This is a genomic window from Candidatus Pantoea symbiotica (assembly GCF_056491525.1).
Genome location: NZ_JBSZHR010000003.1, coordinates 394349 through 509691 on the forward strand (window position 1 = coordinate 394349; position 115343 = coordinate 509691).

Genomic DNA, 115343 nt, shown 5'->3' on the forward strand with positions numbered 1-115343 from the left:
TCAGCACGCTGAGCGCAACGGTTTTGATAGCGCGTGGATTGCGCAGCACCACTTTCACGAGAAAGAAGGCGGCTTGCCGTCACCGCTGCTGTTTTTGGCCCACGTTGCCGCGCACACCCGCACCATTCGCCTTGGCACCGGCATCATCACGCTGGCGATGGAGAACGCGCTGCGCGTCGCCGAAGATGCGGCGGTGCTGGATCTGTTGAGTAACGGTCGCCTCGAAGTCGGTTTAGGATCGGGCGGCACCGCAACTTCGTTTCTGCCATTCGGCATCACGATCGACCAGCGCGCCAGCGTGTTTGCCGATCATCTGCATCAGCTGCTGAGCGCCTGGCGCGGCGATACGCTGGGACATCCGGATAACCATCTTTATCCCGCTGCGCCGACGCTGGCGCAGCGCGTGTGGATCGCCACCTTCTCGGCGGAAGGCGCCGCGCGTGCAGGACAAGCCGGGCACGGTTTGATGCTGTCGCGCACACAACCGCGTCCGGCGGGCCAGCCGGATTTGCCGTTGGATCAGATTCAGAACCCGATGATCGATGCCTATCTGGCGGCATTACCGGCGGGCATTGCGCCGCGCATTCTGGCTTCACGCACCGCTTTTGTCGCAGATTCCGCTGACTACGCACGCCGCCTTGCCGAACCGGGCTTGCAGCGCCAGGCGCAGCATTTCCGCGAATCAGGACACGTTATTGGCCACACGCTGGACGAACAGGCGCGCCAGCTGGATGCACACTTCGGCGATGCCGACCAGGTGCGGCAGTCGCTGCTCGCCGATACGTCGCTGCAACGCGTCACCGATATCAGCTTCCAGGTGCACTCCATCGATCCGCCACACGTCGACATTCTGCGTTCCATCGAATTGATTGCGGAACATATTGCGCCCGCGCTGCGCGGGTAAGTCATTAACGGTCGCCATAAATGGCGCCCCTACGCAGGGTTTGTAGGGTCGCCATTCATGGCGACCTTCTAACGCTTAACAGGAGATTTACATGTCTCAACCGACAGATTTACTGGCCGCGCTGGCGGATATCGATCCCGCGTCTGAACTGGCGCAAGCCCGCGCCGAACGTCATGCCGCCACCCAGCACACGCAAGGCAGCTACGATGTGCTGTTTTCGCAAGATGATGAGGATTTGCCGTTAGCAGAACGCTTCGCCCTCGCCGCGCAGGTCGCTGCCTGGCATGGCGCATCGCGTCTCGAAGCGCATTACCGCCAGCCGGATCAGCCGCACAACGCACGCTTCGCTGCAGGTCTGGCATTTGCGGAACTGCTGAGCCTGCATCCGGTCGATGCCGCACCGCAGCACATCGAGAAACTACAAAGTGCAGGCTGGTCGCCGCGCGGCATCGTCACGCTGGCGCAGCTGATTGCCTTTGTCAGCTTCCAGAGCCGCTTACTCGCGGGTTTGCGTTTGCTCAACGGCGAAGAGACGACGTCGCAGCCGCATGCGGTTGCCGGTAAATGGCACGATGCGCCGCTCACCCTCAGCGGGAAAACTGCCCTCACCGCCTTTACCCAACAGGAACTGGGTTGGGAACCGTGGCTGGCGGCGAAACCGCTGCATGAATTTAGCGTTGAAGAGCAGGCAACGCTGGCGAAATTCGGCCATAGCGATTCCGATTACTTCCGCCTGCTGGGACGCAATCAGCCGCTGCTCGAACAGCGCACGCTGACTGATAAAGGCATCTTCTACACCGCTGGCGGACTCTCGCGCGCCGAGCGCGAACTTGCCGCTACGGTGGTGAGCAAGGTCAACGGCTGCATCTACTGCGCCTCGGTGCATGCGCGCAAAGCCAGCCAGCTGTCGAAGGATGAACCGGCGGTGCAGAAGCTGCTCAATGTCGCGCCGGGCGCTGAGCTGTCGCACGGACAATCGGCCCGTTGGGCGGCGCAGATCGATCTGGTCGCCACCTTATCGATCACGCCTGCCGCCACCAGCCTGAAACAGCTGCAGGCGCTGCGCGATCAGGGATTCAGCAGGCTGGAGCTGCTGGACCTGATTCAATCCGCCGCCTTCTTCGCCTGGGCGAACCGCCTGATGCTGACGCTCGGCGAACCTTTCTTACCTGAACACACACAAGGATGACCATGACGGATCTCTCCCATCAACAGCTGGTGCGCTGGCGACGCGAGCTGCATCAGCATCCCGAGCTTTCGGATCAGGAATTTGCCACCACCGAGCGTCTTACCCGCTGGCTGCAGGAACTGAACGTCAAGCTGCTGCCGCTGGAGCTGAAAACCGGCGTTGTGGCAGAAATTGGTCACGGCGAACCGCTGATTGCGCTGCGTGCCGACATCGACGCCCTGCCCATCGACGAGCAGAGCGATCACGCGTGGCGATCACAGCAGCCGGGCGTGATGCACGCTTGCGGCCACGATCTGCACAGCAGCGTCATGCTGGGCGTCGCGCAGCAGCTGAAACGCATCGAATCCCAGCTGACCGGCCGCGTACGCATTCTGTTTCAGCCTGCCGAGGAGATTTTCACCGGCGCGAAACAGCTGCTGGCGGCGGGTGCGCTAAAAGATGTGCAGGCGATTTTCGGGCTGCATAATGCGCCGGATCTGCCGACCGGCACGCTGCGTACACGCGGCGGCGCTTATTATGCCAACGTCGATCGCTTTCAAATCAATATCACCGGCAAAGGCGCGCACGCCGCGCGTCCGCATGAAGGCATTGATAGCATCGTTATTGGCAGCCACATCGTCACCGCGCTGCAAACGCTGCCGAGCCGCGTGTTCAGTTCGCTGGAATCGGTGGTGGTCAGCGTGACGCGCTTTACCGCAGGCAACAGCTGGAACGTACTGCCACAAACGGTGGAACTGGAAGGCACGGTGCGTACCCACAACGCGGCGATTCGCGCGCAAATCCCGCAGAAAATCACAGCCCTGATCAATGGGATCGCCGCCGGTTTTGGCGCACAGGCGGAGCTGGTGTGGCAGGAAGGCCCGCCCTCGCTGGTCAACACGCCGCAATGGGCCGATTTCGCGCTGGATCTGGCAGCAGAGCAAGGCTATCAAACCCAAGTCGGCACGCCACAAATGGGCGGTGAAGACTTCGCCTTCTATTTGCAGCAGCTGCCAGGTGCATTTGTGAGCATCGGCAGCGCCAGTGAATTTGGCCTGCATCACGCCGGATTCGATCCGGATGAAGCGATGCTGGAACCGGCGGTGCATTACTTCACCGAACTGGCCCAGCGCGCGCTGCTGACGCTGCGCCAGCAACAGGCGCTGGCATCGTGACCATGAGAGCAAGGAGAAAACCGATGGCGATTTCTGTACCTGTTCCACGTCTCGACCATGTGGTGATCAACGTTGCCAGCCAGCTGGATGACGCCAGCGAGCTGTTTCGTCGGCTAGGATTTCAGCTGACCGAGCGCGGCCATCACTCGCTCGGTTCCAGTAATCATCTGGCGATTTTTGGTGATAACTATCTTGAGCTGTTGGGGTTTGAAGCTGGGCGCGGCAATCTGCGCCAGGATCTGTGGCAGTCGCCGATTGGCCTCAGCGGTTTGGTGTGGAAAACCGAGGATGCCGACGCGGTGTGGCGCTATCTGGAGAGCCAGGACATCTACGGCGATCTGCCCGCGAGCTTTTTCCGCCCCGTGACGTTGCCGGACGGCACCGAGCAGGAAGCGCGTTTCCGCACCGTGCGGTTGCGCCCGTCGCTGGTGGCGAATGGCCGCAGCTTTTTTTGCCAGCATGACACGCCGGATTCGGTGTGGCAGGACGCATGGCGCGTCCATCCCAATGGCGTGAGTGATATCGTCGAATTCGTAGTAGTCGCGCAGGATCCCGCCGCCGCCGCCCAGCCTTACAGCCGCTTGTTTGGTGCCGATAAGCTAACCGCCTGTCAGGAAGGCGCATTTGTGCTCAAAGCGGGCGTGGCGACGGTGCGCTTTGCCTCTGCGGAATACGTCACGCAACGCTTCGCCGGATTGCCGATTGATTACGACGGCAGCGCGCGCATGGCAGGATTGAGTTTGCGCACCACGGATCTGCGCAAGGTGAAAGCCAGCCTGCTACTCGGCGACGTGCCGTTCCGCGAGGAAGCGTCGGTGATTATTGTCGGTGCTGAGCAGGCATTTGGCGTGGCGTTGCGGTTCCAGTTGTAATTTGTAGGGTCGCCATTTATGGCGACCTGGTTTAACTTGATTCACTTTCGTATCCGATAAACGAAGGTGAAATGTGACCGCTAAACTGCATCTCGAAACCCTCAGACTCACCTGCTCGCAAATCACCGAAGACGACGGGGCTTTCTTTCGTCAGCTCCAGCTCTCGCCACAGGTCATGCATTACGTTTCCGATGCAAAATCTGAAGAAAAAATTCACGCCGACTTCACAGCAAGATTGCCGATCTGGTCGCCACGCAGCGCGCATTGGCTGTGTCTGGTGGTGCGGGAAAAACAGTCCGGCAATCGCATCGGCGTCAGCGGTTATATTCATCGCGATATCGACTGCGCCGAAGTTGGCTTTCTGTTCGCACCAGAAGCGCAAGGCAAAGGCTATGCGCACGAGTCGCTTCGGGCGATTTGTGATTATGCGTTTGGCGACGGCGGCATCCGTCGCCTAAGCGCCACCGTTACTGCACGCAATATGCCTTCACGGCGACTGCTGGAAAAAGTCGGTTTTGTATTAGAAGGTGAACTGCGGGAAAGTTACTGGCTGAGAAATGCGTGGCATAACGATTGGCTGTTTGGGTTGCTGCGCGGGGAATATGGGTTGTAATACCTTTGTTATCTACTCAGTTTTGATTAACGTCTTAGACATATTAAAACCGAACAAACACAGAGATGTCCGCTTTGTGCCAGAAGCGGACGTTGGTGATTTATTTATATGCACTGCTGAAAAAAGTCCCCTAAGCCCAACACATTCAATCCTGACTGGCTTCATGATTAACAAGACGCGCACGGCAGACATCCAGAATTTCATCAGCCAGAGCGGAATTATCCGGGCAGGCACGAGACAACACCAGTGCACCTACAAGATGGGCGATGGTATCTATCAGGTCAGCGCGCGTGCCATTTTCAGCTCCTAAAACGTCGAGTTGGCGTTCAATTCCGGCGGAAAATATCGCCTTGATTGACTCAGACTGACGGGATGTATCGGTGCCCAGTGCTGACATCACGCACCCTTTTCCCATATCATCGCGATGTTGTCGGGAGAGGTAGTATTCAATAAATTTTTCCCGGTCCACACCTGCCGTGCTTTCTGCAGAACGCGTAAAACCGCAGCTCATCGCTTCCGCCATCAGGTCTGCCTTGGAACCAAAGTGCTTGTAGAACCCGCCATGGGTTAAGCCTGCCGCTGACATCAGTTCCGCCACGCCCACGCCATCGTAACCGCGTTCGCGAAAGAGTTCTGAGGCCGTTTCAACAATGCGTGTCCGGTTTTCCCGAACCTGCTCTTTCGACACTTTCATGCTTTCCTGCCTCTCTTAAAAATAGAGTTTAAGTATACATTGATGATGACCGTAATCAAACGGGTTGACTTTATAGATTATGATCATCATCATTGCATTGACACCTCAACCCATTATTAACGGGCGAATAAGCATGACGAATCAGACATTATTTCAACCCTATGAACTTGGCTCACTAACACTGGCCAACCGCATCGTGATGGCGCCGCTGACACGTAACCGGGCCGGAGCGGGTCTGGTACCGGGCGAACTGGCGGCGACCTACTACGCGCAGCGTGCCACAGCAGGGTTGCTAATTACCGAAGCGACGCAGATCTCCGCACAGGCGCAGGGCTATCAGGATACGCCGGGGATCTACACGCAGGCTCAGATCGATGGCTGGCGCAAAGTGACTGACGCGGTGCATGCCAAAGGCGGGCGCATATTTGTACAGCTATGGCACGTAGGACGAATTTCTCATGTCGATTTACAGCCCGGAGGCGCTGCACCGGTCGCGCCGTCTGCCATTCGCGCCGGGACTAAAACCTTTGTGAACAATGGCTTCGCTGATGTTTCTGAGCCACGTGCGCTGGAGTTGCAGGAAATACCGGGGATTATTGACGATTTCAGAAAGGCATCGGCCAATGCCATTGCCGCCGGATTTGACGGCGTAGAGATCCACGGCGCGAATGGTTATCTGCTGGAACAGTTCCTCAAAGATGGCGCAAATCAGCGTACTGATGAATACGGCGGCTCTGTCGAGAATCGTGCGCGACTGCTGCTGAAAGTCACGACTGCCGTAAAAGATGAGATTGGCGCAGAACGCACCGGCGTACGCATTTCACCGGTGTCACCTGCTAATGCGATTTCATGCAGTGATCCGCAGCCACAATATGACTACGTCGCTGAACAACTCGATGCATTGGGCATCGTGTACCTCCATGTGGTTGAAGGTGCGACGGGCGGACCGCGTGATGTATCACCGTTCGATTACGACTCCCTGCGCCGACGTTTTAAAAACACCTACATCAGCAACAATGGTTATGACCTGGAACTGGCGGCCGCTCAGCTTGCGCAAGGCAGAGCCGATCTGTTCGCGTTCGGTCGTCCGTTCATCTCCAATCCGGATTTGGTCGAAAGGCTGAAGACGGGCGCACCTCTGGCCTCAATCAATCCTGAAACACTTTATGGCGGTGGCGCAGCCGGATATACCGATTACCCGTCGCTGACTGAGACCCGCAAGTAAAGCAGCCGGTTTACGGTTCTGCCTGCATCGCACATGGCGAATTCTGTTTAAACTTTAAGAAAGAAGATCAACTTATGACTAAAGCTTCAGTTCTCATCACAGGCGCATCCACGGGTATTGGTGCGGTTTACGCTGAACGGTTCGCCCGCCGGGGTCACGACCTGGTGCTGGTCGCCCGCGACGAAGTAAAGTTAGAGGCACTTGCCGATCGTCTGCGACAGGAACATGACATTTCTGTCGACGTTTTGTCCGCTGATCTCACGCAAACGCGTGATTTAGCCTTGGTCGAAGCCCGTCTGCGTGAAGACACACGGATTGGCATTCTTATCAATAATGCGGGTATCGCGCAGTCCGGCAGTTTTACAGAGCAGACACCTGATTCAATAGAAAGCCTTATCGCGCTTAATGTTACTGCGCTGACGAGACTTGCCAGTGCCGTGGCACCACGCTTTGTGCAAGCGGGCGAGGGATCGATCGTCAACATCAGTTCCATCGTCGGCCTCGCCCCAGAATTTGCCATGACGGTTTACGGCGCCACCAAAGCCTTCGTGCTTTTCCTGTCTCAGGGAATGAATGTCGAGCTGTCATCTAAAGGCATTTATATACAGGCGGTGCTCCCTGCCGGCACTTACACGGAAATCTGGGACCGTGCGGGTATCGACATCACTAACTCGGCAAAATTCATGGAAGTGGGCGAATTAGTGGATGCCGCACTGGTAGGTTTTGACCGCCGTGAACGGGTCACCATTCCGCCTTTACATAATGCTGCCCGCTGGGACACCCTCGATGCTTCGCGTCAGGCTCTGCTTTCAGACGTCAAACAAGACGAAGCCGCAGAGCGATATAAAGCATTGTAATCAATGAGGTGTACTGTGCAGAACGGTCTTCCGGCTATTCTGCACAGCGGTAAATCCGACATAAATACCTTACAGCCTGTCGTCTCATCAGCGATGAGAAACCTGAAACATCTCAATAAGGCCTTATTCAGCATGGCAAAAAAACGTGTTGCACTGGTTACCGGCGCGTCCTCGGGTATCGGCGAAGCGTCTGGTCATAAACTTTTAGCCGCAGGATTTACGGTATATGGTACGAGCCGGCGTGGCGCTCAGGCGGGAAAGCATCCATTTCCTTTACTGGCGCTGGATGTGACCGACGACGCTTCTGTCGAGGCCGCAATTGAGGAGTTGTTGCGTCTGGAGGGGCGAATCGATGTTCTGGTTAATAATGCGGGCTTTGGGGTTGCTCCAGCGGCGGCGGAAGAGAGTTCTGTCGAACAGGCCAAACACATTTTCGACACCAACTTTCTGGGCATCGTCAGGTTGAGCCGCGCAGTGATCCCTCATATGCGCCGTCAGGGCAGCGGGCGCATCATCAATATCGGTTCGATACTCGGCATCGTTCCGTTGCCGTATGTGGCACTTTATGCTGCCAGTAAGCATGCGGTCGAAGGGTATACCGGAGCACTGGATCATGAACTGCGCACACAGGGCATCAGAGTGTCTGTCATCGAACCTGCCTACATGAAAACACAGTTTGAAGCCAATAATATCGAGGCGGATGCAAAGCTTCAGGAGTATGACCAGATCCGGGCTAAGCTGACGAAAGTGGTGAGCAAAGCAATGGCTGAGGCGGAAAGTCCAGAGGTGGTGGCTGACGTGGTGGTTAAAGCTGCTCAGACTTTACGCCCGAAGGTGCGCTACACGGCGGGAAGGCTGGCAGGTCAATTGAATTTTATTCTCAGATTCGCCCCTGCGTCATTCCTGGATAATGTGGTGCGCAAAAGTCTTCAGCTTGATGCGAAAAAATAAATGAAGAATAAGACGATAAAAGCACTTACGTTTAAACGCTATGGTAAATCCCCTGAGCTGGGATTCGATAACATCGATTGCCCTTCCCCCGATGATAATGAAATCCTGGTAAAAGTTTTCGCTGTGGGTCTGAACCCGATTGATAACATGATCCCAACCGGAATATTCAAACCGGTTTTGCATTTTAAACTCCCCGCCACTTTGGGAAGCGACTTAGCTGGGGTTGTCATCGCCGTGGGGAGTCGAGTGATGCGGTTCAAGCCTGGTGACGAAATTTTCGCCAGCACTTTCGACACGGGAATAGGTTCTCTAGCGGAGTTTGCAGTGGTGCCAGAGAGCGCTGCAGCCATAAAACCCACGAACCTGGATTTCGTGCAGGCGGCTTCGCTCCCGATGGTGAGCCTCACATGCTGGCAGGCGCTGACAGAGCGAGCCGGGTTGCAGCCTGGTCAGAAGGTATTCATCCCGGCAGGTTCCGGGGGGATTGGCAGTTTTGCCATCCAACTGGCGAAGCACCTTGGCGCACAGGTGGCCACGACAACCAGCACAGACAACGCCGGGTGGGTGAGTCATCTTGGCGCAGACGAAGTGATTGATTATAAAAAGCAGGAATTTGAAATCGAGCTGAGCGGCTACGATGTGGTTCTCGGCACTATCAGAGGCGATTCAATTGAAAAATCCACCCAAATTCTCAAGCCGGGTGGAAAGATTGTTTCTCTCATCGGTCCATTAGATGTTGCGTTCGCCCGGTCGCGGAGACTAAACGTCCTGCTGCGTTTAGTTTTCGGGCTGATGAGCCGCAAGATTATGCGTCTTACAAAAAATCGAGGCCTCATTTATTCATTTCTTTTTGTCCGTCCTGATGGCGATCAGCTCGCCCAAATCGGCAAACTCATTGAGGCGGAACAAATCAAGCCGGTGATCGACAAGGTATTCCCTTTTATGGAAACAAAGGAAGCTCTTGCCTATTTGAGGCAGGGGCACGCTAAGGGCAAAATAGTCGTTAAGATGCAGGAGTCATAACAAATGAAATTTGAATCTATTTAAAGAATATCGAAAGAAAAACTCCACTAATTTGACGATATATCAAGGGCATGTTGTCAGCTAAATTGATGGCCGCGAATGTCCGCTGTTCGCTCATAGCGGACCTTGCCATACGCACATATTCTTTCAATGCAAGATGCGGGAGATCTTAAAGCGCTTTGCCTAGGTCAACGGTGAGCAGGTGAACATGGGTAATCCACCCTAAAACCATTATGGTGACGAAGTCGCGACTCATATTCACTGCCCTAGCCTGACGCTGAGGCAGTGAATACATCATTTCTGAGCAACTTATTGCAAATCCACGTTCAGCGCCGGTGCACCAAAACTCACCAACTCAGCATTCGACGCAGTAAAATAGTCGCGCCAGAATATCTCAAGCTGCTGAATGATTTTCCCTGAGCGGTAATTGTTTTTCGCATCGGTATCAATCAATCCTGCACCCGCAATAAACACCTTAGCGCCGGAAAAATCCGCTAACAAATTCTGCTGTTTAACCTGCTGCAACTCTTTCTCTGGCGAAAGCAAACGCAGGACGTTATTGCGGTAGAAGCTATCGAAAGCACTGTTTTCCAGCATATCGGAGATGAGGAACAAGGTACGTGATGCGCTTTGATCCTGCTGAAGATCGTGGCTGATGCGCTTAAGGCTATCGAGGATCTCGCTTTTAGCGATGTTATCGCCCTTCTCAGCGAAACTTTTTGCCATCAGCCCACCCAACGCGCTCACGAAATATTGCTTCTGCTCACTCAGGCATTTGTCGAGGTTCTTCAAACTCTCCATGCCTTGATTGTCGCGGATTTTCTTGTCCGTGAGTAACGGCTCCAGACGCCCATCAAATAAGCGCTGCATGAAATTGTTCTGCAACAACGCCGAGAACTGATACAGCACCACATGATCGCCGGGTTGACTAAAACGCATGATCTGCTGCCAGCTGGCATTTTTGATCTGCAGCGGCACTTTAACCGTTTGATCAATAATCACCACCAGTTCACGACCGCTGTTGGCCGGGCGATATTGACTAAGTTTGGCATAGTCATAGCAGCTCGGAATATCGTTGCGGTCCGCAGCCTGCGCCAGGGCACTCACCCCGGCTAACAGCAGCAAACACCATTTGCTGATCTTCACCTAATTATCCTCTGGCCTTATTGAGCACGCGCTGCACTTTACGACGACTGAGTAGCGCCTCAATTGGCAAACCTAAATCCTCAGCCACCAGACGCAGTTCTTCATCATCTAACGCCGTCAAATCGCCCAACTCCGCAACACGCGCTTTTTCATCTGCGTTAGCAGCCGGTGCCGTTTCCAGTGCCACCGGTGCAGGCGTTGGCGTTGTGGGTTCAAAGACCAGCGCTGGTTCTGGCTGATGCACCGGGCGCTCTTGAGCAACGGTTGCGCGCGTGGCGTTAAATTGCTGATGCTGATCGTCAGCCAGCGCTTTATCGCGCTGCTTACCGCGCACGTAATCGTCAAAGGTCCGTACATCGGTTTGTGCAATGCTGGCGCTGCTGGCGCGCTGCATCGCCATACGATTCTGCAAGCTTGCCAGTTTATCCTGCGCATCACGCTCTACGCGTTCTCGGCGCATGGCGTACCACGCGGCAAACTCCTCTGAACTACTGAAATTACCGATATATTTCGCCGCCAGACGCGATTCGATGCCGACCAAAGAACGGTAATAACCAATCAAAATACCGATAATCTGCACGCCAATGAAAATCACTGACAGGATAATGAAAGTCAATTTGGAGGCGAACACGCGGTTGTCACTGACCTCTTTCGCCGCTTGCTTATCAGCCTGCTGATTATCTTCCACCGCTTGCTGTGGCAACTCAAAAGGTGAAGCGTTGTTCGCCGCGCTGTTCTGGCTAAATGGCGTGCCATTAACCGCCTGAGTTTCGGCGGCATTGATGGTTGCCGCACGAATGAAATAGGCGCCTACCGCGAAGGTGACGATCAACAACAGCGTCACCACCGTTTGGACATATTGCGGTTTTGCGCCAATACCGTGGTTCACACGGTTGAGCATTTGCAAATAGCTGGGCGCATCATCATCAATGCGGCTGTTTTCCAGCGAGACGCGGTTATCTTTCACCAGCGCCTGCGCATGGCCTTCCAGACGTGCTTCTTTATGCCAATAACGGATTTTGCTCAACAGCGTATTTTTGTGTAACTGCGTGCCCATTAAATGGGTTGCGGGCACCAAAATCACACCAATCAGCACCGAAACCACAATCGCCGACAACTCCGCCTGGTTGGCAGAGATGTTGTTGGCAATGAATGGCGACAGCACCAGCGCAAAGATAAAGGCTTCCAGAATGACGAGGGCGATGCTGCATAACCACAGCACCACGCTGGTCGGTTTGCGGCCTCGCTCATCCACTTTATTCAGATAGTTAACGCAGCGCAGATAAAAATCGGCATCGCGGTTGGAAATGCTATGAAACTGATAGAACTTGCCACACAACGCTTCTTCAGCCGGATGCCAGATGCGTCCGCCGGTGCCCGCACGGCGAGATTCATGGCTGCGCGACAAACGGGTGATGTGGCCAAAAATCGGTAGAGAACAAAACAGGTTGAGGAAGAAGTAACGAACTTGATCCCACCATTTGATTACGCCAAGCATTAGCGCCAACAACCCGAAAAGCGGCCAGAAGATGTAGCGATAGGTAGCGATCGCCTGCATTAAAGTATCTAAAATTTCCATAAGAGAGTTATCCGTTTATCCACGCTGAGGTGCGTAATTGGCCAGCCACGGCTGACGATGGTTGCTGTAGAAAAGTTGTCCTTGTTGCGCAGGCTTGCCCGACTTTGGCAGCAACAGGTCGACGCAGGAGATCGGTTGTTGCTGGGCATCGGCAATGTAGACGCGGTAGAGAATGCTGTCTTCCCCTTCCCAACTGTTGGCGACACTCGCCATGCCTTGCAGCGCTTTGCGATTACCCTGCGCGTAGTTCGGCGTGATCAGCACTTGTGGGTTTTGCGTCACCACTGCACCGTCTTTGAGAACAAATACCGGCGTCAAAGTTACCAGGTTGCCATTCACCAATCCCGCCCAGGCGCGCCCGTTCATATTGGGCAGATATTCGCGCGTATCATGCTGGTCGATGGCTTTACCGCTGGCTAAATTCTTTGCCAGTCCGCTGACGCGAGGAAGATCGGTGAGACAGCTACCGCTGACGCTGCTGGCTTGCGCCTGGCTAATCAGGCTGAAACCTTGTGACAGCGGCTTTAAGTTGCTGGCGAGACCCGTGACCTGTGCGCTGGTGGGCTTGCCACCAAAATCAACAAAGTTAGCGGGATTGCTCTCAGCGATGGCTTGTGTCGGTTGGGTCACCACTTCCGGCGCTTTTACTTCTGCGTTTTGTGTCGCAGCCTTGTTGCTCGTTTTACGTGGCGCCGTCTTGGTGGTTGAAGTGCGCGCCAGCGTGCTTTCAGCCGCAGAGCTGTGACGTAAATAGAGTGGGTTGTTGCTCTCTAGCGCCAGACGTTGGCGCAGCAGCGTTTCATTCGCTAACGCCACGATTTCAACCCGGCGGTTTTGTGCCCGACCCGAAATGGAATCGTTATCCGCCAATGGACGTGAGGAACCCACGCCCTGGAAATAGAGCTGGCTGGCTTTGATGCCACTTTGCTCCAGCACCAGCCCAACGTTGCGGGCACGCGCTTCAGAAAGTTGCTGATTGTGTTCGGCGTTGCCAGTGGCGTCCGTATGTCCAACCACCAGCAAAACATCGCTGGAAGATTGCTGGCCGCCTTTCATCGCCGCAGCAATTTTTTGCACCTGACGCATGCCGCTGCTGGTCAGTTCGGCACTGTCGATGGCGAACATGGTGCCGTCCTCAACTTGTGCAACAATCCCCACCGGCTCCTGCTTGCTGTTCTCCTGCGCCTTGAGTGCCTGAGTGCTGATGCGAATTTTTTCTTCCTGGGCGACTTTAGCCAGCGCCTGTTCACGATTCTGCCAAACGTTCCCGACCACGCATCCCGCCACGCCGCCCGCCAGTCCACCCACCAGCGCTTTCTTTGCATCATGAGTGACGAGGTAAGTAATGCCGCCGCCCAATGCGGCACCGCCGATACAACCGGCAGCGGTACCGTAATCACGGGCAAAATCATTCATTGAGGCACAACTGGAAGTCAGAGAAGCGGCGATCAACACGGATGCAGCTTTTTTAGAAAAGGGTAAATTCACATCAAATCCTTGATTGAAAAATCCTCTGTCGTGCGGAGGAAACAATGATTAATGGTTGAGACTGATTGATAAAAAAAATTCACAGGTTTGTATCGGCAGCAATGCCGATGACTTTAGGTGTCCGAAGCTAATTTTTTTTATTCAAGGAGATAGAAGACGAATACTGGATACTGTGGGAGGTTATAAAGAAATTACGATTAGCGATATTATCCAATCACCGCAGGCAATAGGCAGCGAATACCCTTTATCCTTCTTCAGATAAACGCATGCGTTTGATATCTCTTTGCGGAGATTCGCCAAACTCGCGTCTGTATTCACGGCTGAACTGCGATGCACTCTCATAACCAACCATTAACGCCGCGCTGTTGGCATCGAGGTTTTTGCTCAACATCTGCTGTCTGGCTTCCTGGAGTCGTAGCTTTTTCTGGTATTGCAAAGGGCTGACACCGGTCATAGCGCGAAAATGCTGACGAAACGTCGATGGACTCATAAAAGCATTCGCTGCCAGTTCTTCCATGCTGACAGGCCGCGTGAAGTTTTGCTTCAGCCAGCCAACGATCCTGGAAATGTTCTGACTGGGTGAACCGGCAGTCGCCATATGTCTTAACTGTGGACCGTGGTTGCTGGCTAATAAACGCATCACAATTTCTTGCTGGATAAGCGGTTCAAGATGAGCCATCAAATCCGGCTCATCAAGTAGCTTAATTAAGCGGCTTAACGCATCAATCAACCCCTCATCCAGAGGTTCGACAGAGAGTGGATTGAGTGGTATTTCCTTAATGGGCTTGGCGGGTGGCATCAGCGCGGCAATCTGCACCACCATGCGAGGATCAAAGGTTAACATCAAGCCTAGAAAAGGCTCGCGCTGGCTAGCCCGAGTCACATGCGATACCACCGGCAAATCGATGGTGGTGAGCAGAGATTCGCCCGCACTGTAATGCGTCGGTTTCCCCGCCAGCATGATCTCTTTTGCACCCTGCACCACCACACCTAAACCCATCTGATAAATACAGTGCACGGGCAACGTTGCCATATTGCGGCGATGAACCGAGAGTGAAGCTATAGCGGTTGAGTGATCCCCCTCGTTTTGGGCAATCTTGCTAATCAGCGCAGCCAAATCTCCAACGCCAGCATTCAAATTACTATCGACCATTAAAGCCCACCAAACGCCCCAAAATTGAATCAGGCGATTTTATCATCAGTAGAATTCAATATGTACTCTTCGAGGCATATGCATCGTTTTAGGCAATTCTCTCGGCAGATCTGACAAGCCTTGCGAGCCAAAGCCGCCCCATAATGGCTCAACACTTAATCTGAAAAGCCGAGACTTAAAATGCCTGGTTTATTTGATTCCTACACCCTTAAAGATATTACCCTTCGCAATAGAATCGTTGCGTCGCCGATGTGCCAATATCAGGCTGACGGTGGGCTCATTAACGACTGGCACAAGTCACATTATTCAATGCTGGCAAACGGAGGCGTGGGTTTACTCATCGTAGAGGCAACCGCCGTTTTGCCTGAAGGACGTATTACACCGGGTGACCTGGGCCTGTGGAGCGATGCTCATACTGTAGGATTAGCCTCGGTTGCCTCAGCCATCAAACAAGCCGGTGCGGTAGCGGGGATTCAGCTTGGGCATGCGGGTAGAAAAGCGGGATGCACTCCTCCGTGGCTAGGTGGCGCGCCTTTGGATCAACAGGATCCCAAGGCATGGATTCCGGTTGCTGCCAGCGCAGTGCCCTATGTGCAAGACAGTGATTACGTTCCTCATGAGATGTCTTTAGAGGAAATCAAGCACACCATTCATGCTTTCAGAGAGGCCGCGCGGCGTGCGGCGGAAGCTGGATTTGAATGGCTTGAGCTGCATTTTGCCCACGGCTTTCTGGCTCAAACATTCCTTTCATCAAAAACCAACCTTCGTGAAGATCACTATGGCGGCTCTTTAGCGAACCGCGCCCGCTTTATGCTTGATGTTGTTGAGGCCGTAAAGTCCGTCTGGCCTGCACACCTGCCACTCACCGCTCGGCTCGGCGTCATCGAATTTGATGCCTGTCCTGAACACAGCTTTGCTGAATCTCTGGAAGTCATTCGATGGCTGAAAAAAGCCGGTATCGACTTTATTGATGTTGGGTTGGCGCTCTCAACGCCCGACGAGCAGGTACCTTGGGGGCCAAATTTCATGGTTCCCTACGCTGAATGGGTGCGCAGAGAAAGCGGAATTCCGGTAGCAACCAGTTGGATGATCACCAGAGCCAGCGATGCTAACGACTTTATCCAGGATGCAAAACTTGATCTGGTGTTTTTTGCCCGCACGCTTTTGGCCAATCCGCACTGGGTTTTCCATGCAGCACGCGAACTTAACATCAGCTCACCAGAGTCAGTGCTGCCAGTGCCTTATGCGTACTGGCTGAAGAATTGGGCGCAATAATTTCCCTAATGCTCGTCAGTAAGCTTCTCTCGGTCACCATAAATGGCGACCCTACAAAGGACTGGCGCGTTTTTCGTAGGGTGCGCATTCATGCGCTGCTGCTTAACGTCATTCATCCTCTGGAGATCACCATGAAACTAGACAAGTTCGACGCTTCGGCTGAGGCATTCTCAAGGTCGCCTGAAACAATCAGTCGACGCAGTTTTATATCCCGGACAGCGTTAATAAGCGCGGGTATGGCGGTCAGCTCGCTATCGTGGGGCGCCTCCACATCTGTCGCTTCCGGGGCACAGAACAATAACGATTCATCGCAAGCAGGAGAGATTATGTCAACGCGCAAACTCGGTAATCTTACCGTTTCAGCACTGGGTGCAGGCTGCATGAGCATCAGTGCCAACTATGGTCCGGCGGCCGACCGTCAGCAGGGTATCCGCACGCTGCGGGAAGCTCATGATAAGGGCGTTACGTTCTTCGATACGGCGGAAGTGTATGGTCCCTATACCAATGAAGAGTTAGTTGGAGAAGCATTAGCGCCGATTCGTGATCAGGTCATCATTGCCAGTAAATTTGGCTTTGATATCAAAAACGGTGGACTAAACAGCCAGCCTCAGCATATTCGTCAGGTTGTTGAAGAATCGCTTCGCCGACTGAAAACCGATCGTATCGATCTCTATTATCAGCATCGGGTTGATCCGAATGTGCCGATAGAAGACGTCGCCGGCACCATCAAAGATCTGATTAGCGAAGGAAAAATCCTCCATTTTGGTCTTTCCGAAGCCAGCCCTGAAACCATTCGCCGCGCCCATGCTGTTCAGGCCGTAACGGCCGTCCAGACAGAGTATTCGGTAATGAACCGCGATCCGGAACACAATGGCGTTCTGCAAACCTGTGAAGCATTGGGTATTGGCTTTGTTCCCTGGGGACCGGTTGGAATGGGGTATTTAACCGGAACACTGAACGCGCAATCCCATTTTGATGCGAGCAAAGATCTGCGGGCTGGCTTTGATCGCTTCTCACCTGAAAATCTGGCAGCCAATCAGCCGTTTTTGCATCTGCTAAGAAAAATCGCTGCGGAAAAAAATGCCACGTCCGCGCAGATTGCCCTGGCATGGTTGCTGGCGCAGAAACCCTGGATTGTGCCGATTCCGGGTACCAGAAACATCAATCATCTCCATGAAAATCTGAGCGCGGTGAATATCCAATTTACGCCAGCAGAATTAAGCGAAATGAATAAGGCCCTGTCTGATCTGAAAGTCTACGGTGGGCGGATGAACAAACAACAAATGCAGATCGTTCAGCCGTCGTCCTAAGCTTTCCTGAATCCTAAAACCCAAGATTTTTCCTAAGCCGCTTCTTATCCTCTAAAGTTTAAACATACGAGGACGAAAATCCTTTTAGACGTTCTGGAGGATAGCCTATGTGTAAAGTCTTGGTTTTGTTGTCAGGCCTGATGCTGCTGCAAACGGCTATGGCGGAGAGTGGCACGATCTACTTTAGCGGTGCGATTGTTGAACCGGCCTGTACCACGACCACTCAACAGCAAGGGACTTCCGTTACCTGCACGCGCCAAGGTGTTGATAAAGTGCGTACGATTGCGCTCAATCAGTCACAACAAACGCTGCCGTATCAACTGGGAACCGTGAGCGTTAAATCGGTGAACCACCTTAAAATCATTGAGGTAACGTACAAGTAAGCTCAGTCCTGAGGAGCGGTCGCCATGAATGGCGACCCTACAAGGGTTTCGTAGGGTGCGCATTCATGCGCACCTGGTTACATGGGGTTTTAGGCCTCACTCACCCGATAGCGCTCCAGCCAGTGCGCGTAAGGCGCGGGCAGCACCCAGGAAGGTTCGCTCTTATCCAGTGCCAGCGCGGCCTGATATGCCCAGTTCGGGTTTTTTAGGTGCGCGCGCCCCACCATCACCAGATCCAGCTGACCTTTTTCGATGGTTTGATTGGCAATCGCTGCGCTGTAAAATTTCAGGTCAGAACTTCAGCTGCGCCCGCGCGGTATACAGACGACGATAGGCTAAATAGGCGGCGATGATGGTGGATAAACTTGCCGTGCCAATCAGCATAAAGGTCACCATAATCTGATACTTAATCGCCTTTACCGGATCGATACCGGCAAAAATCAGCCCTGACATCATGCCCGGCAAGCTCACCAATCCCACGGTTTTGGCGCCATCAACGGTGGGAATCATCGCCGCGCGGATGCTGTCGCGAATAAAGCGCGCCGACGCCATTTTTACCGGTGCGCCCAGACTCAGCATCTCCTGAATTTTTTGCCGGTTATCGCTGAAGCGTTGGTTGAGATTGCTGAAACAGAGGCCCACCGCCACCATCGCATTGCCAGCGATCATCCCGGAGATCGGGATCACCTGCATCGGGATAAACTCGATGGCACCGCTAAGCAGCAGAATGGTTAAAGTCAGCGTGGTGCCGGTGGTAATCGCCACAAACGAGATGACAAAACCGTTGCTGATATTGAGGCTGCGCTTGCGCGCATTGAGCGCCGCATTGACGCAGATAAACAGCACCATCAGCACGGTGAGCCAATCATTATTCAGATCAAAGATCGACTTGAGCACATAGCCAACGATCACCAGTTGGATAATGGCGCGACACACGCTCCAGATGATGTCTTTGCTCATGCCGAGCTTCTCTTTCTGGCTGATCAGCAGCGCAATCACCACCAGCAGCAGCGAGAGTAATAGCGAGCTGTCGGTAATATTATGCTGGCTCATCGTTGCTTCCCTTCTCTGGTGCCTCAAGTTTCAGCACCTGTTGTGCCTCGCGAATCTCTTGCCCATCGTGGCTGATGCCGATCACGGCGAGATGCTTCTCGCGCACCAGCGAATCAATCAATGCGTTGATGATCACTTTATTCTCTTCATCTAATGCGCTGGTGACTTCATCCAGCAGCAGCACCTGCGGCAGAAATTGCAGGTTGCGCAGCAAGCCTACGCGCTGTTTCTCGCCGCCCGACAGCTGCTCGATTTTTTTATCGAGCATGTCAGCAGCCAAATGCACATCGGCAAGTGACGCGACCAGCTTTTCGCGCGACGGTTTCTGCTGGCGGATGTGCCACGGCAGCGCCAGGTTGTCGTAAATCGTGTCGCCGAACAGTTGCGGCGTCTGGAAACAGTAGGAAACCTGTTGCCGATAATGTTCGGTTTTCAAGCTGGCAATATCGTTGTTTTCGAACAGGATCTGCCCGCCGCTCGGTTCAAGCAGCGAGGCGAGAATCTTCAGCAAGGTGCTTTTACCGCTGCCCGAAGGACCGGTCAGCAACAGCCTTTCTCCCGCGTTGAGTTGCAGCGAAACGGGCGCCAGCAGCGTGCGCCCCTGCAGCGAAAAGGTCACGCCCTGCACATCCAGCAAGGGAAAATCGGTGGTCATGTTTTCTTCCAAAATTAAGGCGTTCCGGATTTGCGCGCGCCGGGGCGCGTCAAAGCGTTACTGATTTCATACAGCTTGCTCATGCTGTTCATGGTGGCGACCGGTGCGGCAGCGGCCAATCCTAACACTAAAATCTCCAGGCAGATCATCGGCGTAGCATGCACCGGCATTTTGTCGGCGGAACGGCTACGGGGAATTTCAATCATCACATCGGCATGCTGGGCAAAAATCGAATCGGTGGCCGCCGTCAGCAGGACAATCTTGATGCCCAGCCGCTGTGCTTCCGCCAGCGTAACCATGCCTTCCGGGTGCGCGCTGCTCTGCGCCAGCATGATCAGCACATCCGCGTGGCGCATTTCTGCAATCTGTTCGCTCAGCGCAATGCCAGTGTGGTTCAGCACATACGCCGAGGTGCCATTGCGTTTGAACAACCGTGCGGTGTAATCCGCCAGAATCGCTGATGCGCCAATGCCAAAAATCGCTACGCGTTCAGCCTGTTGCAGCAGATCAATCGCCTGTTGAATCGCCTGACGATTGGCGGGCGCCGCCAGCATTTCACAGCTGATACGATAACTATCCAGCACAAAATCGATGCTGCCTTTGGCGTCCTGCGCCAGTTCATTTACCGTTGAGGCTACACGCGCAGGGGAACGCCGTGTGACGCCAAGGTATTCGCTAATGACAATTTTGAGATCGCGATACCCGGAGAAACCCAGCGCCTGAATCGCGCGAATCACAGTGGCATCAGAGGTTTGCGTATCAATCGCAATGCCGAGTGCGGTTTTGTCCAGCACCGCACTGCGATGCTGATGAATATAGTGCGCAACCTTTAACAGACGTGGAGTGAGTTGATGCTTGCAGGCATGGAAACGTTCACCGTAGAGATCGTAAGGTCGTTTACTGGTTTTTGGCGTGGAATCGGTCACGGCAGATAAACACCTGTAAATTAATGCGCCGTAAAAACCCTATTATTGGCGCGAGGATTAAGAAAACCTTAAATAGTTAAAATAATTGAACAGATTTAAAAACCAAGTCAGGAAACCATATCCTTTGCCGACAAGACAATAATGTAGTGAAAATAAAATAATGACAATAAAACTACATCGACTACTACAAAATAACAATAATGACATGAATAAAAAAGAATTTTATAGCTACATTATATTTTCATATTGCAAATTATAAATCTTCCAACATCTGATGCAAACCCATTAATTATTTAAAAAAACCATAACCTGCTAAATTAGCGCCACAATTTTGTTGTAAATGAAAATCAATCTCATTACTATCTGCGCTTCTTAATATTCCTATTTTGATGCGGATTTAAACTAATGAAGTGTCTTTGTTGTTTTTCACCAGCGGTAAAATATACGCTCTCTGGCTCTCAGGTTTTACTGGCTTCGACCTTGCTGTATAGCGCTTCTGCCGCTGCAGCCGATCAAACTTTAACCGTCACGGCCGAACATCCCTCTTCCACCAGCAGTTACAACCAGGATGACGCGGCAGCCACGTTACGCACTGCGACACCGCGCAGTGAAACACCGCAATCCATCAGCGTGGTGACACCGCAGGTAATGAAGGATTATCAGGTCACCAGCCTCAACGATGCAGTGAAGTTTGTCAGCGGCGTGACGCAGGGCAACACGCTGGGCGGCACCGAAGACGGCTTCGTTAAACGCGGTTTCGGATCCAACACCGATGGTTCAATCTTCATTGATGGCGTGCGCAGCAATCAGGGATTGACCATGGATTCCAGCATCGATCATGTCGAAGTGCTGAAGGGATCATCATCGCTGTTGTACGGCATTCTCAATCCCGGCGGCATCATCAATCTGGTGAGTAAAAAGCCGCAGTACCAATGGAATACGCATATCAGCGGTGAATCCAGCAGCTTCGGCGGCGGCACCGGCATGGTCGATGTCACCGGACCGCTCGGCAACGGTTTCGCCTTCCGCATGGTGGCTGAACGCCAGCGCGAGGATTACTGGCGCAATTTTGGTGTCAATGAACACACGCTGCTGGCCCCTTCGCTAAGCTGGTACGGCGATCGTGCCAATTTCAACGTCAGTTACGTCGAGTATAAATATGACGTGCCTTATGACCGTGGCACGGCGTTTATTGGCGGCAAACCGGTTGATATTCCTTATAACCGTCGTCTGGACGACTATGCCAACCATGCATGGGGCAAAAACAAACGCCTTAACGTGAGCTACGGCTATAACCTCGATGACGTATGGGAAACGCACCTCAATTACGGCTGGATGCAGCGCCGTTATGACAGCAACGAAGTGCGCGCCACTGCAATTAACACCAGCACCGGTATCGTCTCACGTCGAGCCGATGCCAACCGTGGTTTCAACCATCAAACCGAATACGTATCCTGGGACATTAGTGGGTCGCCAACCCTTGCGGGTATGCAACATGATCTGCTGCTAGGCGTCGATTATGAGCAGAATGAAACCTACAAAGCGCGATCCTATCGCGGCAGCGTTTCACGCAGCTTCAATATGTACAATCCGGTTTACGGTCAAGAACCGATTCTCAGCGACAGCACCTACAACGACAGCATCAGCAACCTGCGCACTAATCTGTATAGCCGTTCGCTATTTGCTAAAGACAGCATCCATCTCACCGACAAATGGATTGCCGTTTTGGGAGGCAGATTCCAACGCTATACGCAAACTTCCAGTAATGGCTTTATAAATCCAGAGACAACGCTCAACGATCGCGGTAACGCCTTCCTGCCGCAAGTAGGCGTGGTGTATAAGGTTTTACCGGATGTGTCGCTTTATGGCAGCTACAGCAAATCGTTTACGCCTTCGACGCAAACCGATGATAACGGCGATGTGGCATCCACCGAAAAAGGCAGCACCTGGGAAGTGGGATCGAAGTGGCAAGTGGGGCCAAATCTGGCCGCAACCCTGGCGCTGTATCGCATTGATGAGACCGATATGTCGATTTTCATCAACGGCGTGACGCGTAATATCCCGAAAGCGCGCTCAACCGGCGCTGAACTGGAGATCAACGGCGAAATTACGCCGGACTGGAATCTGATTGCCAACTACAGCTACGACAAAACCGAAATCGTGGCGGACAACGTGAACCCAGACAACGTCGGCAACCGCCTGGTGAATGCCCCAACCAACATGGGCAGTTTGTATCTGAGTCACACGCTGCGCTTCTCATGGTTGCCGGGTGAATTGCGCCTCGGCGGCGGTGGGCGTTATGTCGGTACGCGGGCAGGCGATCCGGAAAACAGCTTTGTGATGCCGGCTTATACCGTGGCGGATGCCTTTATCGCCTGGGATAGCCAGCTGATCGGTAAACATACGCAGTTGAAGCTGAACGTGAAGAATCTGCTTAACCGTGAATATTACGAATCCAGCGCCGGTAATCTGCGCGTAATTGAAGGTGAGCCGCGCGTGATGTATCTGCAGGCGTCAGTCGATTTCTAACATGATTCGCTCCGCCGTCGTGGGCGGAGCCATCAGAGAGCAGAATAATGAGACGAATATTGCTGGCATTGCTGCTGTTTCTGCCCTGGACCGCTCAGGGCAAAATGCTCACCGACAGTTTGGGCCGCAAAGTAGAGGTTCCGGATAATCCGCAGCGCCTGGTGATTGGTGAAAGCCGGATGATCTATACGCTGGCGCTGGTAGAAGAGGGAAATCCCGCTAAACGCGTAGTGGGCTGGCCCGCCGATCTGCACAATCTTGATAAGCAAACCTGGGATCGCTACGTTAAAGCCTTTCCGCAGATCGCCAATATCACGCAAATCGGTAACTCCAACTTTTCCCAGCTGAACGTGGAAAAAATCATCGCCCTGCAACCGGATCTGGTAATTTTGCCGGTGTATGCGCGCACGCCGCCGAATAACTCAGCCTTTATGCAGCAGTTGGCGTCGGCAAGCATTCCGGTGCTGTTTCTCGATTTTCGCGTCGATCCGCTGAAAAACACCGTGAGCAGCCTGCGCACGCTGGGAACTGCGTTGAACGATGAGGCGAAAAGTGAACGCTTTATTGCGTTTTACCAGCAGCATATGCAGCGCATTCGTGAACGTCTGGCAAGCTATCAGGGCGAGCGTCCCAGAGTGATGTTGCAGTTGCACCTCGGTAAAAAGGCTGAATGTTGTACTACCGTGGCGCATGGCAACCTGGCTGATTTGATCGCGTTTGCCGGTGGCGACAATATCGCGGCGGGACGCTTTCCAGCTGTGTTTGGGCAACTTAATCCTGAAGCGGTGATCGCGGCAAATCCGGATATCTATATCGCCACCGGTTCAGCAGCGCCCACCGAACCCGGCTTTTTGCAGCTCGGACCGCAGGTGAATGCCGCCGCCGCCCGTGCAAGCTTCCTGCATGCCCTTTCCAATGATGCGACCGTTTCGGTGTTATCGGCGGTACAACAGCAGCACGCCTCTGCATTTTGGCAGAACTTTTATATGAGTCCGTGGCACTTGCTGGTGGCGGAATTTTTTGCCAAAACGTTTCATCCCACGCTTTTTCACGATATCTCGCCCGAAGAGACGCTGAAGGAGATGAACCAACAGTTTCTGCCACTGCCTGAAACAGGAACCTATTGGACGCGTAATCAATAAGTTAAAGCGGTCGCCATAAATGGCGACCCTACAGGTTTCGTAGGGTGCGCATTTATGCGCACATCACTCTTCAACCTAAGGTTCACTTAATCTTCATTAATGAAAATAGCCTCACCTTAAGAGGAAATGTTGATGAGATTGTTGATGTCCCGACCATTCAGTGAATATGCGGCGGTTGCAGTTAGCGCGTTCGCCGTGGTGAGTTTTCTCACCCTTTGGTTCTCTGCCTAAAAACGCCACGCTGTGGCGTTTTTTTTTGCCTGCATGAGTTACATGACAAATTTGTCATCCTCCCCTTTCCTTTCTGTTCGGTGGGCTTCGATAAACTGGCGCAAATGAAATTATCGCTTTGAGTAACGTTTAAAGAGATGGCGCTTTTCTTCTGCTTCCCTCACGACACAGAAAATAAACCGCAGGAAGACTCAAATAAAACGCAATCATGATTGAGGTAAAGAGATCGCCGGGCCAATGCATGCCCAATAAAAGACGGCTGATGATCACGCCCATCGCCCACAGCATGATGATCGTGGCCAACAGCCTTTTCCCGCGCGCGAGCAGTAAACTCACCGCCATCAGCGCCCAGGTGGCAGCAAACACCGTATGCCCCGACGGAAAGGCTGAATCGGTTTGATTCAGCCAATGCTGCTTCTGCCACTGCGGAATAACGCTGATGCTCTCTAACCGCTTACTCAACATTGCCTGCCGCTCTGCACTATCCACCTGATAAAAATGACGGTCTATCTCGCTGTCTGTCTGGCTCAACCATACAATGTAAGGTCGTGGTTCAGGCGTGGTTCTCTTAATCATATTCACGGCTAACTGACCCAAAATAATCGGCAGTAACAGCACCACAGCATATTTAAACCATTCGGCTTTGCGAATACGCAATGCATAGATTACCGCGCACACCAGCAAAGCGGCGGTAATGATGCCATAAGGTCGTGAAACAGTTTGCGTCAGCAGATAAAAGCCAAATAGCCCCGCTGATTGCTGGCTGGCATTCCAATTCCAGTGCAGCACCCATGCACTGAGCGGAATACCAAGCAGCACCGCACAACAGACGATTAATAAGAGATAGGGATTGCGAATAATTCGCCGGGTTTCAATCACCATGATAGCGACTCAGCTTTTTTCCCGGTTAATCCGCAGATGACCGAAGAGAGAATTATTTAGTCGATAAAGGTGAGCAAAAAGCGGTTCTAAACGGTTTTCTGCTTTTTTCACGCTCCAGCTACACAATAACGCCACCGTGATTGAACCCAGCATATCGGCCGGAAAATGCACGCCCATATAAATACGTCCCCAGGCAATAAACAGACTCAGCAGCAGCAGGCTCAAGCCAGCCTGAATTTTTCTGCTGAACAGCAAACTGAAGGTAATGGCGCAGGCCAGCGTCATATGATCGCTCGGGAAAGAGGCATCAGCAGCATGACTAAGGAAAGTGTGGCCAATCGGCACCATAAACGGCCTTGGATGCGGAAAGAAATAACCGATAACCATATTCACGCACAATGCCACGATGCCAGCGGTAAGCGCCTGCATTGCCACGCGTTGATTTTCCGGTTTAAAACTAAACCAATAGACCAGCAAGCTCAGCGGAAAAATAAAAATTAACCACGAAGCGCAGATATTTCCTAATGTTAATAACAAGCTCGAGGCATGCGCCGGTGCGTTAATCATAAGAAAGAGCGAGTCATTAATATTCTCTGCTGTCTCTGAAGTGAGAATCATATTTATTCCTTATGAAAATTAATTAAGTGGTAAAGCAATGCTCACCTTCAGCCCCGTCGCTGAGGACGTTGCTGCAGTGAGCTTCACTTGCCCTTTCATGCGCGTCACAATGGCGCTGACAATAGACAATCCCAAACCAGAGCCAGAAATAGCGCTTCCTTCAATGCGATAAAATGCGTCAAATACCCGTTCTCTTTTATCAACAGCAATGCCCGGACCGCTGTCTTCAATATCGATAAAAAGACTGGCTGCGCTGTGATTAATCGTAATATCCACCTTCCCTGCTAACGGCGTATATTGGATGGCGTTATGCAAAATATTGCGTAGTAGCGTGTAGAGTTCCGATGGCCGGGCAATAATTGACGCCTCGCTATTCCCCACCACGCCAATATCGATGGATTTCTGCTCCGCCAGCGGCAGCAAATCGGAAACCACCTGCTTAACCACCGTAAACACCGCGATGGATTCAACCGGCGGCAGATTGCCCACTTCCCCATTTTGCGCCCGGCTCAGGCTCAGCAACTGCTCAACCAAGGTGCTAGTGCGTTTCATCCCGGCACGTAATTGCATTAGCCGGGCGCGACTCTCGGTAGAAAGATCGCTGGCATCAAGCCTTTCGGCCTGCAACATCAAAGCAGTCAGTGGCGAACGCAGTTCATGCGCCGCATCCGCCACAAACCGCCGCTGCCGCTCCACCGATTCCGCCGATCGTTGTAATAACTGATTGATGGCGGTGATAAACGGCATGATCTCACGCGGTATAAATTCACTGCTTAACGCCATGCTCAGGCCATCGCGTTGCGCATCGACGGCATCTGCCAGCTTACGTATTGGGCGAAAAATCTTTCTCACCAAATCGGCCACCAGATAGAGCAAAACCGGAAACAGAATGCAGAACGGCACCAGCGTGCGCAGCGCGGATGACAGCGCCACGCTCTGTCGCACCGAAGCCCGCTGCGCGACGGCGACGCGCAGGCCATCATGCAACTCCTCAATCAACACGCGATAGACGTGCCGATTGATGCGCGTGGTGTAAAACCCGGCCGGCAGCGAGGCAAGCGAGGAAAAAGCATCTTGCGATACCGGTTCCATCCCTTGTGCCACGGGAAAGATGAAGTGCACGATAATGCGTGATGCCTCTTCATCCTGTAGCGGCGGACTAACGAAATTGCTGTTGCGCGGCGCGAGCAGGTCATCTTTTGCCAGGCTGGCAATCTGCTGCAGCGATGAATCCTGCAGTTCGTGCGCTTCATCCCATGCCGAGAGAAAACCGAGCACGCCACACAGCAACGCAATGCCGACCACCGCCATACACAGAACAAATGACAGCCGAAATTGCGCGGAGTCGCTTAGTCTTTTTTTGAGACTTTCCATCCCACGCCCCGAATGTTTTTGATGGCGTCGCTGCCCAGTTTTTTCCGCAGCGCATGGATAAAATACTCCACCGCGTTGCTCTCAATCTCCTCGCCCCAGCCGTAGATTTTCTCCTCCAGTTCGCTGCGCGAGAAAATCTGCCCCGGCTGCATCAGCAAAGCTTGCAACAACGCATACTCGCGGCTGGAAAGGGTGAATTTTTCCTCGCGATCGCGGTGTTGCACCTCGCGCGTGGCAGGATTGAGCATCAGCTCGCCATTGCTTAACAGCGAGGTTGCATGCCCTGCTTTGCGGCGCATCACCGCTCTGGCACGCGCCAGCAGTTCGCTCATCTCAAAGGGTTTCAGCAAATAATCATCGGCTCCGGCATCAAGGCCATGCAGGCGATCTTCTAGCGCATCACGCGCCGTCACCACCACCAGCGCCACCTGATTGCCCGAGCGCCGCACTTCATCGAGCACCTCAAAGCCATTTTTTGCCGGTAATCCGAGGTCAAGCAGCACCAGATCGTAGTCATGGGTTCTCAAGCTAAGTAACGCTTGTTCCCCATCACGCACCCAATCGGCGGCGTAAGAAGCATCCTTGAGCGCGGCTTGCACGGCGCAACCGATCATCTGGTCATCTTCAACCAGCAGCACTCTCATGGTTGATCCTGAGGTGAGGAGCGTGAAAACACACCCGAAACCACAATTAATGCCACCATCGCAATCAGGAAGATGAGGTTCACCGGTGTGGTGCCATAGCCGAGACCGCCCTGCTTAATCGGTTGTGAGAAGAGATCGGCCAGCGCGGCGCCAAGTGGCCGGGTCAGCACATACACGCACCAGAAACAGGCCACGGCGCTGATTGCCCGGATACGCCACAGGAAGCCGGAGATGGCGATCAGTACGGCGAACAGCATGGTGGTGGAGATATAACCGAGGCCAAGTCGCTCTGCCAGGGCATCACCCAACGCCGTACCAAAGGCAAAGGTGATCATGATGGCGAGCCAGTAATAGAGTTCGCGGCTGGTGGTATTAATCGCAGCGAACTCCAGCGTGCCTTCCGAGCGATGCCAGAACATCAACACCATTACCAGCGCGGAGCCAAACATCGCCACGGAATAAAGCAGCGGCACTTGCATTTGGTCGGTTAAATAATCGGTGATTAAGGTACCGGTAATGCTGACTAATAAGACGGTGAGCCAGTAAAGCCACGGAATATAACGCGGCGATTTAAGTTGAAAAATAAGCGCGACGACAAACAATCCGGCGGCAATGATTGAGGTATGTACCAGGCCAAAACCGAGACCAAAATTGATCCAGTCAGCACCGGTTTCACCTACTGTGGTAGACATCATTTTTAACGCCCAGAACAGCAACGTCGCCTGCGGCACTTTGGTTTTCAGGTCGGTCAAATTATCGGTCATGTGGACATTCCCCGTCAGCGTGTTAACCACACAATGCCGAGGTAAACTTAAAACTCCCTTAAAATGCGCAAAGAATTAATTTTCTGCCGCCTGATTTTTAATCTGATTTTAAGCTTCACGCCGATAGACGCTGTCAGCGCTGCGTTACCATGCAAAAACTGAGTGTAAAATAACCTTAAAAATCATTATTTTATTGGTTTATGACGGATTTGTGATAATGCTTAAGGTTCACTTAACCTTAGTTTCTTAAGCTTTCGCCATCTTCACACACATGGATTGAACAATGACGTTTTCGCTGCGCAAAAGACCGACGTTGAGTCGGCTCTCTTTTATTTCGCTTGTTTCTATTTATATCGCGGTCTTTTTGAACATAGCGTTTTATCGACAAGTGCTTGCTGCCATGCCGCTCGATAGCGTGCGCACCATTTTGGTATTCGCTTCAATGCCGTTAGTGGCATTTAGCGTAATCAATATTATTGCCACATTGGCCTCCTTTTTGTGGCTTGACCGCGTTATTCTTGCGCTCTTCATTTTAGCTTCCGCCGCTGCGCAATATTTTATCTGGACCTTTGGTATTGTTATTGATCGCTCGATGATCGTGAACATTATCGATACCACGCCGTCTGAATCCTTTGCTCTATTATCACCCAAGTTGATTATTACGCTGGGTTGTAGCGGGCTGCTGGCTGCCCTGTTAGTTTTCTGGATTCGCGTTAAAAACAGCAAACCTATCTGGAAAAGCATCGCCAAACGCGCGGCTTCGATTGTCGCGTCGGTAATCTGCATCGCCTTAGTCGCGACGTTTTTCTATAAAGATTACGCCTCGCTGTTCCGTAATCAAAAAGAGCTGATTAAATCGCTCAGCCCTTCCAATTCGATTGTGGCAACGCTTTCCTGGTATAACCACAGCCGCACCGCGAATTTGCCGCTGGTGCAAATTGGTTTAGATGCCAAACAGAAGCCGGAGATGCTGGCGGGTCCAAAGCGCAACCTGACCATTTTGGTGGTGGGTGAAACCACGCGTGCGGTGAATTTCCAGTTAAATGGTTATGGACGCGAAAATACGCCGTTGCTGGCGAAAGATGATGTCACCTATTTCCCAAATACGCAGTCTTGCGGCACAGCTACGGCGGTCTCGTTACCTTGTATGTTCTCGAATATGCCGCGCGCGCATTATGACGACCAGCTTGCCAGCCATCAGGAAGGGATGCTCGATATTATCCAACGTGCCGGTGTGCAGGTTTTATGGAATGACAATGATGGCGGCTGTAAAGGTGCCTGCGATCGCGTCCCGCATCAGGATATGAGCAGCCTGAATCTGCCGAATATGTGCCATGACGGAGAGTGTTATGACGACGTGTTATTCCATGGTATTGAGGACTATATTAAAAACCTCAAAGGCAATGGTGTTATCGTGTTGCACACTATTGGTAGCCACGGCCCAACCTATTACAACCGTTATCCTGCGCAGTTTAAAAAATTTACCCCGACGTGCGATACCAGCCAAATTCAGGATTGTTCACAAGAACAGCTGGTTAATACTTACGACAACACCATTCTGTATATCGATTACATCGTAGATAAAGCGATTAATGTGCTGAAAGCGCATCAGGATGAATACACCACCAGCCTGGTTTATTTATCGGATCACGGTGAGTCGTTAGGCGAAAATGGGGCTTATCTGCACGGTATGCCGTATGCGATTGCGCCGGATGTGCAGAAGCATGTGCCGATGCTGATTTGGTTATCACCAGATTATCAACAGCGCTATGGCGTGAGTAAAAGCTGTCTTGATAAACAAGCGGCGCATCAGGGTTATTCGCAGGACAATCTGTTCTCCACCATGCTGGGCTTAACGGGTATTCAGACCACTGAATATCAACCTGTGGACGATATTCTTAGCGCCTGCCGGACCGCACATTGATGAAATGGATTATCGTTGCAGCCGATGAGCAGCTGATGCAAGAGCTGCACGTCGTGCTGCAACGCAATGGCTGTGACGGTGATTCCACCGTCCAGCATCTCGAAGCCGGTTCGTTAGAAGAAATGTTAGCGCGGGTACACGCGCTATTTAATGCGCAACAGAAGGTTGAAACAGACTGCGTGGAGATCGGTGAATTTACCCTGCAACTCTCCAGAAAAATGGTCTGGCGCGCCGGTAAACCGCTGGAGTTAACGCCGAAAGAATTCGTTATTTTATCGCGTTTAATGCTGGCGAAAGGCGAAGCGGTTTCGCGTGACACCTTGCTAAAAGATATTTATCAATGGGCAACAGAACCGGCCACCAATACGTTAGAAGTGCATATTCATAATCTGCGCGAAAAAATCGGCAAGGCGTATATTAAAACGCTGCGTGGCGTAGGTTATCGGTTCATTGTGCAGGGAAAGTAAAACCGTGCGGTCGCCATAAATGGCGACCCTACAAGGGATTGGAGCGTTTTTCGTAGGGTGCGCATTCATGCGCACCTGCATACATACGCAAATCAATGCTGAACTGAGCGGTATAACTCTTAAGGTTTGTTAATGAGAAAAACTTAAGTAATATTGACATCCCATCCAGATCGTATTCCAGGGAGGAATAGATGTCTTCATTGCCTTACTACATCGCCATCTTATTGATTATCTGCGTAACCTTTATCTCTTTCAGCTTGATGTTAGATCTCTTCGAGATGCGCGAATGGATGCATCACACCACGCATTTTCTCGAAACAACCCTTAAAGATCCTGATACGCCATAAGCGGGTGACCGCATCACGCTGCCACGCGGTCCGCGCCCAACAAATCCAGTATCCGGCTGCGCAACGCCACCAGCTGCGGGTCGTCACGGCGGCGCGGCCACGGCAGATTAACCTCGATCACATCCACCACTTTTGCTGGTCTTGGGCTGAACACCACCACGCGATTCGCCATCACCAGCGCTTCTTCTACATCGTGCGTCACCATCAGCGTGGTGAACTGCTGCTCCTGCCACAGATCGACAATTTCCTGCTGCATACGCAACCGCGTCAGTGAATCGAGCTTGCCGAGCGGCTCATCGAGAATCAGCAAACGCGGCACGTTAACCAACGCGCGGGCCAGCGCCGCACGCTGCGCCATACCGCCCGAAAGCTGATGCGGCCAGGCGCGGGCAAACTGCCTGAGGCCGACGCGATCCAGCATCGCGTTAATCCGCTGCTCGCGCTGCGGGCGACTCTCTCCGCGAATCTGCAAACCGAGGCCGACGTTGTCATAGACAGTGCGCCAGGGATAGAGCGTGGGATCCTGAAACACCACCACGCGCGACGGATCGGGCGCAGTAATCGCTTTGCCCTCTTCCGCCAGTAACCCGCTGGCGGGCGGTTCGAGCCCGGCCAGCAGGCGCAGCAGCGTCGATTTTCCACAGCCGGATGGCCCCAGCAGCGCGACAAATTCACCCGCCTTCACCTGCAAATTAATATTCTCCAGCACCGGTAAATCTTCGCCTTCTAAGGTGAAGTGATGATTAACCTTCTCAATCGCAATATTAACGCCCGCCGAGGTTGATGCCATATTTTCGCTCCTGCTTGATATGCTAAGAAATAAAGCATAAGCCGCGACTTTCCCACTTCGAAATAGTCATTCCGGCAAACCTATCCGCAAATATTCATAATGAAAAACTGCATGATGTCATGCGGGATTGTTATTTGGTCGCGCTTATTGCCTTTGCCATAGTGCCTGAGAACTTTATCTACAAGGAAGACAGGATGGCATTTCAACAATTCTCTCTGAGCCGCCGCGCGTTATTACGTGGGCTGGGTCTCTTTAGTGCCGGCGTGGCGGTGAATCCGTTGCTGAGCAGCAAGGTGTTTGCCGACGATAAATCCCTCAAAACCATCAAGCTGGCCTGGGGACAAACCGCAGTATGTCAGTCACCGATTTCGGTGGCGCTGAAGCAAGGTTTCTTTAAAAAGTACGGATTGAATGTTGAGCCCGTGAACTTTAGCGGGCCAACCGATGCACTGTTACAGGCGATTGCCACCGGTCAGGCCGATGGCGGTATCGGCATGGCGCTGCGCTGGCTGAAGCCGCTGGAACAGGGTTTTGATGTTGATCTCACCGTCGGCACGCACGGCGGTTGCATGCGTTTACTCGCCCCGCAGAACAGCGGCATCCGCGATGTGAAAGATTTAGTGGGTAAATCGGTGGCGGTGAGCGATCAGGCCAGCCCGATTCGCAACTTCTTCGCCATTCAGCTGGCGAAACAGGGCATCGATCCTGATAAGCAGGTCAACTGGCTGCAATATCCGCCCGACCTGTTTGGCGAAGCGCTGCGCAAAGGTGAAGTGCAGGCGCTGGCCACCGACGATCCGCAGGGCTGGCTGCTGAAGAAGCAGCACGATCTGGTGGAAGTGGATAACAACCTGAAAGGCGAATACGCCAGCCTCACCTGCTGCGTGCTGGGCCTGCGCGGCTCGCTGGTGCGTGACGATCCCGTCACCGCGCGCGCCATCACCCAGGCGATTGTCGATGCGCAGCAGTGGACCGCAGAACATCCTGAAGAGACGGCGAAAATCTTCCAGCCCTTTGTGCCGGGTTCCGTTGCGGTGGAGGACATTGCCGCGATGCTGAAAGAGCACACCCACAGCCATCACTCCACCGGCGTGCAGCTGCGCAAAGAGGTGGCGGTGTATATCGATGAGCTGAAGAAAATCAACGTGATCCGCCCGGATACCGATGCGCAACGCTTTGCCGAGCACTATGTGCCGGAGCTGCTGCCGGCAGAATCTGCCCATCAGCACGCCAGCAACATGGCGCACATGAGCAACATGTCCAGCTAAGGAGACGATAATGGCCAGTGAAACCCTGACGATTGCCCGCAACCGTGACGTGCCGCGCCGTATCCAACCGGCGGTTTGGGGTGCGCTCCTGATGTGGTGGGCGCTGGTAGCGCTGATGGTGGCGGTACCGGATAAGCCGCAGGGTTTTGCCGCCCCGCGCTTTGTAAATGAAACGCATGAGTTGTTCGCCGCCATCGCGCTCATTCTCACCGGGTTAGCGATTGCCTCAGGCCTGTTCCCGCGATTAACGCTACTCGCGCCGCTTAAGCGCAGCGGTCCGTGGCTAATTGTGCTGGCGCTGCTGATTGGCCTGTGGGAAACCGTCACCGGAAAACTGGCGCTGCTGCCTGCGCCATTCTTCGCCCCGCCGCGTGCGCTGGTGGAAGCCTACGCCACCGACTGGCCGCGTCTGCTGGATAGCGTGCTCAATTCGCTGCGTCTGCTGGCTTTCGGCTTTATCTACGGCAGCGTAGTCGGCTTTATTACCGGCGTGGCGATTGGCTGGTCGCGCGGCTTGGGTTACTGGGTGCATCCGATTCTGCGTTTCCTCGGACCGGTGCCTTCAACTGCTCTGCTGCCGCTATCGCTCTACTTCTTCCCGTCGAGCTTCTCGGCGGCGGTATTCCTGATCGCGCTGGCGACCTGGTTCCCGGTGACGGTGTTGACCTGGTCGGGCGTTTCCAGCGTTGATACGCGTTATTACGATGTGGCGCGCACGCTCGGTGCCAATTCGCTGTTCCTCGTGTTGCGCGTAGCGGTGCCTGCTGCACTGCCGCACCTGTTTGTCGGCCTGTTTATGGGCCTGGGCGCGTCGTTCTCGGTGCTGGTGGCGGCAGAGATGATGGGCGTGAAGTCCGGACTCGGCTGGTATTTGCAGTGGGCGCAAGGCTGGGCGGCTTACGCCAATATGTATGCCGCGCTGATTGTGATGGCGCTGCTGTTCTCTTCGCTGATCTCCCTGCTGTTCCTGGTACGCGATCGCCTGCTGTCATGGCAGCGCAGCGCGGTGAAATGGTAATTATCGTTGGGTCGCCATTCATGGCGACCGCCCCCACACATGAGGTCGATTATGGCTGCAAAAATTTCTGCTTCTATCACCGAACTGATTGGCAATACGCCGCTGCTGCGCCTGTCACGCTATGCGCAGCAGCAGGAGATTCAGGCGGATTTGGTCGCCAAACTCGAACTGTTTAATCCCAATCACAGCGTCAAAGATCGCATCGCTCTCAGCATGATTGAAGCCGCCGAACGCAACGGCATTATCCAACCTGGCGATACGCTGGTTGAAACCACCAGCGGCAACACCGGCATTGGTTTAGCGGCGATTGCGGCGGCCAAAGGCTACAAGTTCCGCGTTTACATCAATGATTTCGTCAGTATTGAACGCAGCCAGATTATTCAGGCGTACGGCGCCGAAGTGGTGCCGTTCAGCACCATTGAAGGCTTTAAAGAGTTCTACGACGCCAGCAACGGCGATTTTGTTGCCGCCACCAAATGGCTGGCCGAGCAGGTCACCGCAGCGGAACCGGAAGTGCATTTTCTGCTGCAGCTGGATAATCCGGCCAATCCGGCGGTGCATGAGCGCACTACCGGGCCAGAGATCTGGCGCGACAGCGGCGGCGAGCTGGACATCTTTATCGCCGCCGTCGGCACCGGCGGCACGCTCTCCGGCACCGGACGCTATCTCAAACAGCAGCATCCGGGTTTGCAGGTGATCGCCGTCGAGCCGGGCGTGGGTTCACAGCCGAGCGAACTGCGTCCCGATCCGCTGGAGATCACCGGCGTACATGCGTTCAGCAACCAGACGCCGGAGCGCATTCCTGCCAATCTCGATCACCGCGTTTACGATGAGGTGATTGCGGTAGAAACCTGGCAGGCGTATACGGCGGCGCGGCAACTGGCGCTGAGCGAAGGCGTGCTGGTTGGCGATTCGTCTGGTGCAGTGTTGTGGGCGGCACAGCAGGTTGCGTCGCGACCAGAAAATCGCGGCAAGCGTATTGTGGTGTTACTGGCCGACGGCGGCAGCAGTTATTTAACCACCCAGCTGTTCGCGCATCAGGTGCCAGCGGAATCGCTAAAGTTGGCGAGCGCCGTACAAACCTCGAGGAAAATCGCCTAATCTCGTAGGGTCGCCATTCATGGCGACCTGGCTTTTCCCTCTAAACCAACACGTTGCTGGTGATCCCTTTGGCAAACAGCAGCGGATCGGTTTCCGGTCTTAACACGTTGATCGCCTTTAAATCGCGCGCGTACACGTCAATCTCATTCACAAACGCATTCCCCACCGAATAGTGTCCGTGCGTATGGGTTTTCAACACGCTGGCGATCTCCTGTGGCGTGGTGTTGAGCGCCTGGCCGTTAAACTCACTGCCAATCGCTTCCGGATGTTTGGCCGCATAGGCATGTGCCTGCAAAATCGCGTGGGTGATCGCGGCCGCCACTTCCGGCTGTTCACGAATCAAGCTGCCGCGCGTGCCCACCACACAGCAACTCAGTTTGGCGTACTCGTCCATTAAGTTGGTGCCAATCTCGCGGTAGCCCGGCTTCTGGGTTAAGCGCCACATCACCGGATCGGAACCGCTAGCAGCCTGAATTTCGCCCTTCTCCAGCACCATCGGCAGCAAATCCTGCGGGAACACGCGCCAGTCGACATCGGTATTGGGATCGACGCCGTGCTTTTTCAGCATCAGCGAGAAGAAGTTTTTATCCGCGCCCGCCATGTCAGTAACGCCAATGGTTTTGCCTTTCAATTGTTCCAGCGTGGTTGGCCCGCCATCGCGCGCCAGCAGGCGCATACAGCCGCCGTGCGTGCCCGCAGTAAGTTTCACATCAAAGCCTTGTTCCAGCGCTTTCAACCAGCGTAGCGCCATGCCGATGGCGGCTTCGGCTTTGCCAGTGGCGATGGATTCCAGCAGCAATTCGGTTGAGTTGCCGAAGTTAACAAACTCCACTTCCAGGTTGTGCGCTTTGAAGAAGTTATGCTGATCGGCTACCACAACCGGTGCAAGACAGATGGCATTGAGATTCACCGCCAGACGCACATGCGTCGGCTTCGCCAGCGCCCATTTTCCAGGGCCCTCTTGCAGTAAATCGCCAGGCATCTGCATACCCGCCATATGATCTTCGGCAAACACGCGGCCCGGTAAGGTTGCCGCCATCGCCGCGGCGGCTGAATATCCCAGAAAATGCCGACGGGAAACTAAATAATTATTTGGCATTAAATGACTCCCAAAAATAAATGCAGGTGAAGTTGCTAACCCTATTTAATGGGTTACGCAGAAACAGCCATTGCAAATTAACACTTCAACCGGCGGCAGAATTATGCCGATTCCGCATGTATATAGCCGGTTTATTGCTTTTACAGCGGTGACAGAACAGGAAACAATTAAGCCTGATTTAATAAGGGGATTAAGAACGCATGGCTAATAACCCGCCCTTTCTGGCTGAAATATTGCCGGTGATTATTCAGGCCTTGGAAAAAGACGCTGAAGAGGTCGATCGCAGCGGCGAATTTCCCAAAACGGCTTTTAGCGTGTTGCAGCAGCATGGCTTGCTGCACTTCGTATTGCCGACGGCGTCGGGCGGCAGCGGCGGCGATCTGCTGGCAAGCCAGGCGATTATTCAGGCCGTGGCGCGTGGCGAACCTTCTGCCGCGCTGATCCTCATCATGCAATATCTCAACACGCGTCGCCTCGACGACACCTCAAACTGGCCAGACGCGGTGCGCCGCAAGGTAGCGGAGAGCGTGATTCGCGATGGTGCGCTTATTAACGCGCTGCGCGTCGAACCGGAATTAGGCACGCCAGCGCGCGGCGGATTGCCCGCCACCCGCGCACGCCGCACCGCTGAAGGCTGGCGCATCAGCGGCGAGAAGATTTACTCCACCGGCAGCCATGGGCTGAGCTGGTTTTTGGTCTGGGCCAGCAGCGACGATGTCGATCCACTGGTCGGCGGCTATCTGGTACCGGCCAACACGCCCGGCATCCACATCATTGATGAGTGGGATCATCTCGGCATGCGCGGCACCTGTAGCCATCGCGTAGTGCTGGACGATGTGCTGATCCCGCTCGATCACGCGGTAAACGTTGCGCCGTGGAGCACGCCGCGACCCGGCCTCAACGAAGAGGAATCAGTGTGGATGGCGGTGCTGCTCGGTTCGCTGTATGACGCCATTGCGCATAGCGCGCGCGACTGGTTTATCGGCTTTTTGCAGCAGCGCGTACCGGCCAATCTTGGCGCCCCGCTGGCATCATTGCCGCGCTTTCAGGAGCTGGTTGGCCGCATCGATACGCTGCTGTTTACCAGTCAAATCCTGCTGAGCAGCGCTGCTCACGGCCACGTTGCCGGCGGACATGCCGCACAAATCAAACAGGTGGTGACCGAAAACGCCATTCGCAGCGTGCAGCTGATGGTAGAGAGCATCGGCAATCACGCACTGACGCGCCACCATCCGTTACAACGTCACCTGCGTAACGTGCTGTGCGGCCGCATTCATACGCCGCAGGACGACGCCATTTTCACTTCCGTGGGCAAATCCGCCCTTTCTGCTGAGAGGAGTACATCATGACGCTGGAATTTATTGGTCTGGTTGGCGCGCAGGAGAGCAGCGAATCGCTGGCGGCGCACGGGCCGACTGTCGATGTGCCGTTTATCAAAGCCTTTTCCCACGCGCAGGAGTACGCCGGTTTTGACAAGGTGCTGCTGGCGGTGAATACCCGTGCGCCGGATTCGATGATCATCGCCAGTTATGTTGCGGCTTTTACAGAAAAATTGGGCTTGCTGGTGGCGCATCGACCCGGCTTTCAGGCACCGACCTTTGCCGCCCGCCAGTTTGCCACGCTCGATCAGCTCAGCCGGGGACGCGCGGCCATCAATGTGATTACTGGCGGCGACAGCGGCGATCTGCAGCGCGACGGCGATTTCCTTAGCAAAGATGAGCGTTACGCGCGCACCGGTGAGTATCTGGACATCATGAAACTGACGTGGGAATCGCGTACGCCGTTCCGCTATGACGGCAAATTTTACCAGGTGGAAGATAATCTCACCGAGGTTAAACCCTGGCAGCAGCCGCGCGTGCCGGTTTATTTCTCCGGCGCTTCAGAAGCCGCCATCAATATCGCCGCGCGTCACGCCGACGTTTATATGATGTGGGGCGAACCGCTGGAGCAGGTGAAAGCGAGAATTGAGCAAGTGCGTGCGGCAGCGAAGAAATATGGCCGCGATAAACATATTCGTTTCAGCCTATCGCTGCGCCCGATTCTCGGCGATAGCGATGAACAAGCCTGGGCGCGCGCCAATCGTCTGCTGCGGGATGCCCAGGCCAACATTGGTGGCAAAGCGATTCAGCCTGATAGCAATACCGGATCGCAGCGGCTCTATCAGCTCGCCACCGCGCGCAAAGTTTACGATAGCTGCCTGTGGACGGAGATCGCGGCGCTGTCGGGCGCGGCGGGCAATTCCACCGCGCTGGTGGGTTCAGCGGATACCGTGGCCGATGCCGCGCTGGAGTATTACAAGCTCGGCATCACCACGTTCCTGTTCCGTGGATTTGATCAGCTGCGCGATGCCACCGATTACGGACAACATTTGTTGCCGCGCATCCGTGAGCGGGTGAAGGCGTTAGCGGCCGCAGCGTGAGATGTTTCGTAGGGTGCGCATTTTTGCGCACCTGGTCACCATAAATGGCGACCCTACGATGCGACGCCGCACCAGCGCACTAACGTCAATGCGATGGCTTTGGTGCAGGCCACCAGATCGGCGATTGGGACATGCTCGTTGGGTTGATGCGACATCGCTGGATCGCCGGGACCAAAGTTCACCGTTGGCGTCTGCCCCAATGTGCTCGGCAAACCAATGTCGCTGTGCGCGCCAAATCCGGCCAGTTGCGGATTGAGTGCCGCATCGGTTACGCCCTGCTGGAAGGTGGTGACAAACGGGTGCTCCGCCGCAATTTCGGCGCAATCGGCATCCAGAATCCATTCGACTTTGGCCGGATGTTGCGCCAGATAAGGATCGAGCGCACAGACTTTGGCAACATGCGCCTCAATCTCTTTTTTGACGTGTCCGCCCAGCCCCATCTCATCTTTCTCGGCTGGCAGATACTGCACATCAATCACAATCTCGGCGCGGCCCGCAATCGAGGCTGGATGTTCACCGACCTTTAACTGCGTAACGATAATCTGGTTAGGCAATTCCATTAGCGGATGATTTTTGCTCGGCTGCGTCTGCCAGCGGCGATTCAGTACATCAAGGCCATCGAGCATCTGGCGACAGAGCGTCACCGCATCCACCGGACCGCTGCTGTCCCAACTGTTAGGCGTCAGCTCCGCGTGGCCGCCGATGCCGTCGAGAATAATGCGACCCCACAAAATGCCGTGGCAGATGGGCGAGATGCGGTTGGCGGTCGGTTCCGTCATGATGCCGGCATCGGCTCTGAATCCGCGATCGACCATCGCCAGCGATCCCATGCCGCCAATCTCTTCATCCACCACGGTGGTAAACACCACGTCACCCGCCAGACGAATATCGAGATCCTGTAATAACTCCACCGCCATCAACATGCAGGCCACGCCGCCTTTCATATCTACTGCGCCGCGACCGTACACCGCCGCGTTTTTGATCTCCGGCACGAAAGGATCGGTGAGCCAATGTTCCGGTGGGCCCGGCGGCACGACGTCGATATGGCCGGTGAGCATCAGCGATTTGCCGCCACCCGCGCCGGTTAAGGTCCCGCCGAGATTGGGGCGACCTTCAAAAGTGCGGCCTTTATTGGCGCCTGGTCGGCCCTGATATTTGGCGTAGAGCGCCGGGCCATCCGGGTCCCAAAGATCGATTTCCATACCCAGCGATGCCAAACGCTGTTGCAGATAGAGCTGGCAATCGCGCTCGCCCGGCCCGGCTTCACGCGGATCAACTTTGACGATGGTGGGAAACGCCAGCAGATCGCACAGCGTGTTAGCGATGCGTTCGGCGCTCGCCTCAACGTGCGCGCTGATTTGTTCAGTCAGATTCATTTGTTATCTCCGATAGATAAAAAGTCTTTGTGCCATCAATACGATAATCAACAGAATGCCCACCACGCCGAGTTGCCAGACGCTATTTAGTCCCAGCTGCAACATGCAGGTTTTGATGGTGACCAGCATCAGCGCGGCGGCTAAGACGCCGATCACGCTGCCGCGCCCGCCAAAGATCGCCACGCCGCCGAGTAGAGCCGCAGTGAGAGATTCGAGCTCCAGATTGACGCCGATTTCTGGTCGTGCGCTGCCCAGCCAGCTCAGCGAAACAAATCCCGCGCAGCCCGCCAGCAAGCCGCTCAGGCAGTAAGCGAGAAATCGCAGGCGATCGACCGGAATGCCAACCAGCCGCGTGGCGTGTTCGTTGAAGCCACAGGCGTAGATCCATTTGCCCCACGCGCTTTTGCTGAGAATCAGCCAGGCGATCAAGAAAGCCGGGATCACGCAGGTGAGAAAAGGTAAAGGAATGAAGAACTGCGCGCCGCGTCCCCATTGCGTCAGTTCCGCAGGCACGCCAGCGACGGCGGCTCCGCCGGTTAGCGCCAGCGCGAGTCCGGAAAACAAGTAGAAGCTGCCAAGCGTAACGATCAGCGGCCAGAGACGCAGCCGCGCGATCAGCCAGCCGTTAATCGCGCCTGCCAGCGTGCCGGTGATCAGACAGATCAGCGGTAGCCACAGCGGATTGATGCCCTGATTAAGCGCCAGCATGCCAATCACCGCCGAGAGTGACACGTTGCCGCCTACCGAGAGATCGATGCCGCCACCGCCGCTCATCACCACCAACGATTGGCCGAGCGCCACCAGCGACAGCAAAGTTGCGAACTGCAGAATCGAAGTAATTGACCAGGCAGCCAGCATCTGTGGCAGCACCAGCACGATGCTGATGCCCAGCAGCAGCCACAGCGCGCTGAGCAATGTCAGATCGGGAGATTTGCGCCACAACGTCATGCGATCCTCCTGAAGGCAAAAACGCGCCCGCTTGCCGCTTCACTGCTCAGCACGATCAACAGCACCGCGCCGGTGACCACGGTTTGCCACAGCGACGGAATCCCCACCAGCAGCAAGCCGTTTTGCAGAATGCGTAGCAGCAGCACGCCAAGCAACGTGCCCAACAAACTGCAGGACCCGCCGGTAATGCGCGTGCCGCCCAACACCACCGCAGCGATGGCTTCCAGCGCCAGACTGCCGCCGACCGTCATTTCGACGTTGCGATAGGTGGCGATGTAGCAGGTCGCAGCGATGCCGCACAGCAGGCCGCTGATCATAAAGGTCGCGATGCGCACCTGCGTGACCGGAATGCCCGCCAGTCGCGCTTTCTCCTCCGAGTTGCCCGCCGCCAGCAGCCACAAACCGTAAGGCGTGTGACGTAACACCAGCCAGACGCCAGCCCACACCAGCACGATGATCCACGCCATCACCGGTAATCCCAGCAGCGGATGCATCAGGCCGCTGGTTAAGCTACCGGGCAATCCCGATAACCACTGTCCGCCGAGCAGCGCAAACAATCCGGTGCGCCACACGCCGAACAGACCAAGCGTGCCAACAATCGCCGGGATGCGGCCCATCACCACCACCAGCGCGGTGATTAAACCGAGTAGCAAGCCGAGCAGCGGACCGCCGATTGCCGCCAGCCACGGCGATTGCAGCAGCAACAGCTGGCCGACGCCCCATGCGGCAACGCCCATCACCACGCCAACCGAAACATCAACGCCGCCCATAGCGATCACCAGCGTCATGCCCAGCGCAATCAGCAGCAGTTCACTGCTGTTGCGCAGAATGGTGAGCAGGTTATCGACAGTGGCGAACCAGGGTGAAAACCAGGAAAAACCGGCGCTGGCTAACAGGGCAATCGCCAGCAAGGCGATCTCCCGTGAAGTCATGTGCATGCGAAGCCCCGTTAGAATTTGAACTGATCGACATTCTCTTTGGTGAACACCGCTGGCGAACCGAGCAGCAGCACGCCGGTTTTGCTGTCAAACTTCACCGGTTCGGCGAAGCCCGGCACGCGGTTTTCCGCGCTGAAAGCTTTGCCATCAATCAGCTGTTTGCCCGCCCAGACGGTGAGATAGCCGAGCTTCTCCGGATCCCATAACACGGTGTAACCAAAGGCCCCGCTTTTCAGATAGGCGCGCGCGGTGTTCGGGCTACAGAAACCGCTGCCGATCACCTTGCCATTTTTGCCTGCGGTCTCAATCGCCTGCGCCACGCCAGGGCAAGTGGTGGAGGCCATGGCGATCAGGCCTTTGATATCCGGATTGGCCGACATCAAATCGGTGGCGATCTGCGCCGCGCGGCTGGCGGAGCCGCCAGCGTATTGCGGTTTCAGCAAAGTGATATGGGGATATTTGCTCTTCACGCGCTGTTGCATATAGCCAATCCAGCTGTTGAGGTTGGAGGCGGTGGCTTCGCCGGAGACGATGCCGATTTTTCCGTGATCGCCGACACGCTTGACCATCTCATCAATGATGGTGTCACCTAAACCCTGATCGGTGGCCTGCGCCACGTAAACCGGACGTCCGCTGTCAGGCGCGTCGCTGTCGCTGGTAAACAGATGCACATTGTTGGCTTTCGCCTGCGCCAGCACTGGCGCGATGCTTGACGCATCGAGCACGCTGATGCCAATCGCATTCACCTTCTGCGCAATCAGGTTCTGCACGATCTGCAATTGATCCATCGGATTGGTATCCACCGGACCGCTATACACGAACTCAACGCCCAGATCGCTGGCCGCGCGTTTACCGCCCGCTTCCATCGCCTGAAAGTAGGGAATGCCGATAATCTGCGGCACAAAGGCCACTTTCTCGGCGGCGAGGGCAAAACCTGAAAACAGTAATGAGAGAGAACAGACTGCAGTGGTGATTCGACGCATCTTTATTTCCCCTGGGTTAATGGCATAACAATTACTGGTTCTCAAAGGCGCGCGCATCGGGATGCGCGCCGGTAATTAATGAAACGATTTCATCGGGCGAGGTTTCGGCGTGACGGCGCTCGGCAATTTTTCGCCCACGGCGAAACACCACCATGCGATCGGCAACCGCGAACACATCGCTGATGTTGTGGCTGATCAGCACCACCGCGCAGCCGCGTGCGGCGAGTTTTCGCGTCAACTGCAAAACCTTCTGCGTTTCGGCTACCGCCAGCGCGGCGGTCGGTTCATCCATGATCACCAGCTGCGCGTTGAGGTTGAGCGCGCGACAGATCGCCACCGCCTGGCGCTGTCCGCCGGAAAGGCTGCCGACCGAGGCCTCGGCATCGGAGATGTGCGCATCAAGATCCTTTAACAGCGGATCGACCTGCTCACGCATTTCGCGGCGGCGCAGAAAAGGAATGCCTAGCACGCGCCGCTTCAGTTCACGGCCAAGAAACACGTTTTCCGCGATGCTGAGGTTCTCCGCCAGCGCCAGCTCCTGATAAATGGTGGCGATGCCGTGTTCGGATGCCTGGCGCGGCGAGGTGAATTTCACTGCTTTGCCATCGATCCACAGTTCGCCATCGCTGGCGCTGTAGGCGCCCGACAGCACTTTGGTGAAGGTCGATTTCCCTGCGCCGTTGTCGCCCAGCAGCGCCAGCACTTCACCGCGATGGATGCTGAGATTGACCTGATTAAGGGCGGTTAAGGCGCCAAAGCGTTTGCAGATGTTGCGCGCTTCAATAAAACAGCTGCTCATCTCGCCTCCCCGCCGCTGAGATAGGCGGCGCTGTGGAAATCGATTTCCCACTGCAGCACCTGCGCGTAGAGATCGGACAAGCGCTGCTTTTCCTCTTCCGCCAACGCCAGCGCAGTGCGATCCAGCTCGGTTTTTAGCCACAGCGCCTGCTGGTAAAACTCCTGTTCGGCATGCATATCGACCCAATGACGAATGTCGTCATCCAGCAGCGGCTGGGCACTGACGCGGGCGCACCAGTGGTAATACATCCACTCGGCACCAAACATCAGCGTGAGGATTTCGGCAAAACTGCCCTGCTTTGCCACGGTAAACATGCCATCGCGGAACGCGGTGACGCCGGGCAGATCGTCGGGATAATCCATTGGGTTGATGTTGCGGCGCGCCAGCACCTCCTCAAACCAGGCGATTTGTGTATCCACCAGCGCATTCAACACATCGATTAACCAGCGCTGCTGACGGATATCCGGCGCTTTGCTCACCGCCAGCGCAAAGATATTGATGGCGGTGGCGACGAAGTTGCCTTCAAACACCAGATAGCGATTAAACACCGCGTCGGGCAGCTGATTGCGCTCGATATCCAGCACAAACGGATGCTGCTGCATCGCCTGCCACAGTTTGTCGTGCTGCTGCAAAAGCTGGTCAGTGAAGCTGTTCATTACACGTCCTCCAGCGCCGCTTGCGCCACGGACATAAAGTGCTTCACGCGTTCCAGCTCAACCTCGTTCCACCAAACGCCGTCGACTTTCAGGGTGCTGGCGACGATCACACCTTGGGTGCGACCCAGAATCTGGCAAACGTTGGCGGGCGTGACGCCGGAACCGACCAGCAGCGGCAGCTCGGTGGCGGCGCGGATTTCGTCGATCTCATCCAGCGTGGCGCTGTCGCCGGTGCGTTGTCCGGTGGCGATCACCGCATCGGCTTCAAAGAAATCGACGTCGCGCGTCAGCTCCTGGATCGAACGGTCGGCAACAATCGCGTGGCTGCCGTGTTTGACGTGGCTGTCGGCAAACACGCGGATGTGTTCGGCGCGCAGCTGGCTGCGATAGCGCAGCGCTTTTGCCGCCGCGCCTTCAATAAAGCCTTCGTTGGCGATATAGGCGTTGGCCCACTGATTAACACGCACAAAATCCGCGCCACCGGCTAAGGCGGTAGCAAAGGCCGGAATGGCGGCGTTCGCCAATACGTTGATGCCTAACGGCACGCCAAAACGCTCGCGAATCTTTTCGGTGATCACCGCCATAAAGGCAGCGGTTTCCGGTCCAATATCGTCCGGTTTGGCAAAAGGAATATCACCGTGGTTTTCAATAATCAAACCGTGCACGCCACCGGAAATATAATTATCGGCATCGCGTAGCGCACGATCAATAATAGCCGAAAGCGGTTTATCTCGATATTTAGGCGCACCCGGAAAAGCATCGCAATGCACCACGCCAATCACAGCTTTCTTTCTGGAAAAAATATCTTGTATTGCGCTGGCTTTTCCTGCTGATATAGAAACCATCTTCTCCACCTTATTAACGAGAACCATTATGCAAATTTATGTTGCAGGGAATATTGTTGTTGATGAAACCTGGTCGATTGGCGACTTGCCGCAAAAAGGCGCGTCGATTCACGGCGTAAAAACCTCGCAGGATATAGGCGGCAAAGGCGCTAATCAGGCGATTGTTATTGCACGTTGTGGTCTCGAGACAAAATTAATTGCCGCAATCGGTCACGACAGTAACGGGCAATGGCTGCGTGAAAAAATAGCGCATGAGCCGGTTAAACTATATCCCACTGAATATTATTCACCACACAGCGACTCCTCAATTATTCTCAACAGCAGCGATGGCGACAATGCCATTATTACCACTACCGCAGCGGCAGATGCATTAACCGTCGAACAGATGTTGCCTTATTTCTCCGATGCAAAGAAAGGCGATATATTGCTGCAACAGGGCAACTTCTCGGTTGAGAAAACCCGTCTTCTTTTTATGTGGGCAAAAGCCAACGGCATGAAAACGGTATTTAATCCCTCGCCGGTCAATCCTGACTTCGCCCAACTTTGGCCGCTGGTGGATATCGCGGTGGTTAACCAGCTGGAAGCTGAGCTGCTGCAACCGGCTGGCGTCAGCAGCTTAGTGATCACCCAAGGCGCGCAAGGTGCGTGGCTGATCACGGAAACCGAGCGCCACTTCTGTCCGGCATCACCGGTCAACGCGCTGGACAGCACCGGCGCGGGAGATACCTTCCTCGCCGTGCTGCTCGCCTCCTCGCTCCTGCGCGGCGTGGAGCCCGATGCGCTTTCCCTGCAGCATGCCAGCCAGGCTGCCGCTATTACCGTGAGTCGTACCGGCACCGTTAACGCTTTTCCCAACCAGCAGGAACTCGCTGCGCTGCTGGCCACGCGCAGCGAGTGATTTCTTACTTAAACAGCGGACGGTAGGTATCAACGTTCGCTTTGGTTACCACGGTGGCCGGCACCAGAATGGTTTTGCTCACCGTTTTGCCTTCAGAGAGCGCGTTGAGGGCTTTCAGCGCCTCTTCACCCATCTTTTTCGGATCCTGCTGCAACACGGCGGTGACGTAGCCGCCATCAATACCGCTAATGGCTTTGGCCGTCAGATCCCAGCCAAATACTTTGATATCTTTCTGGCGGCCCTGGTTTTCAACTGCCGCAATCGCACCCAGCAATGCCGGTTCTCCGGTGGCGTAAATCGCGGTTAAATCAGGGTTACCAGTAATCAGGTTTTCCGCAGCCGTCATGGCGTTGTCCTGAATATTCTGGCCATCCACCACATCGGCGACGGTGATTTTGCTGTTGCTTTTAATCGTCTCCTCGAAGCCTTTCTGGCGCTGGTTCTGAATTGCCGAGTTCAACGCGCCAACAATGCCGAGACGCGCTTTTCCGCCCATCTCTTTCGCCACGTAATCGACGAAATATTTACCGAGGATTCTGCCGCCTTCGAGATTATCTACGCCAACCTGTGCCGCTTGTGGACCGGCCGGTAATACCGCATCAATGGCAATGACAGGAATTTTAGCGGCGGCGGCTTCTTTAATGGCGGGCATAATGCCGTTGACGTCTATCGCATCAACCAAAATACCTTTCACACCTTGCTGAATATAGTTTTCAATCGCATCGTTCTGCGCCACCGGATTATCGGTCGCGTTAAAGATAACCAGATCTTTACCGCTGGCTTTTGCGGCTTCTTGTGCGCCCTGGTTCATCAGATTAAAAAACAGCGCCTGCTGATTAATTTGCACCAATGCATAAGTCGGCGCGGCCTGCGCCAGGGAGAAAAATGAACCCGCAGAAATTAAGGTGGAAGCCAAAACCAATGAACGCAGTTTTCCGGTGAAAGATAACATCATGGTGTTCCTCGTCGGGAATAAATAATAATCAGCGTTTCCCAGCGTTAAGACACTGAGATTATTTTTGGCGGGCAAATATCGATGGTGAGATTAAAGCGACCTGCTTAAGTTTGTTTCGGTAACCCATCCGCTAGGAATACCTGGTGAAATAACTTAAGTCGGTTTGGGAATAAATTCCCGGTAATGCGGTAAACTGTGCATACAATTCGCTGAGTAACTTTTTTTGTCAAGTGTTTATTTGGTTGACGATGTGCAATGATTAAGTCTTGTGAAGGAGCAGGTCACCATAAATGGCGACCCTACGAATGTAAAACGCGGTTTTGTAGGGTCGCCATTAATGGCGACCTTACGGCTACCTTGCAGCAACCACAAGATGATCCAGATGGCGAGGAACATGAATTCAAAACGCGTGTTGTTATCCGACGTGGCACAACTAGCCGGGCTTTCCAAAGCCACGGTCTCTCGCTATATGAATCACAGCATCGTTTTGCCGCAGGAGACGATTGACCGCATCGAAGCGGCGATTCGCCAACTCGATTATCGCGGCAACAGCCTGGCGCGACGTCTGAGCAAAGGCGGCAGTGAAACCCTGGGTTTGGTGCTGCCCGATATCACCAACTCCTTCTTTGCCGAACTGGCCGATGCCGCAGAAGAAGCGGCGTCGGCGCGCGGTTACAGTTTGGTGTTGTGCATCACCCGCAACAATCCCGACAAAGAAGCGCAGTTCATTCGCTGGCTGGATACGCGTCAGGTTGATGGCCTGCTGTTCACCACCAACCGACCGGATAACGGCGTGTTGCGTAAAGAGATTCAGCGCCATCAGCATATCGTGTTGCTGGATGAGGATATTCCCGGCAGCAGCGTGCCTAAAGTGTTTGCCGATAACGTACAGGGCGGACGCATCGCCACCGAACAGCTGATCGCCGCTGGACATCGTCATATCGCCTTTATTGGTGGCCCGGAACAGTTGATGAGCGTGCGCGAACGTTATCTCGGCTTCTGCACCGCCATGAAGCAGGCCGGTTTGTCGGTTCCTGCCGAATGGGTGATGTACGGCAACTACGAACGTGAGTTTGGCCAAAAGGCTTTGCAGCGGCTATTCAGTCAGTCGCCTCGCCCTTCTGCGGTGTTTGCGGCCAGCGATTATCTGGTGCTGGGATTGCTGGACGGTTTGCGCGCCAGTGGCTTACAGGCACCGGAAGCGCTTTCGCTGGTCGGCTTTGATGATGCCAACTACACCGACCTGACGCAGCCGCGTATCTCCACCATTCGCCAACCCGCGCGGGAACTGGGTTATACCGCCGTGGACATTATGCTGCGCCTGCTGAATAACGACGTGAATATCCCGCTGGAAACACGCTTACCCGTTGAATGGGTGGGACGCGATTCGATCCAAATCCGCCTGCCCTGATCCACGATGGCGCAAAATTGCACAGATTTGGCGCAAAAGTTGATCAATGAAGCGATGTTCAGTACTTCGAAGTAAACCGGTTTACTCAACAATAAAATTTTAACCTGCTGAATCTTCTTGCGTTTAATGCAGACTAAACTGACTAAATTCTAACCTGGCACAGAAGCTGCAACGTTCTCAGCGGCAAACAAATATCGTTGTACCCCATTGCTCTGGAAGTGCGGCCAGTGATTTAACTGACAGGTAAAGCGGTTTACTAGACTGTAAATCGTGTCAGTTAAGCCATTTTCGCGTTAACAGGCAAAGTTCCCGGCAACCGATTGGGAGTGTTCAGATGCAGCAGCCACACGCTACCCCAGCGCGGGTAGAGATGATTAACATCACCAAAACTTACGGTTCGATACGATCCTTGCGCGGCGTCAATCTGCAACTGGCGCCAGGCGAAGTGCTGGGCTTAGTCGGCGACAACGGCGCGGGTAAATCGACGCTGACCAAAGTGCTTTCTGGCGCGGTGGTGCCCACCAGCGGCAGCATTCGCATTGACGGTGAACAGCAACACTTCACCAATCCAGCCGATTCGCGCCGCTGCCATATCGAAATGGTCTACCAGGATCTGTCGCTGTGCGACACGGTGGACGTCGCCGGAAACCTGTTTATGGGACGCGAGCCAATGAAAAGCGTGCTCGGCATTCCCTTTCTCGATCAGGCGAAAATGCACGCCGAAGCGCGTGAGATGCTGAAGGGTTTGGGCATTTCGATTCCGGACACGCGTTTGCTGGTACGCAATTTGTCGGGCGGACAACGTCAGGCGATCGCCATTGCGCGTGCCGCCGCATTCGAACCCAAAGTGCTGATCATGGATGAACCGACCGCCGCATTAGCGGTGGCGGAAGTGGAAGCGGTGCTGGAGCTGATCCGCCGTGTCTCAGCGCGCGGTGTCAGCGTCATCCTCATCACCCATCGCCTGCAGGATCTGTTCCTGGTATGCGACCGCATCATGGTGATGTACGAAGGCACCAACGTGGCGGATCGGAGCGTGGCGGATACCAGCCTAGGCGATATCGTTAATTTGATCGTGGGTGAGAAATTTACCGCTCACTCAGCGGCTGCACACTGAGGTAACGGGATGAGCATCATGAATTTAAGCAGTTCGCGCATGATCCAGCATTCGCTACCGCGTCGCCTGCTGCACAACCATTCGGGCGTGGTGAGCATTGCGCTGTTTTTCATCTTTTGCTGCGTGGTGTTTTCGCTGATCACCAGCAACTTTCTCTCCAGCACCAACTGGCTGAACATCATTCGCCAAAGCGCCCCGCTGCTGATCGTTGCCACCGCGATGACGCTGGTGATCACCACCGGCGGCATTGATTTGTCGGTGGGTTCGACGCTGGCGCTGGTGGGCGCGCTTTCGGCTATCGCGCTGAATAACTGGGGATTGCCGTGGCCGGTGGTGTTAATTGGCGGGCTGCTGCTGGGCGGATTGGTCGGCGCCATCAATGGCTTCTTTATCGCCTTTGAGGGGATTCCGGCGTTTATCGTCACCTTAGCTACGTTAGCCGTAGTACGCGGGATTGCGCTGCTGGTTACTCAGGGTTACTCGATTCCGATTCCGGCCGACAGCTTGTTTACCTTTATGGGCCGCGCGTGGGTACTGGGCATCCCGATGCCAGCGCTGATTGGCATTGTGGTGCTGTTTGCCGGGCATATTGTGCTTAACCACATGCGCTTTGGTCGCTACGTGACGGCGATTGGTTCGAATGCCGAAGGCGCGCGCCGCAGCGGCATCAATACCAAAGCGGTCACCATGAAAGTCTACATTATCAGCGGCATGGCGGCGGCGCTGGCTGGGATGATCATCACCGCGCGTCTCGGCAGCGGCTCATCCAATCAGGGCGAAGGCTTTGAGTTGCAGGTGATCGCCGCCGTGGTGCTCGGCAGCACCAGCTTATTTGGTGGCTTCGGCACCATTATCGGCACGCTGCTGGGCGCGCTGTCGATTGCGATTATCCAGAACGGGCTGATCCTGTCGCACATCTCGCCGTTCTATACGCAAATTGCTACCGGCACCATCATTCTGCTCGCCATCTGGCTCAACACCCGCATTCTCAATCCCACCCGTGCACCGGCAAAAGGATAGCTGATGAAAGGATCAATTTTTCGCCACGCGGATCCGTTACCGCTCGGTGTGAGCAGTGGACATGTGATGACGGTGTTGGGGCCGCTGCCGCTGGCCGAGATGGGCGTCACCTTGATGCACGAACACATTCTGCTGGATGCTTCCGGCAAATGGGTGCCGCCCTGCTGTTGCAGCGATCGTCATATCGCTGAGATGCCGGTCAAAATGGAGAACCTCGGCGAACTCAACATGAATCCGTTGATGAGCCGCGATAACTGCCAGCTGTTTGATGTCGACATGGCGATCGACGAGTTGATGAAGTACCGCGCGCTGGGCGGCGAAACCATCGTCGATCCCACTAATATCGGCATTGGCCGCGATCCCAGAGGGCTGCAACGTATTGCACGCTTAACAGGACTTAACATCGTGATGGGCACTGGTTTATATCTGGAGCCGTCGCACCCGGAATGGGTGAAGAGCATTAGCGTTGAGCAACTCAGCGAGAAGCTGATTTTTGACCTTGGCGGCGCAGCGGAGAAACCCGAGGTGATTGCCGGATTGATCGGCGAGATCGGTATCTCCAGCCGCTTTACCGCCGATGAAGAGAAGTCGCTGCGCGCCGCCGGACGTGCCAGTGCGGCGACCGGCGTGCCGATTCAGGTGCATCTGCCGGGTTGGGAACGTTTAGGCCACAAAGTGCTGGATATTCTGCAACAGGAAGGCGCCGATTTGCGTCACACCGTGCTGTGCCATATGAATCCCAGCTTCGCCGATAAAAGCTATCAGCGCGAACTGGCCGATCGCGGCGTGTTCCTGGAATACGACATGATCGGCATGAGCTATTACTACGCCGATGAATCCGCGCAATCGCCTTCCGATGAAGAGAACGCCCGCGCCATCTGCGAACTGATTGATGACGGCTACATCCAGCAAATTTTGTTGTCGCAGGATGTGTTCCTGAAAACCATGCTGACGCGCTTTGGCGGCCACGGTTATGGCTACATACTCAAACATTTTGTCCCGCGCCTGAAACGTCACGGCGTCAGCGGCGAACAACTCGAAACCTTAATGATTGCTAACCCGCAGCGCGTATTTGGCGGGTAAAAGGGAAAATATCATGCAGAAACAAGTCTTGCTGGTGGGCGAATCCTGGACCAGCACCTCGAACCACATTAAAGGCTTTGACCAGTTCTCGACCGCCACCTGGCACAGCGGTGCCAGCGATTTTATCGCGGCGCTGAAAGATAGCGAGTACGCCATTACCCACATGCCTGCGCATGCTGCCGCCACGGATTTCCCACTGACGCTGGAAGGGCTGCAAAAATGGGATGTGATTATCCTGTCGGATATCGGTGCCAATACGCTGCTGCTGCATCCCGATACCTGGCTGAAAAGCCGTCGCACTGCTAATCGACTGGCATTAATCCACGATTACGTTGCCGCAGGCGGCAGCCTGATGATGATTGGCGGTTACTTCAGTTTTCAGGGCATCAATGGCGGCGCGCGATTCCGTAATACGCTGGTGGAAAAAGTGTTGCCGGTGCGCTGCCTCGCCTGGGATGACCGCATTGAAACGCCGGAAGGTTCCACGCTAGAAAAGACACAATCGCACGCGCTGTTCGAAAACATCTCCGGCGAATGGCCGTGGATGCTCGGTTACAACGAAGTGGAGATGCAGCCCGAAGGTACGCTGCTGGCGACCGTCGCCGGGACATCGCATCCTTTATTAGCGGTACGGGAATATCAGCAAGGCCGTTCGCTGGTGTGGACCAGCGATATGTCGGCGCACTGGCTGCCGGAAGAGTTTACCCAATGGTCCGGCTATCGCCAGTTGTGGATTAACTGCTTCGACTGGCTGACGGAGCGCGCCTGATGCAGCCCGCGTCACTGGCCCTCGCGCAGCGGTTGCTCGGCTTCGACACCATTAATCCGCCGGGCAACGAAGCCGCCTGTATGGCGTTTTTTGCCGCATGGCTCAGCGAGCAGGGTTTTGAGGTGCAGCTCTCTTCGTTTGGCGAAGGTCGCAGCAATCTGGTGGCGCAAATGCGCGGCAGCGCGCCGGGTAAACCGCTGGCGTTTACCGGCCATCTCGATACCGTGCCGCTTGGTAACCAGCCGTGGCAGCACGATCCTTTTGGTTCAGAAGTGGCAGACGATCGGCTTTATGGGCGCGGTTCGAGTGACATGAAAGCGGCCATAGCCGCTTTTGCCCTCGCCTGCATCGAGCAACAGCAGGCGATTCTCGCCGGGCGCGGCGTGGTGATGTTGATTACCGGCGGTGAAGAGACCGGCTGCGATGGCGCGCAGGCGCTGATTGCAGCCGGCAGGTTACCGGAAATTGGGGCGCTGATCGTTGGCGAACCAACAGCAAATTATCCGGTGATTGGTCACAAAGGCGCTCTGTGGCTGCGCTGCGAGACGCGCGGGAAAACCGCGCACGGCGCGATGCCAGAGCTGGGCATTAACGCCATTTATCTTGCCGCCGACGCGTTAGGCAAAATCCGCCACTTCTCGCCCGGCGCGCCGCATCCTTTAATGAAGCAACCGACGCTGAACGTTGGGCGAATTCAGGGTGGCCTGAATATTAATTCGGTACCGGATCGCACGGCATTTGATGTCGATATCCGCAGCGCGCCAAACCTGCAACACGCCACCATTCGCCAGCAGTTAGGCGAATTGCTGGGCGAAGAGGTGCACGTTACTACCTTGGTTGATCTGCCTGCGGTATTGAGTTCCGAAGAGAATCGGTGGATTCAGTCGGTTTATCATCATTGTCAGGCGTTTTTTGAGCAGCCATTAGAGGCGCGCGTGGTGCCGTACTTTACCGATGCCTCGTTGCTGCTGCCGGCGCTGGGCCATCCGCCGTGCATTATTTTAGGTCCGGGCGAACCGACGATGGCACATCAAACCGATGAGTATTGTCTGGTGAGTAAGCTGGGTGAAGCCGAGCAGTTGTATGGGCAGATTATTGCGGAGTGGATGAAGGTTTAGCAAAGGTCGCCATAAATGGCGACCCTACGAAAATCTCGACAATCGCGTGTAGGGTCGCCATTCATGGCGACCGCTGAAAATGCTGGATGCGCATTACGCGCACCCAGCATTTTCATCAGAAACGATAAGTCGCCGAGACTGAGAAGTTACGTGGCTCGCCGTAAACGATGCCGCCGCTACCGACATTGGAGTCATACTCTTTGTCGAACAGGTTGTTGATGTTGGCCTGCAGCGAGACATTTTTAGTGACATCGTAACGTGCGAACAGATCAACCAGCGAGTAGCTGCCCTGACGTGCGCGCCAGGTGCCATTGCCTTCCGGACCGGTAATATCGGTGTAAGTCTTCGACTGCCAGGTTACGCCACCGCCAAGGGTCAGCTCATCCAGCATTGGCAAACGATAGCTGGTAAACAAGTTGAACGAGGTGCGCGGCAGCTGAGAATTGTAATTCTCACCTTCGCGATCTTCTGCTACGTAGCTGGTGCCACCAAAGGTCATCTGCCAGTTATCGGTCAGCGCACCATTCACTTCGAACTCTACGCCACGGCTGACAACGCCATTTTTACCTTCGTAGACGGTAATATTGTTGATTGTCTCGCCGGTCGCTTCACCAACGTTATCCAGTTCGGTGCGGAACACAGAAATAGACGTGGTCAGGCGACTATTAAACCAATCTGATTTCACACCCGCTTCATAGTTCTTGCCAATCACCGGCGCCAGGAAGGCTCCAGACGCATCCTGATAATCCTGTGGCTGGAATACCGATGTGTAACTGGCATAGGCTGACCAGTTGTCATAGAAGTCCCAAATCACACCACCGTACGGGGTGATGTTGTTCTTCTCCATCTCTTCGGTCAGCGTCTGACGATTCCAGTTGGTGTAGCGCGCGCCCAGAATCACATGCAGCGGATCGGCCAGAGAGATGCGGGTTGCCAGATAAGCAGATTTCTGACGCACCAGCTGCGTATCCGATGCCGGTTCACGCGGGTTCCAGTCGGATTCCGGGAAATTACCGTTGTAATCATAGAAGTTGCCCAGCTGTGCCGGGGAGATGTTGGTCCAGGCGCTGTAATATTTGTTGTCCTGACGGCTGTAATTCACGCCGAACATCAGCTCATGCTGACGGCCAAACATCTCGTAAGGACCGCTGGCGAAGGCATCCACCGCATCTACTTTACGTTTGCCGGTGTTATAGCCGGTGCCGCCAACCGCGTCATAGTTATAAAACGCCGGATACTGATTGACCGCAATGCCGGTGTCTTTATTGATATAGCCATCGATATACAGCTGCTTACTGTCGAGGAACATTTCATTGTGCGTGCCGTTAAGCGTGACGTTCCAGCCGTTATCAAAGTTCTGCTGCAGGTTAACAAAGACTTTTTTGTTTTCTTTGTTGTTGTAAGCCCAATCTGGCGCGGTGTTGTAACCACGACGAAGCTTGACTTGTGAACCGTCGGTATACCAGCGCGGAGAACCGCCCCACATGGTTGAATCGGTATTCACCTGCGAGAACTCATAGCCAACGGATAATTTGGTGGAGTCAGTCAGGTCGGCATCAACCACGCCATAGACGAATTTTTTATCTGCGCCGTAGCGTTCGATGAAGCTGTTTCTATCTTCATAACCCGCCACCAGGCGACCACGCACGTTACCTTCGGCGGACAGCGGCGCAGAGAGATCGGCAACATAACGCTGTTTGTTCCAGCTGCCGTAGCTGGCTGAAACGCTGCCGGTAAACTCTTTGCTATCTGCGTGCTTGCGCACCATGTTGATCGAAGCGGAGGGGTTGCCTGGGCCAGTCAGCAAGCCGGTGGCGCCGCGCACCACTTCTACCCGCTCATACAGCGCCATATCACTCTGCGCATCGCCGAGGTTCCAGCGTGAGGCGAAGGCGGTGGGAATGCCATCGGTCATATAGTTGTCGATCAGGAAACCGCGCGAATAGTAGTTGGTACGATCCATATCGCCCGAGACGCCGTGAATGCCGGTGGTGTTTGCCAGCACATCGTTCAGCGATTGCAGCTGCTGGTCTTCCATACGCTGTTTGCTGACGATCGAAACCGATTGCGGAATATCGCGCGCGGTGAGCGCCATTTTGGTCCCGGCACGCGTCACCGGTACGCTGTAATCCTGTGCCGCCTGCTGTTGCTGATCGGCATTAGCGCTGGCATCAACGTTCAGCGTCTGTTCGGTGTTGGTGGTCTCTGCTGCCTGCGCGATACCCGACGCAACCATCATAGCCAGTAAAGAGAGACGCAACGCGCGCTGAGGCGCATTGCCGGGTTTCCTGACGCGCAAATCTTCGAAAGACATACAATTCCTCAATCAACTTTTCGTTATTTTTTTGGGGCACCGCTGCTGACGTCTGAAAGAGGAACGACAGTAAGGAAGCCGTTAAGAAAGCAAATGAGAAATATACGCATTAAGGTTTACAATGCAAGAAATTGTTACCGGTTTACTGACACTTTTACACTTGGTGAAACGCCTTATTCTTCAACGAGTAATAGTTGATAAGCGTTATTTTCAGGAAGGTTCATGCAAGGATTTTCGTCAAATATGTGAAATTGAACAGATTCCAGCACACATACGATTTGTAGGGTCGCCATTCATGGCGACCTTCACATACAACGCATTAAAACGCTGAATAATGCAGCAACTATTATTCCCATTACTCAAAAATATTACGTGAATAAGCCAAAAGGATTGGATAAACCTCAGCCAATATAAAGAAATATCTGATCATCCGAATATTTTCCGGACAATTCTGTCTACGACAGATTATTTTAATTTGGCAAAAAATCTCGTAGAATGCTCCCCTTTACACCAGTCAAATAAGTAATAAGGATTTATTCATGAGCGATGCACTTAACGCATTGAACAATCTTCGCACGCTGCGTGCCGAAGCACGTAATATTGAGGTCGCAGCATTAGAAGAGATGCTGGAAAAATTCGCCGTGGTAGTCGCAGAACGCCGTGAAGAAGCGGAAGCAGAAACTGCAGCCCAGCGCGAAAAAGAAGAAAAACTGGCGCTGTATAAAGAGATGTTGTTGAAAGACGGCATTGATATTAGTGACCTGGCGCAATTAAATACTCAGGAAAATAAACCTAAGTCGAAACGCGCCCCGCGTCCTGCCAAGTATAAGTTCATCGACGAACAGGGTAACGAGAAATTGTGGACCGGCCAGGGCCGCACGCCTTCACCGATTAAAGCCGCACTGGAAGCTGGCGGTTCAATGGATGATTTCCTGATTTAATCGGCAGCATGCATTACCAAGTGTGAACAAAAAAACGCAGCACAAGTGCTGCGTTTTCTACTTATTACTTCTGAGCGTTAATCTGTTTGATATACGCTTTTAAAACGTCGTAGACATAATCCTGGCAAGCGATACCGGTTTGCGCATCATACTTACCGTCATTGGTGATGTTGTTAGATAACACACGAATACCGATAAACGGGATATTAAACAGCGATGAGATCTGCGCAGCCGACGCGGTTTCCATCTCCTCAACGGAGGTGTTGAAGTTCTCATGGAAGAAGCGAATACGGTCCAATTCGCTGTTCCACACATCAGCCGATCCAATCACGCCTTCAACCACTTTGCCTTTGGTATAAGCCGGCATCGCCTGCTCGGCCGCTTTCATCAGCTGCGCATCGGCGGCAAACTGACGAATGCTGTGGGCATTTTTATCTTCACCCGCGCTGCCTTTTGAGGCCATCAAATCCATCGGTTTCCACTCAACGGAATTACTGCCCGTACCTTGCAGCTTATGTGGCGTTTTAAACGCGCCGAGGTTGACCGAATATTTGCCCACGACGATGTCATAGACATGTAATGCCGGATCGTGACCGCCTGCAGTGCCCTGATTAATGATGGCTTTCGGTTTGAATTCCACTGCTGCAATCGAGGTTGCCGCCGCGACATTTGACATGCCTTTCAGCGTTTCAGAAACAATCACCGGATAACCGTCAACCGTGCCCTGCCAGAAACGCCATTCGCCAATCTGGCGCTCTTTAGCGTTTTCCAGTTTGGCGGCGAAATGCTCGGCTTCAACCGGCATCGCGCCCTGAATAATGATCGGTGCCTGAGAAGTTTCTGTATTTGCCATGACTTGCAGCGGCGCGAAAATAGCCAGGCCGCTAATCAAAGCGGTATTGAGATTCAAAGATAATTTAGACATGAAATAATAACCGGAAATAATGAAAATACTCATTATGCGGGATGAAGGGCGTGTTGGAAAGTTGTTAATTTACTCTGGAAGTTATTGCGATAAGACGCCAGATAAAACCTAAGAATTATCTGGCGAATCTAGCAGGAATTAGCTTAATGCCGCACAGGCCTGCGCAATTCTGCGGCCCGCTTCACGCACCGTTGCAATATCAGTGGCAATTGATAAGCGGAAATAAGGCGATAAGCCGTACGCACTGCCCGCCACGCCCGATACACCGCTCTCCAGCAGATAATTCATCACATCTTGCTCGCTTTCGATCTTCTGGCCATCGGGACGCGTTTTGCCCAATAAACCGGCGCAGCGGCAGAAAATAAAGAATGCGCCATCTGGATTGAGCACGTCAATTTCCTGCACCGGCTTTAAGAACGTCATAATCGCATCGCGGCGATCCTGATAAGCCATGCGTTGCGGCGGCAGGAAGTCGAGTCCACCGTTATACGCCGCCACCGCCGCAGCCTGGCTTATCGCGCTGGCACCGGAACTGTTTTGCGACTGCACCACCACCATCGCATCGATCAAGGCTTTTGGCCCGGCACCAAAGCCAATGCGCCAGCCGGTCATGGCGTAGGTTTTCGACACGCCGCCCACCAGCAGAATGCGCTCGGCTAAATCCGGCGCGACGTGCAGCAAGCTGACGTGTTCACGGCCATCAAACAGAATATGTTCATAGAGTTCATCCAACATGATCAGCACATCAGGATGATCGCGCAGCACCGTCGCCAGCGCTCTCAGCTCATCAGCGCTGTACACCATGCCGGAAGGATTGCCGGGATTGTTCAGCACCAGCCAGCGGGTTTTGCTGGTGATTGCCTGCGCCAGCTGCTGCGGCTGCAACTTGTATTCCTGCTCAAGCGGACACTCAAGCAGCACCGCTTCGCCGCCGTTGAAACGTACGCTATCCGGGAAGGTCGGCCAGTACGGCACCGGCACAATCACCTCATCGCCCTCATTCAGCGTGGCAGCAAAGGCGTTGAAGATGATCTGCTTGGCACCGTTAGCGATGCAGATTTGCCCCAGCTCATAATCGAGTTGGTTTTCATTCTTCAGCTTGGCTACCACCGCTTTGCGCAGCGGCGTGGTGCCGTTGGTTGGCGTGTAACGCGTTTCACCGGCTTCCATCGCCGCCACCGCCGCCTGACGAATGTGCTGTGGCGTATCAAAATCTGGCTCACCGGTGGTGAGATCGAGAATATCGACGCCCTGCTCTTTTAGCTGGCGCGTCAATTGACGTGCCGCAGCATTGGCAGAGAGCGACACGGACTGCACACGCCTGGATAAGGTGACCATGTTGAGCTCCTGAATTGTTTACGCCACCGGCAAGCCGAGGTTTTCACGCAGCGTGGCGAACTCGTAATCATCACGGAACAGGCCGCGACGGCGCAGTTCCGGAATCACCAGCTCAACGAACAGATCCAACTGCTCGGACATAATCGCTGGCATGATGTTGAAACCATCCGCGCCGCCCTCGTTCAGCCACAGCTCGAAATCGTCGGCGATATCTTCAGCGGTACCGACAATAACGCGATGTCCGCGTGAACCGGCCGCCACTGCCGCCAGCTCGCGCAGCGTCAGATTTTCGCGCTTCGCCATGTCGGTCATCAGTTTGACGCGGCTCTGGTTACCTTCGCCCAGCGGCACTTCTGGCACCGGACCATCCAGCGGGAACTGGCTGAGATCCATGCTGAAACGCAGCGACAGCTGACGCAGACCGTTTTCGATATCCACCAGCGTGTTGAGCTCTTTCCACAGCGCTTTGGCTTCTTCACGCGTACGGCCAACAATTGGCATCACGCCCGGCATGATCACCACATGATCCGGATTACGTCCAGCGGCGATCACCTGATCTTTCTGTGAACGATAGAAGGTTTGTGCCTCTTCGAGGCTGGCCGCAGCGGTGAAGATCACTTCAGCGGTTTCCGCCGCCAGTTTCTGACCATCGGCGGACGAACCGGCTTCGATAATCACCGGACGACCTTGCGGTGAGCGGGTAATATTCAGCGGACCTTGCACCTGGAAGTGCTCGCCCTGGTGGTTAATCGGCTGGATTTTGTCATCAACAAAGTACGCGCCGGTCTCTTTATTCGGCTGCACCGCGCCCTCTTCCCAGCCGGCCCACAGTTTTTCCGCTACTTCGAGGAATTCACGCGCACGCGCATAACGCTCGGCGTGGTTCGGCATGTCGTTGCGGCTAAAGTTGCGTGCCACATCGGCGGAGAACGAGGTCACCACGTTCCACGCGGCACGACCACGGCTGATATGGTCCAGCGAAGAGAAGCTGCGTGCCATGGTGAACGGGTCGCTGAAGGTGGTGGACGCAGTGGCCGCCAGACCAATACGTTTAGTGTTGACCGCCAGCGCCGACAGCATGGTCAGCGGCTCAAGGCGCGCCATGGTCGATGGCAGGCGATACATGCTGGTGGCCAGCGCATCGCCGACGAAGAACAGATCGAATTTACCGGCTTCGGCTTTTTTAGCGATGGTGATCAGCCAGTCAATATCGGTCGGATCGCCGAGCTTTTCCGTCAGGCGCCAGCCGCTGACGTGTTGTCCTACCGGCTGCACGAAAAGGCCTAAGCGGATGCGGCGTTGTTGTTGTGAATTAGCCATTAATTTGTCCTGGTCAATAAAAAGTGATGCGATTAAAAAGTGTTCTCGGTCGCCAGCAGCGCCTGTTCCAGCGCATCAGCAGAGATGCGGAATGCCAAGCGCTCGGCGCTGGCCGCCGGGAATTTGATTTGTTCAGCGATGGTGCGGATCGTCGCCGCGCGGTCGCCGGTTAACGGTGCTAAGGTCAGCGGCATGTCGTACTCACGCAGCAGCGCCAGCAAATCGGCATCCGGCACGCCGTCGTGCTCAATCAGCGATTGCACCAGCAGGCTGTAACCCACTTTTTCGCCGTGCAACCATTCATGCAGTTCCGGCTGATGCGTCAGACGATTGTGGATGGCGTGGGCAAAACCTGGCGTCGGCAGCACATCGCGCACGCTGTTGGCTAATCCGGCCAACACGATGTTGGCATCGATGATTTTCACCAGCTCGGGCGTGACAATCTGCTGTTCGTTAGCGGCAACCGCCGCAGGCCCCAGCTCGCGATAAAGATCCAGTGCGCGTTTGGCGGTCATTACTTTGAGATCCAGCGCCAGATCGTTGGGATTGTTACGCTGATAAGGATAGAACTCGTAATATTTTGCCAGCGCATCAACAATACCGGCCTTCAGATAACGCACGTCGCTGCGCGCGATAATCTCACTATCTACCAGCACCAAATCCGGCATTTTGCCCAGCGGCTGGCTGCGCACATGGCCGCCCTGCTCATTGTAAATAATCGCTACCGGCGACCAGGCTGCGCAGGTTGCGGCAACCGTGGCGAAGTTGATCACGTTGAGATCGGGCAATTGGCTGCCAACCGCTTTCGCCGCATCCAGCACGCGTCCGCCACCGACCGCAAACAGCAGTTCAGCGCCCTGCTGTTCGACATTTTGCTTCAGGGTTTCAATCGCGGCATCGGTGCATTCACCGGTCAGATACTCTATTTCCCAGCGAATAGCATTGGCTTCAAGGCTCTGAGTTAATTCCGGATTTACCGCCTGCCAGGCGCGAGGAGAAGTAAAGATGCGAATATGGGAAGCGTAAGGTTTGATAAATTCACCGGCGCGCGCACGCAAACCGGATTCATGTGCATATGCACGCGGAGATTTGATCGCTAACACGGCGTCACCCTGATTAAGAATAAGGCTATAACGGATTAAATTAAGATAATTCAGAGGGTTAATACAGAATAGTTATAGCGCTATGTATTTTCTGCATACTACGGTAAATAACGATTTAAGCAATGCAAAAGGGGCGATTTCATTTTCACAAATTCGCATTAGCTTAGTTATTTTTCACATATAGCGGGGAATGGCTTTGCTGGTAATCTGATCTCTTTTGTATGGACGCCTGTAAGGTCACCATAAATGGCGACCCTACAAAAGCGCATATTTTTCCGGGGATGTCTATGTCACTTGAATTTCGTCAGGTAAGAGAAGACGAGGTGGAAACCTATCAGGCGCTGATGCATGCCGCGTATGCGCCTACGCTGGCGCTGGGCATCAAGTTTGATGCTGCTACCGCCGACCTTGCCAAAACGTTGCGTCATCTGCAAAACCACGGTGTTTATGCCCTTTATGCCGATGAGGTGATGGTTTCATCCGTTACCGTACGTTATCCGTGGGGACCGCTGCCCGGCCCGTTTGGCCTGCCGCACATCGGCTGGTTTGGCGCGCATCCCGATTATCCCGGCAAGCAATATGGCCGTCAGGTGCAGGATCGCCTCGAGCAGGAGATTCTGCTGGGCCAATTACGCGCGCCTGCGGTGTCGCTCGGCACCGCCACCAGCCATCCATGGCTGATCGAGATGTACAAAAAACGCGGTTTCCAGCTGATGCACACCACCGATCTCGGCAAAGGCCACATCACGCAATATATGAAGAAAGTACTGGATGAAGCCGCCCACGATGCGTGGTTAACACGCCAGGCGGCGCAACAAGGAGTAACAGCATGAGCCAATCACTCGACACCTTAGGCGAAGAGCTGATCGCTTTCCGCCACGAACTGCACCGTTTTCCCGAGCTCTCCAATCAAGAGTTTGAAACCACCGCACGTATTCGTCAGCAATTAGAGCAACACCAGATTCGCGTGCTGGATCTGCCGCTCAAAACCGGTTTAGTCGCTGAAATAGGCCGTGAAAACGGGCCGCTGATGGTACTACGTTCTGATATCGATGCATTGCCGATTGAAGAGCAGTCAGATGTGAGCTTCCGTTCTGAACGTCCCGGCGTGATGCACGCCTGCGGCCACGACTTCCACAGTTCGGCGGCGCTGGGTGCAGCGATTTTGCTTAAACAGCAAGAAGATACGCTGCCAGGTCGCGTGCGCATTCTGTTCCAGGCTGCGGAAGAGACCGGCCAGGGCGCGCCCGATGTGATCGCTACCGGTGCGCTGGATGACGCGGTGGCTATTTTCGGCATCCACAACGATCCGTCGCTGCCGCCAGGCGTGATTGGCAGCAAAGCCGGTCCGTTAACCGCAGCGGTTGATCGCTTTGACATCAGCATCACCGGCATTGGTAGCCACGCCGCCAAACCGCATCAGGGCAACGATCCGATCGTGATTGCCGCGCAGATTGTCTCGGCGGCGCAAACGCTGATTAGCCGCAATGCGCCATCCGGTGATAATGCGGTGGTCTCGATCACCCAGATTCACAGCGGCAGCACCTGGAACGTGATTCCTGATAGCGCCTGGCTGGAAGGCACGGTGCGCTCCTTCTCGCAGGAAACGCGTGAACGTCTGGAGCAGCGCTTCCGTGAGATCGTGCAAGGTATCGGCGCTGCCTTTGCCGCCGAGGTGAAGTTCAACTGGCATGCAGGCCCGCCTTCGGTGGTGAATGACGCGCATTGGGCCGATTTTGCTTTGCAGCAGGCCAGCGCCAGCGGCTTTGAGGCGCGCGTGGTGGAAGCCAGCCCGATCGGCGAAGACTTCGCGTTCTATCAGCAACAGCTGCCAGGCGCGTTTATGATGATTGGCACCGGCGAGCCTTATGCGCTGCACCATCCGGCGTTCCGCATTAATGATGATGTGCTACTGCCGACGTCGCGCTATCTCGCCAATCTGGCGGTCGCGGCTCTGAAGAGCGTGAGCTGATGAACCTGACTGCCGCGCTGGCTGAGCGCATTGTTCACAGCCAACCTGATGACGTTGCACGTGCTGCGGCGCGCCAAGGCGTGCGTGATTTCCTCGCCGTCAGCTGGCCGGTATTGCAAGGCCAGGTGCCGGATAGCGGTTTACCGGCGCTGCGCAGCGTGTATGGCGACGGCAGTGCGCGATCTCACGCGCTGCTGCTCGGTTATGCCAGCCACGCGCTGGATTACGATGATTTTCATGCGGATTTTCGCGGGCATCCCAGCGTGGTGATTCTGCCCGCGCTGTTTGCCTGGCAGCAGGTGCAGCCTTCTGAGCTGGATCATTTTCTTGATGCCTACGCGATTGGCGTCGAAGTCGCCGGACGTTTAGGTCTCGCCGTCAGCCAGCAGCATTACGCCTTAGGTAATCACAATACCGCGACGCTCGGCACGGTTGCCGCCGCCGCCGCGCTGGCGCGGTTGCTGGCTTTAGATGTCTCTGCCACCGCAACGCTGCTCGGCATCGCCACCACGCAGGCCAGCGGTTTACGCGCGCAGTTTGGTTCGGCAGTCAAGCCGCTGCACGCCGGGTTTGCGGCTGAACGCGCGGTGACCTCCGCACAACTGACGCTGGCGGGTTTTGATGGCAAGCAGGATGGCGTAATTGAGGCATTCATCTCCGCCACCAGCAACGGCCAGGCGCAGCCGGAAAAGCTGATTGATAACTGGGCGCAGCCGTGGCGTATCGTTACGCCTGGACTGGAGTTCAAACCCTTCCCCACCTGCGCCGGTACGCACAGCGCCGCCGAAGCCACGCGCATCTTGCGCAATGAATGGCTGGCGAGCGGTAAATCACGGGAAAGTTTGCTGGAAAGCATTAGCGAGATTAGCGTGGCGTTTCCGCCGGGCGGCGATATTGCGGCATCGGTGCGCGTACCAACCAACGGCATTGAAGCGCGTTTCAGTCTGGAATACGTGATCGCCGCGATGCTGATTTATGGCGATTTGCGCTTGCAGGATTTTGCCGAAGGCGAGTTGAATCAGGAAGTGATGCCGCTGGCGGCCAAAGTACTTCGTATGCCAGATGAAAATGCGCCACCGGATGCGATTAACCCGGCGCTGCGTTTTCATCTGGTGACGATTACGCTACGCGATGGCTCGCAGTTGCAGCATCACCGCACACGTCAGCAATCGCTGGCCGATGCAGTGGATGTGGCAGGTAAGCTGCGTGCTGCACTGCAGCAGGAATCCCCGCAACGCCAGCAACAACTGCTGAACAGCAGCGAGCTGGCTAACAGCGCGCATCTGGCGCAATTAACTCAGTTGCTGGGTTAGAGCGTTTCGACCGGCTCCAGCGCATCCTGAATGGCATCGGCCAGATTTGCGATCTCATTGGCAACCGCCTGCAAATCCCACGATGCCTTTGATCCGCTGGCAGAGGTTGAGGCGCTAACTGACTCTTTTGCCACCGCTAATGCCGCCGCAACCGCAACGGTGCGCTTATGTTGCTCAATCGTTACGCCAATCGCTGGCTGTGTGAAATAGTCGTTGACCATCGTATCTCTCCCTTAAGTGTTAAAAAAGTAAATGAATTCTGGAGAGGTATTATGGGGGAATTACAGCAGAGTGCACTCTAAATAGTGAGCCGCCAGCGGCGGCTCGACCCATTTTCAGATTTTAGGTTGCTGATCTTCAGGGAATTCAGTATCGCGGGGTAAATCATCATCTTCGTCGGGTAATGTTTCATCATCACCTGGCAGTGGAATTACATCATCATCATCTGGACGTTCTGACATAGGTACCTCCGTAAACCCGAAGTGGGTTAATTAAAGTGTAGTGACGAAATAAATTAATAATCGCCCTTCTTTTCATTATGTGAGTTAAGCGTAAGAAATAGTGAATTAATTAATTACTCAACTTCTCATGCCGCTTCACTTATATAAGTAAAATCAACGCTTGGCTTATATTCTTTTCATCTCAGTGATTTGCGTTAAGCTAAAGCGTGGTTATAATTTTAATTAGGCTCAATAGCAACTTTTAGGTCGCCATAAATGGCGACCCTACGAAATTCGTGCTGTTTACGTAAGGTGCGCATTTTATGCGCACTCCATAATAAACAATTAACTTCTTTTATTTATTTCACTTTCCTGAATTTTATTCCGGGGGAACACCATGCCGCCATTTTCCAGCTTTTGGCAAGCCGGTTATGAGGGAGCGGATCATATCAATCCCTTCGGCGAACGGCTTTCAATGAATGCGTTGACCGACCATTTATCGCAATACCATAACGATTACGCCGCGCTGCAGCAGTTTGGCATTACCTCCGCCCGCGAAAGTATTGGCTGGCGACTGGCGGAAATGGAACCGCACACCATGCTCGAAAGTTTAAAAAAACGCATGAATTCAGCGCGCTCATTTGGCGTGCAAATTAACTGGACCTTTTGTCATTACGGTTGGCCGGACGACTTAACCTTATTTTCCAGCGAATTTGTACCGCGCTTCGCCGCTTTTTGTCAGCGCATGGCGCTTTTACTCGCTGAATATTATGAAGAGGCACCGATTTATTCACCGATGAATGAAATCTCGTTTATGGCATGGGGAATTTCTGTCGGCTTGTTTGGCAATAATGTACATAGCGATCCCGATGAGATTAAACGTCAATTAATTCGCGCCACGCTGGCGGGTTGCGCTGCCATTCGCCGCGCCGATCCGCGTGCGCATTTCCTGCACTGCGACCCAATTATTCATGTGGTGCCGGATGAAGACAGCGATGCGTGTCGGCAGCGCACCCGCGATATCAACGCGTCGCAATATCAGGCATGGGACATGATCGCCGGTTTGCGCGAACCGGAACTCGGCGGCAAGCCGCACTATCTCGATGTGGTTGGCGCCAATTATTACCATGGCAATCAGTGGCTCACCGGATCCGGCTGTCGGCTGGAGTGGCATCTGGGCGATGCGCGCCGCGTGCCGCTGCATCCGCTGCTGGCGCAGTTAACCGAGCGTTATCAACGGCCCATTTTGCTGGCGGAAACCAGCCACGTCGGCAGCGGACGCGCCGCCTGGCTTGCACAAGTGACCGCCGATGTCGCGCAAGCCCAGCTCAACGGCTGTGATATTCGCGGCATCTGCCTCTACCCCATTATCGATCGCCCGCTTTGGGAAGATCTCGAAGACTGGCCACGCAGCGGATTGTGGGATGTCGATCCTCACAAAAAGCGTCTGCTGAACCCGGTTTATGCCACGTCATTACAGCAATCACAACGAGTATTAGCCCGTTTTCAGAGACTTATCATCCCAAACAGCAGGCCAAAGGAAAGCGTCATGAAACAATCCGTATTAGTGGTATTCAGTCATTTACGTTGGGGATTTGTCTTTCAACGTCCACAGCATCTGTTGTCGCGCCTCGCCCAGTTCCACCGCATTGTGTTTATCGAAGAGCCGATTTATCAGCCCGGTGAAGCCGCGTTACATCACTATCAGCCAGCACCCAATGTGACGGTGATCGAGCCGCATACCGATGTGGCCGCGCCAGGTTTCCATGACAGCCAAATCGCTGTGCTGCAACCGCTACTGGCCGAACTGCTGGATGACGATGAAACGCCGCTAGTGTGGTTTTACACCCCGATGGCGCTGCCGCTGCTGGCTTGCTTTACCCCGAGTGCCATTATTTATGACTGCATGGATGAGCTTTCCGCTTTCAACCAGGCACCGCGTCAGCTGCAGCAGCGTGAATCGGCGCTGTTGAGCCGCGCCGATTTGGTGTTCACCGGCGGCACCAGTCTTTATGAAGCGAAGAAACATCGCCATGCGAATGTTTACTGCTGCCCAAGCAGCGTAGATGCGGGACATTTTGAACAGGCGCTGGACCGCACTAATAGCCATCCGCTGCAGGAAAACCTGCCAAAGCCGCGCCTCGGCTATTACGGCGTGATTGATGAACGCCTCGATTTGACGCTGATTGCCGCGCTAGCGGATGCGCATCCCGACTGGCAGATTGTGATGGTCGGGCCGGTAGTGAAAATTGATGCCGCCAGCCTGCCGCAGCGTAGCAATTTGCATTGGTTTGGTCAGCAACCTTATGCCGCCTTGCCGCACTTTCTCGCCGGCTGGGATCTGTGCCTGATGCCGTTCGCGCTAAATCCTTCAACCCGCTATATCAGCCCGACCAAAGTGCTGGAATACATGGCTGCACAGTTGCCAATCGTGAGCACCGCGATTGCCGATGTGGCGCGACATTACACCGATGTGGTGAGCATCGCCGACTCACATCAGAGCTTTATTCAGGCCTGCGAAACGGCGCTCAACATGCCGGTGGAAACCCGCTATCAACTGGCGAAAAACATGGCGGCACGCGTAGCGGAAACCTCGTGGGATCGCACCGTCGAGGAGATGCAGGCGCATATCGTTGCACTGACGAAACGCCAGATTTCCCATCCCGAAGTAGCCGCCGCACGTCCGCCCGCGCTGGCGCACAATACCGTTGAGTGCTTGATTTTGGGTGCCGGGCCAACCGGACTGAGCGCCGGTTATCATTACGGCGTGGGCGCGGTGGTGCTGGAGAAAAATGCCACGGTGGGCGGCTGGTGCCGTTCGGTCGAGGATCAGGGTTTCACCTTCGATCACGCCGGCCACATCATGTTCTCTAACGATCCTTACGTGTTAGGCCTGTACGATATCCTGCTGGGCGACAATCAGCACTGGCAAACGCGTGAAGCCTGGGTTTACAGCCATGAGGTTTACACCCGCTATCCGTTCCAGTCGGCGCTGCATGGTTTGCCTGCCGAAGTGATTGGCGAATGCGTTTTAGGCGCGATTGAAGCGCGCTATGAGTCGCCTCCCGCTTTGCAGGCGGTGGCCACTGAAGCGCGGCGTGACTGCTGCGCCGATGGCGCTATTCCGGATGGTGAAAGCCTGGTGTGTCAGCCGGAGAGCGAAGATTTCGAAAGCTTTATTTTCCGTACCTGGGGCAAAGGCATCGCGCGCCATTTCGCCCTGCCGTATAACCAGAAGCTGTGGAAAACCCCGCTGGTGAATATGGAAACCTCATGGCTCGGCGGACGCGTGCCGCTGCCGGATTTGGAGCAGATCATCTCCGGCGCGCTGGCGCCGCTGGATAAACCGGTCGGTCCTAACGCGCGCTTTGGCTATCCGCTGCGCGGCGGTTTTCAGGCGCTGATGGAAGGATTTCTGCCCCATCTGAATTGCGCGCTGGAGATGGAAGCGGACGTCAGCGAGATTCAGCCGCTGCAACGGCGCGTGCTGTTGAGTGATGGTCGACAGTTCCATTATGACCAGATGATCAGCACCTTGCCGCTGCCTGAACTGGTGCGATTGATGGGCAACTTTGCACCGGAGGCGGTGCAGAAAGCAGCGCAGCAGCTGCGCCATATCTCGGTGCGCTGCGTCAATCTGGGCATTGGTCGCGCCAATATCAGCGACAAACACTGGATTTACTATCCCGGCAACACGCTGTTCCATCGCATATTTTTACAGGGCAACGCCAGCCCGCACTGCAATCCACAAGGCGGTTTTGGCCTGACCTGTGAAATGACCTATCGCGCCGATCAACCGCTGCCTTGCGAAGGTGATGCGTTAATTGAACGCTGCATCACAGATTGTATTCGGGTCGGCATCATCAATGCCGATGATGAAATCGTGACCGCCAGCGAAGTGGATATGCCTTACGCCTATGTGGTGTACGACCATCAACGCACCGCCAACGTCACGCTGATTCGCAGCTGGCTGGCGACACAAGGCATCCATCTTTCCGGGCGCTACAGCGAGTGGGAATATTACAATTCGGACCACGCGTTTCTCGCCGGAAAACGTGCGGCGGAAACGGTGAAAGATTTGACGCAAAACCGGAAAACCACGGCGTAATTAACAGTGCGCAAAAATTCCCACTTAAATCGTAGGGTCGCCATTAATGGCGACCTCTTCACATTTCCCCGCCGAAAATCATTATGAAACCGGAGGATTAAACGCCTGTACCGGCGTCACTTCGCCGCGATATTTACGCATTTGCACCACGGTGATTTGCCCGCTGCAGCCTTGTGCCAATGACGAGGTGCCGATATCCAGTGTCAACACGTTGGGGTTACCGTGACGGCACAGCGGACGCAGCGCGGTAGGATCGACCGGATCGTACCAGGCACCGGTCGGCAACTGGACTACGCCGCGCATGATGGTTTCGGTCAATCGCGCACTGGCAAGTACGTGGCCGCGCGCATTGTAGAGCTCGATAATATCGCCATCGTTAATACCTGACGCCGCCGCATCAGCGGGATGCAAACTGCACACTTCGCGGCCATCACGTTTGCCGCTCAGGCTGTAATCACCGAAGTCGAGCTGGCTGTGCAAGCGCGTCGCTGGCTGATTGGCAATCAGCCAAAACGGATGATCGGCATTCGGTTGCTGCTGTGGCTCGCGCCATACCGGATGACCCGGACAGTTTTCATAATTAAAGCTGGCAATGGTGGCGGAGAAAATTTCGATTTTCCCGCTCGGCGTCGGCAACGGCGACGCTTCTGGATCGGCACGAAACGCGTTGATCATGCGGCCGCCATCTTTCAGCTGCGGTAACTCCAGCACGCCTTGTTGCCAGAACTTATCGAAGTCGGGGATCTCCACCTGATGCGCCGCCAGCTTCAGTTGCAGCTGAGTGTAATGATGCTGCAACCAGCCGCGCGTATCGCGTCCTTCGGTGAAGGCTTCTTCCCGGCCTAAACGGCGCGCCAACTCGGTGAAAATCGCGTAATCATCTTTGGCTTCGCCGAACGGTTGCGCCACCGGCTGCATGGCAAACAAGTGGCGATCGGTAGGCGCACCGCCAATATCTTCACGCTCCAGCGTCATGGTGGCGGGCAAGACAATATCGGCATGGCGTGCGCTGGCGGTCCAGGCGATTTCATGCACGATCAGCGTATCCAGCTGGCAGAAAGCCTGACGCAGGCGCGCGAGATCCTGATGGTGGTGGAACGGATTGCCGCCCGCCCAATACGCCAGACGGATGTGTGGATAGGTTAAGCGGCGGCCATTGTAGTCAAATTGCTTGCCGGGATTGAGCAGCATATCGGCGATACGCGCTACCGGAATCAGGCGATCGATGCCGTTCTTGCCCTGCGGCAGCGCCGGGAAACTCACCAGATTGTGATGCTTGCCGTAATGCCCCAACGCGCCAAGCGCATAAGTGTAGCCACCGCCCGGCAAGCCCGGCTGACCGAGCGCAGCCGCCAGCACCAATCCCAGCCACACCGGCTGTTCGCCGTTTTCGGCGCGCTGCAAGGCATGCGCCACCGTCACCAGCACGCGTTTGCCGTGCAGCTGACGGGCGAAATCACTGATGAAATCCGCGCTGACGCCACAAATTTCTGCTGCCCACGCCGCATCGCGTGGCGTGCCGTCTTCCTCGCCACGAATATAGGCCGCCATTTCTGGCCAGCCCACGGTGTAACGCGCGAGGAAAGCTTCATCGGTCAGCTGTTCGGCGATCAGCACCGATAACACGCCGAGGATAAAGGCCGCATCGGTGCCCGGTCGCAGCGCCAGCCATTCGCCCTGCGCTTCTTCCGGCAGATCGCTTTTCAGCGGGCTGACCGAGATAAAGCGCGTGCCACGCTGTGCCGCCTGCTGCATAAAGCCGCGCTCGGTGTGTTCGCTCAAGCCGCCGCTGGCGACCTGCGAGTTTTTCAATGCTAAACCGCCAAAAGCCAACACGATTTCGCTGTGCTGGGCGATCTCTTCCCAACTGACGCCGCGACGCGCAATTTCAGTCATATCGCCGACGATATGTGGCAGCAATACTGACGCGGAACCCGAACTGTAACTGTTGACCGAACGCACATAGCCGCCGAGCGTGATGTTGAGGAAGCGATGCACCTGACTTTGCGCGTGGTGGAAGCGCCCGGCGCTTGACCATCCGTAAGAGCCGCCGAAGATGCCTTCCGGGCCATAAGTGTCGCCGACGCGTTGCAGTTCGCGCGTCACCAGCGCGTAAGCGTCGTCCCAGCTCACCGCGACGTACTCATCGTTGCTACGACGATCGTCCGGGCCCGGCCCGTTCTCCAGCCAGCCACGACGCACCATCGGGCGGGAAACGCGCGCCGGATGGTTTAACGCAGTGCGGAAATTTTGCAGCAGCGGGCTGGGATCGGGATCGCCCCTGAACGGTTCGATGGTGAGCTGTTCGCCCTGTTGCTGGGCATGAAAAGCGCCCCAATGGGCGCTGTGCATTACCGGTTTTTGCGTCATTGTTTTTTCCTTCATGCTTGTCAGCTCAACGCATCCAGGTCGCCATCAATGGCGACCCTACAACAGACCTGCGCGCATTGCTGAAGCACTACATCTTCCGGGTGTTAAAAAAGAAAAACGGTGCCTAAAGCACCGTTGCAATAAAGTTTCTTACGCGCCCGTTTTCCGGGTCGTCGAGCACTTGCTGGGTTGGCCCCGCCGCCACGATTTTGCCGCTTTCCATAAACACAATGTTGTCGGCTACCTCGCGCGCAAAACCAATCTCGTGCGTTACCACCACCATGGTGATGCCGGAGTGCGCCAGCTGTTTAATCACCTGCAGCACTTCGCCCACCAGTTCAGGATCGAGCGCCGACGTCGGTTCATCAAACAGCATCACGCCGGGATCCATAGCCAGCGCACGGGCAATCGCCACACGCTGCTGCTGTCCGCCAGAGAGATTCTGCGGCCACTCTTCTTCGCGGCCTGACAAACCCACCTGCTTCAGCAGCGACAGCGCTTTGCTGGTCGCTTGCTGACGGCTCTGCTTCTTCACACGCATCGGCGCATCCACGATGTTTTGCAGCACGGTGCGATGCGGGAACAGGTTGAACTGCTGGAACACCATGCCGATTTCAGCACGCTGACGCGCAACTTCACCGCTGCTTAATTCGTGCAGCGCCTGGCCTTTCTGCTTGTAGCCGATGATCTCGCCGCCGATGCGAATGGTGCCGCCATCCAGTTTTTCCAGATGGTTGATGCAGCGCAGCAGCGTGGATTTCCCGGAACCTGACGGCCCAAGGATCACCGTGACTGAACCGGCAGGAATATCCAGATTCACTTCATCCAGAATGGTGACGCCAGAGAAGCGCTTGGTGACTTTACGTAATGCGATCGCTTCACCCATTGCTGACGCTCCTTTCTGCTTTCGCCGCTGAGAAACCTGGCAGCGATATCAGCAAACTGCGTTTTTCCCGGCGCGTGACGCCACGACCAAAATAGCGTTCCACATAGAACTGACCGACTGACAACACCGAGGTCATCAGCAGATACCACAAGGTTGCCACCAGCAGCAGCGGAATCACTTCATAGGTGCGCTGGTAAATAATCTGCGCCGAGAACAGCACGTCCTGCAGCGAGATCACGGACACCACCGCCGTGGTTTTCAGCTGACCAATGATTTCGTTACCCGCTGGCGGCATGATGGCGCGCATCGCCTGCGGCAGCACGGTGTGACGGAAAATCTGTGAAGGACGATAGCCAAGCGCACGCGCGGCTTCCAGTTGGCCGTTGCCGACGCTCTGGATACCGGCACGCACAATTTCAGCGGCATAAGCGGATTGATGCATCACCAGCGCGATCACCGCCGCACTAAATGGGCTGACTAACGCGTTAGATTGCGTGCTCCAGAGTTCGCCGAGGCCAGGAATCGACAAGGCGATAGTGGGATAAAGCGCCGCGATGTTGTACCACAGGAACAGTTGCACTAGCATCGGCACACCACGGAAGAACCAGGTATAAAACCAGCTCACGCCCACCAGCACTGGATTGGAGGAGAGGCGCATCAGCGCCAGCACCGTACCAAAAGCAAAACCCAGCACCACAGAGATCGCGGTGAGCTGCAGCGTCATTAATACGCCTTGCAGAATCGATTCGCCGGTAAAGTTCTCCGCAATCACGCTCCATTCGAAGCGTGGATTGTTAATCATCGAGTTCGCCATCGCCACCACGCACAACAGCACCACCAGCGCACTCAGCCAGCGTCCGTAGTAACGTTTGCCGACGATTTTCAAATCGCCGGTGTGGTCGTGAAAATCACTCATTGAAAGATTTCCTGGTTGCGTTTGGCTTCTTTAACAGCGCCAAAGCCGATGCCCCAGTTGTCGAGGATCTTGTTGTAGCTGCCATCTTTGATCAGCGAGTTCAGCGCGGCCTGTACGGCGGGCTCAAGCGCAGAATCTTTCGGGAACGCAACGGAGACTGGCGCATCGTGTACGGTGATTTCGCCGCTCATGGTCAGCGGTTTGATCACTTTCACCTGCCACAGCAAACCTTCATACGGGCCGAGGAACATTGGCACGCGACCGCTCACCACCGCCTGCACGCCAGCTGGACGATCCGGGAATACCGAGACTTTGATTGGTTTTTTACCCGCCGCTTCACAGGCTTTGCTGGCGTCTTCAAGGCGCGTAACTTGCGTGGTACCAGAACCGGCACCGACTTCTTTACCGCATACGTCGGCCAGTTCTTTGAATGGTGCGATGTTGGCATCTTTACGCGAGATAATGCCGAGGCGGCTGGCATCGTAGTAACCGACGAAGTCGATGATTTTGGCACGCGCTGGCGTGGCGTTGATGTTAGAAAGCGCAACATCGTAACGACCGGTTTTCAGGCCTGGAATGATGTTGTCGAAACCGCCGGTGTCGCGCCACTGAACCTGGATTCCCAGACGCTCGCCCACGGCATTCATGATATCGATTTCACGACCGGCCAGGGTTTTGTTGTCTTCTTTATAGAAGGTGGTTGGCGGCGTGTTGGGGTTGGTTCCGGCAACAATGTAGCCACGTTTGACCACATCCGCAGGCAGCAAACTTTTCAGCGCGGGATCGGCCTGCACGTGGATTGAGCTGTCAGTTGGGACGGATTCATCGGCGGCGAACGCGGTGTGTGCACTCAGCGCGAGCGCAAGAATAGTCATGCCTTTGGCGAATTTCACTGGAACCTTTCTCCTGATTTATAAAAAGTTTCCCCACAGGGAAAAGGCGTTGAGGTAGCGATGGTTTTTTCTCCTGACTCACCTCGCGCGAACGGCGTGCGGTGAGTGGAATTGTCATCCTCATTACGTCCCGGAGACATTGTGTTTGAAGATATACGGCGATCACAAATGCGAAAAAAACATATCTATTGCCGAAATATGGCAATAGCCGCAAGCACGGTTGCGAGGCGGGATTTCCGCACCAGATTTGGCATGGAAGTATTAGCAGAATTCAGAATTTGCTAGTGAATCAATAGCCTGCTTATCCAATATTCATTGATACATTTCTTCTTACTCATAACGGATTCATCTAAGCACCTGAGGAGTTCCCTTCCCCCACAACTCATACCCGCAATGGAAAATCCTTTGTAAAGGTTTGTATTGTCAGGCTTGTTGCCGTCTCGCTGAATGGACAATGAGAACCGTTATCATTATCATGCGCATTTACTTACAATTGTTAACGTAACAGGGAGAAAACTTAAGTGAATGTAACTATGCGTGGCAAAAAGCGTCCGATTGCGCTTTTTTTAGCGGGAATGCTAACGTCACCTGCTTTTGCAGCTGAAACCACAGAAAAGCTGGCTGACGATGAATCAATGATCGTCACCGCCGAGCAGGAGCTCAAACAGCAACCGGGCGTGTCCACCATTACGGCTGAAGACATCAAGAAAAATCCCCCTGTTAACGATCTCTCCGACATCATCCGCAAAATGCCCGGCGTGAATCTCACCGGTAACGGCGCCAGCGGCAGCCGCGGCAATAACCGTCAAATTGATATCCGTGGCATGGGCCCGGAAAACACCTTGATAATGATCGATGGCGTGCCGGTTTCTTCGCGTAACTCAGTGCGTTACAGCTGGCGCGGCGAGCGTGATTCACGCGGCGATACCAACTGGGTGCCAGCGGAAATGGTTGAGCGCATTGAAGTGATTCGTGGCCCGGCCGCCGCACGTTACGGTTCTGGCGCGGCGGGCGGCGTGGTGAACATCATCACCAAGCGTCCGACCAACGACTGGCACGGCTCGCTGTCGCTCTACACCAGCCAGCCGGAAAACGACAAAGAAGGCGATACGCGACGCGCTAACTTCAATCTCAGAGGCCCGCTGGCCGGTGATGCCTTGACCATGCGTCTGTACGGCAACATCAACCGCACCGATGCCGATGCGTTCGATATCAACACCGCCGAAAACGGTTCATACGCAGCGGGCCGTGAAGGCGTGCGCAATAAAGACATCAATACCGTGCTGTCGTGGAAAATCACGCCGCTACAAATTGTCGATTTCTCCTACGGTTACAGCCGTCAGGGCAACATTTACGCCGGTGATACGCAAAACAGTAACAGCAACGCCAGCACCGACGGTTTAGTAGAATCGCTGTACGGCGATGAAACCAACCGCATGTATCGTCAGAGCTACGGCATCGCGCACAACGGTATCTGGGATTGGGGAACCTCGAAGCTCAACTTTAACTACGAGAAAACCAATAATACGCGCCTGCAGGAAGGCACTGCTGGTCGTACCGAAGGGATGATCAACAGCGATACGTATGCCACCAGCCGTTTGGAAAGCTATCGCGCGGGCGGAGAGATCAACTTCCCGCTGCAGCTACTAGTTGATCAAACCGTGACGCTGGGTGCGGAGTGGAACCGCGACGAGCTGAACGATCCGGCATCAATGCTGGCGTCCAACGCGAGCGGCGTCAATCTGCCAGGCAGCTCTGGCGATCCGTCGCAGCGCAGCAGCAAAAACAGCGCCACCATCAGTTCTCTGTTCTTCGAAGACAACATTGCTGCCACCGACACCACCGAAGTGATTCCAGGCCTGCGCTTTGATTATCACGATCAGTTTGGCGCGAACTGGAGTCCAAGCCTGAACGTTTCACAAGGATTAGGCGACTACTTCACTTTGAAAGCCGGTATTGCACGGGTGTTTAAAGCACCTAACCTCTATCAGTCAACGCCGGGTTATCTGCTCTCGACGCGTGGCAACGGCTGTCCGATTGGCCTCAGCCAATGTTATCTGCTGGGTAATGACGATCTCGATGCAGAAACCAGCGTCAACAAAGAGATTGGTCTGGAGTTCAGCAACGAAGGCTATGTCGCGGGCATCACCTGGTTCCGCAATGACTACAAGAACAAGATTGTGTCGGGCACCGAGCCGGTTTATTCCAGCACGCGCCCGGTTTATAACGTGCTGCGCTGGGAAAACGGCGGCAAAGCGATTGTCGAAGGACTTGAAGGTAATCTGACCATTCCTTTGATTGCCGATACGCTGGAATGGCGCTCCAACGCTACCTACATGTTCCGCTCCGAGAGTAAGGAAACTGGCAATCCGCTGTCCGTGATCCCGGAATTTACCATCAACTCGCAGCTAGAGTGGCAGGCGACGCAGGATCTCAGCGCCAACATCAACTGGACGCAGTATGGCCGCCAGAAACCGCGTCAGAATGCAGAGACCAATATCGATACCTCGAACATGACAACGCAGGAAATCAGTCCGTATTCGGTATTTGGTTTGAACGTCAATTACGACATCACTAAAAACCTGCGCGCCAATGCCGGTATCAACAACCTGTTTGATAAACGCATCTACCGCGAGAATTCGGGTGCATCGACCTATAACGAACCAGGCCGCGCGTATTACGCTGGCGTGACGATGTCGTTTTGATTGAGCTGGGTTTTGGTCACCATAAATGGCGACCCTACAAAGGACTGGCGCGTTTTTCGTAGGGTGCGCATTCATGCGCACCTGCATAAATATGCAAACTAATGCTTAACTGAGCGGCATTACGCCATAAATGGCGACCCTACGTTTAATTAAAAAACTCACGCAGCGCATCTGCCAGCGCCTGCGGTTGCTCATCCGGGATGAAGTGACCGCAGTGCGCTATTTTAATTCCTGTCACATCCGCCGCGAATTCACGTAATGGCAACGCCATATCCGGAATCGAACCCTGATCGGCGCTGATCGCCAGTAACGGCAAGGCTAATTTGCCGCGTTCACGAAGCAACGTTCGGTTCTGTGCCGCCGAAACTGTCACTTCACGATAAGCAGCCATTCCCGCGCGAATCGCGCCCTTCTGCTGTAACAAGCGGGTATATTCCGCCATATCTTCATCGCCGAACACCATCGGGCTGGCCGCTTTGCGTTTCAGAAACCATTCGAGATAGATCGCTTCGCGCCCTTCTATCAATGCCTCTGGCAAATCAGGTAATAGATGAAACGCGAAGTGCCAGGTTTTCCACGCTTTATCCGGCGTGGCGGGCAGCGATTCTGGCAACGTCACGCCGGGAATACCGGCATCGAGGAGCGCCAGCTTTTTCACCCGATGGCTAAACAGCGTGGCATACGGCCAGGCAACCCACGCGCCGACATCATGCGCGGCGAGATAATAGCTAGCATGGCCTAATTGCTGCATCAAGCCCTGCACTTTCTGCGCCAGCGATGTGGTGTCGTAGCCGCTGAGCGGTTTGTCTGAATCGCCCTGGCCGGGTAAATCTGGCGCGATAATGAAATAGCGATCGCTCAGCAGCGCCATCACCTGCCGCCAGGCAAACCAGCTTTGCGGAAATCCCGCCAGTAAAAGTAATGTTTCCCCGTTTGCGTTGCCGCCGCTGACGTAATGCAAACGCACGCCGTCAACGGTGGCGTAATGATGGGAAAATCCGTCTAACTCGTTGAATGGCTGCGTCCAGCCCGGTGCGTGCTTGATAACAGATGCTGACATTTTCGCTCTCCGCATATTTAGGAAATGATCAATTCCTAAATACTACATGATGATTGCGGCAGCAGGGAATATTTCTGTAAAGCGGGAAGCGGTCGCCATTAATAGCGGCCCCGCGCAGCGGGTTGTTTGCTATTCTGTGCGCGACTCTTTCTTAACAATTGTGAAACCTATGCGAACATCGGATTTGTTGCGGCTGCTGTTTTTAGCGGCGATTTGGGGTGCCAGTTTTCTGTTTATGCGCATTGCGGTACCGGCGCTGGGCGCGGTGAATACCGCATTTTTACGCGTATTCTGCGGCATGTTGGGTTTACTGATTATCATGGCGGTGATGCGCATTCCGCGCCGCTTCGACGGTAAATTGGGCTGGGCGATGTTGCTGGGCGTCATCAACTCGGCGATTCCATTCCTGATGTACTGCCTCGCGGCGCGCGTATTGCCGGCGGGTTATTCAGCGATTCTCAACGCCACTACGCCATTAATGGGCGTGATTATTGGCGCGGCCTTCTTCGATGAAAAGCTGACGATTAATAAAGTTCTCGGCATGATCGCCGGATTTGGCGGCATTATTGTCATCAGTACAACCGGTGAAGCGCATCTTAGCAGCACTTTAATTGGCGGGATTTTAGCCTGTTTGATCGCCACTGCCTGTTATGGTTTTGCCGGTTTCCTGACCAAGCGCTGGATCGGTGCACGCGGCGGTCTCGATGCCACCAAAGTCGCCTTTGGTAGCCAACTCGGCGCGTCGGTATTTCTGCTGCCGATCTTTGCCTTTAGCGCGCCGCAAACGCCAGCGGCGAGTTGGCAAATTCCAGAAGTCTGGGCCAGCATTCTGGCGATTGGGTTTATCTGCACCGCACTGGCTTACATCATCTACTTCCGCCTGCTGGCCGATATTGGTCCGCTGCGCACGCTGACCGTGACCTTTATGATTCCACCGTTTGGGATTTTATGGGGCTGGTTAGTGCTGGGCGAGCAGATCAATCAGGGCTTTATCGGCGGTTCGCTGCTGATTGTCTGCGCGGTATGGCTGGTAACCAGCAACGGCTTTACCAAACGCGCCGCCATAAACAGCAGCGCCAGCAAATAGCGCTACTTTTTGCCGGATGGCTTCAGCGATCGATTGAGATCCTGAATACGCTTCATGGTTTTCACCGTACGCGATGAGGTCGCAGAAGCCACCGACAAAATCAGCATCTCCAGACACACCAGCACCGTTCCGTGCAGCGGCATACGACCATTCTCGCCGCCGCGCGGCACGTTGATAATCACATCCGCTTGTTTAGCGAAAGCCGAATCCAGTGCATTAGTCAGCAAAATCACCGGCATGCCGAGACGTTTCGCCTCTTTCAGTGCGGTGATGCCTTCACGATGCGCCGACTTCTGCGCCATCATAATCAGTACATCGCCACGCTGCAGCCCAATCAACTGTTCCGCCAGCGCAATGCCGGAGCGATTGAGCGTAACCGCCGGAATCCCAATACGCGTAAACAAACGCGCGCTGTAATCCGCCAAAATCCCCGAAGCATTGATGCCAAACAGCGCCACCTGACGTGCGTCAATCAAATGCGTCACCGCTTTGGCGACCGCTTCCCGATTGTGCGGTTCGGACAACGCATCGCAGGCGCGTTTGTGGCCGCTCAGCACAAAATCGATGCCCGAATTAATATCGCACGACAGTTCGCTAACGGTGGCGCTCATCTTCTCTTCGGAGTTCATCGCCGGGCCAAACCAGGCGGTCAGCGTGGTTTTCAAATCGCGCAAACCGGCAAAACCTAATGCCTGCACCGCGCGAACTACGGTGGCATCCGAAGTGTTGGTGGCGTCGGCAATTTCCATCGCCGTGGCATCCAAAACCACTTCGCGATGGTCATGGATGTAGCGGGCCACCGCTTGCAGGCTGGATGATAATGTCGGGCCGCGCGATCGATAGCGTTCACCCAAAACATCCACACGACTTTTAATGCTATTACGACTCATCTGCTGGTTGCTCTCTAAAGAGTGAGATTATTACTGAAGGTTTGTAGTGAATTACGTAATTACTACCAAGCATAAAATATGTAAGTAAATGAATTTATATTAATAATAGTGTAACAGCTTCGAGATTATTTCCATTTACTACTACATTACATCATGGTTGAATGATTCTCAATTGCATTGCACCAGGTTAATGATGAATGAATAACAACAAGTCCTTCACTTTTAAATCTCAACCCCATCCAGCCATCCTTGCTGCGATTTACGGCGTTAGCCTCTGGAGTTCCGCCAGCAGTTTTGCCGCTGATGATAGCCACACGCTCACCGTTTCAGCGCAGGAAGATAACGCACAAGGTGACAACGTCACCAATAGTTCGGTTGGCAGTAAAACGTCTACGCCGCGTATTAACCAAGCGCAGTCAGTCAGCGTGGTGACGCAGCAGCAACTTGAAGACTTTCAGGCGTCGAGTCTTACCGATGCGATGCGCTTTGTCAGCGGCGTAACGGAAGGCAACACGCTGGGCGGCACCGAAGATGGCTTTGTACGTCGCGGTTTTGGCAGCAATTCGGATGGTTCGATCTATCGCGATGGCGTGCGCAGCAGCCAGGGTTTGAACTTTGATGCCACCACCGAGCGCGTTGAAGTGCTGAAAGGCTCGGCATCTTTGCTCTACGGCATCCAGAATCCGGGTGGCGTAATCAATGTGATAAGCAAGAAGCCGCAGTATGAATGGCACACCAAAGTCAGCGGCCGAACCTCAAGTGAAGGCGGCGGCGCGGGCACCGTGGACGTTACTGGACCGCTCGGCAACGGCTTCGCCTTCCGCCTGATCGCGGAAAAACAGAATCAGGATTACTGGCGCAATTTTGGCAGTGAAAAGCACACGCTAATCGCGCCCTCTCTGCAGTGGTTTGGTGAGCAAGCCAGCTTCCTGATTAGCTATTCAGATTATCAATACGACATTCCTTACGATCGCGGCACCGCATTTATCAACGGCAAACCGATTGATATCGGCTACAAAGATCGCCTGGATGACAAAGCCAACCATGCGTGGGGCCACAACAAAACCCTCAACGCCCATTATGACTGGCAGTTTAATGATGACTGGAGCACGCGGGTCACGCTCGGCTGGAACCAGCGCCAATACGATAACAATGAAGTGCGCGTTACGGCGGTCAATCCCACCACCGGCGTGGTAACGCGTCGCGCCGATGCCAATCGCGGCTTCAACCATAAAACCAAATACGTTTCCTGGGACTTGATTGGCTCACAACAAGTATTGGGCATGACGCATGATCTGGTATTGGGCACCGATTACGAGATGATCCAAACCTATCGCGCGCATCAGTATCAAGGCAAAGCCAACACCGGTTTTAACTTCAACAATCCGCAGTACGATATTCTGTCGCCGATCACCAACAGCAGCACCGAAAACACAGCCAACGCTAATAACCTCAACCGCACGCACAGCCGTTCAATCTATGCCAAAGACAGCATCAGTTTGACGGATAACTGGATCGCGGTACTCGGCGGGCGCTATCAACATTACGAACAACGCGCTTCGAAAGGCTTCGATCCGGTAGTGCAAACGCTGGACAGCGAAGGCAACAAATTCCTGCCGCAGGCCGGTTTGATCTACAAAGTGACGCCGGACGTTTCGCTCTACACCAGCGTCAGTAAATCGTTTACGCCATCGACCGATGTTGATGATGACGGCAACGTCGGAAAACCGGAACAGGGCACCACATGGGAAGTGGGCAGCAAATGGCAGATTTCACCGAAGCTGTTTGCCAGCGTGGCGCTGTATCGCATTGACGAGCGCGATATGTCGCTGAGCATTAACGGCACCACGCGCGCCATCAATAAAGCCCGATCCAGCGGCGCGGAATTTGAGTTAAATGGCGAAGTGCTGCCGGGCTGGGATCTCAGCGCCAACTACAGCTATGACAAAGCTGAGATTGTTGATGATGGCGTTAACGCTGCTAACAACGGTAACCGTTTGCAAAACGCGCCACGCCACGCTGGCGCGCTCTATCTGAGCCATAATCTGGCGATCTCCGGCGTTCCGGGCGATTTCCGCGTGGGCGGCGGCGCGCGCTATGTAGGAACGCGTGCTGGCGATCCGGAAAACAGTTTTAACATGCCCGATTATGTGGTGGCGGACAGCTTTATCGCCTGGAACAATCAGTTATTTGGCGAGAAAACCCAGCTGAAACTCAATCTGAACAACCTGTTTAATAAGCACTATTACACCTCCAGCGGCGGCAATCTGCGCGTGCGTGAAGGAGAAACCCGCAACCTGATGCTCGAGGCCAGTGTTGAATTCTGATTCGATATTTACCACCGGCGCACGACGTGCGCCTTCCCTGCTTGCCACGATTTTGGCCGGTTTCCTGATGCTGGTAAGCAGCAACACATGGGCGAAAACCATCACCGATATTGACGGCAATCGCGTTGAGATCCCCGATCATCCGCAGCGTATCGTGCTGGGCGAAAGCCGCATGCTGTATACGCTGGCGTTGCTCGAACCGGGCGATCCGTTTCAGCATATTGTGGCGTGGCCGCAGGATCTGAAGAAGTACGACAGCCAAACCTGGAACAGCTTTGCGCGTCAGTTTCCGCAGATGCTGAAAATCCCGTCGCTCGGTTCCGGTGGGCCGAACGCCATTAATCCCGAGCAGATTCTGGCACTGAAACCGGACGTGGTGATATTGCCGAGCCTGGCGCGCTACGATGATGCCGACCTGCGTTTAGTTACCATGCTGAAGGCGGCACATATCCCGGTGGTGAAGATCGATTTGCGTGTGCATCTGCTGAAAAACACCCGCCGCAGCGTGGAAATTTTTGGTGAAGTGCTGAATCAGCAAGCCCGCGCGCAGGCGTTTAATCAATTTTACGATCAGCATATGCAGGTGATTCGTGAACGCTTAGCCACGTATCAGGGCGCAAATCCTTCGGTGCTGCTGCAACTGCATCTCGGACGCCGTAACGAGTGCTGCGTGACGGCAATCAACGGCAGCCTCGGCGAATTACTCAACGCGGCGGGCGGCGACAATATCGCTAATAAAACGCAGCACGGCGTGTTTGGTCGCTTGAGTGAAGAGAGCGTGATCGCCGCGCAGCCGCAGTACTATTTTGCCACTGGTTTTGGCGATAATGCCTCGCAGGGCTTGCTGAAATTAGGGCCAGAAGTGGCGCCAGAAACCGTGCTCAGCAGTTTTAAACAGCTGACGGCGCAGCAAAAGGGTTTACGTGAATTATCTGCATTGAAAAATGGTCACTCGGCGGTGATCTGGATGAACTTTTACCTCAGCCCGTGGCACATTGCGGCGACGGAATTTATGGCTAAGACACTCTATCCACAGCTGTTTGCCGACATAGATCCTGAAAAGACATTGCAGCAGATTTTCCATGATTTCTTACCGATTCCCTACAGCGGCACTTATTTTATCAACATACCGCCAGCGAGCGATAAATAATCACTTCCGCTCCGCTTGTGATTAATCTGAAGCTCGCTAATCTTAGATTTGCAGCACGGGCATGGCGTTGAATCTGTTATTTCCGCCATGCAACAACAACTCACGAGAGGATGTTTTATGGCTGAGCATAGAGGCGGTTCCGGTAATTTCGCTGACGATAAAAAGAAAGCGTCAGATGCCGGTAAAAAAGGCGGAGAAAAAAGCGGCGGTAGTTTCAAAGACGATCCCGCTAAAGCGTCAGAAGCAGGTAAGAAAGGCGGTAAGAAGTAGTCATCAACGCTGTAAATAGCACACAGCACCTTGGAATCCCGCCAGGGCACGGACGCCCTCAGAATTATCCCATTTTGTATTATCCTTCTGAAATAAATACCGTTAATAACCTTACGTAATTGCATTCTATTTTTAACCCCCTCAACCTGCCGTTTCGTCTTAATAAATCTGATTGTTCACTTTCTAACGTGACAAATATCACATTTATGCCAGGATTAATTTATTCACCTCATGCGACAAGGAGATATATATGACAACGCAAGCCACCAATAAAACCTTAATTACTGAAGCGTATCCGGTTCCGCCTTTTAAAAAGCAGACGCAACCGATGCCAGGTTTGGCGAGCAAAATGGATCCTCGTCCCGATCATGGTGAAACCAGCTATCGTGGTACCGGCAGATTGACCGGCCGTAAAGCGCTTATCACCGGCGGCGATTCTGGTATTGGTCGCGCCGTGGCCATCGCTTATGCCCGTGAAGGTGCCGATGTGGCCATTAACTTCCTGCCGGAAGAAGAAGCCGATGCGGCAGAAGTGGTAAAACTGATCGAGGCCGAAGGCCGCAAAGCGGTGGCAATTCCGGGCGACATTCGTTCCGAAGCGTTCTGCCAGAAGCTGGTCGATCAGGCCGCTGAACAGTTGGGCGGATTGGATATTCTGGTAAATAACGCCGGACGTCAGCAGTTCAATGAATCGATTCGCACGCTTTCCACTGAAGACTTTGACGCCACTTTCAAAACCAACGTCTATGCGATGTTTTGGATCACCAAAGCGGCGCTGAAATATCTGCCAGCGGGCTCCTCCATCATCAATACCTCTTCAGTGCAGGCTTATGATCCTAGTGCGATTTTGCTTGATTATGCGCAGACCAAAGCCTCGATTGTCGCCTTCACTAAAGCGCTGGCAAAACAGCTGGGTAAAGAGCAGATTCGCGTTAATGCCGTCGCGCCTGGCCCATACTGGACCGCGCTGCAGGTAAGTGGCGGACAGCCGCAAGAGAAAGTGGAGAAGTTTGGTGCATCCGCACCGCTGGGCCGTCCGGGACAACCGGCTGAAATCGCCCCGCTCTACGTCACCTTTGCGGATGTGAAAAACAGCTTCACCTCCGGCCAGGTTTGGTGCTCCGACGGCGGCACCGGCACGCTTTAATCATGATTCGGTCGCCATAAATGGCGACCCTACATTGTCCCGTTCAATCGCTCTGGAAACACTTCCCGCAACCAATCAATAAATACCCGCAACCGCTGCGTCAGATGGCGATTCTGCGGATACACCACATGAAACGGATAATTCGCCGGACGCCACGCCGCGAGAATCTCGACCAATTTTCCCGCCTGTAAATCTGCCGCCGCTGCGTAGCGAAAGGTCTGAATGATCCCTAATCCCGCAACCGCCGCCGCCAGATGCGCGTTACTTTCGTTGACGCCAATCCGATGCTCGCTCTTAATTTCCAGCTGCTCTTCGCCCTGTGTAAAACGAAACGGAAACGCCCTTCCGCTCTGCGGCGACAAATAGCTCACCATGCGATGACCATTTTTCAGCTCTTGCGGATAAGCTGGCACGCCGTAGGTTTTCAGATAACCCGGGGCGGCGCAGGTAATCATCTCCGCATCCCCCAAATGTCGCGCCACCAGCGACGAATCGCTGAGCGGACCGCCGCGAATCACGCAATCGACGTTACCGCTGATCAAATCCACCGCGCGATCCGCAACGCCAAGATCGATACGGATGTTCGGATAACGAGCGATGAAATCGGGCAGCGCGGGTATCAACACATCGCGCGCGGTTGATCCGCCAATATCAATACGCAGATAGCCGCCGGGTTTAGCGCTTTCAGCGTTGAACGAGTGATCGATATCTTCCAAATCACGCACAATGCGCAGCGCTTTTTCGTAGTAATCATGCCCTTCCGGCGTCACCGTGACGCGCCGCGTGGTGCGCTGTAGCAAGCGAATGCCGAGATGCGCTTCCAATTCCTGCACCAGTTTGCTCAACGTGGCGTTGGGCATGTCGAGTGAATCCGCCGCACGCGTAAAGCTGCCCGCTTCGACTACGCGCGCAAACGCCTTGATCGCCATTAACTGATCCATGCTGTTTTCCGTTGCATTCAATTATCCACAAACAGGAATAGTCATTTCGATTTTACACCATTTATCAGTAAACGCCGTGACGTTAGATTGCTTCTCATGCACTGCATCGCAGTCATCAAAACCTCATCACACATTGGAGAAGCAAACATGAACGCACTCAACGGTAAAATCGCATTGGTAACCGGCGGCACAACCGGCATTGGTCTGGCATCCGCGCAGGAATTGGCAGCACAAGGCGCACGCGTGTTTATCACCGGTCGTCGTCAGGCGGAACTTGATGCGGCAGTTGCCAGCATCGGTTCTAGCGCCAGCGGTATTCGCGCCGACGCTTCGGTGCTGAGCGACCTCGACAACGTCTATGCAGAAATCGCTAAACAAGCCGGCCGCCTCGATATCCTATTCGCCAACGCCGGTGGCGGCGACATGCTGCCGCTCGGCGCCATCACCGAAGAGCATTTCGATCGTATCTTTGGTACCAACGTGCGCGGCGTGCTGTTCACCGTGCAGAAAGCGCTGCCGCTGCTCAGGGACAACGCCTCGGTAATCCTTACTTCTTCAACCACATCGGTTCAGGGCACCGCCGGATTCAGCGTATATAGCGCCAGTAAAGCCGCAGTGCGCAATTTTGCCCGCTCATGGGCGCTGGATGTGAAAGATCGCGGTATTCGCGTAAACGTGGTCAGTCCCGGCCCGGTGCGCACGCCAGGTTTAGGTGGTTTGGTGCCTGAAGATCAGCAGCAAGGATTGTTTGATGCGCTCGCGGCGCAGGTGCCGTTGGGTCGCCTCGGCGAACCGGGTGAGATTGGTAAAGTGGTGGCGTTTTTAGCGTCCGATGCGTCCAGCTTTATCAACGCCGCAGAGTTGTTTGTTGATGGCGGTATGGCGCAGGTGTAACGCGTACCAGGTCGCCATAAATGGCGACCCTACGAATATTTGCAGGTTTTGTAGGGTCGCCATTTATGGCGACCACGCCTTTTCTACGCCTCAACCACCGGAATTTCGTCCAACTGGGTATAAATCGAAATCCCCCTTTCCTTGCCAATCCGCACATCGTTATCCGCACCCTGTGAAGCGCCCGGAATGCGCAGGATCGCATCGCAACAGTGAATCAAGCGATGCGCTACCGGATAGAGAAAAGATTCACTGATTTCATCGCCAATCTTCTGCGAACCGGCCGCGCTTGCCAGCGGCAACGCCAACCATTCACCAATCACCGGCGTATGTCCTCGCTGGTAGACCTGCAAGGCAATCTGGTCTAATTTCTTAATATTTTCATGAATTAACACTTCATTGCCGTTGGTGCCGCTGCGTACCGGTCCTGCGATAAGAATTAACATTGGGCTTCTCCAGAGGTTTGATGTTTAGGGCTAGCGTTTTTTTGCACGTTTTGCCCGACTTTTGATGACAAAATCCACGCTAACATGCATAATCGTGCACATACAAGCAAAAACACGAATGAGAAATTGATGCTCTCCAGTCAACGTAAACAGCAAATCCTCGCCATCCTGTCCGAGGAAAAACAGGTGATGTCGAGCGAGCTAAGCCAGCGTTTCGCGGTGTCGGAAGACTCGATTCGCCGCGATCTGCGCGAGCTAGCCGCCGAAGGATCACTGCAGCGGGTGCACGGCGGTGCGCTGCCGGTTTCTGCGGCTATCGCACCGTTTGAAACACGCAAAAGCGTGCAGATCAGCTCCAAGCGCCTTATCGCGCAGAAAGCGGTACAGCTTATTCAGCCTGGACAAGTGGTGATTATCGATGGCGGCACCACCACCGCCGAGATGGTGAAATTGCTGCCGCCGGATCTGGCCTTTACCGTGGTAACGCACAGCCCAAGCATCGCCGTGGCGCTGGTGGATCATCCGCAGGTTGACGTGATCATGATTGGCGGCTTGCTGTATCGCCATTCGGTGGTTGCGGTAGGTGCGGCGGTGCTGGAAGCGATTGCGCGGATTAATGCCGACCTGTTCTTCATGGGCGTGACCGGCGTACACAAAACCGCAGGATTAACCACCGGCAATTACGAAGAAGCCAGTGTGAAACGCGCGCTGTCCGCACGCGCGGCGGAAACGGTGGTGATGGTATCGAATGAAAAGCTGAATTCCGCCTCGGCGTTTGCCATCGGCGAGCTGTCTCTGGCGAGTACGTTGATCGTTGATACTCAACCCGATGACGAAATGTGCCAACTGCTAAGGAAAAAGCACATAACCGTGCTGTAACCGGCTATTCTTCGCTGCTGAAGAAACGAACTGCCATTTGATAATCAGGAGCTTAATAAGATGTCTGAGAATCCCACCATCGCCCTTATTGGACCGGGCGCGATTGGCACCACCATCGCGGCGGCGCTACATGAAGTTGGACGCACGCCAACGATTTGCGGGCGTACCGCGCATCCGCAGCTCGAGCTTCGTCACGACAGCGGCAACATTATTGTTCCAGGCCCGGTGCTGACCAATCCCGCCGAGATCGCGCAGCCGTTCGATCTGGTGTTTGTGGCGGTAAAAACTACTCAGGTTGAGGACACCGCGCCGTGGCTGGCGGTGCTGTGTAATGAAAAAACCGTGGTGTGCGCGCTGCAAAATGGCGTCGAGCAGAAAAGCCAACTCGCGCCTTACGTCAATGGCGCAACCGTGCTGCCGTCGGTGGTGTGGTTCCCGGCCCAGCGCGAGCCGGATGCTTCCGTGTGGCTGCGTGAAAAGCCGCGCCTGACGCTGCCAGAAACCCCACAGGCTGAACGTGTGGTTGGGGCTTTAAAAGATACGCGCTGCGCAGTCGATCTCTCTGCCGATTTCCTCACCATCGCCTGGCGCAAGCTGCTGCAAAACGCAGTTGCCGGTTTGATGGTGCTGTCGAATCGTCGTGCGGGCATGTTCCAGCGCGAAGACATAACCGCGCTGGCGCTGGCCTATTTACAGGAGTGCCTGACGGTGGCGCGCGCTGAAGGTGCCGCGTTGAAAGATGAAGTGCCGCAGGAGATTGTCGAACGCTTCCACCGCGCACCTAGCGATTTAGGCACCTCGATCCTTGCCGATCGCCAGGCCGATCGTCCGCTGGAGTGGGATATCCGCAACGGTGTGGTGCAGCGTTATGGTCGGGCGCGCGGCATTCCTACGCCAATCAGCGATGTGATTGTGCCGCTGCTGGCAGCCGGTAGCGAAGGTCCGGGCTGAATTAAAAGCGCCACGCCGCATACAACGCGCCGCTCACCTGCCCTTTTTCCTCGGTGATTGGGCTGTCGGCGGCGTGGTCCTCCAGATGCTGCGCATTTACCCGTGCGCCAATCAGCCACACTGGTGTCAGCGCATACTCCACTCCCGCTTCCCAACCCACTTTCTCTATACCGGATCCGGCATCGTAGCGCGCCAAACCGCTGCGTGCCGACTGCGCTGCCGTGACGCCATACTGCGTCTGCATGTAATCGCTGTCGGCCCAACTGAGATTCGGGCCGGTGAACAGCCGCAGGCTTTGCGTCGGACGCCATTGCAAATGCGCATAGGAGGCAAGTTTAAAGCCCTGCTGATTGCCGCCCACATCCTGCGTCAAAATCACGCCGCCTTTAAAATAATCGTTCTCGTAAATCGCTGAGGTGAAGGCGCGTGGTGTGACATCAATATCGCCCAATCCTTTTAAATGCGGATCATCAGATTCCTGGCGCGGTGAAATGTTAGTGCCAACGCCCAGTGCAAAAGTCCAGCGATCGGTTTTGGCGACGTTCCAGCCAAGAGCGATCAGATCGTCCACGCCGCCGACAAACAGCGGGCCGTAATTGAGTTTGATCGCCGGCACGAAGTCGGTTTTGTTCTCTTTCGCGCCGGAGTATTTCGGTTTAACCCCGACGCCGCCGCCAATAAAACCTGAAAATTCATTCTGAGAGGAATCGGCAAGAACCGGGAAAGTTGCCGCCGACAGCAAACAAAACAGCGCGAGAGGTTGAGCCAGGGTGGAACGCATCGACATCTTCCTTTATGGGCACAGAGTAATGAGCCCATTGCACCAGCCTTGTGTAACGCCGGTTTTTACCTCCGGTAAAGTTATGTAACAGCCAGCGGTAAACGCACGCAGAAACAGGCTCCGCCGCCAGCACGATTACTCACGCTAATTCTGCCGCCGTGATATTCGCTAATCGACCGCACCAGCGCCAGGCCCAAACCTGTGCCGTTGCCGCAATGTGTGAGGCGGTAAAACGGCTGGAAAATACGTTCCAGTTCTTCATGCGGAATGCCGGGACCGCGATCCTGCACCTCGAGCGTAAAGTGCCGATCCGCCGCGTGCCGGAGCGCGACGCAAATTTCCGGCCCGGCGTAGCGCAGCGCGTTCTCAATCAGATTGCGCAGCAAGCGGCGAATCAGCCGCGCATCGACCTGCGCCACCACATGTTCGGCCTGCAACTCAATTTGCACGGCGGCACACTCTTCCGCTGCGATCGCCGTGATATCAGCGAGCTGGAAATCGCCGCTGATAGCGCTGCTCGCCATTTCCAGGCGACTCAGCGTCAGAATCTCTTCCACCAGCGCGTCCAATTCGCCGACGCTGCGTTGCAACTCGCGGCGCGTTGGCGAATCGTCGGGTGCCAGTAGTGCCGCCGCCATCTGAATGCGCATCAGCGGTGAACGTAATTCGTGCGAAGCATTCGCCAGCATGGTTTTTTGCGACTGCACCAACTGCTCGATCTGCGTGGCGGAGCGGTTAAAGCTGGTGGCGAGTTGTGCCACTTCATCGCGTCCGGCCACCGTAACGCGCGCGCTGAGATTGCCGCGACCCAGCGATTCCACGCTCTGCTGCAGCGACTCCAGCCGCGCGGTTAAACGGCGTATTACCGGGAAGGAGATCAGCGCCACGCTGCCCGCCAATCCCAGCATCAGCAGAATAAACAGCCACGGACGTTTCTGCTGATCGCTCCTGAACTGCGTGACCAGCACGCGTTTGTCCTTAAGCGGCCAGACGAAGCGCATGCCGTACCAGTCATCCTCGATCTGCCCAAAGGCGTCACGCGGCGGGAATGCCAGCGGCGGATCGAGCGGGCGACTCAGTCGTTCGCCATTGGCGGTAAACAGGGCAAAACGCGTGTGGGCGCGTTGCATCCAGCGATCCATCGCCGCCATTTGCACAGCGCGCGGCGCATCGGCAGGCGGCAGGTTCTGCTCCACCAGCTCAGAAAAGGTGGCAAAAGCCTGCAGATTCGGATTGTCATCTTTGTTCCACAACCAGAGTGCGATGGTGCAGCTCACCACCATAAACAGCGCGCAGCTGAAGGCGAAGAAGATTTGCAGATGCAGCGGAAAATCGGCGAGACGCTTCATGCACTGGGCAACGCCGAGAACACATAACCAACGCCACGCACGGTGATGATGCGTTTCGGCGCACGCGGATCGTCTTCGATAAGCTGGCGGATGCGGCCAATATGCACATCAATCGCCCGATCAAAGCTGTCGTAGGTTTCACCGCGCACCGACTGCCAGATTTGTTCGCGATTCAGTACGCGTCCGGCCTGGCGCGCCAGCGAGACCAGCAGATCGAACTGTAACGAAGTGAGTGAACAGGCTTGCTGATTCAGCAATACGGTGCGCGCGGCGGTATCGATCTCCAGCGGGCCGGAACGAATGATGTGGTCGCTGTGTGCCCGGCTGCCTGGCCTGATGCGGCGCAATACCGCACGCATCCGTGCCAGCAGTTCGCGCGGCGCAAACGGCTTTGGCAGATAATCATCCGCGCCAACTTCCAACCCGATAATGCGGTCAGCGGGATCGCCGCGCCCTGTCACCATAATGATCGCCGGTTCATGGTGACACTGGCTGCGCATCTCGCGGCACAGCGCTAAACCATCGGCATCGCCCAGCATCAAATCCAGCAATACCACGTCAAATTCGCGCTGTTTCATTTTGAACTGCGCATCCTGCGCGCTGGCACTGTGCACTACCTTGAATTCGTACTGCGTGAGGTAAGGCACGATCATCTGAGCCAGCCGATGATCGTCCTCAATTAACAGAACGGAGGTCATTTAATTTTTCCAGGCAGAAGGGTTACGCAGATGAGTTAAAGACAGCGCGCGGAGGCAATTAGTTTCGCTTCTTCTTCGGCCAGGTGCACATGAATGCGCACCCTACAAAATCCCGCATGATCGACTTTAATTTATTTCGACCGCTCGCAGCCGCCGCATCTGCCAGTGTTTTATCCTGCCAACTTGCGGGATATAGAAATCTTTACTAGGGTTTGCGCTTCTTCTGCCTCTTATAGCTTTCTTTTCCATTGAAGAAATTACGGCTGCGAAAGCTATGAGATCGCGCCATTTTCTAACCTGGGGAATATATGAGCACAGGAACGGATACAAATAATTCAGCCGCATCCAGTGGCTTAACCGTTGATGACATCACCGTCATCGACAACAAATTACTTAAACGCGCGGTCAGTGCCGCCGCGTTGGGTAACGCGATGGAGTGGTTTGATTTCGGCGTCTACAGCTATCTCGCCGTGATCATTGGCCAGGTGTTCTTTGCCGATGCCAGCGCTGCCGCGCAGTTGATCGCCTCGTTCGGTACCTTCGCTGCCGCATTTTTAGTGCGTCCAATTGGCGGCATGGTATTTGGCCCGCTCGGCGATCGCATTGGTCGTCAGAAAGTGTTGGCGTTAACCATGATCATGATGTCGATCGGTACCTTCTGTATCGGTCTAATCCCAAGCTACGCCAGCATCGGTATCGCTGCGCCAATTCTGCTACTGCTCGCACGCTTACTGCAGGGCTTCTCTACGGGCGGTGAATATGGCGGTGCCGCTACTTTTATCGCGGAATATTCCACCGATAAGCGTCGCGGTTTTATGGGCAGTTTCCTTGAGTTCGGTACGCTGGGCGGCTATCTGCTGGGCGCCAGCCTGGTCACCGCGATGATCGCCTTCTTACCGCATCAAACCATGATGGATTGGGGCTGGCGTGTGCCGTTCTTCCTCGCTGCGCCATTGGGTCTGTTCGGCCTCTACATCCGCTTGAAACTGGAAGAGACGCCTGCGTTTAAAGATCACATGGATAAACGCGAAGAGATGGAGCACAACAAACCGCGCCTGAGCGTGTGGCAGATGCTGCGCGATCAGCGTAAACCGCTGCTGAAATGCATTGGTCTGGTGCTGCTGTTTAACGTCTCCAACTATATGCTGACCGCCTATATGCCGAGCTATTTAACCGGCGTCCTGGGAATGAGTGAATTATCCGGCCTGATGTTGGTGATGGTGATTATGTTCATCATGATGCCGCTGACGTTAATGTGGGGACATTTAACCGACCGCATTGGCCGCCGCCCGGTGATTGGTTTAGGTGCGTTGGGTTTGATTGTGCTGGCGATCCCGAGCTACATGCTGATTGGTTCTGGCAACATGCTGCTGGTATTTGCCGGATTGGCGATTCTGGGCCTGTTACATACCTGCTTCAGCGGCACCATGCCGGCAACGTTACCGGCGCTGTTTGTCACCGATATTCGTTACAGCGCGCTGGCGATTGGCTTTAACTTATCGGTTTCGCTGTTTGGTGGCACCACGCCGCTGATCACCGCATGGCTGGTGGATACCACGCACAATAATCTGATGCCGGCGTATTACATGATCGGTGCCGGGATTATTGGTTTGCTGACGGTATTAACCTTGAGTGAAACGGCACGTAAGCCGCTGAAAGGTTCATCGCCTGCGGTGGCGACGGAAGCAGAAGCGCATCGTTTGATCGATAAGCTGCGTAAACGCAAGGTGAAACATAAACCGGCGTAGATCGCAGGCCGCATCCACAGAGGTCGCCATGAATGGCGACCCTACGGGTGATTTTGTAGGGTCGCCATTTATGGCGACCGTGCGAGATTCCGGCGCAGTTTGTAGGGTCGCCATGAATGGCGACCTCATCTAACCGAAGCGTAAAAATCCCCCGCTTATTCGATAATTTCCGAAACCCACCTGAAATCCACCATCTCGCGCCAGAAAAGGCCAAAATATCGACTATGATCTGTAGTCCGACCCAACGTTAGTCCCCATTTTTATATCGTTTTCAGCCAGTAGCGAATCGCTTGATGTCGTCCATTGCCCCTGCGTGGGCTAAACGAGGCAATTGAATGGAATTCAGATCATTTGAAAAATCCTGGGGCGCTGAAATTCTTGCTGATGACAGCGTCCGTTTTCGTGTTTGGGCACCTGGGCAACAGCACATCACCTTAAGACTTGCCGATAACGACGCAGCCATGCTCGACGCAGGCGACGGTTGGTTTGAGCTGCAAGTCAGCGGCGTGGCGCCTGGCGCAGAGTATAACTTTGTGCTGGACGATGGCACGGTGGTGCCCGATCCCGCCGCCCGTGCGCAAAAGGCAGATGTTAACGGCCCTTCGCTGGTTATCGATCCACAAAGCTATCGCTGGCAACATACCGAGTGGCAAGGTCGCCCGTGGCGCGAAACGGTGGTGTATGAGCTGCACATCGGCACCTTTACACCAGAAGGCACTTTCCAGGCGGCGATAGCCAGGCTGCCGTGGCTGGCTGAATTAGGCATCACGCAGCTGGAAGTGCTGCCGGTTTCACAGTTTGGCGGCAATCGTGGTTGGGGCTACGACGGCGTGTTGCTCTACGCTCCGCATGCGGCTTACGGATCGCCGAATGACTTCAAAGCCTTTATTGATGCCGCGCACGCGCACGGCTTGTCGGTGGTGCTGGATATCGTGCTCAACCACTTTGGCCCGGAAGGCAATTATCTGCCGCTGCTGGCACCGGAATTTTTCCATCAGGAACGCATGACGCCGTGGGGCGCGGGCATTGCTTATGATGTCGATGCGGTGCGGCGCTACATCGTCGAAGCGCCACTCTATTGGCTGCAGGAGTTTAATCTGGATGGGCTGCGCTTTGATGCCATTGACCAGATCGAAGACAGCTCGAGCAAGCATGCCTTGATTGAGATTGCCGAACGCATCCGTCAGGCGATTCCCGAGCGCCCTGTTCATCTCACCACCGAAGATTGCCGCAACGTCATCTTCCTGCATCCGCGCGACAAACAGGGCAACGCGCCGCTGTTTACCGGCGAGTGGAACGATGATTTCCACAATGCGGTGCACGTATTCGCCACCGGTGAAACCCACGCCTATTACGAAGATTTCGCTGAGGTGCCGGAGAAACTCGTGGCGCGCGTGCTGACCGAAGGCTTTGCTTATCAGGGCGAGCTATCGCCACAGAGTGGGCAACGGCGCGGCGTGCCGAGCGCCAGCCAGCCGCCGGTGGCGTTCGTCGATTTCATCCAGAACCACGATCAGGTCGGTAACCGCGCGCAGGGCGATCGCTTGATCAACCTGGCGGGCAGCGATCGCACCAAAGTGCTGCTGGCAATGCTGCTGCTGTCGCCGCACATTCCGCTGCTGTTTATGGGCGAAGAGTATGGCGAAACCAATCCCTTCCTGTTCTTCACCGATTTCCACGGTGATTTGGCCAAAGCGGTGCGTGAAGGTCGCGCCAGAGAGTTTACCGGTCACGCCGGGCATGACGAAGAGGTACCGGATCCCAATGCTGAGCAGACCTTCATCCGTTCGAAACTTGACTGGAATAAGCTGCAAACGCCTGCGGGCCAGAGCTGGCTGGCGTTAACGCGCGAGCTGCTGGCGCTGCGTCAGCAACACATCGTGCCGTTGCTGGCGGATGCGGGTGGCAACAGCGGCAAGGTGCTCGCCACTGCGGAAGGCTTTGTTGCCGTCAGTTGGCGTTTCCCGCAGGGCGTGCTGTCGCTGGCGCTGAATATTGGCAAGCAGACGCAACCTTTACCCACCATGCCAGGCCGCACGGTTTTCGCCTGGCCGCAAGAAACTGAAGCATTACCCCAACACACCATTGTGGTGCGTTTGGATCAGGGAGCAACAAAATGAGCATTCCAACCGCGACGTACCGCATTCAGTTTCGCAACGGCATGACCTTTGATCGCGCCGCAGCGCTGGTGCCTTATCTGCAACGCCTTGGCATCAGCCATCTTTACGCGTCGCCGATTTTCAGCGCCACCGCCGAATCCACTCATGGTTACGATGTGACCGATGCCAATGAGATCGAACCGGCAATTGGCGGCCGCGACGGCTTCAATCGGCTGGTTGAAGCGTTGCAGGACGCCGAGATCGGCTTGATTCTCGACATCGTGCCAAATCATATGGCGGCTTCGCTGGAGAATGCCTGGTGGCGCGATGTGATTGAGTATGGCGAGAGCAGCCGCTATGCCAATCACTTTGACATCGATTGGACGCGCCGCCTGACGCTGCCGTTTCTCGGCGACAGCTTCGAGAACGTGCTGGAAAACGGTGAGCTGAGCATTAAAGCGCATCCGGAAACCGGCCATCCGGCGCTGGCCTATTACGACAGCTTTTACCCGCTGACGCCCGCCAGCTGGCAGGATCGCGCCGACGAGGTGCTGGCGATCACCGATGCCAGAGCGATTGCCGAACTGCATGAGCAGCAGCCCTGGCGCTTGATCAGCTGGCGCGATGCACGCAGCGAGCTCTCTTATCGCCGTTTCTTTGAGATCACCGGTTTAGTCGGCGTGCGCGTTGAAGATGAAGCGGTGTTTGCCGATTCCCACCAGCTGATTCTTGAGCTGGTGCGCTCGGGCGCGGTCAACGGATTACGCGTCGATCACGTTGATGGCCTTGCCGATCCGCAAGGTTATTTGCGCCAGCTGCGCCAGGCCACCGGCCCGGATTGCTATATCACGGTGGAAAAAATCCTCGCCGAAGGGGAACAGATCCCTGACGACTGGCCGATTTCCGGCACCACCGGCTACGAATTTATTGCCGCGCTGTCGCACGCGCTGGTCGATGATTCGCAGATCGATACGCTGCATCTGGCGTATGAAGCTATCACCGGACAACGAAACGACGTTGAAGGCGGACTGCGCGTGGCGCGCGAATTGATGGTCGATCGCAATTTCGCCGGTGAGTTTGCGCGTTTACTCAAGCTGGCGACACAGATTGCCACTTCTGAACATCGCAACCTCGGTGAAGCGGAGCTGCACGTCGCGCTGCGGGAAATCCTTATTGCCTTCCCGGTGTATCGCACTTACGGCCAGCAGGATGGCATGCCGCTCGAAGGTGAAGAGCTGCTGCAACAGGTGCTGGAAATCGTAAAAAACAGCGCGTCGCCAACGGCGCTTAGTTTGCTGCAGGCGATGCTGCTGGGCGCGGTTTCCGAAGAGAGTGAAAAAGATGCGCATGAATTCCGCGTGCGCTTCCAGCAGCTGACCGGACCGCTAATGGCGAAGTCAGTGGAAGACACGCTGTTCTTCCGCAATCACGTCGCGTTAGCCATCAATGAAGTCGGCGCAGAGCCGCTACCACATGCTTTCTCGCTGGCGCATTTCCACAGCGAGATGCAAACGCGGCTGCAACAACAACCCGATGGCATCTCTTCCACTTCAACCCACGACACCAAGCGTGGCGAAGATGCGCGTGCGCGGCTGTACACGCTGAGCGAAGCGCCAGCGCTGTGGGCGGAACACGTGACGCGCTGGCGGCAGATTAATCAGGCGCAGGTGGTTGAGCTGGAAGATGGTGCCGCACCGGAACCGGCGGTGGAATGGATGCTGTATCAGGCGTTAGCCGGCGTATGGCCGACCACCTTGCAGCCGCAGGATGCCAGCCAACTCGAAGAACGCTTTATCCCCTTTGTCGAAAAAGCATTACGCGAAGCCAAGCTGCGTACCGATTGGGCAGAAAGTAATGAAGCCTACGAAAAGGCGGTGCTGGATTACGCGCGTCATCTGCTTTCTCCTGCCAATCAGCTGTTCCTCAGCGACTTCAGCCACGCGTTGCAGCCGTTTATTCAGGCTGGACTGATCAACAGCCTGACGCAAACGGTGATCAAACTCACCGCGCCGGGCGTGCCGGATATCTATCAGGGCAGCGAAGCGCTGGATTTCAGCCTGGTCGATCCCGATAACCGCCGCACGCCGGACTTTGATCTGCTGGAACAGCAGCTTGAAGAGTCTGAATCTCCCGATTTCAACGACGCGCAAAACTGGCTGAGCGGCAAGCTGAAACAACAGGTGATTGCCCGCCTTCTGCATCTGCGCCGCGATTATCCGCAGCTATTCCGCGTAGGTGATTATCAGCCGCTGCAGGTTAACGGTGAACATCAGGAGAAAGTTATCGCCTTTGCGCGTCAGGACAGCGATCACGCGCTGCTGGTGATCCTGCCGCGTCTGAGTTTCGACAACGCGCAGTGGACGCAAACCGAAGTAGAACTGACTGAATCACTCGCCCATCGCCACTATCGCAACTTATGGACGGGCGCAAGCGTGGCGATTGGCGATTACATCGCGCTGGATGAGGCGGCCTCAAGTGCGCCGTTAGTGCTGCTGAGCAGCTGATACATACCCGATCAATCTGTGTGGAGAATAATGGATGACAAGTAAGCCTCTAGAAATTACAGCAGGTTCGGGACAAGTGCTTGGCGCTAACTTTGATGGCCAGGGCGTGAACTTTGCACTGTTTTCGGCCTGCGCTGAGCGCGTAGAGCTGTGTTTGTACGATGAGAGTGGCGAAAACGAAATCGCCCGCTTCGATTTGCCGGAATATACCCATGAAGTGTGGCACGGCTATATTCCCGGCTTGCAGCCCGGCGCGCTCTATGGTTATCGCGTGCACGGCCCTTATGAGCCGGAAAATGGCCATCGCTTTAACCCCAACAAACTGTTGCTCGACCCTTACGCGCGCGAACTGGCGGGCGAATTGCAGTGGGATGAGTCGCACTTCGCCTATGACCTGCATGATGAAGAGAAAGATCTGAGTTTCGATACTCGCGACAGCGCGCCGTTTACGCCGAAATGCGTCGTCATCGATCCCAACGAATTTGACTGGCAGGATGCCAATCGCCCGAATATTCCGTGGTCAAAAACGGTGATTTATGAAGCCCATGTGAAAGGCTTCAGCCAGCTTAATCCGGCAGTGCCCGAAGAGATGCGTGGCACTTACGATGGGATGAGCAATCAGGCCTCGATCGATTACATCAAAAGCCTCGGCGTAACCACCGTGGAGCTGCTGCCGGTGCATGGTTTCCCGGACGATCAGCATCTGCTGGATCGCGGACTGAAAAATTTCTGGGGCTACAACACGCTGGCGTTCTTCGCGCCGGCCACGCGCTACTTTGGTCCGCGCGGCATTCAGGGCTTCCGCGATATGGTGCGCGCCTTCCATGATACCGGTATCGAAGTGATTCTTGATGTGGTCTATAACCACACCGCCGAAGGCAATGAACTCGGTCCAACCTTGTCGTTTAAAGGCATCGATAACTACTCCTATTACCGCACGCTGCCGGATCAGCATCGCTACTACATCAACGATACCGGCACCGGCAACACCGTGAATACCTCGCATCCGCGCGTGCTGCAGATGATCCTGGATTCGCTGCGTTATTGGGCCGAATCGATGCACGTTGATGGCTTCCGCTTTGATCTCGGCACCGTGTTGGGCCGCGAGCCAGAAGGCTTTGACCAGCGCGGCGGCTTCTTTGACGCCATCATGCAGGATCCGGTGCTATCCAGGTTGAAGCTGATTGGTGAGCCGTGGGATATCGGGCCGGGCGGCTATCAGGTTGGCGGCTTCCCGCCAGGCTGGGCGGAGTGGAACGATAAGTATCGCGATACGGTGCGTGAGTATTGGAAAGGTGACATGGTCACAAATGATTTCGCCGCGCGCCTGCTCGGATCCGGCGATCTCTACGACCAGCGCGGTCGCCGTCCGTGGGCCAGCATCAACTTCCTTACCGCGCATGATGGCTTCACGCTGAACGATTTGGTGTCGTATAACGAGAAACACAATGAAGCCAACGGTGAAGATAATAACGACGGCCACAACGAGAACCGTTCGTACAACTACGGCGCGGAAGGCCCAACGGACGATGAAGGCATCAACGCGGTGCGCGAGCGGCAGAAACGCAACTTCCTCGCCACGCTGCTGTTCTCGCACGGCACGCCGATGCTGTTGGCGGGCGATGAGTTTGGTCGTAGTCAGCTTGGCAACAACAACGGCTACTGTCAGGACAGCGAAATTTCGTGGCTGCATTGGGAAAACCTGCCGCCTTCCGCTGATGCGCTGCGCGACTTTACCCGACATATTTTGGCGTTAAGAGCTAAACAGCCGCTGCTGCGGCGTGAAAGCTGGCGCGATGGGATGGAAATCAAATGGTTTAACGCCGGTGGTGGCTTCCAGCAGGCCGACCAATGGGATGATGGCACCACGCTTGGGGTTTATCTCGGTCGGCCGGATTTAGAGACGGAAGAAGGTATCTGGCATGACGTGTTGATGCTGTTTAATCCGTACGAAGGTAATGTGCCGTTCCGTATTCCACAGTTTGGTGAAGGCGGCTGGGTGCTGGAGCTTTCGACTTCAGAAGGCGTTGAGAAGGGATTGGTGATTACTAAAGAGAAGGATTTCGAGCTGGAAGGCCGCAGTCTGGCGCTGTTCCGCAGACCGTAATACGGTCGCCATTCATGGCGACCCTGGTTATCAGGTGCGCATCAATGCGCACCTGATAAAATAAATTAACTAAATTCCTTAATCTGCCGATGGTTATTAACTTGCCTTCCTTCCTGTGCTGCTCCGCCCGGGAGGCTTTTTAGATTAAGGATAATAAAATGAACATCTCCCAACGTCTGTTTGCCACATTTTCTATACTGTTTGCTGCCATAATCCTACAAGCTGTACTCGCCATTTCTCTGCTTTCAGGTTTTCAGGATCGTTTTGAATACGTGCAGGCCAATGCGATTCCCTCGATTAAAGATCTGGGCAAACTCATTGATGGCAGTAACCAGCTGGCCCTAACGCTGTACAAACACAAAAGCCAGACCGACGACAGTAAAATGCCGGCGATTGAGAATGAGATCCAAAAACAGCTGGCGGATTTGAAATCACAAACCGATTACTACATGGCTAACGATATCTCCAATGATGAAGATAAGCGCTTAACGGAAGTCGCTTACGCCAATATTGAGCATGTCATCGCCGCGCTGCCGTCTTTCTTAGCCGCTTCGCGTGGCCATCAAAATGATATCAGTCTGGCGCTGATTGACGGGCAAACTGGCATCGGTGCCGCGATCCGTCAGCTGATTAGTGATTATCAAAAACAGCTGCAGCTAAATATCACTATTGGAGATGAACTGCGCGCCACTAACCGCAGCACCTTCCATTCCGTGCTGTGGACCACCATTGCTGGCGTTATTGCTACCGTGCTGATTTTTGGTGTGCTGTCGCTGTTCACCGTACTGCGCATTCGTCGCAGTTTGTCTGCGGCAGGCAAGGTGATGATGGCGGCCAGCGAGAACCTCGATTTGACGCTGAAGGCGGATGAAAGTCGTCGTGATGAAGTGGGCAACATGGCGCACTCGTTTAACATCCTTATGGAGCGCGTGTCAGGCGCGCTGTCTTCCGTGCGTCAGGCATCACAATCGGTTAGTAGCGCATCGGTGCAGATCACCGCTGGCAATGAAGATCTTTCATCACGTACAGAACAGCAGGCGGCATCATTGGAACAAACCGCCGCCAGCATGACCGAACTGAGTGAAACGGTACGTCAGACTGCTGATAACACCCGCCAGGCGAGTCAGCTTGCCGCCAACGCCAGCGGATTGTCGGAGAAGAGCAGCACATCACTGACCACCATGCTTTCAACCATGGATAACATTCGTGGTAGCTCGCGCAAAGTGACCGAAATTGTCTCGATCATTGAAGGCATTGCTTTCCAGACCAATATTTTGGCGCTCAACGCCGCTGTTGAAGCCGCGCGTGCCGGTGAGCATGGCAAAGGATTTGCTGTGGTCGCCGGTGAAGTGCGTAACTTATCGCAGCGTTCCACCACCGCCGCGCGTGAAATCAAGACGCTGATTGAAGAGTCCCATCGTTTGACCGAAGCCGGTGCCGCGCAGGCCAGCGACGTCGGCCGCAATATGAGCGTAATGAATGATGCCATTCATCAGGTGAGCCAACTGGTGGAAGAGATTGCCGCCGCTGCCGTTGAACAGAGCCAGGGCATTGTGCAGGTGCAGCAAGCGGTGAATCAGATGGACGATGTCACGCAGCAGAACGCCGCGCTGGTGGAAGAAGCTTCTGCCGCTTCGCAGTCGCTGCAGGAGCAGGCCGGGAATCTGAATCAGCTGGTGGGGAAATTCCATGTTGCGGGTGCAGGCGAGGTTTATCAGACCCAGGCTGTGGTGCATAAGGCTTCATACGTTAAGCCCTCGCGCGTTGCGATGGTGAATGACGCGGATTGGCAGAGCTTTTAAGGTGTTACCAAAATCTAGCTAAGCTACGTAGGGTCGCCATTCATGGCGACCTAACTGCATTTGCCTGGCAAAACTCTGCAATATTTCACCCGCTATTAGTCGTTCCACTCCTCTCTTTTGAACAAAAATTAGCGTTCATCCCACTGTAATCTGGCTGTCTGTCATTCAGGGAGGATGAATATGGATACGGTTGAGCAGCTTAATGGGACGTACTTCTACGCTGGGCGGTCAAACTTAACCTCCAGTGAACTACTTTTTATGATTTTTTGTGAAAAGGTCGTCGAGCAATATGGATTGGGCGTTGCCGATTTCACAGCTGTGGCGGCTATCGTTTCCGGTAGAAACAACCTATCAACGAGAGGGAAAATTGGTGGCAATACAACGAAAGGTACTTCCTATGCATCAAAAGCTTCACGAGCCGTATTCAAGAAGGCTAAATTCCCTTTTGGACTTGAGCTCCCAACATGGTTAGGTGGTTATACGCCATGGACTGCAAGAAAAGTTTATGTCCGAAACATTGGCACTTTTGTTGGGAGAACCGTTCCCTTACTCGGAGTCATAATACTTGCTGCCGATGTATCACAAATAGTTTATTTTACGGTCAGGGACTACAACTTAATTGCCTCAGAAGCAGATAAAATATGGTGAGCAATTTAGATCAGCAAATATATGACTTCATTCAGCCGTATGCTGGAACCTATTTTTTTAACATCAAGAAAGTAATTCTTACACAAAATACTGATCTCGATACCGATCTTAGCATTGATGAATATGAGGCTGAGGAGTTAATGAGAGAGTATTTTAAAAAATTTAATGTTGATCCAGCTGGCTTCGATATCAAAGTCTACTATCCAGAAATTCCATTTTCCTGGAATCCTTTTAAAAAGATTAATCCAGTGCTGGTTCCCGATTTTTCGATAGGAATGTTAATAGAATCCGCTAAAGCAGGTCGTTGGTTATACAATTAATACAAGGAGAATTAATATGGCAATTCCAGTTCATATGTGGATTAAAGATGATGGCGGTGCTGTAATCCGTGGTGGTTCTGATGTAATGAACCGTGAAGGCAGTATTGAGCTTAGAGGTATTCACCATAATCTCAGCATTCCGACAGATAGCAATACTGGTAAGCTGACTGGTACCAGGCAACATGCTCCGTTCCAATTCGAAAAAGAAATTGATTCCGCATCCCCTTATCTCTATAAAGCTGTTGCTACAGGCCAGACGATGAAAGCTGCAGAATTTAAGTGGTATCGCATCAGTGACGCCGGCCAGGAAGAAGAGTACTTCAATATATTAATGGAAGATGTAAAGGTCATATCCATATCGCCGATCATGCATGATACGCGTAATTGTCCTGGAACCGGACATATGGAAAGCGTTGCGCTTCGTTATGCAAAGATCACGTGGAAATATGTTGATGGCAACATTCAGTACACCGATGCATGGAATGAGAGGCCAACGGCCTAAAGCCAGAAGTAGAATTATTGAAAGAGATTTATCGCAGCTTATTCGATGCCGGAATCCTGCTTATGCATAACACGGGATTTCGGCACAGAATCAATCCGAATATTCTCAGACCTTCAGCATTTTCACAGTGGCATCAATATCGATTTCATCTGCCGTGAAAATTAAGGTTGTTCCCTGAAAAGTGGTAATCGCCAGTTTTTTAAGTGAGCGGACTTCATCCGGCTTAACATCTGTTTTCGGCTTGATGCTATTCATCAAAATGCCAACTGACAGCACGGTATTCTCTTTATCGATACGCGTCTCAACCGGCACTTCTTCGCTGTAAACCACGTAAGACTTGATCGACGTAAGCTTTAGGCGCTCACCGGCAATATAGATATATTTGCTTTCGGGTGCGACTTTCACCGCATAGGCTGACAAACCCTTGTTATTGGTTGTCGGCTCGAATGTCACCGCCGCATCTTTCTTGATCAGCTCAGGGTTAGCGACCTTAATCACATGGAAATAGCGGTTATCGCCATTTTCATCTTTGATAAATCCAAAACCTTTATCCTGAAACCAGGTTGTGATCGTTCCGTTCATCGCCATTGCCGCCTACCTAATCGTTATCTACTCAGTTTTTTCAGCCCGCAGTGTAAAGCACATTGCCTGCGCAGACCACGTCTTTGCTGTAAGTCTGGACGATAATTTTTGGCTATGCGAGTGCTTAGCCACCAGATTCGCCAGCCAGTTGAAAATTCGCTATTATCCGCCTCCCTTCCTCAGCCGGGCGCTCAGATGTCTACCATTATCGATCACTTTATTGCCCCGCCTTGCAATGACGAGATTGAGATTCTTTATCAGGATGATCATCTGCTGCTGATCAATAAACCTGCTGGCTTGCTCAGCCTGTCGGGAAAAAATCCGCTCAATCTCGATTCAGTGCATCATCGGTTAGTAAAGCTGTTCCCCGGTTGCACGCTGGTGCATCGGCTGGATTTTGGAACATCGGGATTAATGGTGATTGCCCGCAACAAGGCGATTAATGCCGCATTGTGCCAGCAGTTCAGCCAGCGCAGCGTGACCAAGATTTATCGCGCGCTGTTGTGTGGGCATCTGGCTGATGATGAAGGTGTGATCGATGCGCCAATTGCTAAAGATCCGGCGCTGTTTCCGCTAATGACGATTTGCGCAGTCAGTGGCAAACCTGCTCGCTCACCTTATCGTGTCATTGAGCGCACGCATGAAGGGATGCTGCCATTAACGCGGGTCGAACTCACGCCAGAAACGGGACGCACCCATCAACTGCGCATTCACTGCCAGCAGTTGGGCCATCCGATTTTGGGTTGCGATCTGTATGGCGGGCGCTTGCTGCCGGGAAGCGAACAAACGCCGCGATTGATGTTACACGCCAGTGAGTTGAATTTTATTCATCCGGTAAGCGGTGAGTCGGTAAACATCCGCAATGCCTGCCCATTCTGACAGCGCAAGCGGCGTTTTGATTACCACATCAAATCATCTGGCACTTTGAAATCAGCGTACGGATCGTCTTCATCCTGTTCTTCCTGACTCAATGCGCTGTTCAATACGATACTGCTCGCATCTCGCTGTGCAATTTTATCCGCAACGCTGGCGGGAATGATCGCGTATTGACTCTCACCATTGCTATCAATGCTGAGTCGCGCGATGGCAAGGCGGCCATTAATCAGCTGTGTCTGAGTCAGCTTATCCACGTCGATTTTTTTGATCAGATTATTGTCGGTGAAATTAAAACCAATATTGCCTTTCGAAATATCGATTTTGTTCATTTCGATCAGCTGCTTCACCTGCGCTTTATACTCTTTGGCTAAAGTCGCCTGTTTTTGCTGCTCACTCAGCTGCTTATCACGCTCAAGCTGCGCTTTTTTGTTTTCTTCCACTGCTTCTCTGGCTTCACGAGCCTGAACGCGTGATTTTTTAGCGGTTCTCTGAACCTTGTCCATTTTTTTGCTGCTGACTAAGCCTGCTTTCAGCATTTGCTCTTGTAAGGTGAGTTTTGCCATTTTCGTGTCTGACCCGTTAAAAAATTTGGGGAGAGTATACCTGCAATGATGAAGTCTGTGCCAGACCGCACGGGCTGACTGCTGAACGCACGATCTTCATCATCACTCTCATCATGAAATTCCTTCATGTTCGATGAAATTAAATCACTTTTTTTCAACCAGTGACTCAGGCATAAAAGTACCATCGTTAATAACTTAAAATAATATGAAGCCTGCTGATTGAGAGTACCCGATAAGAACATGGGGAAAGCCTAAAAATCCAGCCACAGCAAGGCCTTATATTTATAACCAGGACAGCAGACTAAAATGAATAACGCCTTTACATTTACGGTTAAGAGCCTTCGTTTCGACGAAAATTACAATCCTTCTGGCAATACACGCATCACCACCAACTTTGCGAATCTGGCCCGCGGTGAGAAGCGTCAGGAGAATCTGCGCAATGCGCTGGTGATGATTGATAACCGCTTCAATTCTCTGGCGCATTGGGACAACCCGAAAAGCGATCGTTATGCGGTTGAGCTGGAGATTATTACGGCTGAGCTGAATCTCGGTGTTGAAGGCAATGGCAATACCTTCCCAGTCATTGAAATATTGAAAACCAATATCGTTGATAAAAAAACCAATGAGCGCATCGAAGGGATTGTAGGCAATAACTTCTCTTCTTACGTGCGTGATTATGACTTTAGCGTTGTATTGTCAGAGCATAATAAGAGCCACACTGAATTCCGTACGCCAGATAACTTTGGCGACCTGCATGGCAATATCTTCAAAAACTTCGTTAACTCAGACGCATACAAAGCTAACTTCAATAAAGCACCGGTTATCTGCCTGAGCGTATCAAGTAAAAACACCTATTATCGTACCGGTAATGTACATCCGGTACTGGGCATCGAATATCAGCAGGATGAGCTCTCACTGACTGATGAATATTTCGGAAAAATGGGCCTGCGGGCGCGTTATTTCATGCCGGCAAACAGTGCTGCGCCTTTGGCTTTCTATTTCCATGGCGATTTACTCAGTGATTACACCAATCTTGAGCTGATCGGTACCATCAGCACCATGGAGACGTTCCAAAAGATTTACCGTCCTGAGATTTACAATGCTAACTCGGCCGCCGGTAATCAGTATCAGCCAAGCTTAAATCATCAGGATTATTCTTTAACGCGAATTGTTTATGATCGAGAAGAACGTAGCCATTTGGCAGTTGAACAAGGGAAGTTCACGGAAGAGCGCTTTATTAAGCCTTACCAAACTATTCTTGAGCAATGGTTTGCTACTCCCGTTCTTTGATCACCCATAAAAATATAAGGTCACCTGCTATGAAAAAATTATTACCGACTTCCACTGCTGGTAGTTTGCCAAAACCATCGTGGCTGGCTCAGCCCGAAACATTGTGGTCGCCGTGGAAATTGCAAGATCAGGAATTAACCGACGGTAAACAAGATGCGCTGCGTTTGTGCCTGGAAGATCAACAGCAGGCAGGTATTGATATCGTCAGTGATGGCGAACAAACGCGTCAGCACTTTGTTACCACCTTTATTGAACATCTCAACGGCGTGGATTTTGAGAAGCGCGAGATCGTTAAAATCCGCGATCGTTATGATGCCAGTGTTCCAACCGTTGTTGGTCCGGTAAGCCGTCAAAAGTCGGTGTTCGTTGAAGATGCTAAGTTTTTGCGCCAGCAGACTGACCGTCCAATTAAATGGGCGCTGCCGGGTCCAATGACCATGATCGACACGCTTTATGACAACCACTATAAAAGCCGTGAAAAACTGGCATGGGAATTCGCTAAAATTCTCAATGAAGAAGCCAAAGAGTTAGAAGCGGTAGGTGTCGATATTATTCAGTTTGATGAGCCGGCATTTAATGTCTTCTTCGACGAAGTGAATGATTGGGGTATCGCGACCTTAGAACGAGCCATTGAAGGGTTGAAATGCGAGACCGCTGTGCATATTTGCTACGGTTATGGCATCAAAGCGAATACCGACTGGAAAAAGACGCTGGGCACCGAGTGGCGTCAATATGAAGAGATCTTCCCTAAACTGCAAAAGTCGAATATCGATATCATCTCACTGGAGTGTCAAAACTCACATGTGCCGATGGAATTGATGGAACTGATTCGCGGCAAAAAAGTGATGGTTGGTGCCATTGACGTGGCAAGCAATACCATTGAAACGCCTGAAGAAGTTGCCGCGACGCTGCGCAAAGCGCTGCAGTTTGTCGACGCCGACAAACTCTATCCTTGCACCAACTGCGGCATGATTCCTTTGCCGCGCGGCGTGGCAAGAGGCAAGCTGGATGCATTAAGCGCCGGTGCGGAGATTGTGCGTAAAGAGCTGCTGAATAAATAACGCGGCCAAATAGCACCATATACAAAACTCGGTCCGGGATATGACAATCATTCCCGGACCGAGCAGCTGAATCATTATTTGTTAACCTGCCCACCCGACTTTCTGAAATCAATCACCATAGTTTGACCATCCTGAAAGGCGTCAAAATCCGCTCCCTGCGAAAGATATTCACGCGGTTTAATGACTCTCATCTCTTCGGTTGCTTTCACCGCTTTCAACCTCAAGCCAGCGTTTTTAATCAAAGCCAGCCAAATCCACGGTTCAGACTCACCCAGCATTTTCATTCGTATATGATCGATGATGGGGAAGTTACGAATATTGGTTTGTACTTCCGGAGCATCATTTAATTGCCCAACAAAGGCGAGGGAATCAATCGATTGTGCATCCGGAGCGGATAAAGTGATTTTAATCTGATTCATCACCTCCATTTGGTAACGTTGATCATTCACCACCGTATTGAAACTGATTAACATCACCACCAGATGATAAAAAAGCAAAACGACACTGAATCCCGCCAGCCAATTTCTTATTGCAGGTAAAGCGTGCACGGATACGTAGAAACAGAACAGGAAGGTAATGCTGCAGGCGCCCAACATGCGTGGCGCAAATAACGGGGTAGCTAATGCCAAAGAAAGACCAGGAATCGCCATAATTGCGATTAATCCTGCACTCAACATCAATATGGCCGCGCTTACCGTCAATTTCCGCTGCTGTTTTAAGTTGCGTGCCATCAAAATAAGGCCTGAAAAAAGCATCAGCAAAGGCAACAATAAAAATATCATCAGGCCGCGCGGATAGGCGCTGAGAAAAAGACGACTAAACGTTTTAATCGTTTCAATGATGACCAGCAAAGAATCTGAATTGGGCAGTAACAGCTTGCTGTGTTTCATGCTGTACCAGTCAATCTTTACCGGCAGCAGATAATTCATCGCCAGTTTATAGGCCAGGATGGCAATGCCCAGCGCCACTATTTTCCCGAATAGCCACGTCCATGTGAAATGTTCATTATTCAACCGTGCAATAGCCAGTAACGCTACGCAAGCAATATAGACATTAAGTCCTGGCTGATAGAACGTTTGAATCAGCAGTAATATTAGCGTCGTGTAAATGATCCCCTGAAACGGCTTTGATCGGTTCACCATGCTTGCCAGCATGGCGCCCGCGAATGACAAAAGAATGGTTAGGCTGTCAAAGGTATACAGCATTCCCTGCGCCAGAAAGGGATTAAGCACCACAAAAAGCGGCGGCACAAATGACCAGTAGCCAATCAGGGGAATTTTAATTTTTTCAGTGAAGAAAACAGCTGCAACACTCAGCAACAGTAATCCAAGCAGTAAATTAAGCGGAGAAACATCACTGACCGTATTACCAAAAGAGACCAAAGCCTCTAATAACCAGGTGCCCGGTCTTCCGTTGCTCAGCCATGTCGACCGATCCCCATCCAGTATCCGGTAAAGGTCATCCCGATAATAAATTTTGTTGGTCCACACAGGTAGCGTTGCCAGCATTCCCATCATCATGGTCAAAGCGATACGCTGTATCCGACTTACCGACGGAGGATCATTTACGGGCATCATTTTATTAGCGAATTTCCATCGATCTGGGACGGGCGGAATTTATTTCCGCGTAGATACAACCTAGTGTAGGCGGTTTTTTTAGAAGGGATGCTCAGGGATGATAAACATCATTGGCAGGTTTGGGCTGTGCGGATAACATGTCACTTTATCTCCTTCTAACAGGCAACATTGGCATGGCTCTAATCCCTAAAAACTACACGCGGCTGGAAAGCGGCTATCGTGAAAAAGCATTAAAAATCTATCCGTGGGTATGCGGCCGCTGCTCGCGCGAATTTGTCTATTCAAACCTGCGCGAATTAACCGTTCATCACATCGATCACGATCACACCAATAATCCGGAAGATGGCAGTAACTGGGAGTTGTTGTGCCTATATTGTCACGACCACGAGCACTCGAAATACACCGAAGCGGATCAGTACGGTACAACGGTTGTGGCTGGGGAAGATGCACAAAAAGATGTCGGTGAAGCCACCTATAACCCGTTTGCCGATTTGAAGGCCATGTTGAATAAGAAGAAGTAAGGTTATTGTTTGAGACAGAGGTCGCCTTGAATGGCGACCCTACGAAGGCCCGTTCCGCGTACCCGCCAAATTACCGTAGGGTCGCCATTTATGGCGACCGATTTACGCTTACTTATTAGTCTTAGTGCTATTACTGAACTGCTCGGTGAGGTAGTTGCTGGTGTTATTCAGCACGCTAACCATCTTATCCAGATTGGTGAACTGCTTTTTATAACGCGCGATAGTGTCATCGATACGTTTGCTGGCGGTATTGTACTGATCGGTCAGCGTATTCAGTTTTTTACTGATGGTATCCGTCGCGCCCTGCAGCACACCTTTGCTACTAAGGAACGCATTGAAGGTGGTGTTCAGTACGGTCGAAACGCCGGTTTTCTTGCCATCGCCAACAAACATGTCGCGAATGGCTTCCGGTTTAACCTGCAAACTGCTGGTCAGTTTGGTCGCATCAAGCTTCAGTTTACCGTCGGTTGGGTCGGTTGTAATACCCGCCTGCGATAACGTTTTATAGACGCTGGAACCGGAAGTGTTGGCCAGAATGCTTTTCATCTGCACCTGAATGTTACGCAATGTGCCATCGCCAAGCAGCGCACCATTTTTGCCATCCGGATCTTTACCCGCATCCACCGCCGTATATTTGGTCAAACTCGCCATCGTATCCTGCAGCGAGTTATAGGCATTCACCCAATCGGTAATAGCGGTTTTCGCCTTGTTGGTATCGCTGCTCACCGTCAGCGTTTGGTTGCCGCTGGTTTCATCGTTAAGCTTCAGCGTGATGCCTTCCACCGCGTCGGTGATCACGTTGCTGCTGCTCTCAATCGCCACATTATTCACGGTCAGCTTGGCATTCTGCGCTTCGACGCTTTGCGTCATGCCGCTGCTGCCAGCATTTGTCGCATCAAAGCCGATAAAGTCGTGCAAGGTATCATCGCCGGTCACGCTCAGCGATTTCACCGCATTGCCGGTGCCGGATGCAGATGAAGTCAGTGACAAACGGTATTCAGTGGCCGAAACCTTAATCAGGCTGGCGGTAACACCAACGTCGGACTTGTTGATGGTGTCACGAATGGCAGAAAGCGAGGTCTGATCTTTGGTCAGCGTAATGCTCTTCTCTTTACCTTCTGCAGTGACAAATTTCAGGGTTCTGGACGCTGCATCGCTGCCAATCGCCGCTTTAATATCGGTTTTACTGTCGCTGGTTAGCGTTTGCGATTGCGCCAGTTTCTGCACGCTGATGGTGTATTTGCCCGCCAACGCATTGCCGTTGGAATCGGCGCTAAACGCTGTTGAACTGGATGCGGTGGTCGTCGAGGTGTACAGGGCGGCATCGTTTAATTTGTTGTTTGCCGTCTGGAAAGACTGAATCGCGGTTTTGAGCGTGCCATAGGCAGACAACTTGGCGGTCGCCGCCGATTGTTGCTTAGAAATCGGTGCCAGCGATTGCTTCTCTGCCGCAGTCAGTTTGTCGAGGATGGTGCTTAAACCCAGTCCTGAACCGACGCCTAATGTTGAAATCCCAGTCATGAACGCAACTCCTGTTAATTTAACGTTACGGTACTATCGGCAGCCTTAACGCAAACTTTATAATAATCTGATCATTTCCTTACGCTATCCTTACAAACACAAAAGGCCGCATCTTCAGTGCCCAATCGCCTGTAACTAATCGCGCTGGAAATATGATGCATTTCACATTTAACTGTCGCTGTGCTTGTCGGGAAAGCTCAGCCGATTATGATCTTGCGAGATTGTTACTGCGTTCAGCGCAGGCAAAACCTGACACGCCGTCCTCCCGGTGGGTCAGGTTTTTTATTTTCAGGGCAGATAAAAATGAAAATCGCGAAAATCCTCAACAACAATGTCGCGGTAGTGCTGGGCGACAACGGCAAAGAACAGGTTGTGATGGGACGCGGTTTGGCGTTTCAGAAGCGCGTTGGTGACGAACTGGATGCGCATCAGATCGAAAAAGTGTTTGCGCTGCAAAGTGATACGTTGACGGGCCGGCTCAGCGAGCTGCTGTCGGATATCCCGCTTGAGGTGATCACCACCAGCGAACTGATCATTGCCAATGCGCGTCAGCAGCTGGGTCAGCCGCTGCATGAAAGTCTCTCTATCGCGCTGTGCGATCACTGCCATTTTGCTATTGAACGCCACCACCAAGGCATCCCGATTCGCAACGTGTTGAAGTGGGAGATTAAAACGCTCTATCCGAAAGAGTTTTCACTCGGCATCGAAGCACTGGCGCTGATTAACAAGCGGTTGGGCGTGGAATTACCCGAAGATGAGGCCGGATTTATCGCGCTGCATCTGGTGAATGCACAGCTCGGCAGCGATTTCGCCGATGTATCGCACATCACGCAATTTATGCAGGAGATCCTGCATATCGTGAAGTATCGTCTGCAGCTGGATTACCGCACCGAGAGCTTGAGTTACAACCGCTTCGTCAACCATCTGAAGTTCTTTGCACAACGTATGTTGGGCAAACGCGGCGTGTGGAGCGAGGATGAATCTCTGCATGATGTGGTGCGTGACAAATATTCGCTCGCCTATCAATGTGCGGTGAAGATCGACCAGCATATTCAGCAGAAATATCTGTATGAACTCTCCAGCGAGGAACGCATGTTCCTCACCATTCATATTGAGCGGGTACGCAAAGAGACGCTGGCGCTGCAGGATGATGCGGACGAGGCGTGAACCAGGTGCGCATCAATGTGCACCCTCTAAAAAACGCGTCAATCCTTTGTAGGGTCGCCATTAATGGCGACCACCAACCCACTTACTTCAACGCTTCACCATGGCTGCGAATCACGTTCTGATACCAGAAGAAACTCTTCTTACGCGAACGCGCCAGCGTGCCGTTACCCGCATCATCGCGATCCACGTAGATAAAGCCATAACGTTTGGAAAACTCGGCTTTTGAGGCGCTGACCAAATCGATTGGTCCCCAACAGGTATAACCCATCACCTCCACGCCATCTTCAATCGCTTCACGCACCTGCACCAGATGATCGTTGAGATATTGAATACGGTAATCGTCATTAATCTGCCCGTCCGCTTCCACCACATCTTTAGCGCCAAGCCCGTTTTCCACAATAAACAGCGGCTTCTGATAGCGGTCATACAGGATGTTAAGCAGAATGCGCAGCCCTTCTGGATCGATCTGCCAGCCCCAATCGGAACTCGGCAGATGCGGGTTTGGCACCATCGACAGAATGTTACCGCGCGCTTTCTGGTTCTCCTCTTCATTGGTAGTGACGCAGCCGGTCATGTAGTAGCTGAAGGAGATGTAATCGACGGTGTTTTGCAGGTCGCGCTTATCTTCATCGGTCATGGCAATGCTGATGCCGCGATCGGCAAAGAAGCGTTTCATATAGGCCGGATACGCGCCGCGCACCTGTACATCGCCAAAGAACAGCCATTCGCGGTTCTGCTGCAAGGTTTCCAGCACGTCTGCCGGGCGACAGCTCAGCGGATAGAGCAGCGCGCCCAGCAGCATGTTACCGATTTTGCCATCCTTAACGATCTCATGGCAGGCTTTCACCGCGCGTCCGCTCGCCACCAGCTGGTGATGAATCGCCTGATAGATCGCCTGCTGATCGCTTTCTTCTGCCAACCCTACGCCGGTGAACGGCGCGTGCAGCGACATGTTGATCTCGTTAAAGGTCAGCCATAACTTCACTTTGTGCTGGAAGCGGGTAAACACCGCGCGCGCATAGCGTTCAAAGCAATCAATGGTGATGCGATTGCCCCAGCCGCCGTACTTTTTGATCAAGCCATACGGCATTTCATAATGCGACAGCGTCACCAGCGGCGTGATGTTGTATTTAGCCATCTCATCGAACAGGCGATCGTAATAGGCCAGGCCTGCTTCGTTAGGTTCCGCTTCATCGCCCTGCGGGAAGATGCGCGTCCAGGCAATTGAGGTACGCAGCACGGTAAAGCCCATTTCGGCGAACAGTTTAATGTCTTCCGGGAAGCGATTATAGAAATCGATGGCAGTATCTTTGATGCCAAAATCGTCACCGCTGCGCTCCACGCGCGCACCGAAAATGCCTTTGGGTTGCAGGTCGGACGTTGATAAACCTTTGCCACCTTCCTGATACGCGCCTTCAACCTGGTTGGCGGCCACGGCGCCGCCCCATAAAAATCCATCCGGGAAACGTTTAGTCATCTGCTTGCTCCTCAATTATTTCAGCACGGCCAACAACGGAGCGCCTTCGCTCACGGCCGTGCGGCTCAGGGTTAACACATCCACAAAATCATCGCTATTACTCACCAGCACCGGCGTGGTGAGGTCAAATCCTGCGGCTTTAATCGCATCGAGATCGAACTCCAGCAGCAGATCGCCCACTTTGACCGGCTGATCGTTGGCGACTTTAGGAGAAAAATATTGTCCATCGAGCTTCACGGTATCGAGGCCGACGTGGATCAGCACTTCCGCGCCCTGCGCCGATGTCAGGCCAATCGCATGGCCGGTACGGAACATCGACGACACCACGCCATCGATCGGCGAAACCACGCGGCCACTCTGCGGGATAATCGCCGCGCCTTTGCCGAGTAAACCGCTGGCAAAGGTTTCGTCTTTAACCTGCTCCAGCGGAATGACATCGCCCGCCATCGGGCTGACCACACTTTCGCGACGCGTCAGATTGGTGGGCTGAGCAACCGGCGCGGGCGGCGCGACCACTTCGGCTGCGGGCTCGGTCAAACCGAACAGATAAGTGCTCACGCAAGCGAACAGCAACGCCACCGCCG

At 54.1% G+C, this 115343-nt stretch carries 103 protein-coding genes and 1 pseudogene (2 of these 104 running past the window's edge); 56 read left to right on the forward strand and 48 right to left on the reverse strand.

All coding sequences use genetic code 11. The annotated features are described in order from the left end of the window. The 5 genes from ACXIZX_RS22635 to ACXIZX_RS22655 all read left to right on the forward strand — a co-directional run. Positions 1-904: the 3' portion of a putative FMN-dependent luciferase-like monooxygenase gene (locus ACXIZX_RS22635; protein WP_479405102.1), read on the forward strand. The gene continues 86 nt to the left of window position 1, outside the view; only the last 904 of its 990 coding nucleotides appear in the window; the start codon falls outside the window, past its left edge; its stop codon occupies positions 902-904. Between the two features lie 91 nt (positions 905-995). Beyond that, positions 996-2093 carry an alkylhydroperoxidase domain protein gene (locus ACXIZX_RS22640; protein WP_479405103.1) on the forward strand — a complete coding sequence of 366 codons (1098 nt, stop codon included), beginning with the start codon at positions 996-998 and terminating at the stop codon, positions 2091-2093. 2 nt (positions 2094-2095) lie between these two features. Further along, on the forward strand, positions 2096-3247 hold the full coding sequence (locus tag ACXIZX_RS22645; RefSeq protein ID WP_479405104.1) for an amidohydrolase: 1152 nt from the start codon (positions 2096-2098) through the stop codon (positions 3245-3247). A gap of 23 nt (positions 3248-3270) precedes the next feature. Next, a complete protein-coding gene (locus ACXIZX_RS22650; protein WP_479405105.1) occupies positions 3271-4119 on the forward strand; it encodes a VOC family protein in 849 nt (282 codons plus the stop codon). Positions 4120-4192: 73 nt separating this feature from the next. Continuing rightward, positions 4193-4732: a GNAT family N-acetyltransferase gene (locus ACXIZX_RS22655; RefSeq protein WP_479405106.1), complete on the forward strand. Its 540-nt coding sequence runs from the start codon at positions 4193-4195 to the stop codon at positions 4730-4732. Positions 4733-4877: 145 nt separating this feature from the next. Here the strand turns inward: ACXIZX_RS22655 and ACXIZX_RS22660 are convergent, their stop codons facing one another. Then, entirely contained in the window at positions 4878-5426 is a 549-nt protein-coding gene (locus ACXIZX_RS22660; RefSeq protein WP_008101848.1) for a TetR/AcrR family transcriptional regulator, read from the reverse strand. Between the two features lie 133 nt (positions 5427-5559). Between ACXIZX_RS22660 and ACXIZX_RS22665 the strand changes: the two genes are divergently transcribed. From ACXIZX_RS22665 to ACXIZX_RS22680, 4 genes are all read left to right on the forward strand, one after another. After that, positions 5560-6651 (forward strand): alkene reductase, encoded by a 1092-nt coding sequence (locus ACXIZX_RS22665; protein ID WP_008101849.1) that lies wholly within the window; start codon positions 5560-5562, stop codon positions 6649-6651. Between the two features lie 74 nt (positions 6652-6725). Beyond that, positions 6726-7508 carry an SDR family NAD(P)-dependent oxidoreductase gene (locus ACXIZX_RS22670; protein WP_008101851.1) on the forward strand — a complete coding sequence of 261 codons (783 nt, stop codon included), beginning with the start codon at positions 6726-6728 and terminating at the stop codon, positions 7506-7508. A 132-nt stretch (positions 7509-7640) separates the two neighbouring features. Then, positions 7641-8459, forward strand: a complete 819-nt coding sequence (locus tag ACXIZX_RS22675) for an oxidoreductase (protein WP_036647649.1) — start codon at positions 7641-7643, stop codon at positions 8457-8459. Continuing rightward, a complete protein-coding gene (locus ACXIZX_RS22680) occupies positions 8460-9482 on the forward strand; it encodes an NADP-dependent oxidoreductase (protein ID WP_036647647.1) in 1023 nt (340 codons plus the stop codon). Between the two features lie 309 nt (positions 9483-9791). Here ACXIZX_RS22680 and ACXIZX_RS22685 read toward each other — a convergent pair whose 3' ends face one another. The 4 genes from ACXIZX_RS22685 to ACXIZX_RS22700 form a co-directional block, all read right to left on the reverse strand. Then, a complete protein-coding gene (locus tag ACXIZX_RS22685; RefSeq protein ID WP_479405107.1) occupies positions 9792-10628 on the reverse strand; it encodes a hypothetical protein in 837 nt (278 codons plus the stop codon). Positions 10629-10632: 4 nt separating this feature from the next. Continuing rightward, the gene (locus ACXIZX_RS22690) at positions 10633-12207 is read right to left on the reverse strand and encodes a hypothetical protein (protein ID WP_479405108.1); all 1575 of its coding nucleotides are present in this window, start codon (positions 12205-12207) and stop codon (positions 10633-10635) included. A gap of 15 nt (positions 12208-12222) precedes the next feature. After that, positions 12223-13695 carry an OmpA family protein gene (locus tag ACXIZX_RS22695; RefSeq protein WP_479405109.1) on the reverse strand — a complete coding sequence of 491 codons (1473 nt, stop codon included), beginning with the start codon at positions 13693-13695 and terminating at the stop codon, positions 12223-12225. A gap of 244 nt (positions 13696-13939) precedes the next feature. Continuing rightward, positions 13940-14848, reverse strand: coding sequence for an AraC family transcriptional regulator (locus tag ACXIZX_RS22700; protein WP_479405110.1), 909 nt, complete (start codon positions 14846-14848; stop codon positions 13940-13942). Between the two features lie 180 nt (positions 14849-15028). Here ACXIZX_RS22700 and ACXIZX_RS22705 point away from each other — a divergent pair, with 180 nt between their 5' ends. From ACXIZX_RS22705 to ACXIZX_RS22715, 3 genes are all read left to right on the forward strand, one after another. Further along, the gene (locus ACXIZX_RS22705; protein WP_479405111.1) at positions 15029-16123 is read left to right on the forward strand and encodes an NADH:flavin oxidoreductase/NADH oxidase; all 1095 of its coding nucleotides are present in this window, start codon (positions 15029-15031) and stop codon (positions 16121-16123) included. Positions 16124-16449: 326 nt separating this feature from the next. Further along, a complete protein-coding gene (locus tag ACXIZX_RS22710; RefSeq protein WP_479405112.1) occupies positions 16450-17433 on the forward strand; it encodes an aldo/keto reductase in 984 nt (327 codons plus the stop codon). A gap of 107 nt (positions 17434-17540) precedes the next feature. Next, entirely contained in the window at positions 17541-17816 is a 276-nt protein-coding gene (locus tag ACXIZX_RS22715; protein WP_154156816.1) for a hypothetical protein, read from the forward strand. Between the two features lie 89 nt (positions 17817-17905). Here the strand turns inward: ACXIZX_RS22715 and ACXIZX_RS22720 are convergent. From ACXIZX_RS22720 to ACXIZX_RS22735, 4 genes and pseudogenes are all read right to left on the reverse strand, one after another. Further along, positions 17906-18088: pseudogene (locus ACXIZX_RS22720) on the reverse strand (NADH:flavin oxidoreductase/NADH oxidase); the annotation flags it as partial. Between the two features lie 19 nt (positions 18089-18107). Continuing rightward, positions 18108-18869 carry an iron efflux ABC transporter permease subunit FetB gene (gene fetB / locus ACXIZX_RS22725; RefSeq protein WP_154156813.1) on the reverse strand — a complete coding sequence of 254 codons (762 nt, stop codon included), beginning with the start codon at positions 18867-18869 and terminating at the stop codon, positions 18108-18110. After that, the gene (fetA, locus tag ACXIZX_RS22730; protein ID WP_479405113.1) at positions 18856-19524 is read right to left on the reverse strand and encodes an iron efflux ABC transporter ATP-binding subunit FetA; all 669 of its coding nucleotides are present in this window, start codon (positions 19522-19524) and stop codon (positions 18856-18858) included. The genes fetB and fetA overlap by 14 nt, the downstream gene beginning before the upstream one ends. Positions 19525-19538: 14 nt before the next feature. Continuing rightward, entirely contained in the window at positions 19539-20450 is a 912-nt protein-coding gene (locus tag ACXIZX_RS22735) for a MurR/RpiR family transcriptional regulator (protein ID WP_479405114.1), read from the reverse strand. A gap of 405 nt (positions 20451-20855) precedes the next feature. Between ACXIZX_RS22735 and ACXIZX_RS22740 the strand changes: the two genes are divergently transcribed. Both ACXIZX_RS22740 and ACXIZX_RS22745 read left to right on the forward strand, forming a co-directional pair. Further along, on the forward strand, positions 20856-22979 hold the full coding sequence (locus tag ACXIZX_RS22740; RefSeq protein ID WP_479405115.1) for a TonB-dependent siderophore receptor: 2124 nt from the start codon (positions 20856-20858) through the stop codon (positions 22977-22979). Between the two features lie 47 nt (positions 22980-23026). Continuing rightward, complete coding sequence (locus ACXIZX_RS22745; RefSeq protein WP_479405116.1) at positions 23027-24121, forward strand: ABC transporter substrate-binding protein; 1095 nt, start codon at positions 23027-23029, stop codon at positions 24119-24121. Between the two features lie 360 nt (positions 24122-24481). Here the strand turns inward: ACXIZX_RS22745 and ACXIZX_RS22750 are convergent, their stop codons facing one another. The 5 genes from ACXIZX_RS22750 to ACXIZX_RS22770 all read right to left on the reverse strand — a co-directional run bounded on the left by ACXIZX_RS22750 (position 24482) and on the right by ACXIZX_RS22770 (position 28634). Then, positions 24482-25234 (reverse strand): phosphatase PAP2 family protein, encoded by a 753-nt coding sequence (locus ACXIZX_RS22750; RefSeq protein WP_479405117.1) that lies wholly within the window; start codon positions 25232-25234, stop codon positions 24482-24484. A gap of 9 nt (positions 25235-25243) precedes the next feature. After that, positions 25244-25801: an undecaprenyl-diphosphatase gene (locus ACXIZX_RS22755; protein ID WP_479405118.1), complete on the reverse strand. Its 558-nt coding sequence runs from the start codon at positions 25799-25801 to the stop codon at positions 25244-25246. Positions 25802-25870: 69 nt separating this feature from the next. Continuing rightward, positions 25871-27226: an ATP-binding protein gene (locus ACXIZX_RS22760; RefSeq protein ID WP_479405119.1), complete on the reverse strand. Its 1356-nt coding sequence runs from the start codon at positions 27224-27226 to the stop codon at positions 25871-25873. Further along, positions 27202-27870 carry a response regulator gene (locus ACXIZX_RS22765; protein WP_479405120.1) on the reverse strand — a complete coding sequence of 223 codons (669 nt, stop codon included), beginning with the start codon at positions 27868-27870 and terminating at the stop codon, positions 27202-27204. The genes ACXIZX_RS22760 and ACXIZX_RS22765 overlap by 25 nt, the downstream gene beginning before the upstream one ends. Then, on the reverse strand, positions 27867-28634 hold the full coding sequence (locus tag ACXIZX_RS22770; RefSeq protein WP_479405121.1) for a COG4705 family protein: 768 nt from the start codon (positions 28632-28634) through the stop codon (positions 27867-27869). Before ACXIZX_RS22770 ends, ACXIZX_RS22765 begins: the two co-directional genes overlap by 4 nt. 283 nt (positions 28635-28917) lie before the next feature. Between ACXIZX_RS22770 and eptA the strand changes: the two genes are divergently transcribed. From eptA to ACXIZX_RS22785, 3 genes are all read left to right on the forward strand, one after another. Next, positions 28918-30558: a phosphoethanolamine transferase EptA gene (gene eptA, locus ACXIZX_RS22775; protein WP_479405122.1), complete on the forward strand. Its 1641-nt coding sequence runs from the start codon at positions 28918-28920 to the stop codon at positions 30556-30558. Next, positions 30558-31025 carry a winged helix-turn-helix domain-containing protein gene (locus ACXIZX_RS22780; protein WP_479405123.1) on the forward strand — a complete coding sequence of 156 codons (468 nt, stop codon included), beginning with the start codon at positions 30558-30560 and terminating at the stop codon, positions 31023-31025. Before eptA ends, ACXIZX_RS22780 begins: the two co-directional genes overlap by 1 nt. Before the next feature lie 191 nt (positions 31026-31216). Next, complete coding sequence (locus tag ACXIZX_RS22785; protein WP_312184741.1) at positions 31217-31372, forward strand: hypothetical protein; 156 nt, start codon at positions 31217-31219, stop codon at positions 31370-31372. 13 nt (positions 31373-31385) lie between these two features. Here the strand turns inward: ACXIZX_RS22785 and ACXIZX_RS22790 are convergent, their stop codons facing one another. Then, the gene (locus tag ACXIZX_RS22790) at positions 31386-32162 is read right to left on the reverse strand and encodes an ABC transporter ATP-binding protein (RefSeq protein WP_479405124.1); all 777 of its coding nucleotides are present in this window, start codon (positions 32160-32162) and stop codon (positions 31386-31388) included. Between the two features lie 194 nt (positions 32163-32356). On the opposite strand from ACXIZX_RS22790, the gene ACXIZX_RS22795 reads away from it, so the two are divergent. The 3 genes from ACXIZX_RS22795 to ACXIZX_RS22805 are packed head-to-tail and all read left to right on the forward strand — an operon-like array spanning position 32357 to position 35549. Further along, on the forward strand, positions 32357-33430 hold the full coding sequence (locus ACXIZX_RS22795) for an ABC transporter substrate-binding protein (protein WP_179452735.1): 1074 nt from the start codon (positions 32357-32359) through the stop codon (positions 33428-33430). A gap of 10 nt (positions 33431-33440) precedes the next feature. Then, positions 33441-34448, forward strand: coding sequence for an ABC transporter permease (locus ACXIZX_RS22800; protein ID WP_479405125.1), 1008 nt, complete (start codon positions 33441-33443; stop codon positions 34446-34448). Positions 34449-34499: 51 nt separating this feature from the next. Continuing rightward, complete coding sequence (locus ACXIZX_RS22805) at positions 34500-35549, forward strand: PLP-dependent cysteine synthase family protein (RefSeq protein WP_479405126.1); 1050 nt, start codon at positions 34500-34502, stop codon at positions 35547-35549. Between the two features lie 40 nt (positions 35550-35589). Here ACXIZX_RS22805 and ACXIZX_RS22810 read toward each other — a convergent pair whose 3' ends face one another. Then, on the reverse strand, positions 35590-36648 hold the full coding sequence (locus ACXIZX_RS22810; RefSeq protein WP_479405127.1) for an ABC transporter substrate-binding protein: 1059 nt from the start codon (positions 36646-36648) through the stop codon (positions 35590-35592). 200 nt (positions 36649-36848) lie between these two features. Here ACXIZX_RS22810 and ACXIZX_RS22815 point away from each other — a divergent pair, with 200 nt between their 5' ends. Together ACXIZX_RS22815 and ACXIZX_RS22820 are read left to right on the forward strand one after the other, a co-directional pair. Next, positions 36849-37997 carry an acyl-CoA dehydrogenase family protein gene (locus tag ACXIZX_RS22815; protein WP_179452739.1) on the forward strand — a complete coding sequence of 383 codons (1149 nt, stop codon included), beginning with the start codon at positions 36849-36851 and terminating at the stop codon, positions 37995-37997. Continuing rightward, positions 37994-39067 (forward strand): LLM class flavin-dependent oxidoreductase, encoded by a 1074-nt coding sequence (locus ACXIZX_RS22820; RefSeq protein WP_154183494.1) that lies wholly within the window; start codon positions 37994-37996, stop codon positions 39065-39067. Before ACXIZX_RS22815 ends, ACXIZX_RS22820 begins: the two co-directional genes overlap by 4 nt. 53 nt (positions 39068-39120) lie before the next feature. Here ACXIZX_RS22820 and ACXIZX_RS22825 read toward each other — a convergent pair whose 3' ends face one another. The 7 genes from ACXIZX_RS22825 to ACXIZX_RS22855 are packed head-to-tail and all read right to left on the reverse strand — an operon-like array spanning position 39121 to position 45612. Further along, positions 39121-40443 (reverse strand): M20 family metallopeptidase, encoded by a 1323-nt coding sequence (locus ACXIZX_RS22825; protein ID WP_479405128.1) that lies wholly within the window; start codon positions 40441-40443, stop codon positions 39121-39123. A 3-nt stretch (positions 40444-40446) separates the two neighbouring features. After that, entirely contained in the window at positions 40447-41391 is a 945-nt protein-coding gene (locus tag ACXIZX_RS22830) for an ABC transporter permease (RefSeq protein ID WP_479405129.1), read from the reverse strand. Then, the gene (locus ACXIZX_RS22835; protein ID WP_179452741.1) at positions 41388-42329 is read right to left on the reverse strand and encodes an ABC transporter permease; all 942 of its coding nucleotides are present in this window, start codon (positions 42327-42329) and stop codon (positions 41388-41390) included. Before ACXIZX_RS22835 ends, ACXIZX_RS22830 begins: the two co-directional genes overlap by 4 nt. Positions 42330-42340: 11 nt before the next feature. Further along, entirely contained in the window at positions 42341-43312 is a 972-nt protein-coding gene (locus tag ACXIZX_RS22840; RefSeq protein WP_154156791.1) for an autoinducer 2 ABC transporter substrate-binding protein, read from the reverse strand. A 31-nt stretch (positions 43313-43343) separates the two neighbouring features. Further along, positions 43344-44111, reverse strand: coding sequence for an ATP-binding cassette domain-containing protein (locus ACXIZX_RS22845; protein ID WP_479405130.1), 768 nt, complete (start codon positions 44109-44111; stop codon positions 43344-43346). Then, the gene (locus ACXIZX_RS22850) at positions 44108-44767 is read right to left on the reverse strand and encodes a TenA family protein (RefSeq protein WP_479405131.1); all 660 of its coding nucleotides are present in this window, start codon (positions 44765-44767) and stop codon (positions 44108-44110) included. Before ACXIZX_RS22850 ends, ACXIZX_RS22845 begins: the two co-directional genes overlap by 4 nt. Next, positions 44767-45612 (reverse strand): BtpA/SgcQ family protein, encoded by an 846-nt coding sequence (locus ACXIZX_RS22855; RefSeq protein ID WP_479405132.1) that lies wholly within the window; start codon positions 45610-45612, stop codon positions 44767-44769. The genes ACXIZX_RS22850 and ACXIZX_RS22855 overlap by 1 nt, the downstream gene beginning before the upstream one ends. A gap of 28 nt (positions 45613-45640) precedes the next feature. Here ACXIZX_RS22855 and ACXIZX_RS22860 point away from each other — a divergent pair, with 28 nt between their 5' ends. Continuing rightward, entirely contained in the window at positions 45641-46510 is an 870-nt protein-coding gene (locus tag ACXIZX_RS22860) for a PfkB family carbohydrate kinase (protein ID WP_479405133.1), read from the forward strand. Positions 46511-46514: 4 nt separating this feature from the next. Here ACXIZX_RS22860 and ACXIZX_RS22865 read toward each other — a convergent pair whose 3' ends face one another. Then, a complete protein-coding gene (locus ACXIZX_RS22865; protein WP_179452744.1) occupies positions 46515-47465 on the reverse strand; it encodes an ABC transporter substrate-binding protein in 951 nt (316 codons plus the stop codon). 382 nt (positions 47466-47847) lie between these two features. Here ACXIZX_RS22865 and ACXIZX_RS22870 point away from each other — a divergent pair, with 382 nt between their 5' ends. From ACXIZX_RS22870 to ACXIZX_RS22895, 6 genes are all read left to right on the forward strand, one after another. Next, a complete protein-coding gene (locus ACXIZX_RS22870; RefSeq protein ID WP_479405134.1) occupies positions 47848-48876 on the forward strand; it encodes a LacI family DNA-binding transcriptional regulator in 1029 nt (342 codons plus the stop codon). Between the two features lie 370 nt (positions 48877-49246). Further along, complete coding sequence (locus ACXIZX_RS22875) at positions 49247-49993, forward strand: ATP-binding cassette domain-containing protein (protein WP_179452801.1); 747 nt, start codon at positions 49247-49249, stop codon at positions 49991-49993. A gap of 18 nt (positions 49994-50011) precedes the next feature. Then, positions 50012-51013, forward strand: a complete 1002-nt coding sequence (locus tag ACXIZX_RS22880) for an ABC transporter permease (protein ID WP_179452746.1) — start codon at positions 50012-50014, stop codon at positions 51011-51013. Between the two features lie 3 nt (positions 51014-51016). Next, positions 51017-52096, forward strand: coding sequence for a phosphotriesterase family protein (locus ACXIZX_RS22885; protein ID WP_179452747.1), 1080 nt, complete (start codon positions 51017-51019; stop codon positions 52094-52096). A gap of 13 nt (positions 52097-52109) precedes the next feature. After that, entirely contained in the window at positions 52110-52865 is a 756-nt protein-coding gene (locus ACXIZX_RS22890; protein ID WP_179452748.1) for a glutamine amidotransferase, read from the forward strand. Next, positions 52865-53983 carry a M20 family metallopeptidase gene (locus tag ACXIZX_RS22895; protein WP_179452749.1) on the forward strand — a complete coding sequence of 373 codons (1119 nt, stop codon included), beginning with the start codon at positions 52865-52867 and terminating at the stop codon, positions 53981-53983. Before ACXIZX_RS22890 ends, ACXIZX_RS22895 begins: the two co-directional genes overlap by 1 nt. Positions 53984-54098: 115 nt before the next feature. Here ACXIZX_RS22895 and fhuE read toward each other — a convergent pair whose 3' ends face one another. Then, complete coding sequence (gene fhuE / locus ACXIZX_RS22900; protein WP_154194419.1) at positions 54099-56297, reverse strand: ferric-rhodotorulic acid/ferric-coprogen receptor FhuE; 2199 nt, start codon at positions 56295-56297, stop codon at positions 54099-54101. Between the two features lie 539 nt (positions 56298-56836). Between fhuE and ACXIZX_RS22905 the strand changes: the two genes are divergently transcribed. Further along, positions 56837-57238: an H-NS family histone-like protein gene (locus ACXIZX_RS22905; RefSeq protein WP_008109487.1), complete on the forward strand. Its 402-nt coding sequence runs from the start codon at positions 56837-56839 to the stop codon at positions 57236-57238. A gap of 64 nt (positions 57239-57302) precedes the next feature. On the opposite strand, the gene ACXIZX_RS22910 is transcribed toward ACXIZX_RS22905, so the two are convergent. The 4 genes from ACXIZX_RS22910 to ACXIZX_RS22925 form a co-directional block, all read right to left on the reverse strand. Beyond that, positions 57303-58163 (reverse strand): 5'-methylthioadenosine/S-adenosylhomocysteine nucleosidase, encoded by an 861-nt coding sequence (locus ACXIZX_RS22910; RefSeq protein ID WP_179452750.1) that lies wholly within the window; start codon positions 58161-58163, stop codon positions 57303-57305. Positions 58164-58301: 138 nt separating this feature from the next. Further along, positions 58302-59501: an aminotransferase class I/II-fold pyridoxal phosphate-dependent enzyme gene (locus ACXIZX_RS22915; RefSeq protein ID WP_479405135.1), complete on the reverse strand. Its 1200-nt coding sequence runs from the start codon at positions 59499-59501 to the stop codon at positions 58302-58304. A gap of 18 nt (positions 59502-59519) precedes the next feature. Continuing rightward, positions 59520-60821 (reverse strand): LLM class flavin-dependent oxidoreductase, encoded by a 1302-nt coding sequence (locus tag ACXIZX_RS22920; RefSeq protein WP_008109483.1) that lies wholly within the window; start codon positions 60819-60821, stop codon positions 59520-59522. A gap of 32 nt (positions 60822-60853) precedes the next feature. After that, positions 60854-61924, reverse strand: a complete 1071-nt coding sequence (locus tag ACXIZX_RS22925; RefSeq protein WP_479405136.1) for an iron-containing alcohol dehydrogenase family protein — start codon at positions 61922-61924, stop codon at positions 60854-60856. Positions 61925-62211: 287 nt separating this feature from the next. Here ACXIZX_RS22925 and ACXIZX_RS22930 point away from each other — a divergent pair, with 287 nt between their 5' ends. Genes ACXIZX_RS22930 through ACXIZX_RS22940 form a run of 3 tightly spaced genes read left to right on the forward strand, consistent with a single transcriptional unit; the run spans position 62212 to position 65209 of the window. Next, positions 62212-62757 carry a GNAT family N-acetyltransferase gene (locus ACXIZX_RS22930; RefSeq protein ID WP_179452754.1) on the forward strand — a complete coding sequence of 182 codons (546 nt, stop codon included), beginning with the start codon at positions 62212-62214 and terminating at the stop codon, positions 62755-62757. Continuing rightward, positions 62754-63896, forward strand: coding sequence for an amidohydrolase (locus tag ACXIZX_RS22935; RefSeq protein ID WP_179452755.1), 1143 nt, complete (start codon positions 62754-62756; stop codon positions 63894-63896). The genes ACXIZX_RS22930 and ACXIZX_RS22935 overlap by 4 nt, the downstream gene beginning before the upstream one ends. Further along, positions 63896-65209: an MmgE/PrpD family protein gene (locus ACXIZX_RS22940; RefSeq protein ID WP_479405137.1), complete on the forward strand. Its 1314-nt coding sequence runs from the start codon at positions 63896-63898 to the stop codon at positions 65207-65209. Before ACXIZX_RS22935 ends, ACXIZX_RS22940 begins: the two co-directional genes overlap by 1 nt. Here ACXIZX_RS22940 and ACXIZX_RS22945 read toward each other — a convergent pair. Next, positions 65206-65430, reverse strand: coding sequence for a hypothetical protein (locus ACXIZX_RS22945; RefSeq protein WP_479405138.1), 225 nt, complete (start codon positions 65428-65430; stop codon positions 65206-65208). The two genes, ACXIZX_RS22940 and ACXIZX_RS22945, sit on opposite strands and share 4 nt — an antisense overlap. A gap of 114 nt (positions 65431-65544) precedes the next feature. Then, the gene (locus ACXIZX_RS22950; protein ID WP_008103156.1) at positions 65545-65670 is read right to left on the reverse strand and encodes a hypothetical protein; all 126 of its coding nucleotides are present in this window, start codon (positions 65668-65670) and stop codon (positions 65545-65547) included. Between the two features lie 376 nt (positions 65671-66046). On the opposite strand from ACXIZX_RS22950, the gene ACXIZX_RS22955 reads away from it, so the two are divergent. Continuing rightward, positions 66047-69757, forward strand: a complete 3711-nt coding sequence (locus ACXIZX_RS22955) for an FAD-dependent oxidoreductase (RefSeq protein WP_479405139.1) — start codon at positions 66047-66049, stop codon at positions 69755-69757. Between the two features lie 81 nt (positions 69758-69838). Here ACXIZX_RS22955 and ACXIZX_RS22960 read toward each other — a convergent pair whose 3' ends face one another. From ACXIZX_RS22960 to ACXIZX_RS22975, 4 genes are all read right to left on the reverse strand, one after another. Beyond that, the gene (locus ACXIZX_RS22960; RefSeq protein WP_479405140.1) at positions 69839-72127 is read right to left on the reverse strand and encodes a molybdopterin-dependent oxidoreductase; all 2289 of its coding nucleotides are present in this window, start codon (positions 72125-72127) and stop codon (positions 69839-69841) included. 124 nt (positions 72128-72251) lie between these two features. After that, entirely contained in the window at positions 72252-73013 is a 762-nt protein-coding gene (locus ACXIZX_RS22965) for an amino acid ABC transporter ATP-binding protein (RefSeq protein ID WP_061719602.1), read from the reverse strand. Next, a complete protein-coding gene (locus ACXIZX_RS22970; RefSeq protein ID WP_479405141.1) occupies positions 73006-73929 on the reverse strand; it encodes an amino acid ABC transporter permease in 924 nt (307 codons plus the stop codon). Before ACXIZX_RS22970 ends, ACXIZX_RS22965 begins: the two co-directional genes overlap by 8 nt. Beyond that, positions 73926-74822, reverse strand: a complete 897-nt coding sequence (locus ACXIZX_RS22975) for an ABC transporter substrate-binding protein (protein WP_293794082.1) — start codon at positions 74820-74822, stop codon at positions 73926-73928. Before ACXIZX_RS22975 ends, ACXIZX_RS22970 begins: the two co-directional genes overlap by 4 nt. 533 nt (positions 74823-75355) lie before the next feature. Here ACXIZX_RS22975 and ACXIZX_RS22980 point away from each other — a divergent pair. Then, positions 75356-77527 (forward strand): TonB-dependent siderophore receptor, encoded by a 2172-nt coding sequence (locus ACXIZX_RS22980; protein WP_479405389.1) that lies wholly within the window; start codon positions 75356-75358, stop codon positions 77525-77527. Positions 77528-77672: 145 nt separating this feature from the next. Here ACXIZX_RS22980 and ACXIZX_RS22985 read toward each other — a convergent pair whose 3' ends face one another. Then, on the reverse strand, positions 77673-78587 hold the full coding sequence (locus tag ACXIZX_RS22985; RefSeq protein WP_479405142.1) for an alpha/beta fold hydrolase: 915 nt from the start codon (positions 78585-78587) through the stop codon (positions 77673-77675). 169 nt (positions 78588-78756) lie between these two features. Between ACXIZX_RS22985 and ACXIZX_RS22990 the strand changes: the two genes are divergently transcribed. Then, positions 78757-79674, forward strand: a complete 918-nt coding sequence (locus ACXIZX_RS22990; RefSeq protein ID WP_479405143.1) for a DMT family transporter — start codon at positions 78757-78759, stop codon at positions 79672-79674. Positions 79675-79676: 2 nt separating this feature from the next. Here ACXIZX_RS22990 and ACXIZX_RS22995 read toward each other — a convergent pair whose 3' ends face one another. After that, positions 79677-80564 carry a MurR/RpiR family transcriptional regulator gene (locus ACXIZX_RS22995; protein ID WP_179452762.1) on the reverse strand — a complete coding sequence of 296 codons (888 nt, stop codon included), beginning with the start codon at positions 80562-80564 and terminating at the stop codon, positions 79677-79679. Between the two features lie 197 nt (positions 80565-80761). On the opposite strand from ACXIZX_RS22995, the gene ACXIZX_RS23000 reads away from it, so the two are divergent. The 4 genes from ACXIZX_RS23000 to ACXIZX_RS23015 all read left to right on the forward strand — a co-directional run bounded on the left by ACXIZX_RS23000 (position 80762) and on the right by ACXIZX_RS23015 (position 85458). Further along, positions 80762-82891, forward strand: coding sequence for a TonB-dependent siderophore receptor (locus ACXIZX_RS23000; protein ID WP_479405144.1), 2130 nt, complete (start codon positions 80762-80764; stop codon positions 82889-82891). Then, positions 82878-84041: an ABC transporter substrate-binding protein gene (locus ACXIZX_RS23005; protein ID WP_479405145.1), complete on the forward strand. Its 1164-nt coding sequence runs from the start codon at positions 82878-82880 to the stop codon at positions 84039-84041. Before ACXIZX_RS23000 ends, ACXIZX_RS23005 begins: the two co-directional genes overlap by 14 nt. A 117-nt stretch (positions 84042-84158) precedes the next feature. Further along, positions 84159-84311, forward strand: a complete 153-nt coding sequence (locus tag ACXIZX_RS23010) for a KGG domain-containing protein (RefSeq protein ID WP_008110189.1) — start codon at positions 84159-84161, stop codon at positions 84309-84311. A gap of 250 nt (positions 84312-84561) precedes the next feature. Further along, positions 84562-85458: an SDR family oxidoreductase gene (locus ACXIZX_RS23015; RefSeq protein ID WP_061719609.1), complete on the forward strand. Its 897-nt coding sequence runs from the start codon at positions 84562-84564 to the stop codon at positions 85456-85458. Positions 85459-85487: 29 nt separating this feature from the next. Here ACXIZX_RS23015 and ACXIZX_RS23020 read toward each other — a convergent pair whose 3' ends face one another. Next, complete coding sequence (locus ACXIZX_RS23020; RefSeq protein ID WP_479405146.1) at positions 85488-86399, reverse strand: LysR family transcriptional regulator; 912 nt, start codon at positions 86397-86399, stop codon at positions 85488-85490. A 147-nt stretch (positions 86400-86546) separates the two neighbouring features. Between ACXIZX_RS23020 and ACXIZX_RS23025 the strand changes: the two genes are divergently transcribed. Beyond that, positions 86547-87293: an SDR family NAD(P)-dependent oxidoreductase gene (locus tag ACXIZX_RS23025; protein WP_479405147.1), complete on the forward strand. Its 747-nt coding sequence runs from the start codon at positions 86547-86549 to the stop codon at positions 87291-87293. An 83-nt stretch (positions 87294-87376) separates the two neighbouring features. Here ACXIZX_RS23025 and ACXIZX_RS23030 read toward each other — a convergent pair whose 3' ends face one another. Then, on the reverse strand, positions 87377-87736 hold the full coding sequence (locus tag ACXIZX_RS23030) for an NUDIX hydrolase (protein WP_258145655.1): 360 nt from the start codon (positions 87734-87736) through the stop codon (positions 87377-87379). A gap of 129 nt (positions 87737-87865) precedes the next feature. On the opposite strand from ACXIZX_RS23030, the gene ACXIZX_RS23035 reads away from it, so the two are divergent. Both ACXIZX_RS23035 and ACXIZX_RS23040 read left to right on the forward strand, forming a co-directional pair. Beyond that, a complete protein-coding gene (locus ACXIZX_RS23035; RefSeq protein WP_479405148.1) occupies positions 87866-88615 on the forward strand; it encodes a DeoR/GlpR family DNA-binding transcription regulator in 750 nt (249 codons plus the stop codon). A 60-nt stretch (positions 88616-88675) separates the two neighbouring features. Further along, positions 88676-89566 carry an oxidoreductase gene (locus ACXIZX_RS23040; RefSeq protein ID WP_479405149.1) on the forward strand — a complete coding sequence of 297 codons (891 nt, stop codon included), beginning with the start codon at positions 88676-88678 and terminating at the stop codon, positions 89564-89566. A gap of 1 nt (position 89567) precedes the next feature. On the opposite strand, the gene ACXIZX_RS23045 is transcribed toward ACXIZX_RS23040, so the two are convergent. The 3 genes from ACXIZX_RS23045 to ACXIZX_RS23055 all read right to left on the reverse strand — a co-directional run bounded on the left by ACXIZX_RS23045 (position 89568) and on the right by ACXIZX_RS23055 (position 92394). Further along, positions 89568-90347 carry a MipA/OmpV family protein gene (locus ACXIZX_RS23045; protein ID WP_479405150.1) on the reverse strand — a complete coding sequence of 260 codons (780 nt, stop codon included), beginning with the start codon at positions 90345-90347 and terminating at the stop codon, positions 89568-89570. An 80-nt stretch (positions 90348-90427) separates the two neighbouring features. Beyond that, on the reverse strand, positions 90428-91696 hold the full coding sequence (locus tag ACXIZX_RS23050) for a sensor histidine kinase (RefSeq protein WP_479405151.1): 1269 nt from the start codon (positions 91694-91696) through the stop codon (positions 90428-90430). Then, complete coding sequence (locus ACXIZX_RS23055; RefSeq protein WP_479405152.1) at positions 91693-92394, reverse strand: response regulator; 702 nt, start codon at positions 92392-92394, stop codon at positions 91693-91695. Before ACXIZX_RS23055 ends, ACXIZX_RS23050 begins: the two co-directional genes overlap by 4 nt. 308 nt (positions 92395-92702) lie before the next feature. On the opposite strand from ACXIZX_RS23055, the gene proP reads away from it, so the two are divergent. The 8 genes from proP to ACXIZX_RS23095 all read left to right on the forward strand — a co-directional run bounded on the left by proP (position 92703) and on the right by ACXIZX_RS23095 (position 104124). After that, positions 92703-94142, forward strand: coding sequence for a glycine betaine/L-proline transporter ProP (gene proP / locus ACXIZX_RS23060; protein ID WP_061719623.1), 1440 nt, complete (start codon positions 92703-92705; stop codon positions 94140-94142). A gap of 335 nt (positions 94143-94477) precedes the next feature. Further along, positions 94478-96262, forward strand: a complete 1785-nt coding sequence (gene treZ, locus ACXIZX_RS23065) for a malto-oligosyltrehalose trehalohydrolase (protein ID WP_479405153.1) — start codon at positions 94478-94480, stop codon at positions 96260-96262. Beyond that, entirely contained in the window at positions 96259-98745 is a 2487-nt protein-coding gene (gene treY, locus ACXIZX_RS23070) for a malto-oligosyltrehalose synthase (RefSeq protein ID WP_479405154.1), read from the forward strand. The genes treZ and treY overlap by 4 nt, the downstream gene beginning before the upstream one ends. A 34-nt stretch (positions 98746-98779) precedes the next feature. Continuing rightward, positions 98780-100852, forward strand: a complete 2073-nt coding sequence (glgX, locus tag ACXIZX_RS23075; RefSeq protein WP_479405155.1) for a glycogen debranching protein GlgX — start codon at positions 98780-98782, stop codon at positions 100850-100852. A 158-nt stretch (positions 100853-101010) separates the two neighbouring features. After that, complete coding sequence (locus ACXIZX_RS23080) at positions 101011-102654, forward strand: methyl-accepting chemotaxis protein (RefSeq protein WP_179452774.1); 1644 nt, start codon at positions 101011-101013, stop codon at positions 102652-102654. A 180-nt stretch (positions 102655-102834) separates the two neighbouring features. Next, positions 102835-103302: an STM2901 family protein gene (locus ACXIZX_RS23085; RefSeq protein ID WP_179452775.1), complete on the forward strand. Its 468-nt coding sequence runs from the start codon at positions 102835-102837 to the stop codon at positions 103300-103302. Next, the gene (locus ACXIZX_RS23090; RefSeq protein ID WP_179452776.1) at positions 103296-103622 is read left to right on the forward strand and encodes a DUF1493 family protein; all 327 of its coding nucleotides are present in this window, start codon (positions 103296-103298) and stop codon (positions 103620-103622) included. Before ACXIZX_RS23085 ends, ACXIZX_RS23090 begins: the two co-directional genes overlap by 7 nt. A 16-nt stretch (positions 103623-103638) precedes the next feature. Next, complete coding sequence (locus ACXIZX_RS23095) at positions 103639-104124, forward strand: Hcp family type VI secretion system effector (RefSeq protein WP_179452777.1); 486 nt, start codon at positions 103639-103641, stop codon at positions 104122-104124. A gap of 105 nt (positions 104125-104229) precedes the next feature. Here the strand turns inward: ACXIZX_RS23095 and ACXIZX_RS23100 are convergent, their stop codons facing one another. Then, complete coding sequence (locus ACXIZX_RS23100) at positions 104230-104712, reverse strand: cold-shock protein (protein ID WP_179452778.1); 483 nt, start codon at positions 104710-104712, stop codon at positions 104230-104232. Positions 104713-104901: 189 nt separating this feature from the next. On the opposite strand from ACXIZX_RS23100, the gene ACXIZX_RS23105 reads away from it, so the two are divergent. After that, positions 104902-105585: an RluA family pseudouridine synthase gene (locus ACXIZX_RS23105; protein WP_179452779.1), complete on the forward strand. Its 684-nt coding sequence runs from the start codon at positions 104902-104904 to the stop codon at positions 105583-105585. Between the two features lie 20 nt (positions 105586-105605). Here the strand turns inward: ACXIZX_RS23105 and ACXIZX_RS23110 are convergent, their stop codons facing one another. Then, a complete protein-coding gene (locus ACXIZX_RS23110) occupies positions 105606-106145 on the reverse strand; it encodes a DUF2058 domain-containing protein (RefSeq protein WP_061719632.1) in 540 nt (179 codons plus the stop codon). A 306-nt stretch (positions 106146-106451) separates the two neighbouring features. Between ACXIZX_RS23110 and ACXIZX_RS23115 the strand changes: the two genes are divergently transcribed. Both ACXIZX_RS23115 and ACXIZX_RS23120 read left to right on the forward strand, forming a co-directional pair. Next, positions 106452-107435, forward strand: a complete 984-nt coding sequence (locus tag ACXIZX_RS23115) for a DUF1852 domain-containing protein (RefSeq protein WP_479405156.1) — start codon at positions 106452-106454, stop codon at positions 107433-107435. Between the two features lie 29 nt (positions 107436-107464). Continuing rightward, positions 107465-108496, forward strand: coding sequence for a methionine synthase (locus ACXIZX_RS23120; RefSeq protein WP_008106326.1), 1032 nt, complete (start codon positions 107465-107467; stop codon positions 108494-108496). A 74-nt stretch (positions 108497-108570) separates the two neighbouring features. Here ACXIZX_RS23120 and ACXIZX_RS23125 read toward each other — a convergent pair whose 3' ends face one another. Continuing rightward, positions 108571-110004 carry a glucosyltransferase domain-containing protein gene (locus ACXIZX_RS23125; RefSeq protein WP_286176344.1) on the reverse strand — a complete coding sequence of 478 codons (1434 nt, stop codon included), beginning with the start codon at positions 110002-110004 and terminating at the stop codon, positions 108571-108573. Positions 110005-110246: 242 nt separating this feature from the next. Here ACXIZX_RS23125 and yajD point away from each other — a divergent pair, with 242 nt between their 5' ends. Then, entirely contained in the window at positions 110247-110594 is a 348-nt protein-coding gene (gene yajD, locus ACXIZX_RS23130) for an HNH nuclease YajD (RefSeq protein ID WP_008106321.1), read from the forward strand. Positions 110595-110702: 108 nt separating this feature from the next. Here yajD and fliD read toward each other — a convergent pair whose 3' ends face one another. After that, on the reverse strand, positions 110703-112115 hold the full coding sequence (gene fliD / locus ACXIZX_RS23135) for a flagellar filament capping protein FliD (protein ID WP_479405157.1): 1413 nt from the start codon (positions 112113-112115) through the stop codon (positions 110703-110705). A gap of 303 nt (positions 112116-112418) precedes the next feature. Here fliD and licT point away from each other — a divergent pair, with 303 nt between their 5' ends. Then, positions 112419-113282 carry a BglG family transcription antiterminator LicT gene (licT, locus tag ACXIZX_RS23140; RefSeq protein ID WP_479405158.1) on the forward strand — a complete coding sequence of 288 codons (864 nt, stop codon included), beginning with the start codon at positions 112419-112421 and terminating at the stop codon, positions 113280-113282. 82 nt (positions 113283-113364) lie between these two features. Here the strand turns inward: licT and ACXIZX_RS23145 are convergent, their stop codons facing one another. Further along, complete coding sequence (locus ACXIZX_RS23145) at positions 113365-114759, reverse strand: glycoside hydrolase family 1 protein (RefSeq protein ID WP_479405159.1); 1395 nt, start codon at positions 114757-114759, stop codon at positions 113365-113367. Positions 114760-114774: 15 nt separating this feature from the next. Next, on the reverse strand, positions 114775-115343 hold the end of the coding sequence (gene bglF / locus ACXIZX_RS23150; RefSeq protein WP_479405160.1) for a PTS beta-glucoside transporter subunit IIABC. 1300 nt of this gene lie beyond the right edge of the window; the window shows 569 of its 1869 coding nt (coding positions 1301-1869); its start codon lies beyond the right edge, outside the window; it ends in the stop codon at positions 114775-114777.

Excerpts from the sequence above, each read along its gene's own strand:
- ACXIZX_RS22640 (WP_479405103.1), top strand. The coding sequence starts at position 996 with ATGTCTCAACCGACAGATTTACTGGCCGCGCTGGCGGATATCGATCCC.
- ACXIZX_RS22645 (WP_479405104.1), top strand. The coding sequence starts at position 2,096 with ATGACGGATCTCTCCCATCAACAGCTGGTGCGCTGGCGACGCGAGCTG.
- ACXIZX_RS22650 (WP_479405105.1), top strand. The coding sequence starts at position 3,271 with ATGGCGATTTCTGTACCTGTTCCACGTCTCGACCATGTGGTGATCAAC.
- ACXIZX_RS22660 (WP_008101848.1), bottom strand. The coding sequence starts at position 5,426 with ATGAAAGTGTCGAAAGAGCAGGTTCGGGAAAACCGGACACGCATTGTT.
- ACXIZX_RS22665 (WP_008101849.1), top strand. The coding sequence starts at position 5,560 with ATGACGAATCAGACATTATTTCAACCCTATGAACTTGGCTCACTAACA.
- ACXIZX_RS22670 (WP_008101851.1), top strand. The coding sequence starts at position 6,726 with ATGACTAAAGCTTCAGTTCTCATCACAGGCGCATCCACGGGTATTGGT.
- ACXIZX_RS22675 (WP_036647649.1), top strand. The coding sequence starts at position 7,641 with ATGGCAAAAAAACGTGTTGCACTGGTTACCGGCGCGTCCTCGGGTATC.
- ACXIZX_RS22680 (WP_036647647.1), top strand. The coding sequence starts at position 8,460 with ATGAAGAATAAGACGATAAAAGCACTTACGTTTAAACGCTATGGTAAA.
- ACXIZX_RS22690 (WP_479405108.1), bottom strand. The coding sequence starts at position 12,207 with ATGGAAATTTTAGATACTTTAATGCAGGCGATCGCTACCTATCGCTAC.
- ACXIZX_RS22700 (WP_479405110.1), bottom strand. The coding sequence starts at position 14,848 with ATGGTCGATAGTAATTTGAATGCTGGCGTTGGAGATTTGGCTGCGCTG.
- ACXIZX_RS22705 (WP_479405111.1), top strand. The coding sequence starts at position 15,029 with ATGCCTGGTTTATTTGATTCCTACACCCTTAAAGATATTACCCTTCGC.
- ACXIZX_RS22710 (WP_479405112.1), top strand. The coding sequence starts at position 16,450 with ATGTCAACGCGCAAACTCGGTAATCTTACCGTTTCAGCACTGGGTGCA.
- ACXIZX_RS22715 (WP_154156816.1), top strand. The coding sequence starts at position 17,541 with ATGTGTAAAGTCTTGGTTTTGTTGTCAGGCCTGATGCTGCTGCAAACG.
- fetB (WP_154156813.1), bottom strand. The coding sequence starts at position 18,869 with ATGAGCCAGCATAATATTACCGACAGCTCGCTATTACTCTCGCTGCTG.
- fetA (WP_479405113.1), bottom strand. The coding sequence starts at position 19,524 with ATGACCACCGATTTTCCCTTGCTGGATGTGCAGGGCGTGACCTTTTCG.
- ACXIZX_RS22740 (WP_479405115.1), top strand. The coding sequence starts at position 20,856 with ATGAAGTGTCTTTGTTGTTTTTCACCAGCGGTAAAATATACGCTCTCT.
- ACXIZX_RS22745 (WP_479405116.1), top strand. The coding sequence starts at position 23,027 with ATGAGACGAATATTGCTGGCATTGCTGCTGTTTCTGCCCTGGACCGCT.
- ACXIZX_RS22750 (WP_479405117.1), bottom strand. The coding sequence starts at position 25,234 with ATGGTGATTGAAACCCGGCGAATTATTCGCAATCCCTATCTCTTATTA.
- ACXIZX_RS22755 (WP_479405118.1), bottom strand. The coding sequence starts at position 25,801 with ATGATTAACGCACCGGCGCATGCCTCGAGCTTGTTATTAACATTAGGA.
- ACXIZX_RS22760 (WP_479405119.1), bottom strand. The coding sequence starts at position 27,226 with ATGGAAAGTCTCAAAAAAAGACTAAGCGACTCCGCGCAATTTCGGCTG.
- ACXIZX_RS22765 (WP_479405120.1), bottom strand. The coding sequence starts at position 27,870 with ATGAGAGTGCTGCTGGTTGAAGATGACCAGATGATCGGTTGCGCCGTG.
- ACXIZX_RS22770 (WP_479405121.1), bottom strand. The coding sequence starts at position 28,634 with ATGACCGATAATTTGACCGACCTGAAAACCAAAGTGCCGCAGGCGACG.
- eptA (WP_479405122.1), top strand. The coding sequence starts at position 28,918 with ATGACGTTTTCGCTGCGCAAAAGACCGACGTTGAGTCGGCTCTCTTTT.
- ACXIZX_RS22780 (WP_479405123.1), top strand. The coding sequence starts at position 30,558 with ATGAAATGGATTATCGTTGCAGCCGATGAGCAGCTGATGCAAGAGCTG.
- ACXIZX_RS22785 (WP_312184741.1), top strand. The coding sequence starts at position 31,217 with ATGTCTTCATTGCCTTACTACATCGCCATCTTATTGATTATCTGCGTA.
- ACXIZX_RS22790 (WP_479405124.1), bottom strand. The coding sequence starts at position 32,162 with ATGGCATCAACCTCGGCGGGCGTTAATATTGCGATTGAGAAGGTTAAT.
- ACXIZX_RS22795 (WP_179452735.1), top strand. The coding sequence starts at position 32,357 with ATGGCATTTCAACAATTCTCTCTGAGCCGCCGCGCGTTATTACGTGGG.
- ACXIZX_RS22800 (WP_479405125.1), top strand. The coding sequence starts at position 33,441 with ATGGCCAGTGAAACCCTGACGATTGCCCGCAACCGTGACGTGCCGCGC.
- ACXIZX_RS22805 (WP_479405126.1), top strand. The coding sequence starts at position 34,500 with ATGGCTGCAAAAATTTCTGCTTCTATCACCGAACTGATTGGCAATACG.
- ACXIZX_RS22810 (WP_479405127.1), bottom strand. The coding sequence starts at position 36,648 with ATGCCAAATAATTATTTAGTTTCCCGTCGGCATTTTCTGGGATATTCA.
- ACXIZX_RS22815 (WP_179452739.1), top strand. The coding sequence starts at position 36,849 with ATGGCTAATAACCCGCCCTTTCTGGCTGAAATATTGCCGGTGATTATT.
- ACXIZX_RS22820 (WP_154183494.1), top strand. The coding sequence starts at position 37,994 with ATGACGCTGGAATTTATTGGTCTGGTTGGCGCGCAGGAGAGCAGCGAA.
- ACXIZX_RS22825 (WP_479405128.1), bottom strand. The coding sequence starts at position 40,443 with ATGAATCTGACTGAACAAATCAGCGCGCACGTTGAGGCGAGCGCCGAA.
- ACXIZX_RS22830 (WP_479405129.1), bottom strand. The coding sequence starts at position 41,391 with ATGACGTTGTGGCGCAAATCTCCCGATCTGACATTGCTCAGCGCGCTG.
- ACXIZX_RS22835 (WP_179452741.1), bottom strand. The coding sequence starts at position 42,329 with ATGCACATGACTTCACGGGAGATCGCCTTGCTGGCGATTGCCCTGTTA.
- ACXIZX_RS22840 (WP_154156791.1), bottom strand. The coding sequence starts at position 43,312 with ATGCGTCGAATCACCACTGCAGTCTGTTCTCTCTCATTACTGTTTTCA.
- ACXIZX_RS22845 (WP_479405130.1), bottom strand. The coding sequence starts at position 44,111 with ATGAGCAGCTGTTTTATTGAAGCGCGCAACATCTGCAAACGCTTTGGC.
- ACXIZX_RS22850 (WP_479405131.1), bottom strand. The coding sequence starts at position 44,767 with ATGAACAGCTTCACTGACCAGCTTTTGCAGCAGCACGACAAACTGTGG.
- ACXIZX_RS22855 (WP_479405132.1), bottom strand. The coding sequence starts at position 45,612 with ATGGTTTCTATATCAGCAGGAAAAGCCAGCGCAATACAAGATATTTTT.
- ACXIZX_RS22860 (WP_479405133.1), top strand. The coding sequence starts at position 45,641 with ATGCAAATTTATGTTGCAGGGAATATTGTTGTTGATGAAACCTGGTCG.
- ACXIZX_RS22865 (WP_179452744.1), bottom strand. The coding sequence starts at position 47,465 with ATGATGTTATCTTTCACCGGAAAACTGCGTTCATTGGTTTTGGCTTCC.
- ACXIZX_RS22870 (WP_479405134.1), top strand. The coding sequence starts at position 47,848 with ATGGCGAGGAACATGAATTCAAAACGCGTGTTGTTATCCGACGTGGCA.
- ACXIZX_RS22875 (WP_179452801.1), top strand. The coding sequence starts at position 49,247 with ATGATTAACATCACCAAAACTTACGGTTCGATACGATCCTTGCGCGGC.
- ACXIZX_RS22880 (WP_179452746.1), top strand. The coding sequence starts at position 50,012 with ATGAATTTAAGCAGTTCGCGCATGATCCAGCATTCGCTACCGCGTCGC.
- ACXIZX_RS22885 (WP_179452747.1), top strand. The coding sequence starts at position 51,017 with ATGAAAGGATCAATTTTTCGCCACGCGGATCCGTTACCGCTCGGTGTG.
- ACXIZX_RS22890 (WP_179452748.1), top strand. The coding sequence starts at position 52,110 with ATGCAGAAACAAGTCTTGCTGGTGGGCGAATCCTGGACCAGCACCTCG.
- ACXIZX_RS22895 (WP_179452749.1), top strand. The coding sequence starts at position 52,865 with ATGCAGCCCGCGTCACTGGCCCTCGCGCAGCGGTTGCTCGGCTTCGAC.
- fhuE (WP_154194419.1), bottom strand. The coding sequence starts at position 56,297 with ATGTCTTTCGAAGATTTGCGCGTCAGGAAACCCGGCAATGCGCCTCAG.
- ACXIZX_RS22905 (WP_008109487.1), top strand. The coding sequence starts at position 56,837 with ATGAGCGATGCACTTAACGCATTGAACAATCTTCGCACGCTGCGTGCC.
- ACXIZX_RS22910 (WP_179452750.1), bottom strand. The coding sequence starts at position 58,163 with ATGTCTAAATTATCTTTGAATCTCAATACCGCTTTGATTAGCGGCCTG.
- ACXIZX_RS22915 (WP_479405135.1), bottom strand. The coding sequence starts at position 59,501 with ATGGTCACCTTATCCAGGCGTGTGCAGTCCGTGTCGCTCTCTGCCAAT.
- ACXIZX_RS22920 (WP_008109483.1), bottom strand. The coding sequence starts at position 60,821 with ATGGCTAATTCACAACAACAACGCCGCATCCGCTTAGGCCTTTTCGTG.
- ACXIZX_RS22930 (WP_179452754.1), top strand. The coding sequence starts at position 62,212 with ATGTCACTTGAATTTCGTCAGGTAAGAGAAGACGAGGTGGAAACCTAT.
- ACXIZX_RS22935 (WP_179452755.1), top strand. The coding sequence starts at position 62,754 with ATGAGCCAATCACTCGACACCTTAGGCGAAGAGCTGATCGCTTTCCGC.
- ACXIZX_RS22940 (WP_479405137.1), top strand. The coding sequence starts at position 63,896 with ATGAACCTGACTGCCGCGCTGGCTGAGCGCATTGTTCACAGCCAACCT.
- ACXIZX_RS22945 (WP_479405138.1), bottom strand. The coding sequence starts at position 65,430 with ATGGTCAACGACTATTTCACACAGCCAGCGATTGGCGTAACGATTGAG.
- ACXIZX_RS22950 (WP_008103156.1), bottom strand. The coding sequence starts at position 65,670 with ATGTCAGAACGTCCAGATGATGATGATGTAATTCCACTGCCAGGTGAT.
- ACXIZX_RS22955 (WP_479405139.1), top strand. The coding sequence starts at position 66,047 with ATGCCGCCATTTTCCAGCTTTTGGCAAGCCGGTTATGAGGGAGCGGAT.
- ACXIZX_RS22960 (WP_479405140.1), bottom strand. The coding sequence starts at position 72,127 with ATGACGCAAAAACCGGTAATGCACAGCGCCCATTGGGGCGCTTTTCAT.
- ACXIZX_RS22965 (WP_061719602.1), bottom strand. The coding sequence starts at position 73,013 with ATGGGTGAAGCGATCGCATTACGTAAAGTCACCAAGCGCTTCTCTGGC.
- ACXIZX_RS22970 (WP_479405141.1), bottom strand. The coding sequence starts at position 73,929 with ATGAGTGATTTTCACGACCACACCGGCGATTTGAAAATCGTCGGCAAA.
- ACXIZX_RS22980 (WP_479405389.1), top strand. The coding sequence starts at position 75,356 with ATGCGTGGCAAAAAGCGTCCGATTGCGCTTTTTTTAGCGGGAATGCTA.
- ACXIZX_RS22985 (WP_479405142.1), bottom strand. The coding sequence starts at position 78,587 with ATGTCAGCATCTGTTATCAAGCACGCACCGGGCTGGACGCAGCCATTC.
- ACXIZX_RS22990 (WP_479405143.1), top strand. The coding sequence starts at position 78,757 with ATGCGAACATCGGATTTGTTGCGGCTGCTGTTTTTAGCGGCGATTTGG.
- ACXIZX_RS22995 (WP_179452762.1), bottom strand. The coding sequence starts at position 80,564 with ATGAGTCGTAATAGCATTAAAAGTCGTGTGGATGTTTTGGGTGAACGC.
- ACXIZX_RS23000 (WP_479405144.1), top strand. The coding sequence starts at position 80,762 with ATGAATAACAACAAGTCCTTCACTTTTAAATCTCAACCCCATCCAGCC.
- ACXIZX_RS23010 (WP_008110189.1), top strand. The coding sequence starts at position 84,159 with ATGGCTGAGCATAGAGGCGGTTCCGGTAATTTCGCTGACGATAAAAAG.
- ACXIZX_RS23015 (WP_061719609.1), top strand. The coding sequence starts at position 84,562 with ATGACAACGCAAGCCACCAATAAAACCTTAATTACTGAAGCGTATCCG.
- ACXIZX_RS23020 (WP_479405146.1), bottom strand. The coding sequence starts at position 86,399 with ATGGATCAGTTAATGGCGATCAAGGCGTTTGCGCGCGTAGTCGAAGCG.
- ACXIZX_RS23025 (WP_479405147.1), top strand. The coding sequence starts at position 86,547 with ATGAACGCACTCAACGGTAAAATCGCATTGGTAACCGGCGGCACAACC.
- ACXIZX_RS23030 (WP_258145655.1), bottom strand. The coding sequence starts at position 87,736 with ATGTTAATTCTTATCGCAGGACCGGTACGCAGCGGCACCAACGGCAAT.
- ACXIZX_RS23035 (WP_479405148.1), top strand. The coding sequence starts at position 87,866 with ATGCTCTCCAGTCAACGTAAACAGCAAATCCTCGCCATCCTGTCCGAG.
- ACXIZX_RS23040 (WP_479405149.1), top strand. The coding sequence starts at position 88,676 with ATGTCTGAGAATCCCACCATCGCCCTTATTGGACCGGGCGCGATTGGC.
- ACXIZX_RS23045 (WP_479405150.1), bottom strand. The coding sequence starts at position 90,347 with ATGCGTTCCACCCTGGCTCAACCTCTCGCGCTGTTTTGTTTGCTGTCG.
- ACXIZX_RS23050 (WP_479405151.1), bottom strand. The coding sequence starts at position 91,696 with ATGAAGCGTCTCGCCGATTTTCCGCTGCATCTGCAAATCTTCTTCGCC.
- ACXIZX_RS23055 (WP_479405152.1), bottom strand. The coding sequence starts at position 92,394 with ATGACCTCCGTTCTGTTAATTGAGGACGATCATCGGCTGGCTCAGATG.
- proP (WP_061719623.1), top strand. The coding sequence starts at position 92,703 with ATGAGCACAGGAACGGATACAAATAATTCAGCCGCATCCAGTGGCTTA.
- treZ (WP_479405153.1), top strand. The coding sequence starts at position 94,478 with ATGGAATTCAGATCATTTGAAAAATCCTGGGGCGCTGAAATTCTTGCT.
- treY (WP_479405154.1), top strand. The coding sequence starts at position 96,259 with ATGAGCATTCCAACCGCGACGTACCGCATTCAGTTTCGCAACGGCATG.
- glgX (WP_479405155.1), top strand. The coding sequence starts at position 98,780 with ATGACAAGTAAGCCTCTAGAAATTACAGCAGGTTCGGGACAAGTGCTT.
- ACXIZX_RS23080 (WP_179452774.1), top strand. The coding sequence starts at position 101,011 with ATGAACATCTCCCAACGTCTGTTTGCCACATTTTCTATACTGTTTGCT.
- ACXIZX_RS23085 (WP_179452775.1), top strand. The coding sequence starts at position 102,835 with ATGGATACGGTTGAGCAGCTTAATGGGACGTACTTCTACGCTGGGCGG.
- ACXIZX_RS23090 (WP_179452776.1), top strand. The coding sequence starts at position 103,296 with ATGGTGAGCAATTTAGATCAGCAAATATATGACTTCATTCAGCCGTAT.
- ACXIZX_RS23095 (WP_179452777.1), top strand. The coding sequence starts at position 103,639 with ATGGCAATTCCAGTTCATATGTGGATTAAAGATGATGGCGGTGCTGTA.
- ACXIZX_RS23100 (WP_179452778.1), bottom strand. The coding sequence starts at position 104,712 with ATGGCGATGAACGGAACGATCACAACCTGGTTTCAGGATAAAGGTTTT.
- ACXIZX_RS23105 (WP_179452779.1), top strand. The coding sequence starts at position 104,902 with ATGTCTACCATTATCGATCACTTTATTGCCCCGCCTTGCAATGACGAG.
- ACXIZX_RS23110 (WP_061719632.1), bottom strand. The coding sequence starts at position 106,145 with ATGGCAAAACTCACCTTACAAGAGCAAATGCTGAAAGCAGGCTTAGTC.
- ACXIZX_RS23115 (WP_479405156.1), top strand. The coding sequence starts at position 106,452 with ATGAATAACGCCTTTACATTTACGGTTAAGAGCCTTCGTTTCGACGAA.
- ACXIZX_RS23120 (WP_008106326.1), top strand. The coding sequence starts at position 107,465 with ATGAAAAAATTATTACCGACTTCCACTGCTGGTAGTTTGCCAAAACCA.
- ACXIZX_RS23125 (WP_286176344.1), bottom strand. The coding sequence starts at position 110,004 with ATGCTGGCAACGCTACCTGTGTGGACCAACAAAATTTATTATCGGGAT.
- yajD (WP_008106321.1), top strand. The coding sequence starts at position 110,247 with ATGGCTCTAATCCCTAAAAACTACACGCGGCTGGAAAGCGGCTATCGT.
- fliD (WP_479405157.1), bottom strand. The coding sequence starts at position 112,115 with ATGACTGGGATTTCAACATTAGGCGTCGGTTCAGGACTGGGTTTAAGC.
- licT (WP_479405158.1), top strand. The coding sequence starts at position 112,419 with ATGAAAATCGCGAAAATCCTCAACAACAATGTCGCGGTAGTGCTGGGC.
- ACXIZX_RS23145 (WP_479405159.1), bottom strand. The coding sequence starts at position 114,759 with ATGACTAAACGTTTCCCGGATGGATTTTTATGGGGCGGCGCCGTGGCC.